This is a genomic window from Ectorhizobium quercum, assembly GCF_026552795.1.
GTDB classification, from domain to species: Bacteria; Pseudomonadota; Alphaproteobacteria; order Rhizobiales; family Rhizobiaceae; genus Ectorhizobium; species Ectorhizobium quercum.
The window spans coordinates 337,187-452,529 of sequence record NZ_JANFPI010000005.1 but is presented as its reverse complement, the minus strand read 5'-3'; the positions used below and the strand labels follow the sequence as shown (position 1 = coordinate 452,529).

The following is a 115,343-nucleotide window of genomic DNA, read 5'->3' as shown; positions in this document are numbered from 1 at the left end:
TCCGGGTCTTCTCCGATGGACGCGATCCGGAAATCAACGGCGACGTTTTCCCGCTGCCGCGCCGCGAGCGCCGCATTCTGGAATATTTGATCGCAAACCGCGGCCGGCGCGTGTCCAAGACGCAGATCTTCAACGCGATCTACGGCATCTTCGACGAGGAAGTCGAGGAGAACGTGGTCGAGAGCCATATTTCCAAGCTGCGCAAGAAACTGCGCAAGAAGCTGGGTTTCGACCCGGTCGATTCCAAGCGCTTCCTCGGCTACTGTATCGACTGGGAATGAGCGACGCGGCGGTCCTCTGGAAGAGGGCTGCGCGACCGAGACCGATATCCGCCACCCGTGGCGGATGTTCCTTGAAGGCCCCGTGAATGGTACGGTTCCGGGGCAGCCGGCAAGGGCCGGCGATGCGTTTCGAAACGGGCCGGACGGTCGGGTCGACCAGCTCCGGGAAGACGAACGCAGAGTCGACAATAATCGAAATAAAAGAATGACTTCATGGTGCGCCGGCAAGCCGTCCGGGTTTGCGCGTCCGCGAGATCGCTTGCCGTGCGGTTCACTCCGATCTTCGGCATCGTCGCCGGAGCGCCATGCCGGAAATCGGGAAATCGGAATGCGGACAAGGGCGGGGCTAAAACGGAAGCACATCCAGCTTCACGCAAGGCCCGCCGCATAGTCTCGAATGCAACGACTGAAACGAGGGTCTCAGATGAGCATCTACGGAACGATGAAGACTGCCGTGTCGGGCATGAATGCCCAGGCGAACCGCCTGAGCACGGTCGGCGACAATATCGCCAACGTGAACACCACTGCCTACAAGAAAGTCTCGACGGCGTTTTCGTCCTTCGTGCTGCCATCCGGCAGCGGCAGCTACAATTCGGGCGGCGTGACGACCACCGTCGTCAACTCGGTTTCCCAGCAGGGTTCGCTGACGTCGACCTCCTCCGATACCGATCTTGCGATCAACGGCGACGGTTTCTTCGTGGTGCAGAACTCGGCGGGCGCCACCTACCTGACCCGCGTCGGCTCCTTTTCGCTCAACGAGGAGGGCTATCTCGTCAACGCGAACGGCTTCTCGGTTCTCGGCACCGAAGTCGGCGGCATCGCCAACACCTTCTCGGATCTCTCGCCGGTCAAGGTGCAGGCTTATCAGTTGACCGCGGTCGCCACGACCAGTGCGACGGGTAACACCAACCTGGACCTGAGCGCCGAAGTCGTGGATGCGGCGGCGGACGACACGGCAGCCGACAATACGGCGGATTCGGTCTATACGCTCAAAAGCTCGCTGACCACGTACAACAACGCCGGTACCGAAATAACCTACGACGTCTATTACACGAAGACGGACGACAACACGTGGGAAGTGGCGGTCTACGACGCGGCGGATGCGGATCCCACGAGTTCCACGGGCTTCCCCTATGCCTCGTCCGCCATCACGACGGCGACGATGAACTTCGATTCGTCGACCTACCTGCTGTCCTCGATTGAAACCAACGGGGTCGTCAGCACGGACCTGACGCTCGACATCGACGGCATTTCGCTGGATCTGTCGAAGACGACGCAATACGACGCAGACAGCTTCTCCAAGCTGGCGAGGGACAACGGCAATGCGCCCAGTTCTCTGGATGCGCTGTCGGTCGATTCGGCCGGCGTCGTCTATGCCGTCTATGAGAACGGAACCCAGCTCCCGATTGCTCAGATTCCGCTCGCAACGGTGATCAGCCCGGACAATCTCTCGATGGGAACCGGCAACGTCTACAGCCTCACCAGCACGTCGGGCGCCGCGGTCCTCGGCTTTGCCGGCGATCCCGGCTTCGGCAACATCGTTTCCAGCTCGCTCGAAACCTCGAACGTCGATCTCGCCAACGAACTGACGGAGATGATCGAGGCCCAGCGCAGCTACACCGCGAACTCGAAGGTGTTCCAGACCGGTGCGGACGTTCTGGACGTTCTGATCAACCTGAAGAGATAATTCCAAGCTTTAAGGATTGACGGATGTCACTCGCATCGACTCTCAATACGACAAAAAGTATTTTCAACAATACTTCTGCCCAAAGCGCTGTCGTTTCCACGAATATCCAGAATGCGAGCAATCCCGACTATAACAAGCGGTCGGCGACGACATCCGTCAACATCTACAGCGGCGCCGTCATTCTCTCCACGGAGAGGGCGCAGAACAGCGCCCTCCTCAAACAGGTCCTGAACTCCACCTCGGTCGATTCCGCCCAGCAGGAACTGGTTTCGACGATGGACCAGATCAGCGCCCTGCTTGGCGGCGACAGCTATTCGCTCTCGCCGTCGACCTATCTGGCCACGTTCCGCGACACGCTGACGACCTATGCCGAGACGCCGAGCGACATCACGCTGGCCCAGTCGGTGGTGGCTGCGGCGCAGGACGTCGCCAACTCGCTCAACAATATGTCCGACGGCGTGCAGTCCCTGCGCGTCGAGGCCGACAACGAGATCGCCACGCAGGTGGCGACGCTCAACAGCCTGCTGGCCGAGTTCAAGGTCGCCAACGACGCCGTCATCAAGGCGACCGCGACCGGCCAGGACCCGAACAGCGCCATCGACAAGCGCGAGGCCCTCGTCAAGCAGATCTCCGGGATCATCGGCGTTTCGACCTACGTGCGCAGCGGCAACGACATGGCGCTCTATACCAGCGCCGGCACCACGCTGTTCGAAACGGTGCCGCGCAATGTGAGTTTCTCCGCCTCGGTGGCTTTCGCCGCCGGCGGCGAGGGCAACGGCATCTATATCGACGGCGTCAAGGTCGATGCCGGCGACGGCGCCAGCACGACGGCCCGCGGCAGCCTCCAGGCGCTGCTGCAATTGCGCGACAATGTTCTGCCGACCATTCAGGACCAGCTGGACGAAACCGCCCGCGGCCTGATCTCCCTCTTTGCCGAAACGGATGCGTCGGGCGACAGGATCGCCGGCCTGTTCACCACGAAAACCGGCGCCGCCGTCGATTTCGATACGGCGGAAATCATCACGGGCCTGGCATCCTCGATCACGGTTTCCAGCACGGCGGCAAGCTCTCCCTTCACGCTGCGCGACGGCAACATCTCCGGCGAAAGTGTCAACGACGACGATGCCAGCGGCTTCTCCGATCTGCTGCGCGATTATCTGAGCGCCTTCGATGCTCCGATCGACTTCGACGGCGCGGCGAAGCTCGGCACGAACGTGACGCTTCTGGACTACGCGACGGATACGGTCGGCTGGATCGAGGAATTCCGTAGCAGCGCCACGACCGCGAGTGAAACGACCGGCGCTATGCTGGTCCGGGCGTCCGAAGCCTATTCGAACAATACGGGCGTCAATCTGGACGAGGAACTCATTCTGCTCCTCGATATCGAACAATCCTACAAGGCTGCTTCCAAGCTTCTGTCGACCATAGACGAGATGCTGAAGGCGCTGATGGCAGCGACGGGTTAAATCATGAAAACTTCCACCATTTCGTCCCTTTCGGTCAGCAATGCCATCCAGCTGGTGGTGTCGCATGCCCAGAAGGAAGCCGTGAAGCTGGAAAACGAGTCCGTGACCGGCACCTACTACGATGTCGGTCTCGAACTGGGTGTGAAGACCTCGCAGAGCCTGAATTTCAATCGCGAAAGCGCCCGCCTTCAGTCGATCGTCGATTCCAATGCGCTGGCCGCACAGCGCATGGAGACGTCGCAGCTGGCGATGGGGCAGATGGCCGCCTCGGCCCAGTCCATCCTCGACACGTTCGTCGGCGTCACCGGCGCCAGCGACGGCACGTCCTCGACCGTCGCCGCCAACACGGCGCTCGCGGAACTGGAGAACTTCGCAGGCGTCGCGCTGACGTCGGTCAACGGTGAGTTCGTCTTCTCCGGCATCAACACGGATGCCCAGACGCTGCCGACGGGTTTCATAGACGATATCAAGCAGGACTTCAGCGACGCGCTCGACACCTATCTGGCGGCGAACGGCCTTGGCAGCGTCAGCGACATGACCGGCGACGACGTGGACGCGTTCATCGCCGATTATACCGCCGCTTTCGACTGGTCGAGCTGGACGAATGCCTCCGATACGGTCATGTCGAGCCGCATCAGCATGACGGAAACGGTCAAGACCTCGGCCAGCCTGAACGGAGACGGGTTCAAGAACCTTGTTCTTTCGGCTATCATAGGCTCGCAGCTCACCCGCGAGAACATGCAGTCGGATGCGCTGGCGCAGGTCAAATACAATGTGGTCGAGATTTCCGGCGCCGCGGTCTCGGGCATCAATGCGGCACAGAGCCAGCTCGGCCTGTCGCAGTCCCGCATCGAGAATGCCAACGAGACCCTGGCAACCCAGAAGACGATCATCGACACGCAATTGTCGAATCTCGTCAGCGTCGACCAGTACGAGGCGAATGTGCGTCTGACGGCCCTGATGACGCAACTGGAGACATCCTACACGATTACCGCGAAAATTCAGCAGCTCAGCCTGGTGAACTTTCTCTGAGACGTGAACTTCTCCCGATGAATGGGAGACTGGCCGTAAACATGAAGGAAACACGATGTTTCAGTTTTCTTACGCCGAAGTCATGGCAGATGATGTTGCCGACGCCAAGGAGCGAGAACGTCAGGTTCTTGACCGGTCGATCGAGCTTCTCGCCGCTGCCCGCGACCGGGGCGGATTTTCGAGGGAATCCATCGAGGCCCTGTTCTATACGCGCCGTGTGTGGCTTCGCTTCATCGAAGACCTGAAGCAGCCGGACAATGCGTTGAGCGTCGAACTGCGCGCCAACCTGATTTCCATCGCAATCTGGATCATGAAGGAATGCGAGCGCATCAGGCGGCGGGAATCGACGAACTACCAGGGAATTATTGACGTAACCACCATCATCAGGGATGGCTTGAAATGAAAAGTACGCTCCGAATCTCGCTGAAGTCCGGCGAAAAGATCTTCATCAACGGCGCGGTTCTGCGCGTCGACCGCAAGGTCGCGCTGGAATTCCTCAACGACGTGACTTTCCTCCTGGAAAATCACTTCCTTCAGCCGGAAGACACGACGACGCCGCTGCGCCAGCTTTATTTCATCGCCCAGATGATGCTCATCAATCCGGAAGGCAAGGAGCAGTCGATGACGCTGTTCCGCAAGTCGATCATGATGCTGCTGTCCTGCTTCCGCAACGAGGAGATTCTCGCCGAGTTGAAGCGGATCGACGCGATGGTTTCCTCCGGGCGCCCCTTCGATGCGCTCAAGGCCATCCGCATGCTCTATCCGGCCGAAGACCTCGTCCTGTCCAACCAGGAAATCACGCCGGCCATCATCGACGACATTCGCAGGGAGATCGCACCGTGGCGGTAGACAGCATCAACAGCGCGACGGCGACGACGACCGCCACCGCAACCAAGGCTTCCTCCTCCGACGCCAAGACGGCTTCGCTGGATTACGATTCCTTCCTCAAGCTGCTGCTGGCGCAGATGAAGAATCAGGACCCCACCGATCCGATGGACGCATCCGAGCAGCTTTCGCAGCTCGCCACGTTCTCGCAGGTCGAGCAGTCCATCAAGACGAACTCGCACCTGGAGAACCTGATCACCATCGGTTCCCTTTCGAACGCGGCGTCCTATATCGGCAAGACGATCACGAGCGTGGACGGGCTGACCTCCGGGGTGATCGCTTCCGTCAGGGTCGCTTCCGACGGTGTTACGGCGACGACCACGGACGGCAAGGAAATTCTCGTTGAGGAAGGCATCAAGATCTCCGAGACTGAGACCTGACCCTTGAATGATTCGGAGGCAGCGGTCGTCTCATGAATGAAGCAGACGCCCTCGATATCGTCCAGGCCGCGGTCTGGACGATTCTCGTTGCATCCGGCCCGGCCGTCATGGCCGCTATGGTCGTGGGGGTCGTGATCGCCTTCCTTCAGGCGCTCACCCAGATCCAGGAAATGACCCTGACCTTCGTCCCGAAGATCATTGCCGTCATGCTGGCGCTCGGCGTGTCGGCGCCGCTGATCGGCGGGCAGATGTCCATTTTCACGAACATGCTCTTTTCCCGGATCCAATCGGGCTTCTGAAGACGTTGCCGGCGTTTGCGCCGGCTTTTCCCGTCTTCCGTCCCGCCGGGCCATCCTCGCGCAAGTTTGAACCTTTAGTCCTGTCGCCGAATGGCGCCACATGCGCCGCTGACGCTCATGAAGAGACGGGGTAACGATGGCGCAGACCGATGCGATCACCATTCCGAAGGCCGTGCCGAACGGCCGTGACATCGGCTTCGCCGCCGGCATAGTTCTCATCCTGTGTATTCTGTTCCTGCCCATTCCGGTCATCATGATCGACATGGGGCTGGCGTTTTCGATCGCCTTCTCCGTCCTGATCCTGATGGTGTCGCTGTGGATACAGAAGCCGCTGGATTTCTCGTCCTTCCCGACGGTTCTCCTGATCGCGACGATGACGCGGCTGGCGCTCAACATCGCCACGACGCGCGTCATCCTCTCGCATGGCCATGAGGGGCACGATGCCGCCGGCGGCGTGATCGCCGGCTTTGCCAGCATCGTCATGTCCGGCGATTTCATGATCGGTCTGATCGTGTTCCTGATCCTGATCACGGTGAACTTCATCGTCATCACCAAGGGCGCGACGCGTATCGCCGAAGTCGGCGCCCGCTTCACCCTCGACGCCATTCCCGGCAAGCAGATGTCGATCGACGCCGACCTTTCCGCCGGTATCATCGACGAGAAGGAAGCGCAGCGCCGCCGCCGCGAGCTTGAAGATGAAAGCTCGTTCTTCGGTTCGATGGACGGCGCCTCCAAATTCGTGCGCGGCGACGCCATCGCCGGCCTGATCATCACCGCCATCAACATCGTCGGCGGCATCCTGATCGGCGTCTTCCGCCACGGCATGCCGGTGAGCGAAGCCGCCGACGTGTTCGTCAAGCTTTCGGTCGGCGACGGCATCGTGTCGCAGGTTCCCGCGCTCATCGTCTCGCTCGCCGCCGGCCTTCTGGTCTCCCGCGGCGGCAATCGCGGCTCCACCGACCAGGCGGTGGTCAGCCAGCTTTCGGGCTATCCGCGCGCCCTTTCCGTCGCCGCGGCGCTGATGTTCATCCTGGCGCTCGTTCCCGGCCTGCCGCTGCTGCCGTTCACCGTCCTCGGCCTGATCATGGCCTTCGGCGCATGGTTCATCCCGCGCCAGATCGAGGCCGACAACCGGCTCCTGCGCGAAACGGAAGAAAAGAAGGTCGTCCAGAACAAGGAAGCCGAGCGCGAAAGCGTCAAGAACGTGCTGCGGTCGACGGAAATCGAGCTGGCGCTCGGCAAGCAGGTTTCCACCCGTCTTCTCGGCGCCCATCAGGAACTCGCCTTCCGCGTCGGCAAGATGCGCAAGAAGTTCGCGGCGCAATACGGCTTCGTCGTTCCCGAAATCAAGGTCACGGACGATATCGCCATCCCGGACAAGTCGTACCAGATCCGCATCCACGGCACGACGGTCGCTTCCAACGTCCTGCGCGTCGGCGAGGTGCTGGTCGTGACCGGCTCGGGCCGCAAGCCGTCCGTTCCGGGCGACGAGATCCGCGAACCCGCCTTCGGCATGCCGGCGGTGTCGGTCATGGAGACCTTCGTGGAGGACCTGAAGCGCGAGGGCTTCCACCCCATCGACAACGTTTCCGTGGTGCTGACCCATGTCAGCGAGGTGATCCGCAACAACCTGCCGCAGCTTCTGTCCTACAAGGACGTCAAGATCCTAATCGAGCGTCTGGACCCGGAATACAAGAAGCTCGCGGATGAGATCTGCACCTCGCACATGTCCTATTCGGGCTTGCAGGCCGTGCTCAAGCTGCTGCTGGCCGAGCGCGTCTCGATCCGCAACCTGCACCTCATTCTCGAAGCGGTGGCGGAACTGGCGCCCCACGTCCGCAAGACCGAGCAGATCGTCGAGCATGTCCGCGTGCGCATGGCCCAGCAGCTTTGCGGCGATCTGGCCGACAACGGCACGCTGCGTGTTCTCCGCCTCGGCTCCAAGTGGGATCTCGTCTTCCACCAGGCGCTGAAGCGCGATGCCAAGGGCGAGGTCGTCGAATTCGATATCGATCCCCGCCAGCTCGAGGAATTTTCCGAGCAGGCGAGCAGGGTAATCCGTGAATTCATGGATCGTGGCCTGCCTTTCGTACTTGTCACGTCGCCCGAAACGCGCTCCTATGTGCGCATGATCATCGAGCGACTGTTTTCCACGCTGCCCGTGTTGTCGCATGTGGAACTGGCGAAGGGGATCGACATCAAGATACTCGGATCGATTTCATGATAACGGACCCGCAGGGATCGGTACTGGCGCTCTTTCTGCTCTTCTGCCGTATCGGTTCCTGCTTCATGGTGCTGCCGGGTTTCGCATCGGCGCGAATTCCGGTGATGATCCGCCTCATGGTGTCGCTGGCGGTCACGATGGCCATCCTCCCGCTGATGTGGGATATGGTCTACCCCCGCATCAATGCCGCCGATCCCGGCGCCTATGTCGTGCTGATCGTCAGCGAAAGCCTCATCGGCGTCATGTTCGGGATGATCGCCCGTCTTTACGTCCTCGGCCTCCAGTTCACCGGCGCGGTGATCGGCTCCTCCATGATGCTCATGTCGCCGGGCGGGACCGATATTCTGGAAGAGACGGCGGAAACCGCCCTGACCAACATGATCACCTTCACCGGCCTGATGGTCCTGTTCCTGCTGGATTTCCACCAGGTGGTGATGAAGGCGCTGATCGATTCCTACGACGTCATGCCGGTCGGCACGCTGGTCAGCGGCCAGAAGATGCTGATCACGCTCACGGATACGCTCAGCCAGGTTTTCATGATCATGCTGCGGCTTGCCAGCCCGTTCCTGATCTTCGGCATCATGTTCAACTTCGCCGTCGGCCTCATCAACAAGCTGTCGCCGCAGATCCCGATCTACTTCATCGCGACGCCGTTTTCACTGATGGCGGGCATTTTCCTTCTCTATCTGGCGATAGCGGCCATGCTGCGTCTCTTCGCCGACGGCTTCGGGCCGGTCTTCATCGGGCAGTAGGGCAGGGGCCGCATGGCGAAGGACAGGAAATCCGACAAGCTGAAACGCCTCGTGGCGGTGCAGCGCCATCTTGAGAAGATCGCCGAGAACGATCTGGCCGACACGACGCGCCAGCGCGCCGACGTCGGCGAATCGATGACGATGGTGATGGATGCGATCACGTCGCTGTCGGAGTTGCATCGTCCTTTCGCCCGCAATTATTCGGAACGGTTCTCGCGGCTGATGTTCCGCGATCAGCAGCTTTCCAACCTCCAGCGCACGCACGAATCGCGAATCCTGAAGGAGCGCACCAAGGGCGACCGGCTCGAGGAGCGGATGGAGGAGGCGCGCGGCCTTGAGGAGCGTGCTGCCGAGGACGAGGCCGTTTACGATCTTCTCGACATGACGCTGGCGAATTCGACGCCAGCCTCCAGCAAGCTTCGTTCGTCATAGTGCCTGCCACACCCTGCATGACAGGGCCTTGCGGCCCGCAGGAAGAGGTACAATCCGATTGAGCGCATGCAGCCGGCGGGCCCGGGCGGTCCGCCGTTGCATGCTCCATGCGAGGAAAGCGATATGGCGATTTCACCTCCGAGCGATCTCGTGCTCGATGTGGTCAAGGCGGCCGAGCCGAGCGAGATTCAGGCCGCGCGCGAGAAGCTGCGCAGCCGCGCGGCAGGGGCCGAGGCGACGCTGCTGGCCGGCACGGGCGCCGGCTTCGCGTCCACGGTCGGCACGGTCGACGGCGCTGCGTCCAAGGCGGGTCTCGGCAATGCGCATCCGGCATCGGCGAGCGCCGTTCCGGAGGTCTACCGTAAGTTCGAGGCGAGTGTTCTGTCGACCTTCATCCAGAACATGCTGCCGTCCGAAAGCGAAGAGGTCTACGGCAAGGGCTCTGCCGGCGAGTTCTGGAAGAGCATGATGGCCGAGCAGATGGCCAATGCCGTTGCGGAGCGTGGCGGCATCGGCATTGCCGAACAGCTTTTCTCCAGGCAGGTCGAGCAGATGCGCGACGGCACGCCGAACGCCACGACGGACGAGAATGACCGCAGGATGGCGCTTGGCAGCGTCATGGATTTCCAGCGCCGCACGCTCGGCGTCGGCGAGGATGAAAAATCCGTTGCGGAGAATACCTGAGAGCGCTGCATGAAGCGTCTCCCGGGCCAGGTCGTATCCGCCGAAAGGCGGGTCGAGGCGGCGTGCTGACGGGGCACTCCGTGAAAAAAGCAAAAAAAGGGCACAACATATGGAAATCGTATCCGGTGATTATCGCATCAAAACGGTCCTCGGTCGTCTTGAGGCGATAATCGACAACGAGAACCAGCGCATCGGCAAGGATCCGGAGTTCGACCTCAAGGTCTCGAATGCGCACAAGAGCCGTTGCCTTTATGAATTGACCATGTTGTTCCGCGATACGGACCCGCAGGAACTGGCGACGACCTATATCGGCCAGATGCACGAACTGAAGGGCAAGCTCGCTCTCAATGCGCGCCGGGTCGAGGCGCATCTGCACGCCGTGCGCGCGGTCGCCGATCTGCTGAAGAATGCCGAGCAGTCGGCCGACGGCGACGGCACCTACTCTCAGGAACAGTTCCGTCATAGCGAGATGTGATGCTGAAGCTCCTTCTGACAGGCATTTGGGTTTGCCTTGTGACGCTCGGGGCCGTCTGGTTCTCGATCGGGCAGGCGACGGCGCCGGTTCAGGGCGACACGGGGCCGAGGATCGACACCGAGCTGCTCCGGGGCGAGACGACCACCATCCCGCTGATTGCGGACGGTTCCGTTCAGGGATATTTCCTGAGCCGCGTTTCCCTCATCGTCGACAAGGCCAAGATCGGTGAAACGAAACTGCCGATGAAGGAACTGGTCACGGACAGCCTGTTCACGCTGCTTGTCGGCAACCCGGTCGTCGACGTGGCGCATGTCGAGCGTTTCGACCTCGCTGCCTTCAAGAGCCGCATCAAGGACGGTCTGAACGACCGTTTCGGTGACGGTATCGTGTCGGACGTGCTGGTCGAGCAGCTCGACTACCTGTCGAAGGACGACATCCGCATCAACACCAATGCGCAGCGGTCCGTCCGCCCGGGCTTGCAGATCACGCCGGGCGAAGCGGTCGCCGACCCGGCCCCCGCCGGCCACTGATATCCCCCTTATCCCGATCCGTCGCAAGACGGCCGCAGACGCGTATCTCCCCGCCCGGAGTGCGCGTCTGCGTCATTTCCACCGGGGGTCAAATCGACCGATAGGTTGCATTTTAGCGTTTGATTTAAGCCGTGTGAGACAGACGCCGCGGTAGACCGCTTCATAGCCTTCGCAAATGCCAGCATTCGACTGGCCGGATAAGGGAGGGGGGCATGAACATCGCGGTCAATTTCGGGATTCTGGCATCGAAAAGGGCGGTTCTCGACGTTCCGGTGTGCGATCTCGACTGGGATAGCGCGCTGGCCTTCACGAACCAGCTTGCCAATGTGCCGACGGGCCAGACGGTCATCGCGTTTCTCAATGCGCATAACGCCAACCTGATGATGAAGTTCGAGGACTATCACGAGCTGTTGCAGAACCAACTCGTTTTCCCGGACGGCTTCGGTCTCGATATCGCCTCCGCCCTGCTGCATGGCGAACCGTTTCCGGCCAATCTCAACGGCACGGATTTCATCCCCGCACTCATGACCTACATGTCGGCCGGAAAGCGGATCGGCCTGGTCGGCGCGACGCCGGAAGTGCTGGAGGACGCGGCCGGCGCATTCCGGCGCCGCTGTCCCTGGCACACGTTCATCCCCGTCAGCGACGGCTATCTCGACCACGAGAAGAGCCTGAAGGTGATCGAGAAGATCGAAACGCTCGGGCTGGACGTGCTGGTCGTCTGCATGGGAACCCCGCGCCAGGAGCGCTGGGTCGCCAGATATATCCGTCCCGAACACGCCAGGCTGGTGATGACAGGCGGCGCGCTGTTCGATTTCGTGTCCGGCAGGGTGCCGCGCGCCTCGCACCTGTTGCGCAGCCTGCGGCTGGAATGGGCCTATCGCTTCTGGAACGAGCCGCGCCGTCTGGCGGGCCGCTATCTCGTGGGCATCCCGATCTTCTTCTTTCATCTCCTGCGCTTCCGCTTCGGCAAGCGGGCGCTGCCGTCCTACATGCGACTTGCCGAGCCTCTGCTGAAGCCGACGGAGAAGAGCAAGCCGGAACGACCCCCGCTCGACATGGCCGTGGGCAAGCAGAGGGGCGCTGCGCGTTAACCAAATATTTGCCATGAAAATTTAAACTGGGTTAACCATGACCGTCGGCACGCCCGACGACCAGACCCAGGCGGCAGATATGTATGACCCCGCGGAACAAGGCAGACGGCGCGATCGCGGCTTTCCCGATCGAGAGATCGCCCGCGACGATGTCCGGACGTTCGAAACGGCCAACGGCAACCGCAAGCCGCGCCGGGAAAGAAGCATGGCTTTCTCCCTGCTCTTCCTGGCATCGGCGGCCCTCGGCGGTGCTTCGCTTCCCTTCACGTTCGGCGAAATGTTTCCCCGTTCCTTCACATCGACCGCAGTGGTCGGCATTGATGCAAGCGAGGCCGTCGATGCGCTGGCGTCCGGCCTGAAGAGCGATGCGAGCCTCGATCGCGTCGCCGTGTCGCTCGATCTGTCGCGCGAACCGCTGCTGGCCGCTGGGGCGCCCGGAATGCTTGCCGTCGCCGCCGATCTTCTGGCTGGAACCGAAAAGACGGTCTCGAACCCGGACGACGCGCTGCAACGGACGCTTGCCGGTTCGCTCTCCGTCATGCCCGATCGTTCGGCGGGCCGGCTGTCGCTGGCCGTGACCACGCCGAGCCCGGTTCTGTCCGAGCGGATCGCCAATGCGTTCGCCGAGGAGAGCCTGTCCCTGGCGGCCGGGCAGGCGGTCGAGAAAACCTATGGATTGACCGCCGCCCGCAAGGCCGCCGAAGACGCGGAGCAGGCGCTGGCCGACCATGTGGCAACCAAAAGCACCGGCGATCTGGATGCCGCCGCCCGCCTTGCCGCCGAGATCGCCGGGCACGATGCCGATATTGCCAGCCGCGAGGCGATGCTCGCGGCCCTGAAGGACGAAAGCACCCGTATCGGCGCGCTGAAGGTTTCGGACGACGCTCCCGCGGCATCCGATCTGGGGATCGACGCACCGGGTTTCGACGACGCCCGCCAGAAATATATCGCGGCCAAGCTCGATTACGAGCGCCTCGCGGTCGACCTCGGGCCACGCCATCCCCGGCTTCTCGCCGCCCGCGGTGCAGCGGACGACGCCCGCAATCGTTTTCGCGATGCGCTGGGCAAGCTGGAGGCGGGCTACAAGGAAAAGGTGCAGGCGGCCAGCCGGGCGCTCGACCAGGCGAAAGCCGAAAGACAGCGGCTGGAAAGCGGCCCGGCGGAAAACGGTCAGGACCTCGAAAAGCTCGAGGCCCTGAAGGGCGAGGCCGACCGCCTGCGTGCCGGCTATCTCGACAAGCTCGACGCCAGCCGCACATCGCCGTCACCGGTGCCGGCCCGCATCCTGGCGCCGGCCCATGCGCAAACCGTGATCGTCAACGGCGTCTCGCCGCTCATGGTTTCCCTTGCCGGCGCGGCAACCGGCCTTCTGATAGCCTTCGGCTGGCTCTGTCTTTCCGCCCGCCGCCGGACGGATGATGCGGACGTTGAGCCTGCGGAGGTTCGGCAGAGCGCGGAACCCCATCCTGCGCCCCGGCACCGCCCGGACGACGAATACGGCTACGACGACGAGGAAGACGGTGGGGATGGCGCGTGGGGACCGCCGCCGGCTCAGAACGACGATATGCCGCTGGCCGAGCGTTTGCGCGCGGTTCTGCGGCGCAGCGCCGAAATGGACCGGCACGAGGCGATGCCGGATCCGCTGACCGGCCGCGAGGCCGAGATCGAGGCGATCCGCCGCCGCATGGAGGCCCTGAAGCACCGCGTGAGAGCCTATCAGGCGGGCAGGTCGTCCTCTCGCTTCTGACGTGCCGAAAAGTCTTGCATTCTCCGCTGTTTGGGACCATAGCCCGGAAGGATTGAAAGGCCCCAGTCAGGAGAAACGCCCATGACCACGGTAATCGACGGCAAGACAATCTCGGCCTCCGTCATCGAGGCAGTAACCGCTTCCGCAACGGCTCTCGAACAGGAGACCGGCATTCGCCCCGGTCTTGCGGTTGTCATCGTGGGCGACGATCCGGCCAGCCATGCCTATGTCGCCTCGAAGGGTCGCATGGCCAAGCAGTGCGGCTTCCACTCCGTCCAGCATACGCTGCCGGTGGAAACGACGCAGGAAGCGCTCCTCAAGCTGGTCGGCGAACTCAATGCCGATCCCGCGATCCACGGCATTCTCGTGCAACTGCCGCTGCCGAAGCATCTCGATTCCGAACCGGTCATCCAGTCCATCCTGCCGGAAAAGGACGTGGACGGCCTCCATGTCGTCAACGCCGGCAAGCTCGCCACCGGCGATCTGGAAACGGGGCTTCTCTCCTGCACGCCCGCCGGGTCGATGCTGCTCGTGCGCACGATCCACGGCGCCGATCTCTCCGGCCTCAATGCAGTCGTCATCGGCCGCTCGAACCTGTTCGGCAAGCCGATGGGGCAATTGCTTCTCAACGCCAATGCCACGGTGACGATGGCCCATTCGCGTACCAGGGATCTGGCTGCGATCTGCCGCACCGCCGACATTCTGGTGGCCGCGGTCGGGCGTCCTCACATGGTGAAGGCGGATTGGGTGAAGCCCGGCGCGACGGTGATCGATGTCGGCATCAACCGGGTTCCGGCGCCCGACAAGGGCGAGGGCAAGACCAGGCTCATCGGCGACGTGGCCTATGCCGAGGTTGCCGAGATCGCCGGTGCGATCACGCCGGTTCCGGGCGGCGTCGGCCCGATGACCATCGCCATGCTCATGGCGAACACCGTCATCGCGGCCCATCTGATCCTCGGGCGCCCGCGGCCCCGCTTCTGACAGGCCGAAGGCTGCGGCGCATGAAGAATGAGCGGCCCCGAAGGGCCGCTCGGACGACTGACAAAGGGCGTATCGCTCTCTTTCGTCGTGGTCGGGCCTGGACCCGACCATCCACCGCGCTACGTGCGGCGTGGACCCTCGGGTCGAGCCCGAGGGTGACGAAGGAGAGGGGTGTCAATACGCTGAGCGGCCCCGAAGGGCCGCTCGTCGCAAGGGGCATGTCTTGGGAGGAAGTCATGCCTTGCGATAGCTGTGTCCGTCGGCGTCGAAGAGATGCAGCTTGCCTGCGTCGGCGGTGAAGGTGAGCGTCTTGCCGCGCACGTCGCGCACGATGCCGGGAAGCTTGACGACGACCGGATCCTCTCCCGACAGTTCCTCCAGATGCAGCAGCGTCACCTCGCCCAGCGCCTCGACGATGCCGATCGTGCCGGAGAACAGCGCGTGCTCGCCCTCGGTTGCGATGCGGAGGTCTTCCGGCCGGACGCCGAAACTGGCTTTCCGGCCCTTGTGGTCCGGCGGGGTGGCAATATCCAGCGATATGTTGCGGTCGCCGCCGAGCGAGACCGTGGTCGTCGGCCCGGCTTCGACAATCGTAGTGGGCACGATGTTCATGGCCGGCGAGCCGATGAACTTCGCCACGAACAGGTTCGCCGGGTGCTCGTAGAGTTCGAGCGGCGCGCCGACCTGCTCGACACGGCCGGCCGAAAGCACCACGATGCGGTCGGCAAGCGTCATGGCCTCGACCTGATCGTGCGTCACGTAGATCATCGTCGTATCGGGCATGGATTCGTTCAGTCTCGCGATCTCGATGCGCGTGGCGACGCGCAGCGCCGCGTCGAGGTTGGAGAGCGGCTCGTCGAACAGGAAGACCTTCGGATTGCGGCAGATGGCTCGGCCGATGGCCACGCGCTGGCGCTGGCCGCCGGAAAGGGCCTTCGGCAGGCGGTCGAGATAGGGTTCGAGCTGAAGCTTCTCGGCGGCGGAGCGGACGCGGCGGTCGATTTCGGCCTTGTCCTCGCCGGCGATCCGCATTCCGAACGCCATGTTGTCGTAGACCGTCATATGCGGGTAGAGCGCATAGGACTGGAACACCATCGCGATGCCGCGCTTGGACGGCGGCACGTCGTTGACGCGTTGGCCCTCGATCTGCATCTCGCCGGCGGTGATGCCTTCCAGCCCGGCGATCATGCGCAGAAGCGTGGACTTGCCGCAGCCGGACGGCCCGACGAAGACGACGAACTCGCCCTTTTCGATCTGAAGGTCTATGCCGTGAAGCACCTTCACGGGTCCGTAGGACTTGCGGATATCCTTGAGCACCAGCCCGGTCATGAGAGCCTCCCTGTCTTTCTTATACATGCCGGGCGAAGAAGCCGCCCCACGCCGGAAGCTCGACCGTGCCGCCTTCGAGGTTGCCCGCCAGACCGTGGTCGTCGAGAACCGTCCAGTCGCCCGGCGGCAGCGGAAGGCGCGCCGTCGTCTCGCCCATGTTGAACAGGCAGAGCAGCTTTTCGCCGTCATGCGTGCGGGTGAAGCCGAGCACGTTGTCCGTTACCGGCAGGAAGCGGATGTCGCCCTTGACAAGGGCGGGGTGCTGCTTGCGGAAGGCGAGGAACGTCCGGTAGTGCTCCAGAACCGATCCTTGCGTGCCCTTCTGGGTGTCGACCGAGCGCGAGAGGTGCTCGACCGGCACCGGGAGCCAGGGTTTGGGAGCCGAGGAGAAGCCGCCGTTCAGGCTGCCCGATTCCCAGACCATCGGCGTGCGGCTTCCGTCGCGTCCCTTGAAGGCCGGCCAGAATTCGATGCCGTAGGGGTCCTGAAGGTCTTCGAAGGCGAGGTCGGCTTCCGGCAGCGCCAGTTCCTCGCCCTCGTAGATGCAGACCGAGCCGCGCAGGCTCATCAGCAGCGAGGCGAAGAGCTTGGCGAAGCCGTCGATATCCTCGACGCCGTCGCCCCAGCGCGAGACATGGCGCATGACGTCGTGGTTGGAGAAGGCCCAGCAGGCCCAGCCTTCCGGCGCGGCGGCGGCGAAGGCGTGCAGCACCTCCGCCACCGAAACCGGTGTCGGGCGCTCGGGGGCGAGGAATTCGAAGGCGTAGCACATGTGCATCTTGTCGCCGCCGGAGGTGTATTCGCCGACGATCTCGAGGCCGCGCTGGCTGTCGCCCACTTCGCCCACGGCGGCGATCGCCGGAAACTCGTCGAGTACGGCGCGGAAGCGTTTCAGGAATTCGAGGTTCTCCGGCCGGTTCTTGTCGTAGAGATGCTCCTGGAAGTTATAGGGGTTCACCGCCGGCGCCGTGTTGGCGTTGCGCCGTTCCGGCTCCAGCGCCGGGTTGTCGCGAAGCTGCTGGTCGTGGAAGTAGAAGTTGATCGTGTCGAGGCGGAAGCCGTCGACGCCGCGCTCCAGCCAGAAGCGGGTCGCGTCGAGAAGCGCGTCCTGAACTTTCGGGTTATGCAGGTTGAGGTCCGGCTGCGACGTCAGGAAGTTGTGCAGGTAATACTGCATGCGATCCGGGTTCCATTGCCATGCCGAGCCGCCGAAGATGGAAAGCCAGTTGGTCGGCGGCGTGCCGTCCGGCTTCGGATCGGCCCAGACATACCAGTCGGCGCGGGCATTGTCGCGGTCCTTGCGGCTTTCCTGAAACCACGGATGGTCGCTGGACGTGTGCGATATGACCAGATCGATCATGACGCGGATGCCGAGCCGGTGGGCTTCGGCGACCAGGTCGTCGAAATCGGCAAGCGTGCCGAAGATCGGATCGACGTCGCAGTAATTGGAGACGTCATAGCCGAAATCGCGCATGGGCGAGGTGAAGAACGGCGAGATCCAGATCGCGTCCGCGCCCAGTTCGGCGACGTGGGGCAGGCGCGAGGTGATGCCCTTGAGATCGCCGATGCCGTCGCTGTTCGAATCCTGGAACGAGCGCGGATAGATCTGGTAGATCACCGCGCCGCGCCACCAGTCCTTGTCCGCAGTCAGAATGGAAGAAGAGGTCATGCGATTTTCCTGTTCCTGATGATGTTCTCAGCCGCCCTTGACCGACCCCGCCAGCAGGCCGCGCACGAGGTAGCGCTGCAAGGCGAAGAAGACGAGGAGCGGGACGATGATGGTGATGAAGGCGGAGGCCGTCAGGATTTCCCAGTTGCCGCCGCGCGAGCCGAGCAGCGCGTTCAGCGCCCCGGTCAGCACGAGCTGGTCCCCGGATGTGCCGAGGAAGACCATCGCCACGAGCAGGTCGTTCCACACCCAGAGGAACTGGAAGATGGAGAAGGACGCGAGCGCCGGGAAGGATAGCGGCAGCACGATCCTGACGAAGATCTCGAAGTCGGACGCGCCGTCGACGCGGGCCGATTCGATGATTTCCTTCGGCAGGCCGGCAATGTAGTTGCGCAGCAGGTAGATGGCGAGCGGCATGCCGAAGGCGGTGTGCGCCAGCCAGATCCCGGCATAGGTTTTCGACGGCACGCCGAACAGCATGCCGATGCCGTTATACATCCGCAACAGCGGTATGAGCGACATTTGCAGCGGCACGACGATGAGGCCGACGACGACGGCGATCAGGATCGCCCGGCCCGGAAACTCCATCCACGCCAGCGCATAGGCGGCGAAGGCCGCGATCAGGATCGGGATGACCGTCGCCGGGATGGTCACGGTCAGCGAGTTGACGAAGGCGTTGCCGATGCCCTCGGCGTTCAGCACCGTGCGGTAATTGTCGAACGTGAAGGCGGGCGGCGTCACCACCGTCAGGTAGACGCGCCTGCCGCGCTCGCCGTCGAAACTCGTCGGCTTGCGGTATTCGTAGGTGCCGTCGGCATGGACGGTCAGCGTTTCGCCGTCGCCCACGTCGACCGTTTCGCCGGCCGGAAAGGCGCCGGGCTCCAGAACCCGCGTGCCGAAGGCGGAAACCGTCTTGTCGCCCTCGACCAGCGTTCCGGAGATCACGTAGCCGGTGCCGTCCTGCCGCTGCGCGGAGGGTTCGGCAAGGCGCACGGCCTCGGTCTGGGTCGCGCCCGCAAAGGCGGTCCACCATCCCGAAACGGTAATCTGGTCCTTGTCGCGCAGGGAGCTGACGAGAATGCCGAGCGTCGGCAGGAGCCAGAGCAGCACGATGACAAGCACGGCGAAATGCACGAACAGGCGGGGAAAGCCGGTGCGGCGCAGGGATTGTGCGATGTCCATGTCAATGGCCTCCGTTCTCGCGGTTCGCCTGGCGGATGTTCCAGATCATGATCGGCGTCACGGCGGCCATGATGATCAGCGCGATCACCGCCGCGCGGCCGGAATCGCCGCCGCCGCGGAACATCCAGTTGAACATCAGGTTGGCGAGAACCATCGTGTCCCACTGGCCGTTGGTCATGGTCAGGACGATATCGAAGACCTTGAGGACGAGAATGGTGATCGTCGTCCAGACGACCGCGATCGTCCCCCATATCTGCGGCACCATGATCTTCCAGAAGATCTGCCAGCCGCTGGCCCCGTCGATGACGGCCGCCTCGACGGTCTCTTCCGGAATGCCGCGCAGCGCCGCCGACAGGATGACCATCGCGAAGCCGGTCTGGATCCAGACGAGAATGGCCATCAGGAAGAAGTTGTTCCAGAAGGGCAGGGCGATCCACACCTGCGGGTCGCCGCCGAACCACGTCACGACGGCGTTGAGAAGGCCGATCTGCGTGCCGGAGCCGCGATATTCGTAGATGAATTTCCAGATCACCGACGCGCCGACGAAGGAGATCGCCATCGGCATGAAGACGATGGACTTGGCGATGTTGCCCCACCAGATGCGGTCGGTCAGGACGGCAATGACGAGGCCGAGGAAGGTGCAGGCGGCGGGCACGACGGCCAGCCACAGCACGTTGTTGAGGATGGAGCGGCGGAACTCGCGGTCGAAGACGGCCCAGCGATAGTTGTCGAGGCCGACGAAACTCGTCCCGGTGCGGTCGTAGAAGGACAGTATGACGGTGGCGATCACCGGATAGACCAGATAGACCGCGAGCAGGACGAGGGCCGGCCCCAGGAACAGCCAGGGCCGGACGACGGCCCGGCGGTTGAGGTTGCGCGATGCCGTCATGATGTCGCGGCCGCGCACCGGCAGCGCCGCGTTCAGCAGCCGGTCGGACAGCCAGTAGTAGGCGGCGCAGGCGAAAACGCCCGCGATCATGATGCCGATGGCCGAAACGATCTGTCCTGCCATGTCCCTCCCTCTCCGTTCGTGAACGGGCGGGCTTGCACCGCCCGCTTGCCCTGAAGCTTAGTTCAGTCCGTCCCAGGCGTTCTGAATTTCCGTTGCGGCCTGCTCCGCCGATTTGCCGCCGACGAAATCGACCATGCCGGTCCAGAAGGCGCCGGCGCCGATCTGGCCGGGCATCAGGTCGGAACCGTCGAAGCGGAAGGTAGTGGCCGTCGTCAGGATCTCGCCCTGCCGGCGCATCTGTTCGTTGGCGTAGGCTTCCGGTTTCGCCGCCTTGTAGGGCGTCAGGAAGCTCGACTGCGCCATCCACACTTCATGGGCGATCGGGGTCTTCAGGAAGTCGATGAAGGCGCGTGCGGGCCGGGTGTCGCGGGTTATGGAAACCAGCGTGCCCGCGCCGAGAACCGGTTTGCCGAGGTCGGCCTTGGACGCATAGGGCGGCAGGTAGAAGAAGTCGACATCCGTTCCCAGCTCGACACCTTCCGGGAAGAAGGAGGGGACGAAGGACGCCTGTCGGTGCAGGTAGCATTTCGGCGGAATGGTGAACAGGCCCTTCGGGCTGTCGCGGAAGTCGGTCGAGGCCACGGCTGCGACGCCGCCGTCCACATATTTGCTGTTCTTGGCGAACTTGCCGAATTCCTCGATGGCGGCGACGATTTCCGGCGCGTTGAACTTGATCTCGTTGGAAACCCACTGGTCGTAGACCTCCGGAGGCTGCTGGCGCAGCAGGATGTCCTCCACCCAGTCGGTCGCCGGCCAGCCCGTCGCGCCGCCGGAGCCGAGGCCGATGCACCAGGGGGTGCCGCCATCGGCGACGATCCGGTCGCTCAGCTTGAACAGGTCTTCCATTGTTTCGGGGATTTCATAGCCGGCTTCCTCGAAATTTTCCGGCACGTACCAGACCATCGACTTGAGGTCGGCCTTGAACGGGAAGGCGAAATAGGCCTCGACGCCGTCCCGGCCCTTGTAGGTGCCGTAGTTCACCCAGCTTTCGCCGGCGCCGTAGTTTTCCTTCACCCAGTCGGCCACGTCCTGTCCGAGCGGCACGAGGAAACCCTTGGCGGCAAGGTCGGCGTAAAGGCCCGGCTGCGGCAGGATGGCGATATCCGGCGGCGAGCCGGCCTGTGTGTCGATGACGATCTGCTGCTCGTAGTTTTCGGAGGAGGAATAGCGCACGTCGATGCCCGTCGCATCGGAAAAATAGGCAAGAACCGTGCGGAACAGCGCCTCGTCGTCGCCGCGCCAGGGGCCGAAGATGGTCAGCGTCTGGCCCTTCAGGTCGGCATGGGCCTGCTTGAACGCCTCGTAGCTTGCCCAGTTCAGCCGCTGGTCCTCGCCCGGCGTGAACTTCAGCTCGGCCGCCGCAGCCGGCATCGCGAGCAGGGCGAGCGCCGCAACTCCCGCCTTCAGGTGAAACTTCATCAGGATGACCTCCCCGTCATTCGTGCTGTACCGAAACCACAGTCGAAATCGTGTACGCCCGGCTCCCTCTCAAAGCGCTTTGACCCGTCAATTCACATTTCCTCTTCATGCGAGTCAAGCCTTTTCAGGTGTTGTACCCGGGCAACCTTTTGCCTTGCGGTCTCTTGATGTTGTTTGTTGAGAAGGTTAGGCGCGATGGTGGACAAGTCCAGTATGTGACAGTGTGCGGGTGGGATTGAGTCGCGCGTATTTCTGTAGCCGCCGGGGGAGGACGGATGAATCTGAAGCAGCTTTCGGAAATGCTGGGCCTGTCGCAGACGACGGTGAGCCGTGCCCTGAACGGTTTTCCGGAGGTCAGCGAGGCGACGCGGCAGCGGGTTCTGGCCGCCGCGGAAAAGACGGGCTACCGTCCCAACAAGGCCGCCCAGAGGCTGGCGACCGGGCGGGCGCGCTCCATCGGTCTCGTCATGCCCACCTCGTCGGAGCATCATTTCGACGTTCACTTCGGCGAATTCCTGAGCGGCATCGGCGAGGTTGCGCTGAAACACGACTTCCATTTCGTCATCATGCCCGCCGACCCCCACGACGAGGAAAAGGCGATCCGCCGCCTGGCCTCGTCCGGCAGCGTGGACGGGCTCTATATCGGCTATCTGCGCGCCGGCGATCCGCGCATCGCGACGACGCGGTCGCTCGGCCTGCCGTTCATCGTGCATGGGCGTTCCGCCGGCCTGCCGGAGGATTATGCGTTTCTCGATATCGACAACGAGGCGGTGTTCCGCGATGCGGCCGACCACATGATCGACCTCGGACATCGCCGCTTCGGCCTGATCAACGCGCCGGAAGAATTCGATTTTGCCTTGCGGCGGCGTCAGGGGGCGGAAAACCGGCTGCGCGAGGCGGGCATCGCGCTCGACCCTTCGGCCTGCCTTGCCGTTCCGATGACGGACGACCAGGGCTATCGCGCCATGAACGCGCTTCTCGACCGGCCCGCCCGGCCCACCGCCGTCCTTTGCTCGTCCACCGCGCAGGCGCTCGGTGCGGTGAGGGCCATCTATGCCCGGGGATTGAAGCTTGGCCGCGACATCTCGCTCACCACGCATGACGACGATCTGCCGCTTCTCAAGCCGGAGAATTTTTCCGTGCCGTTGACGACGACGCGCTCCTCGCTGCGCGCAGCCGGTGTTCGCATCGCCGAACGTCTGATCGGCGTGATCGAAAACGGACGGGAGCCGGACCTTCAGGAAATCTGGCATGCCGCTCTGGTCCGGCGGGCCTCGACCGGCCCCGTGCCGGATTGATACGCGGCGGTTTATCCGGCGCTCGAACCCTCTGTTAAAATTTCGGTGCTAAACATCCGGTAGCATACACGGAGGCCGGGTCGTGAGTAATTCCAAGGCTGCGCTGGGGCAGCCCTATCTGAACAAGGAAGAGTCCTTCATGTACGATCGTGAAGCACGCTTTCCCATGCAGGAAACGCGCAATGCGGCGCGCATCGAATATACCGAAAAGGGCGTCATGCACTTGGCGGCGCGCCGGTGCGATATTTTGCAGATTTCGCAAAGCACGGCGATCCTGGGCCTCATGACCCAGTATCATGTGCCGAACCAGTTCTATCTCGACATTCCCGATGCACGCATCACCAAGATCGGCTGCGTGCTGATGAAGACGCTGGCCAACAACCGCATCGAGGTCCGTTTCCTGCGCCTTCTGACGGACAAGGAAATAAACCGCATTTTCGTCTACAGCACGCATCCGGCCCATAAGGACTACGTGCTCGACGTCCGCGCCTGAAGAGGCGCGGCCCGTCGCCAGGGCAATTGCGTGAAACGCTGAACCGCCCTACGCGAACAGCACGCTCGCACCGTGGTCGGCCGGGCCGGCGTTGCGCCGGAACGAGGCGAAAAGCTCGCGCCCCAGCCCGAATTCTTTCGCCGAAAGGTCCGCTTCGACGTGCGGCCGTGCGGCGAATTCGGCGGCATCCACCAGCACTTCGAGCGTTCCGGCCACGGCGTCGAGACGAATCAGGTCGCCGTCGCGGATCTTCGCGATCGGCCCGCCGTCCACCGCTTCCGGCGTGACGTGGATCGCCGCCGGCACCTTGCCGGAGGCGCCGGACATGCGGCCGTCGGTCACGAGCGCGACCCTGAAGCCGCGGTCCTGCAACACGCCGAGCGGCGGCGTCAGCTTGTGCAGTTCCGGCATGCCGTTCGCCTTCGGCCCCTGGAAGCGCACCACGGCGATGAAGTCCTTTTCCAGCTTGCCGGCCTTGAAGGCGTCCTGGATTTCCTGCTGGTCGTGGAAGACAATGGCCGGCGCCTCGATGACGTGGCGGTCCGGCTTCACGGCGGAGACCTTGATGACGCCATTGCCGAGATTGCCGGTCAGCATCTTCAGCCCGCCATTCGGCTGGAACGGCGCTTCGATGGGAGCCAGAACCCTGGGATCGGCGCTGACGTCGGAGATCGGCTCGCGCCTGACCGTGCCGTTCTCGCCGAGCCTGACGTCGATGGCGTAGGCCTCCATGCCCTGGCCGAAAACGGTGCGCACGTCGTCGTGCAGCAGGCCCTTCTTCAGAAGCTGGGCGATGAGGAAGCCCATGCCGCCGGCCGCGTGGAAGTGGTTCACGTCGGCAAGGCCGTTCGGATAGACGCGGGCCAGCAGCGGCACGATGTCGGACAGGTCGGAAATGTCCTGCCATGTCAGCATGATGCCTGCCGCCCGCGCCATCGCCAGCAGGTGCAGCGTATGGTTGGTCGAGCCGCCGGTCGCGTGCAGGCCGACGACGCCGTTGACGATGGAGCGCTCGTCGATCATCTCGCCGGCGGGCGTATATTCGTTGCCAAGCGCGGTGATGGCCAGCGCGCGCTTCGTTGCTTCCTTCGTCAGCGCGTCGCGCAGCGGCGTGCCGGGATTGATGAAGGAGGCGCCGGGCATGTGGAAGCCCATGATTTCCATCAGCATCTGGTTGGAATTGGCCGTGCCGTAGAAGGTGCAGGTGCCGGGGCCGTGATAGGATTTCGATTCTGCCTCCAGCAGTTCCGCGCGGCCCACCTTGCCCTCGGCGTAAAGCTGGCGGATCTTCGCCTTCTCGTCGTTGGGCAGGCCGGAGGTCATCGGCCCGGCGGGAATGAAGATGGCCGGCAGGTGGCCGAAGGTAAGCGCCGCGATGGTCAGCCCCGGGACGATCTTGTCGCAGACCCCGAGATAGACCGTCGAATCGAACATGTTGTGGGTCAGGCCGATGCCGGCGGCCATCGCGATGAGATCGCGCGAGAAAAGCGAAAGCTCCATGCCGGGCTGGCCCTGGGTGACGCCGTCGCACATGGCCGGAACGCCGCCGGCCACCTGGGCGACGCCGCCGGCCTCGGCCGCGGCCTGCCGGATCAGCGCCGGATAGGTTTCGAACGGCTGGTGCGCCGACAGCATGTCGTTGTAGGAGGTGATGATGCCGAGATTGAGCGCGCTATCGCCGGCCAGCGCCTCTTTCCCGGCGGGGGAACAGACGGCGAAGCCGTGCGCCAGGTTGGCGCAGCCGAGAACGGAGCGCTGCACCTTCTTGTGGGAAGCGGAGCGCAGGCGATCGAGATAGATGTCGCGGGTCGGCCTCGAGCGTTCGACGATGCGCTTCGTGATGGACATGATGCGAGAATCGGCGGGCATGACGGCGTCCTTTCTTCAAAGCGCTTCAAGTGACGGGAAGACCGCTGAAAGCGCTGGAACGTTGGATCGAATGGCGGCGGCGCTCAGGGCGCCCAGAAAATCTCGAGCGGCGTGAGCGAGCGGTTCAGCACGGCGCGGATCGGCATGTCCTCCTCACGGCCTTCCGCCCGGGCGGCCTCGAGCACGCGCTTCTTCTCCTCACCCTCGATGTGGAGAGCGAGAAAACGCGCATCGCGCAGCGCGCTGAAGGTGAAGGTCAGCCGCGGCTCGCCCGCGTCCGGCGCCCGTATGGTCACGACGCCGCGCGTCGCGGCGGCATCGAGTGCTTCGGCGAGATTGTCCCCGCCGGGGAAGAACGAGGCCGTATGGCCGTCGGTTCCCATTCCCAGGATCGCCACGTCGAACGGCTCGTCGATGCCGCAGGTTTCCCGGCTTGCGAGGACGGCTGCTTCCTCCGCCGTCCTGCCGGCGTGGTAAAGCGGCACGAAGCGGGCCTTTGCGGCCGCGTTCGTCAGAAGATGCGCGGCGAGCAGGTTATGGTTGGAACGGTCGCTTTCCGGCGGCACGAAGCGTTCGTCGACGAGCGTCACCGTCACCTTTTCCCACGGCAGTGGCCGCGTGGAAAGCGTGGCGAAGAACAGTTTCGGGGTCGAGCCGCCGGACACGGCAAGGCTCGCCCTGCCGCGTGCCTTGATCGCCGCGGTCAGGGCGCCCGCCACTGCGTCGGCCAGCGCGTCTGCAAGCGCCTGCCTCGTCTCGAATGAATGGAAATGCTCCATGTCGTTTCCTTCCTGCGCGGGCGCTCAGTCCGCCTCGTGCCAGGTGCGGCCGTCGCGTTCGATCAGGGCGATGGAGCCGCTCGGGCCCCAGGTGCCGGCGGTATAGCCCTGAACCGACTGGCCGGTGGCTTCCCAGCCCTTCAGGATCGGGTCGACCCATTGCCAGGCGGCTTCCACTTCGTCGCGGCGCATGAACAGCGTCTGGTTGGCGCGGATCATGTCCATCAGCAGGCGTTCGTAGGCTTCGGGGTTGCGCTCCTTCTCGAAGGCTTCCGCAAAGCTCATGTCGAGCGGCACATGGCGGAAGCGCATGCCGCCCGGTCCCGGTTCCTTGATCATCAGCCACTGTTTCACGCCCTCGTCGGGTTGCAGGCGGATGACCAGCGTGTTCGCCTCGATGCGGCCGATGGAATCGGTGAAGATCGAGTGCGGGATCGGCTTGAACTGAACGACGATTTCGGACATGCGCGTCGCCAGGCGTTTGCCGGTGCGGATGTAGAACGGCACGCCCGCCCAGCGCCAGTTGCCGATCTCGGCCTTGATCGCGACGAAGGTTTCGGTGTTGGACACGCCGCCTTCCAGTTCGTCCAGATAACCCTTCACAGGCCCGCCGGCGGAGGCACCGGCGCGATACTGGCCGCGCACCGTCATTTTCTCGGCATTGGCGGCGGTGATCGGCTTCAGTGCCCGCAGGACCTTCAGCTTCTCGTCGCGCACCGCCTCCGATTCCATCGAGGAGGGCGGCTCCATCGCCACGAGGCAGAGAAGCTGGAGAATGTGGTTCTGCACCATGTCGCGCAGCGCACCGGCCTTGTCGTAATAGCCGGCGCGGCCTTCGAGGCCGACCGATTCGGCCACGGTGATCTGGACATGGTCGATATGAGCCGAATTCCACAGCGGTTCGTAGAGCGCGTTGGCGAAGCGCAGGACCATGAGGTTCTGCACCGTTTCCTTGCCGAGATAGTGGTCGATGCGGTAGATCTGCTCTTCCTTGAACACCTTGCCGATCGTGTCGTTCAGGTCGAGCGCGGAGGCGAGATCGCGGCCGATGGGCTTTTCCACCACGATCCGCGTTTGCTTGGTGATCAGCTTGAAATCGCGGATCTTTTCCGAAATATCCCCGAAAAGTGCCGGCGACACGGCGAGATAGAAGGCGCGGATGCGGTCCTTGCCTTCTTCCAGCAGCGCCTTGAGATCGGCCCAGCCCTCGCTCGATTTCGCATCGACCGGCACGTAGAACAGGCGCGAGCAGAAGGTGGCGATCTCCGCCTCGTCGTATTCTTCCGCCTGCAAATGCGTCTTCAGGGCCTCGCGGGCGAAGGTCCGGTATTCCTCGGAGGTCATCTGCGCGCGGGAGGCGGCGATGATTCGGGTCGGGTTGGTGAACTGCCGGGCGAGCTGGCGATGATAAAGAGCCGGCAGGAGCTTGCGCTCCGCGAGATCGCCGGTGCCGCCGAAAACGACGCAATCGAAGGGATCGACGGGAATGATCTGGATGGTCATGCGTTTTTCTTCTCCGGAAAAGAATATCGACATTGTAATCTAATCGATTTAAATACGCCAGTGTGCAACGCAACAAAATTCGCCGACGCCGTTCGCTCCGGCGTCAGCCGCGGGCGTATCCAACAACCCCGGCACCCGCCGGCAGGTCTCTTGCGGCGGGCCGAACCGTGAAAGCGAAACACGCCGGAACCGCCGGAAAAACACGTGCGGTGGAAGGATCGCGGGCCGGCACGCAACGGGAATCGCCACGCCGCCGAAAGCGACTATCACTCTATGGTGCCAGAATATGGAGGCCGTATGAAGCGGCGTCGCGCGGAGCCTCGGACGCCTTGTTCAGAACCTGTCCCTCAGGGCGTACCAGGAAAGCGCGAGGAAAAGCAGCGGCGCGCGCAGCTTCGGCCCGCCGGGGAAGGGGCCGACCTTCAGGTCCTTCAGCAAGTCCAGATCGGGGCTCTTGCCCAGCACCGCCTCGGCATAGAGCCTGCCGCAATAATTGGACAGCATGACGCCGTGGCCGGAATAGCCGCCGATGGAGACGACATGCGGCATCACCTCGCGCACGAAGGGCCGGCGCGGCATGGTGATGCCGACCGACCCGCCCCAGGCATGGGTGAAGGCGATGTCCTTCAGCGCCGGATAGAGTTCCGTGACCTGCCGGTGGATATGGACGGACATATCGGTCGGATGGTCGGCGGTATAGGCCTCGCGCCCGCCGAACAGCAGGCGGTTGTCGCGGGTCTTGCGGAAATAGCGCACCACGAAGCGTGAATCGGCCACCGCTTCCTTGCCGGGCAGCACGTCGGGGAAGTCGTCGAGCGGAACGGTGGCGCCGATGAAGGAGCGGATCGGCATGACATGCGCCGCGGTGACGGGTTCGAGCCGCTCGATATAGGCGTTGGTGGCGATCAGCGCCTTGCCGGCCGTGATCGTGCCGCTGGCGGTGTCGATCTCGACCCGGCCGGACTGCGAACGGATCGCCGTTGCCCGCGTGTTCTCGAAAATGGCGGCGCCGGCGGCGCTGGCGGCCCTCGCCAGGCCGATCAGCAGCTTCATCGGCTGGATATGGCCGGTGCCCATGTCGCGCACGCCGCAATAATAGCGGTCCGAGCCCAGCCGCTCCGCCGTCTCCTTGCGGTCCATATAGGTGGAATGCGGATAATCGTAGCGTGTCGCGGCGATCTCGGCATTGGCCTGATAATCACGCTCGTGACCCGGCTTGTGGGCGACGTTCATCTGGCCGGGCAGGTAGTCCATGTCGATGCCGTTCTCGGCGGCGAAATCGAGCACGTGCTTCTTGGCACCTTCGGCGAGATCGAACAGTGCCCTGGAGCGCTCGTAGCCGAGTGTCGGTTCCAGTTCCTCCGGCCACCAGCGCTGGCCGGTGCCGAACTGGCCGCCGTTGCGGCCCGAAGCGCCGTCGCCGCAGCGATGCGCCTCGATCAGCATTACGGAAACGCCGGCCTTCGCCAGCGCATAGGCCGCCTGCAAGCCGGTGAAGCCGCCGCCGATGATCGCGACGTCGACCGTCGCCGACCCGTCGAGCGCGGGAAAATCCGGCCGCTCGCCGGCATCGGCCTGATACCAGGAGATTCCCGGCGCGATCGGGCTTTGCCACAGCATCCGTGCGCCTCACACGTTGAGAAGCAGGAATTCCCGCTCCCACGGGCTGATCACCTGCATGAAGGTCTCGAATTCGGCGCGCTTCACGCCCGCATAAAGGCCGATGAATTCCGCGCCGAGCACATCGGCCAGCGCCGTTTCGCCTTCGAGAAGCGCCACGGCTTCCAGAAGGCCGCGGGGCAGCTCGATCAGCCCTTCATTGGCCGTGTCCTCGGTCGGCGGCGTCGGCTCGACCTCGTTGATGATGCCGAGCCAGCCAGCGGCCAGCGAGGCCGCGAGCGCCAGATAGGGATTGGCGTCGGAAGAGGGCAGGCGGTTTTCCACGCGCCGCGCCGCCGCATCCGAGACGGGCACGCGGAAGGCGGTGGTGCGATTGTCGTAGCCCCAGGCGGTGTTGACGGGCGCGGCCATGTCCGGCGTCAGGCGGCGATACGAATTCACGTAGGGCGCCAGCATCACCAGCGCGGCCGGCACGTATTTCTGCATGCCGCCGATGAAGTGGAAGAATTCGGGCGAGGGGCCGCCTTCCGGCAGCGAGAAGATGTTCTTGCCCGTCTTCGCATCCACCACCGACTGGTGGATGTGCATGGCCGAGCCCGGCTGGCCCTGCATCGGCTTGGCCATGAAGGTGGCGTAGATGCCGTGTTTCATGGCCGCCTCGCGGATCGTGCGCTTGAACATGAACACCTGATCGGCCAGCGCGATCGGGTCGCCGTGGCGCAGGTTGATCTCGAGCTGCGCCGGCCCTTCCTCATGGATCAGCGTGTCGATTTCGAGGCCCTGCCCCTCGGAGAAGTGGTAGATGTCGTCGATCAGCTCGTCGAACTCGTTGATGCCGGCGATGGAATAGCCCTGGCCGCCGACGATCGAGCGGCCCGAACGACCTTTCGGCGGATGGAGCTGGTAGTCGGGATCCTCGTTCTTGGCGACGAGATAGAACTCGATCTCCGGCGCGACGATGGCTTTCCAGCCCTTGCTGGCGTACAGGGACAGAACCCGCTTCAGCACGTTGCGCGGCGTATAGGGCACCTCCTGTCCGACGGAATTCACCACGTCGCAGATGACCTGCGCCGTCGGATCGGTTTCCCAGGGGACGGAGGAGAGCGTGGAAAGGTCGGGCACCAGCTTCAGGTCGCCGTCGCGCGGCTCGTAGCGGAAGTTCGCCGTTTCCTCCGGATAGTCGCCGGAGATCGTATGGCGGTAGAGCGCCGAGGGGAGCGCCAGAGAGGTGTTTCCGGTGAATTTGGAACTCGGCATCATCTTGCCGCGCGGCACGCCGGCGAAGTCGGGCGTGATGCACTCGATGTCTTCGATGCCGCGGACGCGCAGCCATTGCGCGGCTTCCTTCCAGTTCGTCACGCCGCGCGGCTGATCGTAGGTCGGCTGGGGGATTGCAGTTTTGGTAGAGGACTTGATGGGAGCGCCGGATTTGCGTTTGGCGGGCATGGATCACCGGTTTGATGTTTCGGTTCGTGCCATGATAGACGCGCCATGACGCATTTGGCGAGAGGAAAACGGCGATTCGGTCGCGGGAAAGGGCTGGCCTTGGTTCACAGACGGGATGCGATCGTCATCGGCGCGGGAGCCGCCGGCATGATGTGCGCGCTGACGGCGGGCCGGCGCGGCCGGCATGTGGCGGTTCTCGATCACGCCGCCGCGCCGGGCGAGAAGATCCGCATTTCCGGCGGCGGGCGCTGCAATTTCACCAATGTTCATGCCGGTCCGAAAAACTATCTTTCCGCCAACCCGCATTTTGCCAAGTCGGCGCTCGCCCGGTTCAGGCCGGCGGATTTCATCGCGATGGTCGAGGCCCACGGCATCGCCTGGCATGAAAAGACCCTCGGCCAGCTTTTCTGCGACGGCAGCGCCCGCGACATCATCGCGATGTTCCTCAAGGAGCTTGCAGCAGTGGGCGCGACGCTTCACCTGAAGCAGTCGGTGGTCTCCGTCGAAAGGACGGACGGGCTTTTCCGCGTGCGGACCGAAACCGATCTGTTCGAGGCGCCCGCGCTGGTGGTTGCAAGCGGCGGCAAGTCGATCCCGAAAATGGGTGCTACCGGCCTTGCCTACCGGATCGCCGGGCAGTTCGGCCTCGCTGTGCTCGAAACCCGGCCCGGCCTCGTGCCGCTGACGCTCGATCCCGCATTTCTGGAAAAGATCGCGCCGCTGGCGGGCGTCTCCGTCGATGCCGAAGTCCGCCACGGCAGGACGGCCTTCCGGGAGGCCCTGCTGTTCACCCATCGCGGCCTGTCCGGGCCCGCCATCCTGCAAATTTCCTCCTACTGGCGGGAAGGCGACGAGATCGCCATCCGCATCGCCCCGGATGTCGATTTCGCGGAGGTCCTGAACGCGGCGCGCCGGGAAAACGGCCGGCAGTCCGTCGCCACGGCGCTGGCCGCCGTCCTGCCGAAACGGCTTGCCCAGTTCTTCGCCGCCGAAACCGGCGCCGAAAGGCCGCTTGCGGAACTGTCCGGCAAGGCGCAGGCCGCGCTCGTCGCCCGCCTCGGCGACTGGCGCATCCGGCCGGCGGGGTCGGAGGGCTATCGCACGGCGGAAGTGACGCTCGGCGGCGTGGATACGGCTGGCCTCGATTCCCGCGACATGCAGGCGAAGGCCGTGCCGGGCCTCTATTTCATCGGCGAATGCGTCGACGTGACGGGATGGCTCGGCGGCTACAATTTCCAGTGGGCCTGGGCCTCGGGTCATGCGGCGGGCGAGGCGGTGTGACGCCTTTCTTCGGAGAAGCGGGATCGTCTCCCCGCCGGGGATTCACACGATCTTAAATTTTGGCGCGGAAGCTCGAAGGTCAGCCCGGCTTCGCGGCCGCTTCATGACGATAGGCTGGCCCGCCCTTTGCGGCATGATCGAGATCACCCGTTTCCGGGAAGGAACGCCCATGACCAGATCGCATCGCCGTGCCCGCGCCATCGCCGTCGCCGAAATCCGCGACCGGAACACGCCGCACCTTTGGCGTCTGACGGGGCTTGCCGCCGCAGCGCTCTGCGCCTGGCACCTTTTCCTGCCGCTTTGAGCTGTCCGGAATTGCGCGGAAACAAATAGCTGGCGCAACGGTTGCGGCTGCCGGAAACGAATGAGACCGCGACGGCAGGGCCGTCGGCGGTCTCGTCGTCCTCCTCAGGAAAGCCGGTCCTTTCGACGCGATTCCGCATCGTTTTCCGGAATGGGGCATCGGCCCGGTTACGGGCCGGGCCGATGGGTTTCAGAAACGGATTCAATGGAAAACGGGAGATTTTCCAGAGGGTTCTGCGCAAATCCGTCCCCGAGGTCTGGCGGCTCATGGCAGGCCGCCAAAGGGTAATTCTTCAGGCCGCCTCGCTGCGGACATTGGCCAGAATGACCGGGATCAGGAGATCGCCCCAGTTGCCGTCGCCCCCGTGGTGCCGGGCCGAACGCACCAGTTCGACGGAAACGCCGGCATCGACGGCCTTCATGATCGACTGGTTCAGGCGATGCAGGTCGTTGGCAACCATGCGGATCGTCGCCTGCTGATCGCTGTTCATCGCGGACGCCTGCTCCTCGGCACGCTCCTTGACTCGGGTCTGCGGGGTCATGGCACTTCTCCTCTTGTATGACCGGGTTCTTGTCGGCCGCGCAACGGGCCTGTCGGAACCCGTTGCGTCGCCGCACTGTCCGTCTCCTCCCGAGCGCTCCGCATGGGAACCGTCTTGCCCGGTGTTGATGTGACTAGTTTTACAAAATCTTCCGCTCCCATTCCAGAAAAATCGAAAAAACAACGACTTGAAAAAGGTCGAGATGTCTTGCCTTTGACAAATAAGAGATGTAAAAATGTAAATGTTGTAAAATATGTTGCATCCCGGTTTCGGGGCGGTCTGTCGAACGGCTGGAAGAATGGCGGAAAAGAAGATCTTTGCCGGTCCGAGGGTCAGGCGTATCCGCGCCGGCCTCGACCTGACCCAGACGGCGATGGCCGAGGCGCTCGGCATCTCGCCCTCCTATCTCAACCTCATCGAGCGCAACCAGCGTCCGCTGACGGTGCAGCTTCTCCTGAAGCTCGCCGCCGTCTACAAGGTCGATCTGGATGAATTGCAGGGCGAGGCGGCGGGCGCCGTGGCGCATCTGCGCGAGATCTTCGCCGATCCGCTTCTGGCCGGCGAGGTGCCCGGCGAGCACGAGTTGATGGAACTGGCGGATGCGGCGCCGAACGCCGCCAATGCCGTGGTCAAGCTTTACCGGGCGTACAGGGAGCAGACGGCGCGCCTTTCCGACCTTGCAGCACTTCTGGCGCAGGAGGGGCACGAGACGTCGCTGTCCGGCGCCCGCCTGCCGATGGACGAGGTGCGCGGCAGGCTGGAGCGCCGCGCCAATTTCTTCCCGCGCATCGAGGATGCGGCGGAGGCCTTCCATGCGCGGCTTGCGCCCGCCGACGATCTGTCCGGCGCGCTGAAGGCCTGGCTGAAGGCGGAGCACGGCATCGCCGTTCGCCTGTTGCCCGTCGAGGCCATGCCCGATCTGCGCCGGCGCTATGATCGCCATTCGATGCGGCTTTTCCTGTCCGGCCGGCTGTCGCCGTTCGACCAGACGCGGGAACTCGCCCAGGAGGCGGCGCTGCTTTTCATGGGAACCGATATTCTTGCGGAACTGGATGGGCTCGGCTTCGAGGGCGACGAGGCGCGGCGCATCGCCCGCTTCGAACTCGCCCGCTATGCCGCGCATGCGCTGATGATGCCCTATGGTGTGTTTCTCGCCGCGGCGGTCCGCACCCGCTACGACATCGACCTGCTGCGCAGCCGCTTCGCCGTGTCGTTCGAGCAGGCGGCCAACCGGCTGACGACGCTTGCCCGGCCGGGCGCCTCGGGCCTTCCCTTCTTCCTGATGGAAATGGACCATGCGGGCCACGTTCTCAGGCTTGCGGGCGCCGAAGGGTTCCCGCGCGTCCGTTTCGGCGGGCTCTGTCCCAAGCTCAACATCCATTCCGCCTTCGCCCAGCCGTCGCAGGTGCTGGTCGATCGCGTCGAGATGCCGGACGGCGGCGGCTTCCTGACCATTTCGCGCACGCTGGAGGGGCCGCAGATGCCGTTCAGCGAACGGGTGCGGCGCTCGGCGGTGCTGGTCGGCTGCGATATCGTCCACAAGGACGATGTGGTCTACGGGCAGGCCGCGGTTGCGGCCGTTCCGGCCGGCACGGCCTGCCGGTTGTGCGAGCGCCGCGGCTGCCTTTCCCGTGCCGAGCCGCCCGTCACGCGCCCGCTCGGCCTCGACGAGATGGTCAGTGGCCTCTCCGCCTTCGATTTCCAGTAACGGTTGCGGATATTTTGTTGCGTTGCAATTCCCCTCTTGTGGCTCGCGCAATTCCTTTCTAGTCTCTTGCCCACAGGGGAACGACGGCACCTTAAACCGTTCAATGATAAGGACAGGAGACATGATGAAGTCCGCCATTTCAGGTCTGATTGCAGCTTTTTCGGCCGCCCTGCTTTCGACATCGGCATTCGCGCAGGAACGTGTCGTCCACGTCTACAACTGGTCCGATTACATCGATGAATCGGTTCTGGAGGAATTCACGAAGGAAACCGGCATCAGGGTCGTCTACGACGTGTTCGACAGCAACGAGCTTTTGGAGACGAAGCTTCTCGCCGGCGGCTCGGGCTATGACGTCGTGGTGCCGACCGGCCCGTTCCTGGCGCGCCAGATTTCCGCCGGCGTGTTCCAGAAGCTCGACAAGTCGAAGCTGCCGAACCTCGAGAACATGTGGCCGGAGGTCTCCGAGCGGCTGGCGAAATACGATCCCGGCAACGAATATGCCGTGAACTACATGTGGGGCACGACCGGCCTCGGCTATAACGTCGCCAAGCTCAAGGCGGCGCTGGGCGACGTGCCGGTGGAGAGCTGGGACATCATCTTCAAGCCGGAAAATGCCGAGAAGCTGAAGGCCTGCGGCATCAACATCCTCGATGCCTCGGACGAAACCTTTGCCATCGCGATGAACTATATCGGCAAGGACCCGGACAGCAAGGACGCTGCCGATCTGGAAGCCGGCGGCGATGTCTACAAGGCCATCCGCCCCTATGTGAAGACGTTCAACTCCTCCGGCTATATCGACGATCTCGCCAATGGCGACATCTGCCTGTCGATCGGCTGGTCGGGCGACGTCCTCCAGGCCAAGTCGCGCGCCGAGGAAGCCGGCAACGGCGTCGAGGTGGAATATGTCATTCCGGAGGAAGGCACCTATATGTGGTTCGACAACCTCGCCATTCCCGCCGATGCGAAGAATGTCGATGAGGCGCATGAATTCATCAACTTCCTGATGAAGCCGGACGTCATCGCCAAGGCGTCGGACTATGTTCAGTACGCCAACGGCAACCTCGCCTCGCAGGCGCTCCTCGACGAGGAGGTCTTCAAGAACCCCTCCGTCTACCCGGATGAGGAGACCATGAAGAAGCTATTCACCATTTCTCCCTACGGGCCGAGGGAGCAGAGGGTGCTGAACAGGGTGTGGACTGCGGTGAAGACCGGCAACTGAAGACAGGAAAAAGCGGCGGCGACGCCGCTTTTTTTCAGGATACCGCAGAGCCGGAGCGCGACATGGCCAAATCCCTCGGACCCGTCAAACGCAAGTTCTCCCCGTGGAACGATCCCAATGAAAAGCCCTTCATTCGCTTCGAGAACATCACCAAGACCTTCGGCGACTACACCGCCATCGACAATCTGACGCTCGATATCTACGAGCGCGAATTCTTCTCGCTGCTCGGCCCGTCCGGCTGTGGCAAGACCACGCTGATGCGCATGCTCGCCGGTTTCGACGAGCCGACCTCCGGGCGTATCCTCTTGCAGGGCAGGGATATTTCCGGCGTGCCGCCCTATCGCCGCCCGACCAACATGATGTTCCAGTCCTATGCGCTCTTTCCCCACATGACGGTGGAGAAGAACATCGCCTTCGGCCTGAAGCAGGACGGCCTGCCGAAGGACGAGGTCGCCGCGCGCGTCGCCGAAATGCTCAAGCTCGTGCAGCTTGCGTCGTTTGCCGGGCGCAAGCCGAGCCAGCTTTCCGGCGGCCAGCGCCAGCGCGTCGCGCTCGCCCGCTCTCTCGCCAAGAAGCCGAAGGTGCTGCTGCTCGATGAGCCGCTCGGCGCGCTGGACAAGAAGTTGCGCGAGGAAACCCAGTTCGAGCTGATGGATATCCAGACCAAGCTCGGCCTCACCTTCCTGATCGTGACGCACGACCAGGAAGAGGCGATGACCGTTTCCGACCGCATCGCGGTGATGGACAAGGGCGTCGTCGTGCAGGTCGCCACGCCGGCGGAGATCTACGAGGCGCCGAACAGCCGCTACGTGGCCGATTTCATCGGTGACATCAATATCCTCGAAGGCAAGGTGGTCTCCGGCGGCGCCGGTGCGACCCGGCTCGATTGCGACGGGCTTTCGGTTGCCGTCGCCGAAGAGGCCCGCGGCGCGGCGGGAGACGGCGTGGCCTTCGCCATCCGCCCGGAGAAGGTGGCGATTTCGCCCGACCCGCCGGCCGACACCTCGGTCAACGCCTTTTACGGCGAGGTGTGGGATATCGGCTATCTCGGCGATTTCTCGGTCTTCATCGTCCGCGACGAAGCCGGCCGCACCATGCGCGCCGCGCAGGCCAACGTCGCCCGTCTGGTCGACCGGCCGATCACCTTCGGCGACATGGTGTGGCTCTCCTGGAAGGCCGAATCCGGCCTCGTCCTGACGCGCTGAGGGGGGAATTGCGATGGCCGCCGTGCAAGCCGAACTGAGCAACAAACCCAATCCGGCCCGCTGGCTGGTCGTGCTGGTGCCCTATGTCTGGCTGCTGCTCTTCTTCCTCGCTCCCTTCCTGATCATCTTGAAGATATCGCTGTCGGACACGGCGATCTCGATGCCGCCCTATACGCCGGTTTTCGAGGGCTTTTCCGCGATCGGCGACTTCATTTCCCAGCTCGATTTCGAGAACTACGTCTTCCTGACCGAAGACCCGCTTTATATGGATTCCTATCTCTCGTCGCTGAGGATCGCGGTCATCTCCACCGTCTTCCTGCTTCTGATCGGCTATCCGATGGCGCTCGGCATGGCGCGCGCGCCGGCGTCGATCCGCCCGATGCTGGTCATGCTGGTCATCCTGCCGTTCTGGACCTCGTTCCTGATCCGCGTCTATGCCTGGATCGGCATCCTGAAGCCGGAAGGGCTGCTGACGCTGGTGCTCCAGACCATCGGCTTCCTCGGCCCGGACGAACAGGTGCAGATTTTCCGCACCGATACGGCGGTCTTCATCGGCATCGTCTATTCCTACCTGCCCTTCATGGTGCTGCCGCTCTATTCGACGCTGGAAAAGCTCGACGGCACGTTGCTCGAGGCGGCGAGCGATCTCGGCTGCCCGCCGTGGAAGGCCTTCTGGCTCATCACCTTCCCGCTCTCCATTCCGGGTGTGATCGCCGGCTCGATGATCTGCTTCATCCCGATCACCGGCGAGTTCGTGATCCCGGACCTGCTCGGCGGCGCGGGAACGCTGATGATCGGCAAGACGCTGTGGACCGAGTTCTTCGGAAACCGGGACTGGCCTCTGGCGTCCGCCGTCGCCGTGCTTCTGCTTCTGGTGCTGGTGGTGCCCATCGCCATCTTCCAGAACCAGCAGCGGAAAGTGTGAGGAGGCAAAGACCGTGAAGTTTACCCGCCTCGACGCAACGGTTCTCACCTTCTGCTTCGCCTTCCTCTACATCCCGATCCTGATCCTGATCGTCTATTCGTTCAACGATTCCCGGCTGGTGACGGTCTGGGGCGGCTTTTCGCTGCGCTGGTATCGCGACATGTGGTCGAACCAGGGATTGATGGATGCGGCGTGGATCACCGCCCGCGTCGGCGTGCTGTCGGCCACGATCGGCACGGTGCTCGGCACGCTCGCGGCGCTGGCGATGACCCGCTTCCAGCGGTTCCGCGGCCGGCTGCTGTTTTCCGGCATGATCTATGCGCCGCTGGTCATGCCGGAGGTCATCACCGGCCTGTCGCTCCTCCTGCTGTTCGTCTCCATCGGCGTCGACCGCGGATTCTGGACCGTGGTGATCGCCCACACCACCTTCACCATGTGCTATGTGGCCATCGTCGTGCAGTCACGCCTCGTCGTCTTCGACCGCAGCCTGGAAGAAGCGGCGCTCGATCTCGGCTGCCCGCCGGTGAAGACCTTCTTCGTCATCACCCTGCCGCTCATCCTGCCGGCGGTGATTTCGGGCTGGATGCTGGCCTTCACCCTGTCGCTCGACGATCTGGTGATCGCCAGCTTCACCACCGGTCCTGGCGCGACGACCCTGCCGATCAAGATCTATTCGCAGGTGCGCCTCGGCGTCACGCCGGAAATCAATGCCATCAGTTCCATTCTGGTCGGCATCGTCACGCTCGGCGTCATCGCGACGTCCCTGATGGCCAAGAGCCGCGAGTTGCAGCGTCAGCGCGACGAGCGCGCCGCCTTCCGCGCGGTGGGATGACGCCGCGGGGCGGTCCGGCAAATCGTGATGTCTCGCGGCGGGAAGGCCGGACGCGCTTAAGGAGCCGCTGGCGCGGCGGCGGTGACGACAGGCTCCGACAGCGTGCCGCCGAGGGAGACCGTCACCTGTGGCGCGCTTTCCGGCGCGGCCGCGGAAAGGCTCGCCGTCAGGTTCACGGCGTCTGCGTCGGAAACCCCGCCGGCAATCCGCAGGCGCTGGTTCTGATGGTCCAGCATCGTCGCGTCGATGTCGACGGCACCCTGTTCGATCCTGAGCGCGGCGTCCAGCCGGTTGTATTCGAAGGCGGCGCCGATCTCGGATAGCGGCAGCGGCATCGTCCGCGCCGCCAGCCCTTGCAGGTCCGTCGGGTGGAAATGGTTGAGGCGGCCCTCATTGGCCGTGAGCGTCGCCCGGCCGGAAAGGTCCGTGCGCCCTGTTTCGGTGAAAGGCCTGTCGCTGGAAAGGCTGATATCGAGCGAGCCCGGTCCCGCCGGCCACAATTGGCTCAGCCCGAGGCGCTGGCCGAGAAGCGCGAGGTCGATGTCGCTCAGCGAAAGTTGCAGCCGCGCGCCGCGCCCCATGCCTTGCGGGCCCGAGCTGAGACGGCCGGTCAGCCTGCCGCCGCCGAAATCGCTGTCGCCGATGTCGAGCTGCGCGTGATCTGCCCGGATGAGCACGCTGGCGCCGACATTTGCCAGCGTGGCCTCGCCGAAGCGCGCCCGGCTGGCCGAAAGCCGCAGGTCGAAAGCGGCAAGCGGCTTAGCGGTTCCGGTTTCGTCGCTGGTGAACCGGTTGGCGAGCGGCAGCAGGTTGCGGATGTCGCCGATGTCGAAATCCTCGAAGGCCAGCGTCCCCGTGAATTTCGGCAGGCTGTCCGGCAGCAGGGCCAGGTCCATGATGCCCGTCGCATTGGTGTCGTTCACCGTGAAGGCGAGCTGGTCGAAGCGCAATATATGGCCGGAGGCTCCCAGCCGGGCCCTGATGCGCGCCGTTTTCATGGCTTCCATGCCTTCCGGCATGCGTCCGTACCATGTCTTGAGCGTTGGCAGGTCGGGCGCATCGAAGCTGACATTGCCATTGAAGAAGCCGGAGGCCATCAGGCTTGCGGTTCCGTCGGCCCGCAGCGAGGCGCCGCCCGGCAGCGCGAGCGCGAGCACCACGGGCGCATCCGCGCCGGCGATCAGCCTGTGGAAGCGCGGCGCCGTAAACTCGGCGCGCAGGCGGTGTCCGGCGATGTCGGCGCTCGCCGAGCCCTTGAACGTTTCGTCCGGGTCCGGCCAGGAAAGCGTCGCGTCGATATCCTGCATGATCGCCAGCTGGCCGGCCCTGTCGTTCATGATCAGCGAGCCGTCGACGATCGTGAGCTCTCCGAAGGCGCGTCGGGTGAGAATGAGCGGATCGAGCGGGATTTCCCGGACGATGCCGGAGAAAAGTTCGAGGATGTCGCCGCCGCTGCTCGGCAGGCGCTCGTTCCATGTTTCCGGCAGGTGAAAGCGGGGCCCGTCCAGCTCCACCTCCGGGAAATGCGGGCTTCCGGCGAGCGTGGCCAGCACCGAGAATTCAGCCGAGATCCGCCGGGCTTCGAAGAGCGTCGTGCCGTCGGCATGCCGGGCGGCGACCTCCGAGAGGATCAGGGACGGCACGGGCCAGAGCGAAAGGCGGGGCGCCGAACCCGATTCCAGTTCCAGCCCGCCGCGCAGGCGCAGCATGGTCCGAAGCTCGGTTTCGAGATGCTCGGCCGAGACGATTCGGGGAAGCGACAGCCAGAGCACGAGCACCGCCAGCACGCAGCCGGCAGCCACGCGAAGCCCGGCGCGCAGGATCGTCCTGCGCCAGACTGTCCGCTTTTCCCGTGCCGGGTTCTGCATGTGGTGTCCATCCTCGCAACCAGCCGCGGCCCGCAGGCTTAGAGCATTTCCGGGAAAAGTCTGTAGCGGTTTTCCGTTCGGAAATGCATAGAAACAAAAGGATGGAGCATTTCCGTGACTCCGTCTGAAACGGAAATGCTCCAGGCTGACAGGCGATACAGGATTTGCCGCCGCGAGGCAAACGGATGGCGGTGCCAGTCCTTCCCGGTTTTCCGGAACTGCGGCGGGGCAGGCGAGGCCGGAAACGTGTTTGCGGGGCAGGGGCGGCTTAACGCTTTTTTAATAGGTATTTGTCAATTCTGAATCCAACTTGGGGTCATCCGATGAAAGGGTGACTTGGGGCTTCCAGGCCCCCGATGAACATGATGTTGACGCCCTGTCCCCTCGTTTTTACAGCATTCCACTTGAAAGGCGGCATCTTGCCGCCCTTTTTTTGACGCTGCGCCTTCCGCCCTGCGAAGGTCAGTTCGCCAGCACCCGTTGCGGCGGGAAGGCGATCTCGACCAGCGTTCCCTCGTTCGGCGCCGACTGGATGACGAAGCTCGCCCGGTTGGCCTCGGTCATGGCCTTGGTCAGCGGCAGGCCCAGTCCCGTTCCTTCGCCCCGCTTCTGCTGGCTGGACGTGATCTGTCGGAAGGGCTTCATAGCCTGTTCGAGTTCCGCCCGCGTCATCCCGATGCCGGTGTCGCGGATGCGCAGCGAGACGCTGCCGTTCGCCTCGTAAGAGGTCGAGACCACGATCTGCCCGCCGGCGGGCGTGAAGCGGATCGAGTTCGCCAATATGTTCAGCACGATCTGCTTGATGGAGCGCATGTCGGCGACGACTGCCGGCACCGCCTGCGAAAGCGCCGTGCGGATGATGACGCGCTGGCCGTTCGCCTGCGGCTGCACCAGCGACACGGCCTCGGCGATGGTCTCGTTCAGGCTGACCGCCGTGAAATCGAGTTCCATCTCGCCGGCCTCGATCTTGGAAATATCGAGCAGGTCGTTGACGATGTCGAGCACATGCCGGCCGGAGCGGCCGATGTCGTTGGCATATTCGACATAGCGCGGATGGCCGATCGGGCCGAAATGCTCGGAGGCGAGCAGGTCGGCAAAGCCGATGATCGCATTCAGCGGCGTGCGGATCTCATGGCTCACCCGCGCCAGAAAATCGGTCTTGTGGGCATTGGCGGTCTCGGCGGCGCGCTTGGCGTTGCGCAGTTCCTCCTCGGAGCGCTTCCACTGGGTTATGTCGCGGATGACCGCGCAATAGCCGTTCGAGGAGGTCAGGCGCCCGATGGTCATGAACAGCGGCAGGAAGCCGCCGGACGCCTCGCGGCCGATCACCTCGCGGCCGTCGTTCAGGACGCTCATGACGCCGTTGCCGGACAGGCCGGAAAGATAATCGGCAACGGCGCGTTGGCTTTCATGCGCAAAGAGCATCACGAAGGGTTTGCCGCGCGTTTCATCGTTGTCGTAGTTGAAGAGGGCGCTGGCCGAGCGGTTCATGGAGCGGATGTCGCCGTCCGCACCGAGAATGACGACCCCGTCGGTCGCCGTCTCGAGGATAGAGCGCAACTCGTCGGTCTCGACACGCAGCCGGGCGATTTCCGAGGCGTCCGTGTCCGGCACGGTGGCCTCGGGCGCGGGCAGGTCCGTGGTTTCGCTCTGGTCGCGCTCGACCGGCATCAGCGCCAGCAGCAGCGCGGAGGTGTTTTCCCAGCGCACGGATTGTAGCCGGGCGGTGACGGGAACCACCTCGTCATCGGCGCAGACGACCATCATCGTGCCGGTCGCAAGCTCCTTGCCGTCGAGGTCGGCCCGTTGCAGCAGGGCGTCGAGCCCGCCCACCTCGCGAACCGCGTCGAGGTTCTCGTAACCCGTCAGCCGCAGGAATTCCGGATTGGCATGGTAAAGGACGTCGCCGGCGAGGACGAGCAGGGCCACCGGCATCTGCGCCAGAATGGCCGGCGTCAGCCCGTCCGCCTGCGGGTCGCGCTGAACCGGAACGAAGGGCTCTTCCGGCGCCTGTTCGGCGAACGCGGCCGGCGCCGGCGTTTCGGCGGTTTCGGTATCCGGTTCGTCGACGGTCTCCGCAGGGCCGGGAACGCCGGCTTCCGCAGCCGGCTGGTCGTCTTCCGTCTCTCCGTCTTCGTGCTGCTGCAAGGATTCGAGCTTGCGGCCGATTTCCTGGAAGGCCGCCTGTTCTCCGGGCGTCAGATTGTCCGTCGCCCGGCTGCGGTGCTGCTCGAGGCTGATGATCTTGTCGGAAAGACGCCGTCCCGCATTCTCGGAGACGCGCAGCGCCGGCGGTTCCGCCGACGGCCATTCGTTTTCGCCCTCGTCGGGAGCGGTCTCCTCGGCAGCATCGTCCGTTTCATCTACGGATGCGGGAGAAATTTCCTCGGCGGCCTCGCCTTCCGCGGCAGCCTCGTCTTCCCGGGCGATGTCCGCGACCTCATCGGAGGGTGCGGCAGCGGCCGGTTCGTCTTCGGGAATGATCTCGGGGTCGGCCATGCTCTCCGCAACGGACGGCGCCTGGTCGAAAGCGGGTTCTTCGGCAATCGGCGCTTCTTCCGCCAAAGTATCGGCAGCCGCTGCGCCGTCACCCGATGCGGTGCCGATCGTCAGGCCGATGCCGTCCGGATCATCCACGGCGTCGCCCGGGCGGACGATGCCGAAGCCGCGGAAGCCGTCGAATTCCCGTGTCCGGCTATAGGCGGGCAGGGCCGCCAGATCGACGGGAACCTTCAGCCGCGTGCCCTGCACCGGCCACAGCACGGTCTTGCCCGACCATGTATCGCGCCGCGCCAGCACTTCGCTGATCTTCCCGTCTCCGTCGAGCCCGTAGCGGGTGGCGAGATCGGCGAAGGACCGGCCGGTGATATCCGCCGCCTGGGGGCCGACCGCATCGGCGAACTCGCCCGACACGTCGCTGAAACGCCCTTCCGCATCGGTCTTCCAGACGAAGCGGAAGGTGCGGCGGGCCGGATCGAAGGTAAATGCCGGTTCGGCACCGGGCGTGTCGTCCGCAATGGGAGCCGATGCCGGGACGGCCGGGTCTTCCGCCGCGACGGGCGTCTGCGTATCGGCGGTGCTTTCCTCGTTTATTCCATCGGAAGACGCGGCTTCCGCGCCGTCTTCGCCGGCGGTGCCGGGCGCGGCGGCGTCGAAGGATTGCGCCACGGCGTCGTCCGGTTCCGCCACGGGAACGGCCGGCGGCGGCTCGGCCTCGGCTTCCGGCTCGACGATGAGGATCAGGTGCAAGCCATCGGCGATCCGCGCCGCGGCGGAGGGCAGGTGGCCGCGCACCGTGGGAACGGGGCGCTTGACGAGGCCCGCCGGGTCTTCCGCCGCCAGCGTCACGAGCGTGCGGGCGGTGTGCGGCGTCACGCCCAGATCGGCAAAGCCGGCCGAAGCGGCGATCAGGCCGCCCTCGGCGTCGAGCACCGCCATATGGGTATCGTCGTCGTCGAGGCCGGCCAGCATCTGCTGCGCCCGGTTTTCGGTGTTCGCCTGCGCCGTGTCGCCCGGAACGGAAAGGAGAAGCGCCCTTTCGCCGTCGTCGAGAGTGATGACCTCGGCGGTGGCGTTCACCGTGGCGCTGCGGAAGCTCGTTGCGATCCGCATCAGGAAGGAGCGGCTCTCGCCCGGTTCCGCCAGGCGGCTTGCCGAGGCCTGAAGCTGGCGGAAGAAAACCGAAAGCCGGTCTGGCCCCTGCTCGATGAAGTCGTAGACGGAGGAAAAGTCGAACAGGGCCGCACCCGCGCCATTGGCCCACAGGGCCTGCTCCATCCCCGTCGAAAACAGCGCAAGCGCGTCGCCGGCGGCATAATGCGCGCGCACCTTTTCATGAACGGCGATGTCTATGAACGGATAGTAAGCGGCGACCATGAGTGACCTGTCGAGGTTCCTGCGAGACTGAAATTAACAGATTGTTAATAGCTTTGCACGCCCCCCGGGTCCATCGGCCCGCCGGTTCATTCGGCCAACAGGGTTAACCGGCGCCGGCGGCTTCCGGTCCGGCGCATTTTTTTGTAGAATGCGCTGCGTCGAGGCTTGCAAAACCGGCAAACACCTCGTATGTGACGGCCCGTAACGCCCCCGTGGCGTTTCGATGTGCGGTTGTAGCTCAGTTGGTTAGAGCGCAGGTTTGTGGCACCTGAGGTCGCTGGTTCAACTCCAGCCAACCGTACCATTTTCTCCGATAATAGCGAGATGATTGGCAGGCTTTTGTCGCAGACGGCCCGGTTTGGGTTGGCGTCTCCGGCATGTCCATGCCGCCGTCCTGACAGGCGCCATAGCCCGGACGATGGCCGTTCCCCCTGGTGCTTCGGCGGCGATGTCGAGGTCGAACGTGCCGCCCGCGATCGCCCCGGCACAGCACGCAGCCGGGCCCGGATTGCCTTTCACATCCGCAGCCGAGGCTAAAAAAGGGGTTTACCTTTGGCTCCGGGACCGGCAAATTCGGGGCATGTATGCATCGCACGGCTTTCTCCGCTCAGACATCGGCGACGTTGACGTGGTTTATCACGAGGGCATTTATCATCTCTTCCATCTCGTGCTGCCGAACCACGACTTCATCGCCCATGCGGTCAGTTCCGACGGATTTTCCTGGCGGCGCGTGAAGAACGCGTTTTTCGTCGGCGATCCGGGCGCATGGGACGACGACATGCTCTGGACCATGCATGTCACTCCCGATCCCGACCGGCCGGGCCAGTGGCGGATGTTCTATACCGGCCTGACCCGTGCGGAATTCGGCCGGGTCCAGCGGGTCGGCATGGCGCGATCCTCGGATCTCTATGCGTGGACACGATGCGATGCGTCCTATCCGCTGGAGATCGGCGGCCCGCATTATGAATCCGGCATCGACGAGGGGCGTAACTGGGTCAGCTTCCGCGATCCGTTCTTCTTTCACGAACCCGAAACGGGCGCGCGCCTGCTGCTGGCCGCGGCGCGGACGAAGAACGGGCCGGTGATCCGCCGCGGCTGCGTGGGACTGGCCCGCGAGGTCGCCCCCGACCGCTTCGAATTCGGCCCGCCGCTGCACCGCCCCGGCCTCTATGACGACATCGAGGTGCCGAACCTCTTCCATTTCCACGACCGCTATTACCTGATGGGGTCGATCCGCGAGGATACCAAGATCCACTATTGGTATTCGGATCGCATCGAGGGCCCTTACGAGAACTTCAGCGACGATGTGCTCCTGCCGCACGGCAATTATGCCGGCCGCATCTGCCGGGCCGGGGATCGGCTGCTGCTGTTCAGCTTCTTCAGCAAGACCGAACTGCTCATCAATGGCCGCGAATTCATCAAGAGGCTGCTGCCGCCGCCCAAGGAGATCGTCGCCCTTCCCGATGGCCGGCTCAGGCTGAAATCCTATCATGGCTTCGACGGCCTGGTTACGAGCAGCCTGACGCTCGGCACCGCGGCGGAGTGCCGGCTGCTCTGCGGCAATTCCACGGCCCGGGCCGAGACCCGCGACGATAGCCTGTTCATCGCCAGCAAGAGCGGTTTCGAGGCCTTCATGCTGCCCGGCCAGTACGACGAATTCCGCCTGCGTGCCGCGATGACGCTCGAGGGGCCGGGCAAGACCGGCCTGGTCTTGCGGGCAAACAACGAGGGCGACGGCTACTACCTGTCGCTCGACTACATGAACGGCATCGTCCAGATGCGCGCCTGGGGTGCCAATCCCACGCCCGAATTCGAGCATGCCTTCCGCTACAATTCGTTGCAGGAGGCGCGCCTGCACAGCTCCGCCGGCACATGGCAGATAGAGGTGGTCGCGCACGGCACCTATCTGGAAGTGTCCGTCGATGGCCATGTGGTCCTGAGCCTGGTCGACGACAGCTTCCTCTCCGGCGCCGTGGGCTTCTATGTCGAGTCCGCGACGCTCGGCCTGAAAGGCGTCACGATCGAGACCCTGAGCCGGCCGATGAGCGAACATGCGCCCGAGATGGTCTATACCGCGACCCAGGCGCCCGAGCTCCTGACCGGCGCAGGTGCGGGCGAATGAGCGGGGAACCCGGCGAGGGCCCCTGGCTGCTGGTCAGCGATGTCGACGATACGCTGACCGGAGACCGGCGCGCGCTGGAGCAATTCTGGGCGGCCGTCAGGCGTCATCCCGACCGGTTGCGGCTGGCGCTGAACTCGTCGCGGCCGGCGGCCAGCGTCGATGCGACCCTGGCCAGCGAATTTCCGGCGGATTTCGCGCCGGATGCGATCATCACCGGCATGGGCACCCAAATCCGCGTGGGCGGCGCCTGGCTTTCGGACTGGACCGCCCGCTTCGACCGCTGGCCGGGCGAGGCCGTCTTCGCCCTTGCCACGGAGATGGGCTTTGTCCCCCACGCCGCCGAGTTCCTGACCGCCGGCAAGCTCAGTTTCGCCGCACCCGACCCCAATGCCCGCGCCCGGCTGCTGGATGCGCTCGCCGCGGCGGGCCTTCCGGTCCGGGCGGTCTTTTCGGGAGAAAGCGACCTCGATCTGCTCGCGCCCGGCGCAGGAAAGGATGTGGCAGCGCAGTTTCTGGCCGAAAGACTCGGTATTCCGGCCGACCGGATGGTGGTTGCGGGTGACTCAGGCAACGATCTCGCTATGTTTGAGTTATCAGCCCGTGCCATTGCCGTCGGCAATGCGCGGCGGGAACTGATCGAGGCCATGCCTCCGGGCAAGACCTATCGAGCGCGGGCGCCTCATGCGGCAGGCGTCCTGGAGGGGCTCGTCGCGCTGGGTATCCTGCCCGGCTGACCGTGCCGCACGACAAGAGGAGAGAAGAACATGACGCAGCCGATCGGTTCGCTATTGATGATTTCGTTGCATGGCTATGTCGCGGGGTCGCCTGAGCTTGGCAAGCCCGATACCGGTGGCCAGGTGGTCTTTGTCCTCGAGCTTGCCAAGCGCTTCGCGCGGCTGGGCTACAAGGTCGATGTGATGACCCGGCGCTTCGAGGACCAGCCGGCCGAGGACGTCATCAACGACAACCTGCGGATCTGGCGTATCCCCTTCGGAGGGCCCGATTTCATCCGCAAGGAGGACATGCACGACTGGTATGGCGACTTCATCACCAACGCCCTTGCCGCCATCCGCCGCCGCGGCCTGCGCTACGATGTGGTCAACAGCCATTATTGGGATGCCGGCGTCTGTGGGCAGAAGATCGCCGAGGAATTGCAGATCCCCCATATCCACACCCCTCATTCGCTCGGCTGGTGGAAAAGGCACGACATGCACGGCGCCACGGCGGAGGAGATGGCGGGCTATCGCTTCGAGGAGCGCATCCAGAAGGAATTCGTCCTTTACCGCAACTGCGACCATGTCATCGCGACCTCGGAGCAGCAGGTGGACCTGATCGTGGCCGAATACGCCCTGCCGCGCGAGCATGTCACGATGATCCCGCCCGGCATCGACGAGAACCGCTTTACGCCCGCGACGCCCGACAAGGTGGCCGCGGCGCGCCAGCGTCTGAACATGGGGCCGAGCGATGTCTATGTCGTCGGCCGGGCGGCGGAGAACAAGGGCTATGACCTGATCATCCAGGCGCTGCCGGCCCTGAGGATCCTCCAGCCGGAGGCGCGGCTGGTTCTGGCGGTCGGCGGCAATTCCGAAGCCGATTTCGAGCTTATCGATACGTGGAAGGCGGTGGCCGCTGAAGCGGGCATTGCCGATTTCATCGACTGGCGCGGCTACGTTCCCGACGAGGAACTGGTCGATTATTATCGCGCGCCCGGGGTCTTTGCGCTGCCCTCGCGTTACGAGCCATTCGGCATGACGGCCGTCGAGGCGATGGCCTGCGGCACGCCCACGGTGACGACGATCCACGGCGGCTTGCGCGAACAGGTCGAATTCGGCCGGCATGCGCTCGTGGCCGATCCGAAGCGGCCGGAGGAGTTCGCCGCGATGATCAACATGCCGATGCAATATCCCTGGCTGCGCGAGGTGCTGACCGTTGAGGGCGCGCGCTTTGCCCGCCGCGTCTTCGGCTGGACAGGCATTGCGCGGCGAACCATCGCCGTCTTCGAGCAGTTCCGCGGTCGCTACGACGCCTATCAGGCCGACGTCGATCCATAATCCGGATTGCATGTCTGCATGAGCGGCCGCAGCCTTTCGCATCGCCGCCGTTCCGGCTTTTTGTCGTCTTCGCGGTTCCCGCGTTGCGCCGGCTACTGGAAGATTTTCCGTTCGGCGCTCACCAGTTCCTGAATGAAGGTGGAGACGGCGCGCACGCGGGCAAGCTCGCGCGCGCTTTCGTGAAACGTGATCCAGTAGGCGCGCCGGATCGCCACGTCGGGCAGAAGCCGTCTCAGGTCGGGTGCATGCCGGGCGATGTAATTGTGCAGGATGCCGATGCCGGCGCCGGAGCGCACCGCCTCGAACTGCCCGGTGGCGGAGGAAATTTCCAGCGCCGCGTTCCAGTTGCGCATGATTTCGCCGGTAAAGTCCAGCGAGGCGGAATAGAGCAGGTCCTCGACATAGCCGACGCGGCGGTGGGCGCGCAGGTCGTCGATCGTGCCCGGCGCCGCCCGCCCGTCGAGATAGCGCCTGGCGGCATAGAGGCCGAGCGAATATTCGGTGAGTTTCGAGGAAACGAGCCGGCCCTGCTCGGGGCGGTCGATGGTGATGGCGATATCCGCCTCGCGCCGCGACAGCGAGAAGGACCGCGGCACCGGCACCAGTTCTAGCTTCAATTCCGGATGCCGTTCCGCAAGCCGCCCGAGGCGCGGCGCAAGAAAGGAGACGCCGAAGCCGTCCGGTGCCCCGATGCGCACCGTGCCGGAAATCGCCGCATCCGTTCGCCCGAGGCTTGCCTGCGCGGCGAGCATTTCCGTTTCCATGCGTTCGGCGGCGGCCAGGAACCGCTCGCCCTGCTCGGTCATTTCGCAGCCCTGCGGGCGGCGCACGAAAAGCTGGGTGCCAAGCGCATTTTCCAGCGCCGAGACGCGTCGCGCCAGCGTGGCGTGGTTGACGCCGAGCCGGCGGGCGGCGGCGAGAAACTGGCCGCTGCGCGCCACGGCGAGGAACAGGCGAACGTCGTCCCAGTTCATGTGAGAGGCTCCAGGTGTCGAAAAATGCACAACGGTTACTTATAACAGGCCATTGATTTGGCGTAAATTGAAGTGCAATCCTTATTCCATCAACAAACGCAATGAACCAGAAGGTGAGGAGCCATGAGGGAAATCGGTCATTTTATCGGCGGCAAGCACGTCGCCGGCACCAGCGGTCGCTTCAGCGACGTCTTTAACCCCGCCACCGGTGAGGTGCAGGCGAAGGTCGCGCTTGCCACCGTCGAGGAAATCCGTGCGGCGGTCGAAAACGCCAAGGCCGCGCAGCCCGCCTGGGCCGCCACCAACCCGCAGCGCCGCGCCCGCGTCTTCTTCCGGTTCGTCACCCTGCTCAACCAGCACATGGACGAGCTTGCCACCCTGCTGTCGCAGGAGCACGGCAAGACCGTCGACGATTCCAAGGGCGACATCATCCGCGGCCTCGAAGTCTGCGAATTCGTCTGCGGCATTCCGCATCTCCAGAAGGGCGAGTTCACCGAAGGCGCGGGCCCGGCCATCGACATGTACTCCATTCGCCAGCCTGTCGGCATCGGTGCGGGCATCACGCCGTTCAACTTCCCGGGCATGATCCCGATGTGGATGTTCGCCCCGGCGATTGCCTGCGGCAACGCCTTCATCCTCAAGCCCTCGGAGCGCGACCCGTCCCTGCCGCTGCGCCTTGCCGAACTGATGATCGAGGCCGGCCTGCCGGCGGGCGTGCTGAACGTCATCAACGGCGACAAGACCGCCGTCGACGCGATCCTCACCGATCCGGATATCGGCGCGGTCTCCTTCGTCGGTTCCACGCCGATTGCCCGCTACGTCTACGGCACGGCGGCGATGAACGGCAAGCGCGCCCAGTGCTTCGGCGGCGCCAAGAACCACATGATCATCCTGCCCGACGCCGACCTCGACCAGGCCGCCAACGCCCTGATGGGTGCGGGCTACGGCTCCGCCGGCGAGCGCTGCATGGCCGTTTCCGTCGCCGTTCCGGTCGGCGAGGAAACCGCCAACCGCCTTCTCGAAAAGCTGGTTCCCAAGGTTGAGGCGTTGCGCATCGGCCCCTACAGCGACGACAAGGCCGACCTCGGCCCGGTCGTGACCAAGGAAGCCAAGGCCCGCATCGAGGGGCTGATCGATTCCGGCGTGGCGCAGGGCGCGAAGCTTGTGGTCGACGGCCGCGGCTTCAAGCTTCAGGGCTATGAAGACGGCTTCTTCGTCGGCGGTACGCTGTTCGACGACGTCACCCCGGACATGGACATCTACAAGACCGAGATCTTCGGGCCGGTCCTGTCGGTCGTCCGCGCCGCGAATTACGAGGAGGCGCTCTCCCTGCCGATGAAGCATGAATACGGCAACGGCGTCGCCATCTTCACCCGCGACGGCGATGCCGCCCGCGATTTCGCGTCCCGCATCAATATCGGCATGATCGGCGTCAACGTTCCGATCCCGGTTCCGCTCGCCTACCATTCCTTCGGCGGCTGGAAGGCGTCGTCCTTCGGCGACCTGAACCAGCACGGCACGGACTCGATCAAGTTCTGGACGCGCACCAAGACGATCACCGCCCGCTGGCCGTCCGGCATCAAGGACGGCGCGGAATTCGTCATGCCGGTCATGAAGTAAAAGGTGGCGGCTTGCCGTTCCGGAAAAGGGGCCTCACGGCCCCTTTTTTACATTTCGTCAACAAACTGGATGAAAATAGTCATGAATTAACCGTCTCCTTTCTTGCATTCGGCGCCGCGGGACAGAATGTTTGGAGACAACGAATCGCAAGGCAGAGGATTTTCATGACGGAGACGACTGGGGCGCCGGTGACGGAAGCCGGATATGAACGTGGCATCTTCAGGGGCAATGCCCGGGAATATTTCGGCATCTGGATCGTCAATGTCCTGCTGACCATCGTGACCGTCGGCATCTATTCGGCCTGGGCCAAGGTGCGCCGCAAACGTTATTTCTACGGAAACACCGAGCTTGCCGGACGGACCTTCGACTATCACGCGCGCGGTCTCCAGATCTTCATCGGACGCCTCATCGCGCTCGCCTTCATCGTCGTGGTCAACATGCTCGGCTATGTCAACCCGATCCTGGCGCTGGCCGGCTCCCTGCTGTTCATCGTCATCCTGCCGTGGCTGGTCATGCGCAGCCTGCGGTTCAACGCCCGCGTCACCAGCTATCGCAATGTCCGCTTCGATTTCGTCGGCGGCGTCGGCGGGGCGTTCGTGGCCATCGTGCTCGGCTCTCTCGTCGCGCTGGTCTCGCTCGGCATTCTGGCGCCCTTCGCCAGCCGCTGGCTGAACCGTTATGTCTTCGACAATCTCCGCTACGGCGACCGCGCCTTCGCCACCGATCCGCGGATCGGCGCGCTCTACCGCGTCTGGATACTGCCCGTGCTTCTGATGGTTCTCGGAGTGGTACTGATCGCTCTGGTCAGCATTCCGGCGTTCCTGCTGGCCTCCGACGACGATGCGGCGATGACCATCTGGATCGGGCTGGTCTATGCCAGCGTCTTCGGCACGCTGATCGTGTTCGCCATCGTCGGCTTGCTTTACCAGATCGGCGTGCGCAACGTCGTCTGGTCGGCCACCGTGCTCGACGGGCGCCACCGGCTGGGAAGCGACATGTCCCGCTTCCGCTATCTCTGGATCATGGTGTCCAATCTCGTCGTCACCGTGCTGACGCTCGGCCTGATGCGTCCGTGGGCGGCGGTGCGCGAGGCGCGTTATATCGTCGAACATTCCGGAATCCGTTTCGATGGCGAGCTGGGTGAGATATTCTCTTCGATCGAAAGGACGGGAGGTGCGGCAAGCGCCGAGTATCTCGACATGGAAGGGTTCGATTTTGGCTTCTGAGGACACCGGCCGGCTCGCCGGCGCGTGGCATCCGCCCCGCTCCAGCCTGTCGGTGGAGGCGCTGCTGGTTTGCGAAGGCCGACGCTTCGTCGTGCGCGATGCAGCCGGCGCGCGTCTGGCGGAAGCCGGGGTTGCCTCGGTGGAGGTCAGCGCCCGCGTCGGATCGGTGCCCCGCCGGTTCACCTTTGCGGACGGCTCCCTGTTCGAGACGGTCGACAACGATACCGCCGATCTCTTCCTGCGCTCGGCCGGGGCAAGGCCCGGCGGTTTCGTCCACTGGCTGGAACAGTTCCGGCCGAGACTGGTGGTCATCGTGCTGGCGGTGATCGTGCTGGCCGCCGGCGTCTACCGGTTCGCCCTGCCGGCGCTGGTGGAGGTCGCCATCGTCGTCACGCCGCCCGTCGTGCCGCAGTTGATGTCGCAGGGCACGATGTCGACGCTGGACCGCGCCATATTCTCCGAAAGCACGCTCGACCCGACCCGCCAGGCGGAGATCCGCGCCGGCTTCGGCGAGATCGCCGCCCGGTCCGAGGCGGGGCCGGAAGCCTTCGCCCTGAATTTCCGTCACGGCGGCATCACCGGGCCGAACGCCTTCGCCCTGCCGGACGGCACCATCGTCATCACCGACGAACTGATCGAACTGGCCGGAGGGGACGACGACATGATCCTCGGCGTTCTGGCGCACGAGATCGGCCACGTCGAACACGAGCACAGCCTGCGCCAGCTTTACCGCGCCGCCGGCCTTGCCGGCCTCGTCATGCTGATCGCCGGCGACATCGGCTCGGCGATGGAAGACATACTGGCACAGGGCGGCGGCCTTCTGGCGCTGTCCTATTCCCGCGACGCCGAACGCGAGGCCGACCGTCATTCCGTCGATCTCATGCTGGCCGCCGGCCGCGACCCGCTGGCGATAGACCGTTTTTTCGCGCGAATCGAACCGATTATCGGTAATGAAAGGACGACGAGCCTGCTTGCGACCCACCCGGCCACCGCCGAACGCCGTCAGGCGATCGCGGATTATGTGGCCGAACGGACCGCCGAAAGGCCCTGAACGGCGCCCGCGACAAGATGATGCGCCCCGGGGCGGCATTTTTTTATATTTTGGAATTGTTCCAAAGAAGGTTAGAGACTATATATTCCGCATTCGAGATGGAAGGAGTGCGAAATGCGCCTCACGAAGCAGACGAATTATGCGGTCCGCATGCTGATGTATTGCGCCGCCAATGACGGACAGCTCAGCCGCATTCCGGAAATCGCCAGGGCCTACGGTGTTTCGGAGCTGTTCCTTTTCAAGATCCTCCAGCCGCTCAACAAGGCCGGTCTGGTGGAAACTGTTCGCGGACGCAACGGTGGTGTGCGGCTCGGTCGTCCGGCCGAGGCGATCACCCTGTTCGACGTGGTGCGGGTGACGGAGGATTCCTTCGCGATGGCCGAATGCTTCGACGACGACGGTGACGTGGACTGTCCACTTGTCGACAGCTGCGGTCTCAACTCCGCGCTTCGCCATGCGCTCGGCGCCTTCTTCGAGGTTCTGTCCGGCTATACGATCCACGATCTGATCAAGACCCGGCCGCAGATCAACATGCTGCTCGGCTTGCCGGAACACGAGGCGCAGCCGGCCGCCTGACCATCGAATACTTGACCGCGGTCAGTCATAGCGGATACATCGTCAGGCCGGTTGCGTAGCGCAGCCGGCCTTTGACATTGGATGGCATTTGTGAGTTCTGCGCAGTTTCGCGCCGTCCTGCTGACGGCCTTCTTCGGCGCGGTCGGTGCGGCCGGCGCATGGTATGTCGGCGCTCCCGCACCTTATCTCATCGGCCCGGCTCTGGTGGTCATGCTGGCGGGGCTCGCGGGGCTGAAGCTGGCCGTGCCGAACCGGCTTCGCGATGCCTGCTTCGTGCTGGTCGGCATTTCCATGGGCGCATCCGTCACGCCGGATATCATCGGCGCGGCGAAGCGGTGGCCCTTCAGCTTCTTCATGGTGCTGGTCATGGTCGTCGTGCTGCTCTACGTGGCCGCCTGGATCCTGCAACATCTGTTCCGCCTCGACCGCAAGACGGCGCTGCTCGCCTCCTCGCCGGGCCATCTGAGTTTCATCATCAGCCTCAGCGCCGACAGCAAGGCCGACGTGCCCGCTATCGCCATCATCCAGAGCGTCCGCGTCATGGCGCTCACCCTTGCCGTGCCGCCAATCCTGTCTGCGCTCGACATGGCGGCGCCGGGCTTCACGGGGCCGCAGCAGATGATGGAACTGCCGGTTCTCGCCGTCGTGCTGCTGGCGTCCGTCGCGCTCGGCCTGCTGTTCACGCGCTGGAATTTCCCGGCGGCACTCCTGCTCGGCGGTCTTGCGGCGTCGGCCCTGCCGCATGTCAGCGGCTTCATCTCCGGCCAGGTGCCCTACTGGATCATGAATCCGGTCTATGTGGTCATCGGTTCGCTGATCGGCACGCGGTTCTCCGGGGTTTCCGTTTCCGCCATGCGCACCGCCTTCATCGCCGGCGCCATCACCACCGTTGTCGTCACCATCATGGCGGCGGCCTGCGCGGCGCTCGTATCCTCCGTCATAGGCGTTCCGTTCAACGCCGCCCTGATCGCCTTCGCGCCGGGCGGTCTTGAAACGATGGCCGCGATGGCGGTCATCATGCATGTCGACACGACCTATGTCGGGTCGCACCACGTTCTGCGGTTGATCTTCCTGTCGTTCCTCATGCCCTGGGCCATGAGCCGCCTGCAAAGAAATGGAGAAAGCAAGTCATGATGCCGAAGGTCGTCGTTGTCATGGGGGTCAGCGGTTGCGGCAAGTCGTCGGTCGCCGCCCTCATCGCCGGGGCACTGGGCTACGCGCTGGTCGAGGGCGACGCGCTGCATCCGCCGGAAAACATCGCCCGCATGAGCGCCGGCCTGCCCTTGCGCGACGAAGACCGCATGCCCTGGCTGGACAGCATCGGGGCGGCGGTCCGCGAGGCCCGCGCCGCCGGCGGCGGCATCGTCGTCACCTGTTCGTCCCTGCGCAGGATCTATCGCGACCGCCTCCGGGCGGGGTTCGGCGAGCGGGCGGCATTCGTCTGGCTCGACGGCAGCCGCGAACTGATCGGCTCCCGCATGACGGCGCGCACCGGCCACTTCATGCCGCCGGCACTGCTCGACAGCCAGTTCGCCACGCTCGAACCGCCACTCGGCGAGCCCGATTGCATCCGGGTCGATATCGACCGCTCCACCGAGGAAGTGGCGGCTTATGCCGTAAACGAACTGTCTGAACTCTAGACACCGAGCCTGTCGCGCAGGCCGTACCACCAGGCGCCGAGCACGGTGAGCGGCACGCGGAAGGTCTTGCCACCGGGGAAGGGCAGGTTGGGCAGGGATGCCCAGACGTCGAACCGCTCCGCCTGGCCGGAGACGGCCTCGCCCAGAATGCGGCCGAGGAGCTGCGTGGTCGTCACGCCGTGGCCGCTGTCGCCATGCGAGAAATACACGCTGGGCGAAAGCCTGCCGATATGCGGAATGCGCGTCAGCGTCAGCGCGAAATTGCCGCTCCATGCGAAGTCGATCTTCACGCCTTCGAGCTGCGGGAACGTCTTCAGCAGGTTGGGACGGATATAGGCGACGATATCCTTCGGGTCGCGGCCGCCATAGCCGATGCCGCCGCCGTAGAGCAGCCGGTTGTCGGCGGTGCGGCGATAGTAGTCGAGCACGTAATTCGCATCCTCGACGCAATAGTCGGCCGGCAGAAGCCCCTCGATCAGGCCGGCGTCGAGCGGTTCCGTCGTCACGATCTGGCTTGAGACCGGCATCATCCGGCCGGAAAGCTCCGGCAATGTCTCGCCCAGATAGGCGTTGCCGCACACCAGCACGTATTTCGCCTTCACCGATCCCTTCGCCGTGGTCACGGACGGGGCCGTGCCGGTGGCGATTTTCAGCGCGCGCGAATTCTCGAAGATCCGGCCGCCCTGGCTTTCGATGGCCGCAGCCTCGCCGAGCACATAGTTCAGCGGGTGGATATGGCCGCCGAGCCGGTCGATCATGCCGCCGGCATAGCGGTCGGACTTCACATATTTGCCGGTCTCGGCCTTCGGCACCATTTCAAGCCCGCTATGCCCGTGCTTTTCCCAGGTGGCCTTGAGGACTTCCATGTCACGGACCTGCTTTTCCGTGAAGGCCGCGAAGAAGCCGCCGTGGCGCAGGTCGCAGGCGATGGAGTACCGGGCGACGCGCTCGCGGATGATTTCGCCGCCCTCCAGCGACATGGCGGCCAGCCTGGCGGCCTTCTCCGGGCCGTAGCGACGGGAAATCGTGTCGATGTCGCGGCTGTAGCCGTTGACGATCTGGCCGCCGTTGCGTCCCGATGCTCCGAAGCCGATGCGCTCGCTTTCCAGCACGACGACGGAATAGCCCTTTTCCACCAGCGTCAGCGCGGCGGAAAGGCCGGTGAAGCCGGCGCCGACGACGCAGATATCGGCTTCGATGTCGCCTTCGAGCGTCGGGCGGATGGTCTTGTCGTTGGCCGACCAGGCGTACCAGGACGCGGTGTGGCCGGGATTGTTCGGGGAGGTGATCTGTGCAGTCATGGTCATACCGTTCGGATATAGGCGTCGTATTCGACATCGGTTACGCGCAGCGAGAACTCGGAAATCTCCTGGTCCTTGCAGGCCGTGTAGAGCGCGCGGTACTGCGGGCCGAGCGCCGCATAGGCGAAGCTGGAGCGGGCGAAACTGTGGATCGCCTGCGCCCAGTTGGTCGGCAGCGGCTCGTGCGTGGCGCCGTGCTCGTCGCCGCTCACCGCGCCGCCCGGCCGGATCCGTTCCTTCATGCCGGCGAGTGCCGCCGAAAGGATCATCGCCAGCACCAGATAGGGATTGGTATCGGCGCCGGCCACGCGATGCTCGATGCGCGTCGCCGGCTTCGAGGCGGTGATGACCCGCACGGCGGCCGAGCGGTTGTCGAACCCCCAGGAGGCATAGGTCGGCGCATGTTCGGACGGCCGCAGGCGGCGGTAGGAATTGGCATGCGGCGCGAAGATCGCCATGCTGGCCGCCATATTGTCGAGCAGGCCGCCGACCGAATGCAGCAGCGCCTCGGACGGCCCGTTTTCTCCGACATAGATGTTGCGTCCCTCGGCGTCGAGCATCGAGAAATGAACGTGCATGCCGCTGCCGGCCTGCATGCCGTAGGGCTTGGCCATGAAGGTCGCGTCGAGGCCGTGGCGGCGGGCGACGCCCTTGACGATGCGTTTCAGCAGCAGCGCGTAGTCGGCGGCCCGCACGGCGTCGGGAACGTGGTTGAGGTTGATCTCGTACTGGCCGGGCCCGTTTTCGCGCAGCGTCGTATCGGCGGCGACGTTCTGCGCCCGGCAGGCGGCGGAGACGTCGTGGAAGACCGCTTCGAAATCCTGAAGCTCGGAAATCGAAAGCACCTGCGTCTGGCCGGTGTGCCAGCGACCCTCGCGGCTGTTCGGCGGGCGAACCGGGTCGAGCGCGGAGCGCACCGGATCGATGAGGTAGAATTCGAGTTCCGTGGCCACCACCGGCGTCAGGCCCGCGGCGCGGTAGCGCTGGAGCACCTGTTGCAGCAGGTGGCGCGGATTGGCGAAGAAGGCGGTGCCGTCCGGGTTGCGCATGTCCAGAAGCACCTGCGCGGTCGGCCGGTTCAGCCAGGTCACGCGGGACAGCGTTTCGATGGCCGGAAAGCAGATGCCGTCGGGATCGCCGGTGCCTTCTGCAAGGCCGGCGGCGTTCACGTCGCGGCCCCATACGTCCAGCGCATAGACGGAGCGGGGAATGGCCATGCCCTTGGTCAGCACGTCGAAGGCGCGCTCGCGGGGAATCCACTTGCCGCGCGGCATGCCGTTCACGTCGATTACGAAGGCTTCGAGGAGTTCGATGTCGGGGTTCTGGTCGAAAAAGTCTTTTGCTTGGCTGGCGATATCCATAGGGCACCGGTTGTTGCTTCCGATCTTCCCGGGACGGAGTCCGGCCGGTTCGCAGGAGAGCGGGCCAGGATGCGAATGCCGCGCAGCCGGTTACGGCTGATCTGTCCTTGGAAATCCGATGTCGTCGGGGACGGGCTTCGGCCGACCGCGCGCCGCGCTGTCGAAGGCCTCATGCTCCCATCGGAAGATGCTGCGGAATGACGTCGATGAAACGCCGTTGCGCTAATCGCCCTTTTCCGCGTGGTAGATCAGAAAACGAGGCATGAAGCCGGTCCCCTCTGCATGAATGTCCGGCGGAAGATCCCGTCGGCCCCGATATCCGCCGTCTTGTGCGGCGCCGTATTTTCGAGCTTGCCCGATCCGTTGCCGGAAAGCAACCATCGGGCGATGGGGTTACGGGTTGAAGCGTTCTGCGCGATAGGGCGTGATGTCGATGACCGGCGTTTCGCCGTACATCGCCTCGGAAAGAACGCGTCCGGTGATCGGGCCGAGCGTCAGTCCGTGATGGGCGTGGCCGAAGGCGAACCACAGGCCCTGATGGCGCGGCGCCTTGCCGATGACCGGTATCATGTCCGGCGTGCAGGGCCGCGCGCCCATCCAAGGCTCGGGGTCGAGCCGCTCGGTCAGCGGCAGGATGGAGCGGGCGATGCGTTCGGCCTTTTCGAGCTGGACCGGCGTTTTCGGCGCGTCGCGCAGGGCGAATTCCGCGCCGGTGGTCAGGCGTATGCCCTGGTTCATCGGCGCGAGGAAATAGCCGCGCTCGGCATCCATCGTGCAGCCGTTCAGCGTCGCGCCGTCTTTGGTGGCGTAGTGCATGTGATAGCCGCGCTTGACGCCGAGCGGGAAAGAATAGCCGAGCCGGCGCGTCAGGTCGTCGGACCAGGGGCCGGTGGCCAGAACGGCCTGTTCCGCCTCGACGATACCGTCCTGCGTCACCACCTGCCAGCCGCGTCCGGTCGGGCCGGTGCCGAGGCTGGCCGCGTCGCCGGTGACGAAGCGGCCGCCGAGGCTCTTGAAGTGTTCGACATAGGCAAGCGTCAGCGCGCGCGGATCGCGCACCGTCGTCGGGTCCGTCCATTTCAGCGCGCCGGTGAAGACCGTGGCCAGATGCGGCTCTTCCCTTGCAAGCTCTTCCGGCGTCAGCGTCTCGTAGTTCAGGCCGAACTCGCCTTTCAGCTTCTCGGCGGCCCGGAAATCGTCGTCGCGGCGCCCGGCGGTGCGGTAGATTTCCTTCCAGCCCTCGCGGCGGATCAGGTGCTCCGCGCCGGTGATCGCAATCAGCCTGTCGTGTTCGCTCACCGAATGTTCGATCAGCGGGGCGTAGGCATAGGCGATCCCCTTGTGGCGCTCGGGCTGGGAGTTCCACCAGTAGCGCGCGAGGAAGGGCGCGACCGCCGGAACTGCCGAAAGGTGATAGCGCGCGTCGATCTGATCGTTGAAGGCATAGCGGAACAGGACGTCGAGGCCCTGCGGGAAGGCATAGGGATAGATGCCTTCGCGCTGGATCAGGCCGGCATTGCCGTAGGAGGTTTCGAGCCCCGGTTCGCGCCGGTCGACGAGAACGACGGACTTGCCGCGCAAGGCAAGCTGAAGGGCGGTCGACACCCCGATGATGCCGGCTCCAAGGACGATTGCATCCGCTGTCATGATTAAGTCTATCCAACTGCTTTTGAGAACTTCGCTGCCGACAGGATGCCTCCCGGATACGGGGCAGGCAAACGAAAAATCCGGCTATCCGGGCAAATCGGATGCTGCGATGCAAAAAAGTGTGGGAAGTCGATATATTGCCGCGAAAACAAGCGTCGCGCCGGGCGGGGACGGAAGGGAACGGCCCGCGCCGCCCTTCCTGGGTGGATTGACAAACCCTCTTTTCGTCACTCTCGGGCCTGACCTGAGGACCGGCCCAAAGAGAATAGCAATGAGCCGTTCGTCGGCAGTCCGAGGGCGGCGCAAGCCGCCCTCTAGATGATCAGTGAAGGGCTGCTGCCGCTTCGGCTTCCCTTTCCCTGCGGTTGTGCCGCACGGAGGCCCAGAAGGAGATGCCGATGAGGGTCGCGCCGCCGAGGCCGGTGATGACTTCCGGGATGTGCGCCAGCGTCTGGACATACATGATCACGGAAAGGATCAGCACGGCATAGAAGGCACCGTGTTCCAGATAGCGGTATTCGGCAAGCGTGCCCTTCTCGACCAGCATGATGGTCATCGAGCGGACATACATGGCGCCGATGCCGAGGCCGATGGCGATGATGAAGAGGTTCTGCGTCAGCGCGAAGGCGCCGATCACGCCGTCAAAGGAGAAGGACGCATCGAGCACTTCGAGATAGAGGAAGGCACCGAGACCGCCCTTGGCCCCCGTTTCGACGATCGACTTCTGCGACAGGTCGAGCAGCCCGCCGACGACCTCGACGGCGAGGTAGGTGATGAGGCCGTAGATCGCCGAGGTCATGAAGGTGACGGTGTCCTGGCCGTCCAGCAGGTTGGAGAACAGCACGATGAGCAACAGCACGATGCCGATCTCGATGCCCTTGATCGAGGCGGCGCGGGCCATGTTCTTCTCCAGCCACTGGATCCAGTGGATGTCCTTCTCATGGTCGAAGAAGTAGGTGAGGCTGACCATCATCAGGAAGGTGCCGCCGAAGGCCGCGATCGGCAGGTGGGCGCCCGTCATGATGCGGGCGTATTCGTCGGGGTTCATCGCGGCGAGCTTCACCGCTTCCCACGGCCCGATCTTCGCGGCGATGACCACGATGGCCAGCGGGAAGATGATGCGCATGCCGAACACGGCGATGATGATGCCCCAGGTCAGGAACCGGTGCTGCCATTTCGGCGTCATGTCCTTGAGCTTGTTGGCGTTGACGATCGCGTTGTCGAAGGACAGCGAGATTTCGAGAACCGCCAGCACGACGCAGATGAAGAAGACGGTGCCCATGCCGCCCAGCGTGCCCGTCATCTCCCAGCCGAGCCACGCGCCGAGCAGCAGGCCGACGGCGGTGAAGATGAACGCCCAGATGAAATAGCTGAATGTGGACTTTTGCGTCTGGGGCTGGCTCATCGTCCCGCCTCCTGGGTCCCGACGTTGCACGGGGCGATGACGAAAAGCGAAGACGGCATGCGGTCGAGAGCACGCACGCGAGGCATGATCTTTGTGTTCATGTCAAAAAGAGATCCGCCGGCTTGATTTGCAGGCGGTACCGACATCACGAGAGCGCCGTAAAACTCTCGCCAGAGGGGCCCGGCACCAGGTTTTCGTTCGCCGCGCCGATGTTCGCTGCGGCGGGAACGTCCATTAATTGTCTCAGGCCGCAGGCTTCGTCAAGAGACCTGTAGGAGGGTGGCAGGCGCCACGGCGCATTCCGGCTCCGCCGCACCGGCGCTTGCGGCTTGTCAAGTCGGTATATCGGTTGCAAGGAAAGGCTTTACATCGGCCGGTCTTCCCGCATTGAATAGGCCGCGCGAACAGGCGGCGCTGCGCCTTGCGTCCGCCCCGATGAGGAATGCGATCATGCCCGAGACTTTGAAACTGAGAGCGCTGGCGCGGGAACTGGCCGAAGGGCGCACCACCGCGCGCAAGCTGGTGCGTGAATGCCTCGACCGCATCGCCGACCCGGAAGGAGAGGGAGAGCGGGCGTTCGTGAAGGTCCACTCCGAGCAGGCGTTGGCGGCGGCCAGTGCCATCGATCTGCTGCGCGAGGCCGGGCTCGCGCCGTCGCCCTTCGCCGGCATTCCGGTTTCAGTCAAGGATCTGGCCGATATCGCCGGCGACGTGACGACCGCCGGTTCCGTGGTGCTTTCCGATGCGCCTCCCGCCGCGCAGGATGCGCCGATGGTCGCACGCCTGCGCGCTGTCGGCTTCATCGTCATCGGCCGCACCAACATGACCGAGTTCGCCTTTTCCGGCATCGGCATCAACCCGCATTACGGCACGCCGGCCTCGCCCTTCGACCGGGCGACGCGGCGCATTCCGGGCGGCTCTTCCTCCGGCGCCGCCGTTTCCGTGGCGGACGGCATGGCCGCCGCCGGCATCGGTTCGGACACCGGCGGCTCATGCCGCATTCCCGCCGCGCTGTGCGGCATCGTCGGGTTCAAGCCGACCGCCTCGGCCGTGCCGCGGGAGGGCGTCGTGCCGCTGTCGACGACGCTCGATTCCATCGGCCCGCTGGCCAATTCCGTCGAGTGCTGCCGTATCGTTCACGCCATCCTGTCCGGCCGGCCGGTCGGCGAGGCGGCGGTCCCGGCGCTGAAGGGCATGCGGATCGCCGTTCCGCAGACGGTGGTTCTGGACGGTCTCGACGCCCATGTCGCCTCGCGCTTCGAGCGGGCGCTGGACACCCTGTCGCGCGCCGGAGCGCTTGTGTCCCATGTGCCGATGAAGGAATTCGCGATGGTCGAGGCGATCAACGCGAAGGGCGGCCTGACCGCGGCGGAGGCCTATGCCTGGCATCGCGGGCAGGGGCTGATCGAAAGCCGTGCGGAGGATTACGATCCGCGCGTGCTGGCGCGTCTCGTACGGGCGAGGGAGCAGACGGGCGCCGATTACGTCGATGCGCTGAAGCTGCGCGCGGCCTTCATCGCCGCCGTCGAGGCGGCGGTCGCTCCCTTCGACGTGCTCGCCATGCCGACCGTTCCCCTGGTGGCGCCGGCGATTACGGCGCTGGAGGCCGATGCCGACCTGTTCACCGCCACCAACCTGGCGATGTTGCGCAATCCGGCCATCGTCAACATGTTCGACGGCTGCTCGATTTCGCTGCCGATGCACCGCCGCGGGGAAGCGCCCGCCGGCCTGATGCTGGCCGCGACGGCGGGCCGTGACGGCGCCCTTTTCGCCCATGCGACGGCGATCGAGGCGGCTCTGGCCCCATAGTGCGATTCAGACGTTGCACTTTTGCGGCTTCGCGGTTATAAGCCGCCGTTCCGAACGGTCCGGCAGGGCATGCCGTGGCCGTTCTCAATGCTTGGCAGAACCGGTTTCGTCGCCGGCTTTGCCCCAGAAAAAACGGAGTAGCAAAATGCCCAAGATGAAGACGAAATCGTCCGCCAAGAAGCGGTTCAAGATCACGGCGTCCGGCAAGGTTCTCGCAGCCGCCGCCGGCAAGCGTCATGGCATGATCAAGCGTACCAACAAGTTCATCCGCGATGCGCGCGGCACGATGGTTCTGGCCGAAGCCGATGGCAAGAAGGTCATCAAGAACTACCTGCCGAACGGTCTCTGAGACCAGTCGCCGAAAAGAACGATAAGGAGATCATGACATGGCTCGCGTAAAACGTGGCGTCACTTCCCGCGCCAAGCACAAGAAGGTTCTGAAGGCCGCTGAAGGCTTCTACGGCCGCCGCAAGAATACGATCCGCGCCGCAAAGGCTGCGGTCGACCGTTCGCGCCAGTACGCGACCCGCGACCGCAAGGTCAAGAAGCGCACCTTCCGCGCGCTCTGGGTCCAGCGCATCAATGCCGCCGTCCGCGAATTCGGCCTGACCTACGGCCGCTTCATCGACGGCCTGAACAAGGCCGGCATCGAAGTCGACCGCAAGGTCCTGTCCGACCTGGCCATCCATCAGCCGGAAGCGTTCAAGGCGCTGGTCGATGCATCCAAGAAGGGCCTCGAATACCTCAAGGAAGCCGGTTCGGCCAACGAGTTTGAAACTGCGGTCAACTAAGCCGCGCTTTCCGACGCATTTTGAAAAGCCCGCGTCCGTGAAAGGCGCGGGCTTTTTCGTTTCCAGAGCAATTCCAGGAAAAGTGCCTGGCGGCTTTCCGTCCGGAATTGCGTGAAAACAACGAGATAGAGCCATTTGACGGGGAGGTCCGAATGGAAATGCAGGGTCTCTCGTCCATTCCGGACGTGAGCGACGCCGACGTCGCGCTGCTGGTCGCCGCCCTTGCCGACACGGGCAGGCGCGTGCAGCGGGTCGAGCTGTCCCGGCGAACGGTGTGGATCAAGCGCTATGGAACCGAGGGCGCGAACCTCTGGCAGAAGCTCTATGCCCCGCTCGCCCGCTTCCTGCCGGTGGCCTTTCGGCTCGCGCCGCGCCGCAGCCCGGCGGACATGATCCGGCAGGAGGAAAGCCGGATCATGTGCTTTGCCGGGAAAGGCTTCCGCGTTCCGCAGGTGCTCTTCCGTTCCGGATCGGCGCTCGTTCTTTCCGACACGAGCCCGTCGGTCGAGAACAGGCTGCGCGCCCTGAAGGACGAGCGGCCGCGGGAACATGAAGACCTGCTGGTGTCCTGCGCCGCCACGCTGGGGCGGCTGCACGGGGCGGGCCTTTGCCACGGGCGGCCGCATCCGCGCGACATGACGATCGTCGACGGGGAAATCGGCTTCATCGATTTCGAGGAGCAGCCCGAGGCCGTCATGCCGCTTGCGGTCGCGCAGGCGCGCGATCTCTGGGTGCTGTTCTTCCAGCTTTCCACGCGGGCCGGGGAGGGCGAACGAACGCTGCGGCGGGCCTATGCCGCCTGGAGCGAGGCGGCACCGGCTGCGGCAGGAAGCGAACTGCGGGCCCTGATCGGCTCCGCCGCACGATTTTTGCCGCTTGCCCGGTTGATTGGGCGCGTGCGTATGGGTAGTGATCTGCGACGTTTCATTGTGGCTACCGGATATCTCGAAAAGGCGGTCGGGCTGAGAAGCGAGCCGGTCGGCAAGGCAGGAAAGAATGACTGAACTCACCAATTTGCAGAATGCGCTTCTGGCGGCGGTCGCGGGCGCTGAGGACGAGGCCGCCATCGAGGCCGTGCGCGTCGCGGCTCTCGGCAAGAAGGGGTCGGTTTCGGAACTCCTGAAGACGCTCGGCTCGATGACGCCGGAGGAGCGCCAGACCCGCGGCGCGGCGATCAATGCGCTGAAGACCGAAATTGCCGATGCCATCGCCGCCCGCAAGAGCGCGCTGAAGGACGCCGCCATCGCCGCCCGGCTGAAGGCCGAGACGCTGGACGTTTCCCTGCCGGTCCGCTCCTCGCCCGCCGAGCGCGGCCGCATCCATCCGATCAGCCAGATCGTCGACGAGATCACCGCGATTTTCGCCGATCTCGGCTTCTCCATCGCCGAAGGCCCGGATATCGAGACCGACTATTATAACTTCACGGCGCTGAACTTCCCGGAAGGCCATCCGGCCCGCGAGATGCACGACACCTTCTTCTTCAACCCGGACGAAAAGGGCGAGCGCAAGGTGCTGCGCACGCATACCTCGCCGGTGCAGGTGCGCACGATGGAAGCGCAGGAGCCGCCGATCCGCATCGTCATTCCGGGCAAGACCTATCGTCAGGACAGTGACGCCACCCATTCGCCGATGTTCCATCAGGTCGAGGGGCTGGTGATCGACCGCAAGGCGCATGTCGGCAACCTGCGCTGGGTGCTGGAGGAGTTCTGCAAGGCCTTCTTCGAGGTGCCCTCCGTCACCATGCGCTTCCGCCCGTCCTTCTTCCCCTTCACGGAACCGTCCTTCGAGGTCGATATCCAGTGCGACCGCTCGGGCGGCCAGGTGAAGTTTGGCGAAGGCAACGACTGGATGGAGATTCTCGGTTGCGGCATGGTCCACCCGAACGTGCTGCGCTCCGGCGGCCTCGACCCGGACGAGTTCCAGGGTTTCGCTTGGGGCATGGGTCTCGACCGCATCGCCATGCTGAAATACGGAATGCCGGACCTGCGCGACTTCTTCAACGCCGACGTGCGCTGGATGAACCACTACGGCTTCCGCCCGCTCGACATGCCGACCCTGTTCGGCGGCCTGAGCGCTTGAAGGAGATATTTCGATGAAATTCACGCTCTCCTGGCTGAAGGAGCATCTGGAAACGGATGCCACGCTTGAACAGATCTGCGAACGGCTGACGGCCATCGGGCTGGAAGTCGAGGATGTCGACGACAAGGCGGCCTACAAGCCTTTCGTCATCGCCAAAGTCCTGACCGCCGAAAAGCACCCGGAGGCCGACCGGCTGAAGGTGCTGACAGTGGATGCCGGCGATGGCAAGCCGGTGCAGATCGTCTGCGGTGCGCCGAATGCGCGGGCCGGCCTCGTCGGCGCTCTGGCGCGTCCGGGCACCTATGTTCCGGGCATCGACGTGACGCTTTCCGTCGGAAAAATCCGCGGCGTCGAAAGCCACGGCATGATGTGCTCGGAAAAGGAACTCGACATTTCCGACGACCATGACGGTATCATCGATCTGCCCGCGGATGCGCCGGTCGGCACGTCCTTTGCGTCTTACGCGGGTCTCGACGATCCGGTCATCGAGATCAACCTGACGCCGAACCGTCCGGATTGCACCAGTGTCTACGGCATTGCCCGCGATCTGGCGGCCTCCGGTCTCGGCAGGCTCAGGACGAGGCCTGCACCCGCCTTCCCGGTGGAAGGCGACCTGCCGACCGCCCTGAAGATCGTGCTGGACGACGAGCGTCTGTGCCCCGGCTTCGCGCTTCGCCTCGTGCGCGGCTTGAAGAACGGCCCGTCGCCCGCCTGGATGCAGCAGCGCCTGCGCTCGATCGGTCTGCGCCCGATTTCGGCGCTGGTGGACATCACCAATTACATGACCTTCGATCAGGGCCGTCCGATGCACGTCTTCGACGCCAGCAAGGTCAAGGGCGATCTTGTGGTGCGTCGGGCGAGGGAGGGCGAGACCATCCTCGCGCTGGACCAGCGTGAATATACGCTCAACCCGGCCAATGTCGTCATCGCCGACGACAACGGCGTCGAATCCATCGGCGGTGTCATGGGCGGCGAGCATTCCGGCTGCGACGAGAACACCACGGATGTGCTGATCGAATCGGCGCTGTGGGACCCGATCAACATCGCCCGCACCGGCCGTTCGCTCGGCATCATCACCGATGCGCGCTACCGCTTCGAACGCGGCGTCGATCCTGAATACATGGTGCCCGGCCTGGAGCGCACCACCGAACTCGTTCTCGAACTGTGCGGCGGCACGGCCTCCGAGGCGAGGGTGTTCGGCTACAAGGGTTACGAGCCGAAACGGATCGATTTCCCGGTTTCCGAGGTCAAACGCCTGACCGGGCTTGAGGTTTCGGGCGAGGAAAGCGCCGAAATCCTCAAAGGTCTCGGCTTCGATGTTGAAGGTTCCGGCGAACGGCTGACGGTTTCGGTTCCTTCCTGGCGTCCGGATGTGGAAGGCAAGGCCGATCTCGTGGAGGAGGTCATGCGCATCCACGGCGTCGACAAGATCGCGCCGGAACCGCTGCCGGCGCTCGGCACGGTGCATCCACGCATCCTGACCACGCTTCAGGTCCGCACCCGCACTGCCAAGCGCGCGCTCGCCGCCCGCGGCATGCTCGAAGCCGTCACCTGGTCCTTCATCCCGGAGGAGCAGGCGAAGCTCTTCGGCGGCGGCACGCCGGAACTGAAGCTCGCGAACCCGATCGCCGCGGACATGTCGGACATGCGCCCCTCGCTGCTGCCCGGCCTGCTGACGGCGGCCAGCCGCAATGCCGACAAGGGTTACGGCGACGTGGCGATCTTCGAGGTCTCCGGCACCTATGAGAACGACCGGCCCGAAGGCCAGCGCCGCGTTGCCGGCGGCGTGCGCCGCGGCACAGCCTCGCTGGCCGGCGCGGGCCGCATGTGGTCGAACGCTTCGAAGGGCGGCGGCAAGCCGGTTGACGTCTATGACGCCAAGGCCGATGCGCTCGCCGTGCTAGAAGCCTGCGGCCTGCCGATGGGCAATGTCCAGATCGAGGCCGGTGCGCCGGAATGGTATCATCCGGGCCGCTCCGGCACGATCAAGATGGGCCCGAAGGTCGTGCTCGGCCATTTCGGCGAATTCCATCCCAAGACGCTGGCCACGCTTGACATTTCCGGCGCCTACTGCGGCTTCGAGGTCTTCGTGGACGCCATGCCGGAGCCGAAGAAGAAGGCGACGCGCACCAGGCCGCCGCTGGAGCTTTCGCCCTTCCAGGCGGTGAAGCGCGACTTCGCCTTCGTGGTGGAAAAGACCGTGGAGGCCGGATCGGTGCTGCGCGCGGCGCAGGGCGCGGATCGCAAGCTGATTACCGGCGTCAACGTCTTCGACGTGTTCGAGGGCGCAAGCCTCGGCGAAGGCCGCAAGTCCATCGCCATCGAAGTGACGATCCAGCCTTCCGACCGCACGCTGACGGACGAGGATTTCGAGGCGCTGACCGGCAAGATCGTCGCCAGCGTCACCAAGGCCACTGGCGGCACGCTGCGCGCCTGAACGGGACGAAAGAGGGGCCGAAAGGCCCCTCACTGCACTGTTGAAAGCCCCCTCTCTTCCGTCATGCTCGGGCTTGACCCGAGCATCCAGCGGCGCCCGCTGCATGGACCCTCGGGTCCAGCCCGAGGGTGACGGAGAAGAGAAGTCGAGGACGTGTCAACGAGCCGGGGCCTTGCCGGCCCTTCTGCTTTCCGGGAAGACGGATTTACCGGTTCGACATCCCCGCCATGCGGGTGTTGAGCCGCCCGCCGGCCACCTTTGCTGGGGCGAGCAGTGCGCCGAGCTTCTCCACTTCCGCCGCGCTGAGCACGATATCGGCGGCGGCGGCGTTTTGTTCCAGATGCGGCACCTTGCTCGCGCCGGGAATGGGCACGATGAAATCGCCCTGCGCCAGCACCCAGGCGAGCGCGAGCTGGGCAGGGGCGACGCCCTTTTCCCGCGCCATCTCTTCCAGCAGCGCGACCAGCGCCAGATTGGCGTCGAAATTCTCCGGCTGGAAGCGTGGCAGCGAGCGGCGGAAATCGTCCGCGGTCAGGGTGTCTGTGCTCTTCAGCGCCCCGGTCAGCGCGCCGCGCCCGAGCGGGCTGTACGGCACGAAGCCGATGCCGAGGTCCCGGCAGGTTTCCAGCACGCCGTTTTCCTCCGGGTCGCGGCTCCACAGTGAATATTCGCTCTGCACGGCGGCGATGGGGTGGATGGCATGCGCGCGGCGGATGGTCTCGGCGCTGGCTTCCGAAAGGCCGAGCGCCTTCACCTTGCCCTCGCGCACCAGTTCGGCCATCGCCCCCACCGTATCCTCGATGGGGACGGCGGGATCGACGCGGTGCTGATAATAGAGGTCGATGACGTCGGTATCGAGCCGTTTCAGCGAGGCATCGGCGACGGCTTTCGCGTTTTCGGGCCGCCCGTCCGTGCCGGTGATCATCTCGGCGGCGGGCTTGTCCGGATCGATGCGGAAGCCGAACTTGGTGGCGATGACGACCTTGTCGCGCACCGGCTTCAGCGCCTTGCCGACGAGGATTTCGTTCCTGTAGGGGCCGTAGACCTCCGCGGTGTCGAACAGCGTGATGCCGAGATCGACGGCACGGTGAAGCGTGGCGATGGCGGTGCTTTCGTCGGAAGAGGGGCCGTAGGCATGGCTCATGCCCATGCAGCCGAGGCCGAGGGCTGAAACGGTGAGATCGGAACCGAGGTGACGGGTGTTCATGGTCATGGGATCGCCTTTCTTGAAGAGGATGGACAGATCATAGATCTCCGCGACTGAAAGAATAATCCGTGCAAATGAGTGATGGCTGTTCTATCTGTTGTAACAATGCATCGGAACCAGCTCTCCCAGCTTGCGGTCTTCGCCATTGTCGCGGAAACGCGCAGTTTCCGGAAGGCGGCGGCCGAACTCGGCATCGCGCCCTCCGCCGTCAGTCATGCCGTCTCGGCGCTGGAGGAGGGGCTCGGCGTGCGGCTGCTGGCCCGCACCACCCGCAGCGTCGCGCCGACGGAGGAGGGCAGGCTGCTGCTCGATACGCTCGGACCCGCGCTCTCCGATATCGGCTCAACGCTGGAAGAACTGGCCGAACGCCGCCAGCGTCCCGCCGGGCGGCTCGCCGTCACCATGCCCCGGCTGGCGGCGGAGGAACTGATCGTGCCGCGGCTCGGCGAATTCCTGCGGCTTTACCCGGATATCGCGCTCGACATCAGCACGGACGACCGTTTCGAGGATATCGTTGCCGAGGGCTACGATGCGGGCCTGCGGCTTGGCGAAAGCCTTGAGCAGGACATGATCGCGGTGCACGTCAGCGGCCCCCGGCGCGGTGCGGTGGTCGGCTCGCCCGGCTATTTCGCGGAGCATCCGCCACCCGAACATCCGCAGGATCTTGCCCGCCACCGCTGCATAAGACGCCGCTTTTCCAGCGGCCGGCTCTATCGCTGGGAACTGGAAAAGGACGGCAAGGTGCTGGTGGCCGATGTGCAGGGACCGCTGATCCTCGCCGACCAGAGCCTGATCCTCGCGGCGGCGCTCGATGGCGCGGGGCTCGCCTTCGTCTTCGAACAGCGCGTCGAGGAGGATATCCGGGCCGGCCGCCTGATCCGCGTGCTGGAGGACTGGTGCCCGCCCTTCGACGGCTTCTACATCTATTATCCGTCGCGGCGCCAGATGCGCCCGGCGCTGCGCGCTTTCGTCGATTTCTTCCGCTGCGCGGAGTGAATCAGAAGCTGATCCGGTAGCGGATGTGGTCGTCCCACGCCACATACTGGTCGTAGAGTTTGCGCGCCGTGGCGTTGTTCTTGTGGGTGTGCCAGTAAAGGCGGCTCCAGCCGTTCCGTTTCGACAGCGCCACCAGATCGTCGAGCAGCGCCCGGCCGATGCCCCTGCCGCGCAGCTTTTCGTCGAGGAACAGGTCTTCCAGATAGCAGAGCGGCTCCTTCACCCATGTGCCCTCATGGGTGTGGCAAAGGGCGAACCCCTCCACCGCGCCGTCCACTTCGGCGACCCTGAGGAAAAGCCGCGATGCCGGGTCGAACACCCGGCTCCAGACCGAATCCGTGACCTCCGCCGGCACGTCGACACCGTAGAACGCGGTATAGGCCGCCCATAGGTCCCGCCAGCGGGCCTCGTCGGCGGGCGTGGCGTCGCGAATGACGACAGCCATCATTCACCCGCCTTGTCGAGAAGCGCGACCACCTCGTCGGGCAGGGTGAGATTTGCCGCCGCGATCAGGCTTTGAAGCTGCGAAAGGCTGGTGGCGCTGGCGATCGGCGCGGTGACGCCCGGCTTGCGCAGCAGCCATGCGATGGCGATGGCGGCATGCGTCGCGCCGGTGATCCGCGCCGCCTCGTCGAGGGCGGCCAGAACCTTCGCGCCCCGCTCGTCGAAATAGGCGGCGACACGGTTTTCGCGCGCTTTTCCGACGGCGTCGTCCTTCGTCCTGTATTTGCCGGTCAGGAAGCCGGCGGCAAGGCTGAAATAGGTGATGACGCCGATCTTTTCCTCGATGCAAAGCGCGGCGAGCGGCCCTTCGAAGGCGTCGCGCTTGACGAGATTGTATTCCGGCTGGATGACGTCGTAGCGCGGCAGGCCGGCGGCCTTCGCCGCATCCAGCGACGCCCGGAGTTGCGCGGCGTCGAGGTTGGAGGTGCCGATGGCGCGGATCTTGCCGGCCGTCTTCAGCCTGTCGAAGGCGGCAAGCGTTTCCTCATAGGGCGTGTTCGGGTCCGGCCAGTGCGAGAGGTAGAGATCGATATAGTCGGTCTGGAGGCGCTTCAGCGAATCCTCGACCGCCTTGACGATCCATTGTGCCGAAAGGTCGACATGGCCCTGCCCCATGTCGGAGCCGACCTTGGTGACGATGATCGCCTTGTCGCGGGAAACGCGGCCCGATTTCAGCCATTTGCCGATGATCGTCTCGCTCTCGCCGCCGGAATGGCCTGCAATCCAGCGGGAATAGACATCCGCCGTGTCGATGGTGTTGAGGCCGGCGTCGAAGAAGGCGTCGAGAAGGGAAAACGAGGTCTTCTCGTCCGCCGTCCAGCCGAAGACGTTGCCGCCGAAAACGACGGGTGCAATCGAAAGGCCTGTACGGCCGAGTGGACGCAGTTCCATGTTTCCTCCGATGTTTTTCTGAAGCGATGCGCGAAATGGTTCGCACCATATTGGAAGAAGAGAAAGCCTTAGGCAATAAGCCGCAGTCGGTTGTTCACCGCCGGGCGAAGACAAGGCGGGAATAGCCGACGAAGCTGAGGCCCATCGCGGCGGCTGAGGCGAAGACCAGCGCGGCCAGCGGCTGCAATCCCGGAAGGCCGATGAGAAGCGCCGCATAGAATCCGTAATTGAACAGCGCCGTCACCGTGCCGACGGTGCCGTAGCGGATGCTCTCGGACAGCATGCGGCGGTTGGAACGCCCGAAGGTGTAGCTGCGGTTCAGGACGAAGGTGAAGCTCATGGCGGCGGCGATTGCCGCGATGCGCGCCAGGAACGGATCGGCCGGCGTGAAATGCAGGAGCGCCGAAAGCACCAGCGCATCGACCAGAAAGCCGCCGCCGCCGACGATTGCGAAGCGCGCGATGCGTTTCATGCCGCATCCTTTCTCCCGCTCGTCCCGGAGCGGTACCGGTCGCGCCGGCGCTCGCGGCTGGCCTCCGACTGGCCGATATAGGCAAGGCGCAGATGCTCGTAGCGGGCGCGCGACAGCGAATCCAGGATCATGCCCGCCGTCAGGGCGAGGAAGGACAGCCCGATCATCGCCACCGACAGGATCCAGCTCGGCATGCGGCTGACCATGCCGGTGCGGAAGAACTCGGCAAGAACGGGAATGGCGAAACCGAGGCCGATGCAGAAGCCGGCCCAGCCGAGCATGGCGAAAAACGCGAAGGGCCGCGTTTCTTTCATCAGCATGATAAACATCTTCAGGATCTTCCAGCCGTCGCGAAAGGTCGAGAGCTTGGATTGCGACCCCTCCGGCCGGCGGCCGTAGTCGAGTTCGATCTCGACCACCGGCAGCTTCAGGCGCGAGGCATGCACGGACATTTCCGTCTCGGTCTCGAAAGCGTCCGACATCGCCGGAAAGCTCTTCACGAAACCGCGGGTAAAGGCGCGGTATCCGGAAAAGATATCGGAGAAATCGTTGCCGAACAGGCGGCGGTAGAGCGAATTGAAGACGCGGTTGCCGAAGGCATGGCCCTGCCGGCCGGCATCGTCCGTGACACCGCGCCGGGTGCCGACCGCCATGTCGGCGCCCTCGGCGATCAGGACGCCGACGAGCCTGCCGGCGTCGGCCGGCGCATAGGTGCCGTCGCCGTCCGCCATGACGTAGATGTCGGCGTCAATGTCGGCGAACATGCGCCGCACGACATTGCCCTTGCCCTGCCGTCGTTCGCTGCGGACGATGGCGCCGGCCATCACGGCGGCCAGCGCCGTGCCGTCGGTGGAATTGTTGTCGTAGACGTAGATACGCGCCTGCGGCAGCGCCGCGCGGAAGCCGCGCACCACCTCCGCGATCGTCGCCGCCTCGTTATGGCACGGCAGCAATACGGCTATGTCCTGATCGCCGTTCATCGGCGAGGTCGGGGCTTCGGTCATGGGTCCACCCGGTATTCGATCATCATGCGACGGATTCATTCCGTTTCTCTGGCCTTTACTATTTCTTGAACAGGTTAAGGCTAGGTTTCGGACCGCCGAACATCGTGAAAGTAAGCCGGAAACATGAGGGTCAGGACCTGTTGAATTGACGCATTCTGTTCGAAGTCATGGGATTGGATGGAAGCAAACACGCGCAAGGCAAGACCACATGGTCTTGTCGAGCATTGTCTGCGATCAGCCGGCCCATGACTTCGAACCCGAAGGGCGTTGCGGATTTCGCGCCCGGACGTCGTCGGGAAGATTTGAAAATGATCGGCATTTCCTGCATCTTTCCTCCTCGCCGAACACGAAATCCGCGACGCAGAATGCGCCAATTCAACATGTCCTGACCCTGAGGAATCTGCGGACATGACGAACGCATTTCACCTGCCTGCCGGAACGCGCCGCGTCGATTCCCTGATAGCCGGCGAGGACCGGCTCTGGTGGAGCCGCCTGTCGCTGATGACGGTGCTTTTCAGCCTGGCCGCGATCTCCACTGTCCTGTTGCTGACCGTGCCCGGCGCCACCGATTATGTCGGCGCCGACAATGACGACGTGATGCGTCTGGTCGTCGTGCGCGATCTTCTCGCCGGTCAGGGCTGGTTCGATGCGATGCAGTATCGCCTCGGGCTGGCGGGTGGAACGCTCATGCACTGGTCGCGCCTGATCGACGCGCCGATTGCCGGCCTGATCCTGTTTTTCGGCCTGTTTCTCGACGGGACGGCCGCCGAGGCGGCGGCACTCGCGGTCTGGCCGCTGGCGCTCGTCCCGCCGCTGATCGGCTGCGTCGGGCTCGGCGCCCGCCGTCTCGGCGGTGCCGGGGCCATGAACGTCGCCATGAGCTTCACGGTCATTCTGGTCGTGACCTCCAACCGCTTCCTGCCCGGCTCCATCGATCACCACAACCTCCAGCTCGTCCTGATCGCCGGATTGGCCGCCGTGCTGTTGGATCGCCGCTACGGCGCCGTCAATTATGCTGTCGGCGGCGTTCTGGCGGCGCTGGCGCTCGCCATCGGCGCGGAAACGACGCCTCTGCTGGCCGTCATCTGCCTTGCGGTCACGGGCCTGTGGCTCGTGCATGGCAAGGCGTTCGAAAGGGCTGCTTCCGCCTTCGGCCTGTCGCTGGCCCTTTCCGTCACCGTCCTGTTTCTGGCGACCGTGCCGCCCTCGCGCTATGCCGTGGTGACGTGCGACAGCCTTTCGCTCGGCTTCTATGGCCTGTCGGCGCTGGGCGGCGCGCTGATGTTCGTCTCCGCCCGCCATGCCAGCGGCTGGAATATCCGCCGGCGCCTTGCCGTCGTCGGCGCCAACGGCGCCATCGTCCTTCTGGCCGCGCTGGCTCTGGCGCCGCAATGTCTCGGCAGCCCGCTGGCCGATCTCGATCCGCTGCTCGTGTCCCTGTGGCTGAACAAGGTGACGGAGGCGCAGTCGTTTCTGGCGACGATCCGCTCGGAACCGGCGACGGCCGGCGGCTTCTATGCGGTCGGCTTCTTCGGCATGGCGGTTGCGCTGTCGCGCGTGCTGCTCGGCGATCGCGTCGAAGGCCATGCCATCCTGTTCGCGCTCATTCTCGCGGCCTGGGCCGTCGCGCTGGTTCAGGTGCGCGGCGCGATCTTTTCCAACCTGCTCGTCATCCTCCCGCTCTCGCTGCTCGTCGCGGAACTCCGCCGGCTTTCGAATGCCGAGCCGGAGAACATGGCCGCCGGGTTCTTCTTCCTGACCGCGACGCTCGCGTCCGTTCCGGCCGTCTGGGTGTTCGGCGGCGCCTTGCCGAGCGAAGGCATCAACGGCATCGTGCAGCGGTTCCGCGCGCCGGTCGTCGCCCCCGCCGTTGCCGGTGCGGAGGCGGGCGCGTGGCGCTGCAACGGCGAGGACGCGCTGTCCGGCCTCGCGGCCCTGCCGCCGGGCGTCGTCGCGGCGCCCTCCAATCTTGGAGCGTCGATCCTGCGTTTTTCCGGTCATCGCGTCCTGACGGCACCCTATCACCGCAATCAGCCCGGCATGCTTACCGAACTGCATATCGGGCTGGCCATACCGCGTGAAGCTGAAGCCTTCCTGCGTGGCGCCGGGGTCACGGTCGTCGCCTTCTGCGCCGACGACCCGCAGACGCGACAGATCGCCGCTCTCAAGCCCGACGGGCTCTATGCCGGTCTCGCGGCGGGCCGGGTTCCGGCCTATCTCGAACCGCTGCCGACGACGGCCGGCGCGGGATTGCAGCTTTTCCGCGTCAGGCCGTAGGCGCAGCGGGTTCGGCTGAAGGTGCATGAAACGACCGAAGCGCTCCGTCATCCCTGAAGGAGCGCTTCGGTCGGTCCGCGCGGTTGCGGGAAATGCGGGTCGGATCAGCGCGCTTCTTCGGCGCTCGGTTCCTCGCCGGCAATGCGGACGCAGATGTTGGCGATCAGGCCGACATTGTAGCCGCCGATGGCGACGAGCAGCGCCATGAGGGAGGCACCGCCGCCCAGTGTGGCGGCCAGCGCGAAGGTCACGAGAATGGCGACGGAGGCGGCCACGACCGAGAGGATGGAACGTGTGAGCCCGGCGGCCAGCCCGATTCCGAACGTTGCGACGAAGATCATTGCGAATATCCCTGTTTTCTTGATTGTCGTCAGAATAGCCGTGAACCGTTAAAAAAACGGGCCCTGACAAGGGTTAACGCTTTGTTTCGGTGTTCGAAATCGGGAAATGGCCTCAGATGAGGGCGACGATTGCCGTGGCGGTCGTGCCGGTGGCGTGAACCCGGCTGACGCGCAGCGGCAGCAGGCTGCCGGCCGGAACGGCGCCGAGGCTCACGCTGTCGCCGGACAGCAGCGTCACGGCGAGGTCGCCCGCACCGCCGACATAAAGGGCGCGGCTCGGCTGCGCCAGTTCGGCGCCGTCCGATGGCGTGACGGCAAAGCCCGCCGTGGCCGGACCGGAAAGCGAGGGGTGGGTGTTGAGGAAAGGATCGCTCATTCTGTGCTCCTGAAGGGTTGCGTCGCAGGGGAAGTATGGCCTTGGCCGCAGGCAGGGCGGACGACGCCGGCATCAACCCATTGAACGGACAGGGGCGGGCGGCGCGATTATGCCCGCCCGGCTTTTCCCGAGGAATTCGCCAGATCGGCTGCGAAAAGACGCTGCAATTTGCATCTGCCATGCGATATTTGCGGCCATGAGCAGCTTTTTCGACGATTCGCCGACCAATCTCGCCGAGTTCTCCGTTTCGGAGCTTTCCGGCTCCATCAAGCGCACCATCGAGACGGCGTTCGACCGCGTCCGCGTGCGCGGCGAGGTGTCCGGCTATCGCGGCCCGCATTCCTCCGGGCATGCCTATTTCTCGCTGAAGGACGACAAGGCCCGCATCGATGCCGTCATCTGGAAGGGCACGTTCAGCCGCCTGAAGGTCCGCCCCGAGGAAGGCATGGAAGTGATCGCGACCGGCAAGATCACCACCTTTCCCGGTTCGTCCAAATATCAGATCGTCATCGAAAGCCTGGAGCCCGCCGGCGTCGGCGCGCTGATGGCGCTGCTGGAGGAGCGCCGCCGCAAGCTGGCTGCGGAGGGGCTGTTCGACGCCGCGTCGAAGAAGCCGCTGCCCTTCATGCCGATGGTCATCGGCGTGGTGACGTCGCCCACCGGCGCGGTCATTCGCGATATCCTGCATCGCATATCCGACCGTTTTCCGGTTCATGTCGTCGTCTGGCCGGTGAAGGTGCAGGGCGAGGGATCGGGCGACGAGGTGGCTCGCGCCATCGAAGGCTTCAACGCCCTGACGCCGGAAGGCGGGATCGCCCGGCCCGACGTGCTGATCGTGGCGCGCGGCGGCGGCAGTCTCGAAGACCTCTGGAGCTTCAACGACGAGGCCGTGGTGCGCGCCGCGGCGGCCAGCCGCATCCCGCTGATTTCCGCCGTGGGGCATGAAACGGACTGGACGCTGATCGACCATGCCGCCGACATTCGCGCGCCGACGCCGACGGGTGCTGCGGAAATGGCGGTGCCGGTGAAGGCCGAACTGGAGGCCCAGATCGCCGGTCTTGCCGCCCGCCTGCAAGGCGCCGTGTCGCGGCAAATGCAGAACCGCCAGCAGGGTGTGCGCAGTCTCGTGCGCGCCCTGCCGTCGCTGGACCAGCTTCTCGCCCTGCCGCGCCGTCGTTTCGACGAGGCCGCCACCGGCCTCGGGCGGGGGCTGGAGCGCACCGCCATCGCCAAGCGCCGGACGCTGGAACAGGCCGCGGCGCGGCTGCGGCCCGACATGCTGGGCGCGCGGATCGTGCAGCAGAGGCAATTCATCGCCGAGCGCCTGAACCGCGCGGAACGCATCGTCGAGCGTCTGGTTCTGGCTGGCCGAAGCCGGGTCGGTGCCGCCGATGCGGTGTTCCGGGCCTTTCCGAACCGCCTGCGAAATCAGACGGGCCGCGAGCGCGAAAAGGTGCTGGCCCTGTTCGCACGGGCCGACACGGCAGTGGCGACGGCGCTCGCCCATCGCAGGCTGGCCGTTGCCGCGCAGGATCGCGTGCTGCAATCGCTTTCCTATCGCAACGTGCTGAAGCGCGGCTATGCCGTGATCCGCGACGGGGACGAGCGTCTGCTGGCGCGGGCATCCCTCGTCGCTCCAGGGCAGGTCCTGTCCATCGAATTCGTCGACGGGCGCATCACGGCGACAGCGGGGGAGGGGGCGGAGCCTCCGGCGCCTGTCGCTCCCCCGTCCTCCCGCAAGCGGCCCGCGAAGGCCGGCAAGGCGCCGCCCGATCAGGGCAGCCTGTTCTAAGCCATGAAAAAGGGCGCCGTCCTGGCGCCCCGGGGGTGTATTGACAATTTTCTCTTCCGTCACCCTCGGGCTCAACCAGAGGGGCCACGCCGCAAGCGGCGCGGTGGATGGTCGGGCAAGCCCGACCATGACGAAAGAAAGCGATGAACCGTTTGTCAGCACTCTGATGACGCCGTCATGGCGTCCTCCATCGTTCTCAGGCCCATTCGCCCTTGCGGAACACCGGCACGCGCGTGCCGTCCGGCTTCACGCCGTCGATATCCACCTTGTCGGAGCCGATCATCCAGTCGATGTGGATGAGGCTCGAATTGCCGCCCTTGGCCGCGATTTCCGCCTGCGACAGCGATGCGCCGTTCAGGAAGCATTTGGAATAGCACTGGCCGAGCGCGATGTGGCAGGAGGCGTTTTCGTCGAACAGCGTGTTGTAGAACAGGATGCCGCTCTGCGAGATCGGCGAGGAATGCGGCACCAGCGCCACTTCGCCCAAACGCCGCGCGCCCTCGTCGGTGTCGAGCACCTTGTTCAGCACTTCCTCGCCCTTCGACGCCTTCGCCTCGACGATGCGGCCGCCCTCGAAGCGCACCTGAATGTCGTCGATCAGCGTCCCTTGATGTGACAGCGGCTTGGTGGACGACACCGTGCCTTCGACGCGCAGCGCATGTGGCGTGGTGAACACTTCCTCGGTCGGAATGTTGGGATTGCAGGTGATGCCGTTCTTGGCCGTGGAGGCGCCGCCATGCCATTCGTGATCGTCGGCCAGGCCGACCGTGAGATCGGTGCCGGGGCCGGTGAAGTGCAGCGCCGCGAAACGCTCGCCGTTCAGCCAGGAGGATTTCTTCCTGAGGTTGGCGTTGTGCTCCTCCCAGGCGGCGACGGGATCGTCGCGGTCGACGCGCGAGGCGGCGAAGATCGCCTCCGCCAGCTTTTCGACGGCCTTGGCTTCCGGCAGGTCCGGGAAAACCTGCTTCGCCCAGGCGGGGTTGGGATAGGAGACGATGTTCCAGTTGATGTCGAAATTGGAGATCTTCTCCAGCGCCGGCTTGTAGGACATGGAATTGGCGCGGTTGGCGCGCGCCACCCTGGCCGGGTCCTGTCCCGCCAGCATCATCGGATTGTCGCCGGAAATGGCAAGCCGCGCCGCATTGCCGGCAAAGGCCTTCGCCATGCCCTCGTAGAGCCAGCCGCTGGCGCGGTCGAAGCTCTCGTCGGGCGCATATCGATAACGCGCGAGAATGGCTTCCTCGTCGGAATAGAACGTGGTGACGAGGCCGGCGCCTGCCTTGTAGGCTTCGCGGGTGATGAGACGCACGAGCGGCAGCGCGCCGATCGGTGCCGTCATGACGAGATCCTGCCCCTTTTCCAGCCGCAGCCCGACCTTGACGGCGGTCGTCGCCAGTCTTTCCAGTTTCACGGGGTCGATGAAGGCGCTTGTATCGGATGTCATGGAAGAACCTGCTGTCGTTGGCTATGGAGAAGGGCGGAGGATAACGCCTGAGGGGACGGTGTCCACCCGCAAAATCAGGAGATCAGCGGTGCCGCCTTCGCCCCGAGCGCGGCAAGCGCCGCCTTCGGGTCGAGGCGGACCTGAAGACCGCGCTGCCCGCCGTTCATGAAGACATAGGGCTCCGAAAGGGCTGCGATCTCGATGGCCGTCGGAACGGTCTTCCTCTGGCCGAAGGGGCTGATACCGCCCACATGATAGCCCGTCAGCCGTTCGGCGTCGGCGGGCTTCATCATCGCCGCCGACTTGCCGCCGAACGCCGCCGCGAGCTTCTTCATGCTGACCTCGCGGTCGGCAGGAATGACGGCGCAGACCGGCTTGCCGTCCACCGTCGCCATCAGCGTCTTGAGCACACGGTGCGGTTCCTCCCCGATCGCTTCCGCCGCCTGAAGGCCGACACGCGGCGCATCCGGATCGTAGTCGTAGGAAACGGTTTCGAAGACGACGCCCGCATTTTCGAGCGTCCGGGTGGCAGGGGTGGTTTTCGACATGGCACATTCCGTCTTTTCGATGGACCCGTCATAAACCCCTTCCTCCATGTTTTGAAGGGGATACGGTTACGGAAAGGGCGGCGGCGAAAGGTCGAGACCCCGTTCTGCGCTTCGGGTCATCGCAGCGACGCGTTCGCGGGTGGCAGAGGCCGCAGCGGCACGCTTGTCCGCATCGTCGATCAGTTCCAGCAGCGCCGCGCGCCAGGCGTCCGGATCGTAGCGAAGCAGTATTTCCCCGTCCGCGCCGGCTTCGCCATAGGCCGGAGAGACCGAAAAGATGCCGGCGGCGCCGGCGCGGGCCACATCGATGCGCTTGGTCGGGGAGCGGCAATCGTTGACGGGCGATGGCGTGAGCGGCACGAGCATGATATCGATCTGCCGCGTCGAGGCTTCCGCGAGATAAGCGGCCCACGAAACCGGCCTGCGCACCGTGACCCGCTCCATGCCCTTCCATCGTCCGGCGGCCTTGCCGCCGGCGAATACTTCGAAGAGCGCGTCCGGCCGCGCGGCAAGCACGTCGCGAATGACGGGTTGCAGGAAGGCATGCTCCTCCACATGGACGGCTGTCGCGTGATAGGCGATCATGACGGTGCCGGTGTCGCGGTTGCCGGCGACGTGGGGAATGTTCCACAGGGCTTCGGGCGGGGCAGGTGGCAGGACCCGAGCGTTCGCCGCGCCGAGGCGTTGCGCGAGGCGGGGCGTCGAGGCCCAGACGATATCGAGATGCCGGTTGAGCCGCCTGAGCGGCAGAAGCGCCCGGAAGACGAGAAACAGCCGATAGCCGATATCCGCGTCGCGCCCGGTGACGACGGCGGGAATATCATCATCGAGAAACAGGCCGACGCCGGCGAGTTGCCGCTCTTCCCGCTCGATCCAGCGCAGGGCGGCGGCGGAGGCATAGCGGCAGAGAATGACGAATGTGCCGTCCGCGTCGATGCCGGCCGGATCGCCGTCGCGGATATCGATGAACCGGTGCTCCGGCATTCCCGGTGCCGCAAGCCGCGCCGCGAAATAGTAATCCGCGGTCGGGTTCGGATGCCGCCCGAAGACGATGATTCGCTTCACGGGCCGTCTGGGGCCGCCTGTGGCTCCCGCGCGCAGCCTGGGCGCGGGCAGCAGCCGGGCAATGAGCGCGCGCACCCTGTCGGTCAACGGAGTGTCCTCATGCCGCCCGTAGTGGGCAGCCGCTCGTCGTCAGTCTTCATGTCCGTCGATCCCGTCGCAATCTGGCCGTTCCCAGCCATAGGTCGCCATCTTCCCCGAGTCAAAGCGGGATCGCGGAAGGGACTGCGGGAACCGTTTGAGAGGAAGCCGCCGGGGTGATATATCCAATGCAAAACTGCGGAAACGGAGAGGAGCGACACGCGTCAAGCTTGACGAAAGAAACCGCGTCTCTTCTTATGCCGCGTCACTGAATGTGTGCTGACAGCGGAGAAGATTGCCAAATGCGTGTACTCGTCACGGGCGGAGCAGGTTTCATAGGATCGGCGCTGGTCCGTTATCTGGTTCTTGAAAAAGGCTACGAGGTTCTGAATGTCGACAAGCTGACATATGCCGGCACCTTGACGTCGCTGAAGAGCGTAGAAGGCAATCCGCTCTATCGTTTCCTGAAGGACGATATTTGTGACGGGCGCGCCATCTCCGAGGCTTTCGCGAGCTTCAGGCCGGATCGCGTAATGCACCTTGCCGCGGAAAGCCATGTGGACCGCTCGATCACCGGTGCGCGAGATTTCGTCGAGACCAACGTGCTGGGCACCTTCACCATGCTCGAAAGCGCGCGCGCCTACTGGCAGTCGCTGCCGTTGGAGGAGAAGGACGGTTTCCGGTTCCTGCACGTATCGACGGACGAGGTTTACGGCTCGCTCGGCGACGAGGGGCTGTTCGAGGAGGTGACGCCCTACGATCCGAGCTCGCCCTATTCCGCTTCCAAGGCCGCTTCGGATCATCTCGCCAAGGCGTGGGAACGCACCTATGGCTTGCCGGTCGTCGTTTCCAACTGCTCCAACAATTACGGTCCCTTCCATTTTCCGGAAAAGCTGATTCCGCTGATGATCATCAGTGCGCTGGAGGGGCGGCCGCTACCCGTCTACGGCAACGGCGCCAATATCCGCGACTGGCTTTTCGTCGAGGACCACGCCCGGGCCCTCGATATCATCGTGGAGCGGGGCCGTATCGGCGAGACCTACAATGTCGGCGGCCGCAACGAGCGCCGCAACATTGACGTCGTCAAGCGCATCTGCGCGCTGATGGATGAGCTTCATCCCGCCGGAAAGCCTCACGAATCCTTCATCTCCTACGTGCAGGACCGCCCGGGACACGACGCCCGCTACGCGATCGACGCCACCAAGCTCGAAACGGAACTGGGCTGGAAGGCACGGGAAAATTTCGACACGGGCATCGAAAAGACGGTCAGGTGGTATCTGGAGAACGAATGGTGGTGGGCGCCGCTGCGCAAGAACTACGACGGAACCCGGCTGGGCCTCGTGAAGACGAAGGGATAACGCGGTACGGTTCAGGCCTTGTCCGGTGACGATGGCCGCTTGCGAAGACCGGGACGCCTTGGGGCAAGGTCGCGCGGCGCCGCGTCGAGGGCACGGTCGCCGGCCGTCAGAGACAGGCAAGGGTGGTAGAAAGGATCCCGCAGGAGCACGTCACCCCACCTTTCGTGCATATAGCGTTCTTCCTCCGAAAATCGGGCAATCTTTTCTCGCGTATCATCCGGCCCGCGGGAAACGGATTCGCGATGAATGAGCCTCGCATGGGGCGTCCATATGATGCCCTTGCCGACCTCGCGCAGCTTCAGACAGTAATCGACATCGTTGAACGAGACGGCGAGGTCTTCCTCATTCATTCCATGAACCTCCTGCCACAGGCTTTTGCGGGTGAGCAGACAGGCGGCCGTCACGGCACTGACTTCCTGCCGCTGGACGAGCAGGCCGAAATCCTCGCCCGCGTCTGGATGGCGGAAATGGAAGCTGTGTCGGGCGACTGAACCGGCTCCGAGCGTAGCGCCGGCATGCTGGACGAAGCCGTCCGGAAAGAGCAGGAGCGCCCCGGCGGCGCCGATCCGCTGATCGTCCAGTTCGGCGACCATCTGGTCCAGCCAGCCGGGTTCGATGGGTTCGATATCGTTATTGAGCAAAAGCAGAAGTTCGTGGCAGGCAGCTTCCGCCCCGAGATTGCAGGCCTGCGAGAAATTGAACGATCCGGGCTGAATGATGCGCCGGATGCGTCCCGCGTCCTCATGCTGCTTGAACAGTGCAAGCGTTTCCGGTTCCCGGCTGCCATTGTCTATCACGATCACGTCGATATCGTCGGCGCGCGTGCGATTGAAAAGACCCTCGAGACAGGCTCCCAGCAGGTCCGCCCTGTCGCGGGTCGGGATGATGACGCTCACGCACGTCCGCGTCGTCGCGACTTTCGGCTTGGACGGCGGAGCCGGTGCGCGCGCCCTGTCACGATGCAAGAGCATGCGGGGAACGTGAACGATATCGCCTCGCGCGGCCGCGGTCTGCACCATCTCCTGCGCATACATTCCGTCCATGTCGACCGTGGCGGGCAGACAGTTCCCGCGCACGAGAACGCCTTCCGGCGGAAGCCAGCCGGTGGCCGCGAGAGGAGGGTTCCACGCGGGCTTGAAGAAGGGAGCATGCCGGTCGCCGCTGGCGTCGATGCAGTCTTCGTCACAATATGCCGCTGAGACGTTGCTATCTGCCAGAAGCGGTTGAACGAGATGCTCGATGGCCGTGTCTTCCAGCGTGAAGCCGGCAGGCAGGCGCATCAGGAAGGATGAAGCGATCCGGTCGGGCACGAGGCTTTGCACGCGTTCGGCGCTTGCCTCTTCGACTGCTGGATAGGTTTGACGGCCGATCGATGCGCGGGTGAGTTCAGCCCGGGCACCGTTGCCTGTGATCGTAATGAGGACGGGAGGGGTATCGTGACCAGCGGGCAAGGGCATGTCTTGCCTGCGGGTTTCAGGCCAGGCGGCCAGCCAGTCGGCGTAGCGCGGTTCGCCCAGTCTTTCGAACAGGCGCACGAAGCGATACTGAAACCCCTTGCTGTTTCCGGCGAGAAGAAGCCTGAGTGTCTGGAGCGCGGCGAAAGACGATGCGCACGCGATGTGACATGCGATTTCCGGATAGGAAGGGCGGCGTATACGGAGTGTCGGCATCCTGCCGTTCGAGGCTGAATCGGGAGAGGGCTCGGCCGATATGGCCGTCAGTCCGGCAGGCGTCCAGCCGAAGAATCGACCCCGGCCCCTGTCGTCGATCAGGACAGGACGCGTGAGAATGGCAGGTGTTCTGCCGGACCTGTGCAGGCAGATCGTGGGAGACCGGCCGAGCAGCCGGTCGGGATCGTTGATCGTCACAATCACTGGCTTGTCCGAATAGCGCAGGGCATCGGGCCCGCTAAGCACTTGAAACGTTTGGTGAGGTGTTCGTGTCATGCCTGCCCGTTCATGCCGATGCCGAAAGCCGCTTCGGACGTATGGCGGCATGTTTGTCATAGTTGATTTGAGGCTGCAATCGATGCTGGACCGGCTTTGTGGCTTCGTGTTAAGAATCCCCCAGTTTAGTTGCGCAGGATGTTCGCATGTCATCGAAAGTTTTGTTGATCAAGCCAAAGCGTTTTGGTGATGATCGCGGGTGGTTTTCCGAAGTATATAACAAGGATAAATTTTCGGATTTCGGTGCTGGTGATGAATTCGTGCAGGATAATCACTCGCTTTCCGTGCCCGTTGCTACGCTGCGGGGGCTGCATTTCCAGACGCCTCCCCATGCGCAGGCCAAGCTTGTCCGGTGTATTCGCGGGCGAATCTTCGATGTCGCCGTGGATGTTCGCCGTGGCTCGCCAACCTACGGGGAGTGGGTTGGCGCGGAACTGTCCGCCGAGAATGGACATCAGCTTTATATACCCGTCGGCTTCGCGCATGGTTTCATCACGCTTGAGCCGTCGTCAGAAGTGACCTACAAGGTTACGGATTTCTATGCTCCGGCCAATGACGGCGGAATCCGCTGGAACGATCCGCAGGTGAATGTCGCCTGGCCCTTATCAGGGGGCGTTCAACCCCTGTTGAGCCCGAAGGATGAGGTGCAGCCGCTTCTGGCCGATTTCGACAGTCCGTTCGAATACGATGGAACGCCGCTGACGCTGGTGGAAATCTGACTGGAAAGAAACTCATGCGCATTCTGATTACCGGCATCACCGGACAGGTTGGATACGAGCTTTGCCGGTACGAATGGCCTGAAGATGTCGAAATCGTCGCCGCTTCCCGGCAGGAACTGGATTTGACGGACGCCGGGTCGATTGAGACGTATATCGCCGAAGGGCGCTTCGATGCCGTCATCAATCCGGCAGCCTATACCGCAGTCGACAGGGCAGAGACCGATCCGGTTACGGCCTGGAAGGTCAATGCGCTGGCGCCGGCCGTCATGGCCGAGGCAACCCGCAAGGTCGGAATTCCGCTGCTCTGCGTTTCGACGGACTACGTGTTCGATGGCACGAAGGCGGAAGCCTATGACGAAGGCGATCCGATCGGTCCCGTCGGGGTCTATGGCGCATCGAAGGCGGCCGGGGAGCTTGCTGTCCGTACCGGCAATCCGCGTCATGCGATTTTGCGCACGTCCTGGGTATTTTCCGCGCATGGTGCCAATTTCGTCAAGACGATGCTGCGTCTGGCGGCGGATCGGCCTCTTCTGCGCGTCGTGGACGATCAGAACGGCTGCCCGACGGCTGCGAGCGATATCGCCGCGACACTGGCGAGGATGGCTCTGCGGCTCGTCGCGGACCCGAAGGCTCCGACAGGAACCTATCATTTTTCCAATGCCGGTCCCGTAACCTGGTGCGGTTTCGCCCGCGAGATCTTCCGTCAGCAAGCGGCGCTCGGCTACGCGGTGCCGAAGGTGGAGGCCATTACGACTGCCGACTATCCGACGCCGGCGAAGCGGCCGGCCAATTCCGTTCTGGGGGTGGAAAAGATCGGACGTGATTACGCGATCCGGCCTCGGCCCTGGCAAGAGGCCCTTTCGGAGGTACTGTCCGAACTCCGGCTTGAACAAAGAAAATCACCAGAGGAACCTCGATGAAGGGTATCATTCTCGCCGGCGGCTCCGGCACACGCTTGCATCCGGCGACGCTGGCGGTGAACAAGCAGCTTATCCCGATCTATGACAAGCCGATGATTTATTATCCCTTGTCCGTTCTGATGATGTCGCAAATCCGGGACGTTCTGATCATTTCTTCCCCCGAATATATCGACAGCTACAAGCGGTTGTTCCGCGATGGTTCCGATTGGGGGTTGAACATCTCCTATGCTGTCCAGCCGAGCCCGGATGGTCTGGCGCAAGCCTTTACGATCGGCTCCGAATTCATCGGTGGCGATAATGTTGCGCTTGTCCTAGGGGACAATATCTTCTTCGGCGCCGGCATGAGGAAGCTGCTCGCAAATGCCCGGGATCGCAAGGAAGGGGCGACGGTGTTCGCCTACGAGGTGGACGATCCGGAGCGCTACGGCGTCGTCGAGCTCAATGCCGAGGGGCGGGCTTTTTCGCTGGAGGAAAAACCGAGGCATCCGAAGTCCCGCATGGCAGTGACGGGGCTTTATTTCTACGACAACAAGGTTGTGGAGTATGCGCGCGATCTGAAGCCATCCGTCCGCGGCGAATACGAGATCACCGATCTGAACCGGATCTACATGGAGGTGGGTTCGCTCTACGTCGAGCGCATGTCGCGCGGTTACGCCTGGCTCGACACGGGCACGCACGACAGCCTTCTGGAAGCGTCCGAATTCGTACGCACCATCCAGCACCGCCAGGGCATGAGCGTCGCTTGCATCGAGGAGATCGCCTATCTGAATGGCTGGATATCCCGCGATCGGCTGGTTGAATACGGCAAGCTGTTTTCGAAGACGGCTTACGGGCGGACCCTGCTGAAGATCGCTGAAGAGTAACTGGATTTTGGTCGCTTCGAGTTGTATTATTGAATGCAATTCAATGGGGATTGTGGCGCGGGACAGTTGTGAAAACTTCAGCTAAGAATGTGCATAAAAGCATAGGGATGGAGAGTGCTTGGAAATGAATCAAAGATCGATAACAGAAGCATTTCAGCTTGTTTGTACGCCTTCAACTTTCATGATTCCCCAATATCAGAATATATCTGCTTGGCACGAGCATGTTCCATTTGCATTTTGGTTAATGGAGAGTATGAGGCCCACCTCATTTGTTGAACTAGGTACGCATTATGGGGTTTCATACTTTTCATTTTGTCAGGCAGTTAAAGCGCTTGATTTGGGAACGAGATGCTACGCAGTAGACAGTTGGCGTGGCGATCCACATGCTGGCTTTTATGGAGAAGAGGTGTATAAGGAGGTTTCTTCTTATAATAATGATAATTATTCAAGTTTTTCTTGTTTGATTAGAAGCTCTTTCGATGATGCGTTAGAGTCTTTTCAAGGCGGTGAGATAGATATTCTTCATATTGACGGGAATCATACTTACGAATCCGTAAGAAATGATTTTGAAAAATGGTTCCCAAAATTATCTTCTCAGTCACTTGTTTTGTTTCATGATACAAACGTTCGTGAAAGGGATTTTGGTGTATTCCGGTTGTTTAATGAGCTAAAGGCTCGCTATCCCTATTTCGAATTTTTGCATGGCTATGGTTTGGGTATAATAGGTACGGGATCAGTAATACAGGAAGCGGCGCGAAATTTGTTTGAGTGTCAATCAAATCTGGAAACATATGTCACGGTTGCAAATGTGTTTTCACGATTGGGTCGAGCCTGCTCCGAGGCGGCCGCAAACAAACGAAATGTTGCAGAAATAGGGGCATTGAAAGAGAGGCGGGATCAATTAATAGAAGAAAGTGCCACTAATAAGCAACAATTTCATGCGGTGCAATTGGTGGCATCCGATGCGCAACAGGAAGTGGCGGACCTTCGGGCGCAAAACGAAGCAATGAAGTCCGAGGTTGCCGTTTTGCGGGCGCAAGGCGGAGCCGCGCAACAGGAAGTGGCGGACCTTCGGGCGCAAAACGAAGCAATGAAGTCCGAGGTTGCCGTTTTGCGGGCGCAAGGCGGAGCCGCGCAACAGGAGGTGGTGGACCTTCGGGCGCAAAACGAAGCAATGAAGTCCGAGGTTGCCGTTTTGCGGGCGCAAGGCGGAGCCGCGCAACAGGAGGTGGCGGACCTTCGGGCGCAAAACGAAGCAATGAAGTCCGAGGTTGCCGTTTTGCGGGCGCAAAGCGGAGCCGCGCAACAGGAAGTGGCGGACCTTCGGACGCAAAACGAGGCCAGCGCATGCGCGAAAAGTGCACTATTGCAACAGCTAGAGGATGCGAATGCAGGGGCTGCGGAAAAAATTAAAGAGAAAGAATTTATTTTGATGGAAAAAATTAATGAAATTGCCGCTTTGACAAATATTATTGGAGATTGTCAGCGAGAGAACATGCTTGATAGGCGTAATACAAAAAGTGATATATATAATGTAATTAATGTCTTAATGAGCGGACCGATTTCAAAATTAAGAATTCGCAAAAATGCCCGACTTTTGCAAGAGGTGGGTTTCGTTGATCGGGAATGGTACTTAAAGAGCTATCCTGATGTAGATGCGGTAGGGATGGATCCGGGAGTCCATTTTCTCCTATACGGATATAAAGAAGGGCGTAGTCCAAATGGAAGATGACTCATTAGATCTCTATTCATATGGACGAAACTTTAAGGTTGGCGTGACGATGTTTGTATTTCAATGCGTTTGGGGGTGGGAGTGCGGTTTATGAAAAGCGAAGATATTGAATTAATTAAAGATTCTGGCTTGTTTGACGAAAATTGGTATAAGGAACAATATTCTGATGTCCAAATAACGGGAATGGATCCTATCGAGCACTACCTTTGGATTGGTGCTAGAATTGGGAGAGATCCTAGCCCGTTGTTTTCGTCTCAAGATTATACTTCTGTTTATGCTGATGTCGCTGCTGCTGGTATGAATCCGTTAATTCATTATATCAGGTTTGGAAAAGCAGAAGGTCGAAAGTTCCTTCCATCGTGGCTGACGCGGCGAATCTATAGGAAATCAAGGTATTCAGACGGCAGAAAGCGTGTTGCTATATTTGCAGTATATAGTGATTCCGGATTCATAACTGATAATATTCTTATTTATCTTTCAAGGTTGACTGAGATTGCTGATCACATAATATTTGTTGCCGACAATAATTTTTCGGATGCAGTCCTTACAAGGGTGCGGCACTTCACTCGACATTTAATCGTTGGTCGACATGGTGAGTATGACTTTGGTTCCTACAAGCGTGGCATTAACTACGCAAAAGAGCAGGGTTTATTTTACGATGCAGATGAACTGATCCTTTGTAATGACAGTTGCTATGGTCCGATAGGGGGATTTAGACGAATTTTCAATTCCATGAACACTCGAAAATGTGAATTTTGGGGTGTCACAGCGAATATTCAGTTTCAACCACACATTCAAAGTTATTTCGTTGTCTTTAAACGGCCTGTGTTTCTGGACCCAGAGTTTCAGCTGTTTTTTAACGGCGTTGAGACCAAGAAAAATGTTTCAGAAGTCGTGATGTCATATGAAGTTCCGATGACTCGGCATTTCGAGAGCCTCGGATTCGAGTGGGACACGTTCATAAACAATGACACTCCAGAGTATTCCAGCTTACAGAAAATAAATCCAAACTTCACTGTTCGCCCTCTCTATCTTCTCGAGCATGGATGTCCTATTGTAAAAGTGAAGGCATTCAAGAAGACTAACTGCAATCATGATGGAATTATTCCTTCTTTAAATCGAGTACGCGCTCAAGATGAAGGAGTTTACGCAGCGATAATGGAACACGCTGGTCCAGAAGCATTTTTTGCTATCCCCAAAGTGGAATTTTCGATTATCGTCCCATTTTATAATAGAGCGCCCAAATTACAGTCCGCCGTTCAGTCAGTTCTACAGCAGGATCACCGCAATTTCGAACTGATACTGATAGATGACGGATCTACGGACGGTGCATCGGATATGATCCGATCACGGTTTTTTAGTGAAATCCAGAGTGGGAAAATTGTACTAATTCGACAGCCGCAACGAAGCGGTGTGTCTGCTGCTCGGAATGTTGGTTTGAAGGTGGCCAAAAAACCGTGGATAGCGTATCTGGATTCCGATAATCAGTTGAAAACGAATTTTCTTTCGACTTTCGCTAGTAGTATTGTGGAGAATCCTAGCCATAAAACATTTTATTCGTATTTTAAGCGCCAGCCGAGCGGAAAAATTCACGGCCAGCATTACAATCGCGCGAACTTACTTGCGGCGAATTATATCGATCTCGGGGCTTTCGTGCATGCGAAGGAAGTTTATCAAAAAAATCTTGGCTTCGATGAAAACCTACGGCGTTTAGTCGATTGGGATTTGATTATAAGATATACAGAAAAAAATCCACCAGTTTGTATCACTATTCCTCTTATAGAATACTGGGATAATGATAAAGACACGTCGCGTATCAGCGTTAGTGAATCTCTTGATGACGCAAGGATCGCTATCCGCCTTAAGTACCGTATGCCGTTTCGCGTTACAACAATCATCCCGACATACAATCATCGCGACTTTATCGAGCATGCGGTTTTGAGTGCTATTGAACAAAAAGGTCATTTTAAGCATGAAATTCTTCTGTGTGATGATTTTTCAACAGACGGAACACGCGAAATCGTATCGGGGTTGGCGCTTAAATATCGCGGATTGGTGCGGAATGTACGAAATTCGGAGAATCTAGGAATATCGAAGACCTTTAAGCGTTGTATTGATCTGGCTAGCGGAGACTTCATAGCTATACTTGAAGGTGATGATGTATGGACAGATAAACAGAAGCTTGAAAGGCAAATTAATTTTCTTGCCGAAAATAATGATTGCTCAATGGTTTTCTCAAAGATACGAGTCAGGTCTTTGCCAAGCGGGAAAGAACGGTTCCTCCAAAGGCAGGATGTAATTAAAAAACAAAAGGTCGATGGGGATGATTTTTTAGCTCATCCATCAATGAATTTGATAGCTAATTTCTCGAGTTGTTTGTTTAAGGCGGGTCTTCTGAAAAGCTCACCGGAGCGCTTATTCCAAGGTCGTTTCAACGAGATTGCAGTTGCTTTCTACATGGAACGTCATGGAAAAATTGGTTTCATCAACGAGCCTATGAGTATTTACCACCAACATGTCAAAGGTGTGTGGTCTGGAAGCAATCAAGAGCAACAGCTACGTAGTGGTATTGAGACCCGTGAGATGGTACTAGACATAGCTCATCCGAAATACAGGGAGCGTATTCTTGAGATCATTGAAAAACGTTATCGGGAGCCGCTGTCAGAATTTTTAGGGCATATATAAACGCTATCGCTATGCTATCTTTCACGCTATGAACCAGCTGCGTGCCTTATGCATATACGGCAGCGGCAGCAGCCTCGGATCCGAATGGCTCCGGCTATAACCCGGATGACACGCCGGGTCGAAAAAGCCCTGGGTTTCGTGCAATCTGCGCAGGTTGGCTTTCTCCTTTTCGAAACGTGCGCGGCGTTCGCCCGAGATGTCGGAACCGCGTGAAACGGATTCGTGATGCACCAGGCATGCGAATGGAGTCCAGACAATCCGGTAGCCTGCCTTGTAGGCCCTCAGGCAATAATCGACGTCGTTGTAGGCTATGGAGAAGTTCTCTTCGTCCCATAGACCTATCTCTCGTGCGCATTCACCTGTGATCAACATTGCGGCGCCGGTAACGCAGGTCAGGGAATTGCGCAGGTGGAGGCGGTTCATCGGTCCGCCGAATCTTTCCGGCTTGTTCAGATACCAATGGCCGGCCAATCCTCCGAATCCGACGATCACTCCCGCATGCTGAAGCTTCCGGTTCGGGTAGAGAAGCTTTGCGCCGACGATCCCGACCCTGTCGTAACTCAGGCATTGTACCATTTCGTCGAGCCAGTCGCGGCTGGTGATTTCAATGTCATTGTTCAGAAGCAGGAAATGGTCTCCGCTTGCATGTGCCATACCCTCGTTGATCGCCCGGGAGAAATTGAAGGGGCGGGCCTTCACATGGAACTGGAAGGATGGATGGCGGCGCGCATAGTCTTCGTAGAGCGCTATCGTCGCACTTTCGGTCGTGCCGTTGTCGACGATGATGACCTCATAGTTGGGATAGTCTGTTCCTTCGTAGATACCCTTCAGAACTGTTGAAATCAGATCGAATGAATCCCTGTTGGGGATGATGATCGAGATTTTTGGCCGGCCGACCGCCGGTTCGTTCCCGAAGTTGACGCGATGCAATGTTTCGGTAAGGGCGGGCAGAACCGTATTGGGTTTGTGGTTGCGCTCGAAATGTTCGTGCAGCGCGCGCCGTGCACTGTCCGTCGCCCTGTACAGGAATTTGTGTGAATAGCTCTTGCCGTTGCGCCGCCACCAGTAGGCCGGATACGGCACATGCAGAACCTCGGAATCGTTCACGCCCTCCAGATAGCGCAACAGCAGGTCATAATCCTGGGAACCCTCGAAAGTGGTGCGCAGAAGCCCTATCTCTTTCAGTCGTTCACGCCGATAGATCGAGAAGTGATTGATGTAGTTGACGCCGGATAGCAGAACGGGGTCGTAGGCGGGCTTCAGCAGGAGGCCGACCGGCTTGAGTGCTTCATCGACAATCAGTTCGTCGGTGTAGAGAAAACAGGCGCCGGGGGAAGCCTCGACCGCTTTGCGGATGACCTTGAGCCCGTGCGGGGCAATCATGTCGTCGTGGTCCAGCAGGGTAATCCAATCGCCTTTGGCGACATCAAGGCCGGCATTGGTCGTGGAGGCAATCCCGCGATTGACCCCGTTGAGCAGACAGTTGATGCGGGGATCGGGCTTGCGAGAAGCGAACCAGTCAAGCGTTTCCGCCGATGTGGAGCCGTCGTCGGACAGGATCAGTTCGGTTCCCGGAATGTCTTGCTTCAGAAAGGACGAGAGAAGGTCGTCCAGATACTGTGCCGGAGCATTGTAGACCGGGACAACGATGCTGAGCCAGGGGCGGTCGGCTGACCGGGGCGCGGCAAGCGACATTTCACCGGCAAGTTCGGCAGCACGCGTCACATAGGCCTGCAAAGAACTGCTCTTGCGTCGAAACGGCAGGGCCGGAAGTGTCTTCCAGAACCGCGGCAGTTTCCAAAAGCGCACGTCTTTCAGGGCCGGAGACTGCCGCCTTTGATCCAGGATATGGGCCTCGACCGCGGCTGTGGTGTCGAATTCCTCGACGGTCATGACGAAACGGCAGGGTTCGTTGGTTGGGTCTACACGCAATGCGCGTATCGTGCCGAAGGCGCCGACATCCGCGACGATCAGGAAGTCCTTGCCGCGACCGACGTCCCGGCTGTCCTCCTCGCGAAAGCCGTGTCCGGTATTGATATAGAGTTTCGGGTCGATCTCGCCATCGGACGCCGTCAGGCGGATGGCGAAGTAACGCTTTCGAAAAAACGGGAACCGAATGAGAAAAAAGGGATCGTCGCCCTCCGCCAGCCAGACTGAGCGTTCGCCCGGGTCGGCGGTCAGTTCGTTCTGGGCAATAATGTCAGGCATGCAAGTCTACTTTCCTTCCAGAGCGATACGGCGAACGATTCTTTCGAGCACGAGACCGCTGCAAAGTGCCCCCAGTCCGAATGACAGGAGATAATACTTGTCCAGCACCGGACTGCTGTAGGACGGATAGAATGCCGAGCGCATCCATTCGACGGAATGCATGACCGGATTCCAGGACAGAGCATAGGCCACCTGAGCGGGGAGGGCGGCGACCACAAAGAGTGTTCCGGACATGATGTAGACGAGAATGAGAGACAGCGCATAGACGGTGGCGAAGAAAGCAAACAGAGAGGTGATGACGCCTGCCAGAACGCCCATGCCGATTGCCAGCAGAATGGTTGATAGAAATGCCAGTGCGGCCTGCTCCCAATCGTGGGGGAACGGATTGTCGCCGAGGGCAAGAAGAATCAGGAATGTCAGCAGGACAGTCATGAAAGCCCCGATGATCTCCAGAAAGGCCCGGGCGAACAGGATGTCGAGCACCTTTACCGCCGGTATGGCCAGCATGGGGCGGTTCATCACGATGGACAGCGCCATGAAGCGGGATACGTACATGAAGGTGAGGCAAGGTAGAAGGCCGGTTGCAAAAAACAGGCGCAGGCTGTCGCCGAAGGGCGCCTTTCTGCCCATGAACGTGTAGATGAGCAGCAATATGAACATGTGCGCCAGCGGCCATAGCGGCACGAGCAGGAAACCCAGGCCGTGATTGAAGAAGCGTGTGCGAACGTCGCGCAGGATCACGGCCTGCATGACATGGCCCTTCTGCGTCAGTGCGTAACGAATCGAGCGCGGATTCTTGCTGGCATCATATTGCGTGATCGTCCGCGTCATCAGACGTCGACCTTGCTTTTGACCAGCTTCATGATGCCGGTCATGGCCAGCCAGAGGAAGAAAGAGCCGAGCACGGTCATCCCCATCCAGAGCCCGCGACGAGGAAAGAGCGCGTCGTCGGGCAGGCTGGGCGGGAGAAAGCTGTCGAGGTACATCAACTGCTGCTTGCTCATGAACTGGACCTGCTCGAAGGTTCGCACGCTTGCCGCGAACTGTTCCTCGGCGAGGCGCGTCTCGAACTGGAGGTTCGAAAGCTGGGCGGAAACGCTTGCCAGATTTTTTCCTTCACCGGCATCGGGGCTGGCGATCTGGCGCTGCAGATCCTCGATCTGGGCTTGCTTGCTTTCAATCTCGCGGGCGAGAACCTTCATCTGCGGAGCAGTCCTGGCGATGCTTTCGAGCCTCACCGCATAGGATTGTTCAAGTGCGATCTTTTCCTGTTGAAGCTTGGTCAGCAGGGACGAGAGCATGAGGGAGGAACTTTCGACAGTCAGGACGCCGCTTTCGTTTTGCTGCGAGGCGACGCGCGCGCGCACCTCCTGAAGCTTTTCGGTCGCCCGGTCCAGATTGACCTTTGCCGTCCCGGTCACATCCTGCCAGATGCGGTCGCTGAGCTGATTGATCATCCTTTCCGAAGACCGGGTGATCTCCGTCGCGATGTCGCGCGCATCCTCGGCGGAAAAGGCGTTGACCGTCACGGTGATGATGCCGCTCGACGGGCTGATCGAGGTCTTGACCATGCCGTCCCAATAATCCAGCAACTCCTCATAGGTGGCATCCGGTTTCAGCCGGGCCGGTCGGTCTATGTCCGGACGCATGAAGCGGCTGCGCAGATCCATCGCCTCCTCAAGCTCTTCGAGCATGGAGCGGCTATGGATGAAGTTCGTAACGATCTGCGTATCCTGTACGATCTTCGCGGAGGGCAATCCGGTTACTTTGCCGAGCTGATCCGTGCCGATCGCGGGGGTCGAGGTGCGTACGACAAAACGGGTTTCCGACCGGTACTGATCGGAGGCGATCACGCCGAAATAGAGAAACGAGGCGATGACGGGCAATATCAGCACGACGAGCGTGTTGATCATGAAAGCCCAGCGAAAAACGCGATCGATGAGACGCGGGCGAAGGCCGACAGCCTTGTAGAGATCGCTGCGATTGGATGTTGAAAAGCGGAGCTTGCGCGCGGTTGCCGACAGGGCTTTCGCCGCCTGCCGGCTCTTTTCGAGAGCCGAGGGTTTCCGTATGTCCTGATCGAGATTCGTCATGGTTTCGATTTTCGGCTTCCGTCCGCGGGAAAATTGATCAGCGATTCAGGCGATAGTAAGTTTCGATGGCGTCGACGACTTTGTCAAACAACAGCATCTGGCCGTCCACGAGCACGATTCCCTTGTCGCAATAGGTGCTGATCGTCGACATACTGTGTGAAATCATGATGATGTCCGAGTTTTTCCGGCGGCCTTCGAAGGCCTCCCTGCACCGTCTCTGAAAGCGGGCGTCACCGACGGCCGTGATCTCGTCGACGAGGTAGCAATCGAATTCGACCGCCATCGACAGACCGAAAGCGAGGCGGGCCATCATGCCGGACGAGTAGGTGCGTACGGGAGCGTTGATGTAGTCGCCGAGTTCCGCGAAATCCTCCACGAAGCTCGAAACGCGGCGAACGTCCTCGCCATAGGCGCGGGCGACGAAGGCGAGATTGTCCCGGCCCGTCATTTGCGGGTGGAATCCGCCGGCAAAGCCAAGGGGCCAGGACACGCGCAGGTCCTTGATGATCCGGCCCGAGTTCGGCAGCGCGGAGCCGGCGATCATCTTCATGGTGGTGGATTTCCCAGCACCGTTCACGCCCAGAAGCGCATAGGAGTAGCCCGACATGAACTCGATGTTGCAACAGTCGAGGATGATCTTCTTGTGCCCTTCCGTCTTGAAGTGCTTGGAGACGTTCTTGAAACGGATCATCCGGCCTCCTCAAAGCTTGTGGTCTTCGATCGAGGCCCACATGAGGGCTCCGGTCAGCCAGGCGACAGCCAGTGCCAGCAGCAGCAGCAGGGGCGTCGATACCCGGTGGGGGTAAAGCGATTCCTCCGGCACGGTCGGCGGCACGAACACCACGAGGTACAGGCCTTTGCGCAAGGCCTCAGCCTGCGCCATTTCGAGGTTCTTTCGGGCGGCTTCGTAGAGACTTTCGGCCACCCGGCGGTCGGTCTCGATCCGCGAGAAATCCCGGATGACGCTGGCGACATTGGCGGCGGAATCGGAGTCGCCGGCCAGATCCTGCTTCAATTTGTCGATCTGGATCTCCAGGTTCTGGCTGGCCAGCACGAGTTGCTGGTGGGCAGGGGAGGATTCCGCATTCGATTCTTTCAGGACGAAGAGGCGCGTCTCAAGCTCGAGCTTTTGTGCGAGAAGCCCCGTCAGCAGCGTGCCGGTTTCCGTCGCGCGGGCTTCGGGGGTCAGCAGGCCGGATGCGTTCTGGAATGACCTCATGGCTTCAAGCGCCGCGCGATAATGCCCGGTTGTCCTGTCCAGTTCGGCTCTGAAGCGGGCGATCATGTCCCGTTGGGCGCGCTCTGAAAGCTCGTTGATCAGCGCCTCGCTTTCCACGAGGATGGCGGAAGCCAGAGCCTTGGAATCGTCCGGCGAGAATGTGCGGGTCTTGAGCGTGATGATGCCCGAGGGACCGTCGATATAGGTCATCACCTGATTGGCCCAGTATTTCAGGAAGCGCTCTTTCGATTCGTCCTTGTCGAAACGCGAAAGGTAGTCGATGCCGTCCTGCGTGAACATGCGGCGGTAGTTGATCTTGTTTTCCAGCCTGTCGAGAATTTCGGATGAGTGTATGAAGTTGGTGACGATGAAGCCGTCCTGGGGCATCGTGCTCATCGACAGGATGCTGCTGTCGACGGAATCGCTGTTTTGCCCTTCCGCAAGAGAGCGTACGGCGAAGCGGGTTTCGGCAATATACTGGTCCGATGCGATGAAGGCGAAATAGAGTATGCTGGCGACAAATGGCAGAATGACGGTGACGACGAAGCTTATGAGCATGAAGGGCATGCGCGAACTGGTTTTTGGTCCGGTTTGTTCTTTCGGCGTCGGCCGCAGCGGTTCTATGTCGAGTGCAACCTCGTCGCGGCTGCTCCGCTGAAGAGGGGAGGCCTGACGCAGCAATCTGTTGATCAATCCATTGCGCGGACGAACCGGCAATTCGGCTTTAGCCTCCCTGGTGTCGGTTTCGGTCATGGTTCGGCGTTCCGTCTGTCAGCTCTTTTTTGCAGCGGCGTCGTCAATCGCCTTGCGCACGTAGTAGTCGAGAATGAGATCATCCTCCAGATAGGATTCCGCCACCGCAAGCGTCTGGAGTTCGACAGCGATCCGGTTGATCGCCCCGTTACGTTGCAAAATCGGTATCCTGTCCATGTCGATGTTCAGCAGTTCTCCCAAGGACGAAGCGAATGAAAGTGTGTCATTAATATGCCCGATAACCTCGAAGCGGGAAATGATGTCCATTGCCGCGGCGATGTCCCGTCGCGTCGCAGGTTGCTCGGCATCGGCACAGGCGAATTGCCGGGTGGTCGGCGACATCAGGACGGTTCGCACGCGCGCCGGAGCCTTCTTGAGGGCCTTCTCGATCGTGTCTGTGTTCTGAAGGTCGATCGTGCTGAAATAGGCGATGGCCGGCGAAAGCGACATTAAATCGCGCTCTCCGAGGAAGGTGGGCTTCGTTGTTGAACAGAGTTTCAGCGTGGCGAGGCGGATTGCCATCTCGTAATAGGGATCGGTGAGAAGCGCGACGCCGACAAAACCCTTGTCGAAAAAGTCCTGATGATTGCGTACCTGCAAGCGGCCGCTCAGGTAGATCGATTGGAGTTTGTCGAGGAGGAAGACCTGCAAGGTCGTTTCATGGCCGTAGCGCTCGATGGAAGGGAGCACGTATTGGAAATGATGCTTCATTTCGCGGTCGAGCGCGACATGCGGCACGAGCTGCGTTTCAATCCGCACGACCTTCCTGTTGATTTGCCCGGACGGCAGCGGTCGGCGATAAATGAGGAGCCCCGATTTGGCGTCCTGAAGAAAGAGTTTCGAGCGGCTCTTCAGTCCCGGAACATTCCCGTCCGTGAGTTTGAAGCCGACGAGCCCTGTCTTGTGGCGTCCGGACGCCACAACCGCGCTGTGCAATTGATCGCATTCGACTTCGGCAATGCGTCCTTCATCGTCCGACACCAGAACAACGGGCACATCGGAAAATCCATCCGGGATAAGGTATCCCTCAACAAGATCGCCGCTGTCACGTTGGATGTTGAAGAGCAAATCAGGCCTGTTTCGCTAGGGCATCACGCTTCGCAAAAAGACAGAAGCATGGGCCACCCGAATGGTTGGGATCTTCCTGAGTGATGCTGATGTCGCCGAAGCCCAGAGATTGGATCAATTTCAGGATGTCGTCCCTATGCATCCAGTAGTGGCGGTCTTTCATGCCGCCGCAGAATTCCTTCGTGGCATTGGCGTTGAAATAGTGGCGCTCATAATAACGAACTGGAACACCGGCGAAAGTGCGCGTCTCGACATTGCCGTTGAACGCTTTGCGGCGCGGATCGTCGGCCTGCATCACCGTTTCATCGAAATAATGTGTCCAGATGAAAAGCTGGTCGCAGCGGCGTGTCAGCTGGGAGAGGAAATAACCTGGATCGGCCATGTGATAAAGAACGCCGGAAGCCACGGCCAGATCGTAGTGCCGTTCTTCCGATTCGAGCCATTTCAGAGCATCGCCCAGATAGAAATGAGCCCGTTCCATACCCAGGATTTCCTTGGTCACGAGACACCGCAGAAAACATTGCTTGTTGGCTTCGACGGCGTCGATGGAAGCGGGCCGGTGTTTGTTGAGCATGTAGGTGTGCATGCCCTCAAGCGGGCCGATTTCCAGCACCTTGCGATTTTCAATGGGGCCGGCCTGCTTGATCGCCCAGACTATGCGCGGATCTGCAAAAAGCGCATGGTTGCCGGCCTGCAATGGAAGGGGACCCGGAAAGGCGGAATTCCATCCGGGCAGAATATCGACCGCGTTTTGGTGGCTGGGGAGATCGTGACAGTACTGATCGAAAAAGCCATCGCTTTCCGGCTGCTCCGTACTCGGACTACGCCCGAAGAATTTCTGGAAGAGCCGCATGATATTTCCCATCATTCATGTCATGTATCGCCTGATGGGCCGTTATAATGGCCGCCCATTCCGAATGCAACCTTGCCATAGATTGCCTGCCGGCAACATATTGAAATAAAAGCGTATTATCAGCGTATGGCTGTTCTCAGTCTGTTACGTCCAGGTAGAGGCCCGTCGTGGAGGCGGCGATGCCGATCGGGCGTGCGACGATGTTCATGAACTTGACGAAATCGACGCTCGGGTGGCGCGACGCGTATATGATATCGCGATTCTTGACGGGAAAGGTTTGCCCTGTGAGCAGGCTGCCGGCCTTGGTCATGTCGAAGCGGTAGACGATCGGATATCGTCCTTGCTTGTCGGACGTCATGCCCTTGCTCAGCAGTTCGTTGAAGCGTTGCCGGCCGAGAAGGTCCATCACGATATCGGGTTCTTCATAGCGGAAGACGAAATAACCGCGCATGTCGCTGACTTCAGCGGCTCCGCCTCCGGCCATTGCGACGCCTTCAAGCAGGTTCAGGTCGTTTGCGCCGAACTCGATCCTGTTATTGGTCTTCACTGCGCCCAGGACCGTAAAGGTGCGCGGCTCCCGCGTTACGAAAATCTGGTCGCCCGGCTGGACGTAGATATTTTCCTGGGGATTATCGATCAGGGTCTTCAGGAGGACCGTTCCGGTCCTCCTGTTGCGCGTCAGGGTGATGTAGCTCTCATACGGCTGGGCCGCGGGGCCGCCGGCTTTCGCCAGGGTTTCCATGATCGTTTCGGAGACGAGACTCAGCGGAACGACGGCCGGCGAGTTCACGGCACCGGAAATTGTCACATTTCGAGACGCAGTTCCGACCGAGTTGATGATGACGTCCGGCTCCACGGCCTTGTTGGCCAGGGCCTCCAGAATGCTCTGGCGCGCCTGTTCGAGGGTCTTGCCCGCGAATGTGACGAGACCGGCATAGGGTATGGCCGCCTTGCCGTCCGGCTGGACGATTATGTCGAGAGTGGCCTGTTTGGTGTCGCCGGTGGAGAAGAGACCGTCCGAGCCCGCTTCGAAAATCGTGATCTTGAGTTGGTCGCCGACGCCGATGACGGGTCGTTTCACGCCGCCGCCAAGGCCGAATCGGCGCTGGAGCAGCTTGCCGTCGTAGTTCGAGATCAGATTTGCGGACCGCGTATCGATATCGACGATGTCGAAAACGACATTGGATCGCGCGGCAGACTGGCTGACCACGGACTGCCGGGACTGTTCTGCGATATCGGAAGCAAGCGGACCGTCGCCCGGCAGGTTTTTGCATGAAGTCAGGGCGAGCCCGACAATCAGAACGCCAGTCTTTTTCACGGCCACTCCATATACTCTACGCCAAGGCAGCACCCACCCCCTAGCAAGAAACGGTTAACAATCAGCTGCACCGCGACTGCTGGGTTACAAAATTTTGGATCGCATGTCACCTCTGCATTTGACGGGGGAACCTTTATCCAAGGGGCTACCCAAACGCTTGCGATAAGTCTAAATTTCCGTATTGGTGCATAATCATAACACACGTGCTACGGCCTTTTTCTTGCCATGTGTTTCGTCTGAATGGCAGGTTTTAAGGGGTGTCGGCCTTGATCGGTCCTGGCCTCGGGCGTTGAAAGTGGGTCTGAATGACGATTGAAATACTGGGTCGCGCCTGTTGTGTCCCGTCCGCAGGTAGCCCTGAGCAATTGTTTGAACTGTTGCGGAACGAGGTCTGCGCAGTCACCACGATTCCGGATGAGCGATGGGATAAAGCCCGCTTCTGGCACCCCGTACGTGGAACGCCGGGCAAGGCATACACGTTCGCCGCCGGCGTGTTGGACAATGTCTACGACTTCGATCCCGCCGTTTTCGGTCTATCGGTGCGCGAGGCCTCCTATATGGACCCGCAGCAGCGCATCCTGTTGCAGCTCGTCTGGCGCGCTCTGGAGGATGCTGGCATCGCGCAGGGCGATCTTCAGGGCGAGCGGGTCGGGGTCTATGTCGGCTCGTCGGGCCTCGATAACGGCAATCTCTATATAGAGGATCCGGCCTCCGGCGGTCCCTATTTCATGACCGGCAACACGCTGTCGATCATCGCCAACCGTATCTCGCACATTTTCGGCCTGAGCGGCCCGAGCATGACGATCGACACGGCCTGCTCGTCCTCGCTCGTCGCTCTGGCGCAGGCAGAGCGTGCGCTTCGTGACGGCGACATTGACACGGCCATTGTCGGGGGCGTCAATCTCCTGCTGCACCCGTTCTCGTTCATCGGCTTCTCGCAGGCGCGCATGCTGTCGCCCGAAGGCCTGTGCCGGGCCTATGGCCAGAACGGAGAGGGCTATGTGAGGGCGGAAGGCGGCGGCGTCGTCATCCTGCGCCGTTCGGATCGTGTCGCTGCCGAAGGCGGGCGCAGCCGTGCCACCCTTGTGGCTGCGGGCATGAACTCCGCCGGCCGCACCAATGGCATCTCCCTGCCGTCGCGCGAAGCACAGGCGGAACTCCTGCGTTCGATCTACGAGGGCCGGGGAATCGATCCGGCGCAGCTTGCCTTCATCGAGGGGCACGGAACGGGCACCCGGGTCGGGGATCCGGCGGAAGTTTGGGCCATCGGCGAGGTTCTCGGCAAGAGGCGACGCGACGTCCTGCCGATCGGCTCGATCAAGACCAACATCGGTCACGCCGAGCCGGCCTCCGGCATCCTCAGTCTCATCAAGGTGATTCTGGCGCTGGAGAACGATTATCTGCCGGCATCCCTGCATGCCGAGGTCCTCAACGAGGACATCGATTTCGAGGGCATGAACGTCGAGGTTGCGATATCGGGCCGTCCGCTTGCGCGCGGTGCCGAACCGCGTCTGGCCGGCATCAACTCCTTCGGTTTCGGCGGCACTAATGTTCATGTGGTCGTTTCCGATCCGCCGGCCCGCGAAAAGCCTGTCGTGGCCGACGACGGCGGCCTCTTCATGGTCAGTGCTCATACGCAGACGGCGCTCGGGCAATTGTTGCAGGGGTATGCGGCGCATCTGTCCTCCTCGTCGCAGGCCGAAGGCGCCCGGATCGTCTCCGCCACGCGCAACCGTGCGGCCCTGAGGCACCGCTTCGCCGTTTCCGGCCGCAACGCTGCGGATATCGCCGAGGCGATCGAAACCCATCTCTCCGGTGCCGCGGCGGGCAGGGGCGAGACCGGCGAGGCGCCGGCGAAATCCGTGAAGACGGCCTTCGTCTATGCCGGAAACGGTTCGCAATGGGCCGGCATGGGGCTCGACGCCTATCGTGAGAATGAAGAGTTCCGCACCCGCTTCGACGCGCTTTCCGCGCTGTTTTCCGAACGGACGGGAGGAAATATGGTGGAGCTTCTCCACTCGGCGGATCTTGCGGCATCGCTGCGGGATGCGCGCGTCGCACAGCCGCTACTTTTTGCGATCCAGGCCGCTCTCACCGATTGCCTCGCCTCGCGCGGCGTCAGGCCGGACGTGGTCTTCGGCCATTCAGTCGGCGAAGTGGCGGCCGCCTATGCCGCCGGCATTCTTTCGGCGGCCGATGCCGCGACGGTGGTGGCGGTGCGCTCGTGTCATCAGCATGCGCTGGCCGGTGCTGGCACGATGGCGGCCGTGGTCATGCCGGAGAAGGCGGCTGTGGCCTTCGCGGCGTCGCACGGCCTTGCCGGCATTCATGTCGCGGCGGTCAATGCCCATAATTCCGTGACGATTTCCGGCCCCGTCGAAGAGATTAGGGCGTTTAAGAAACATGCCCAGGCGTCGCGAATCGTCGTCCATGTTCTCGATATCGACTATCCGTTCCATCATCCGGTGATCGATCGGGAGAGGGAAGCCTTCCTTTCCGAGATTCCGGCGATCTCGCCGATGAGCAGCCACACGGCCTATGTCTCCACCGTCACGGGCACGGTTCTGGACGGCGCTGGACTCGACGCCGGATACTGGTGGCGCAACGTTCGCGAACCGGTCGCCTTCGAGGCCGGCATTTCGGCGGCGCTGAACCTCGGCTGCAACCTCTTTATGGAGATCGCGCCGCGCCCGATCCTGTCCGGCTATATGTCGGAAACGGCGAAGCAGGCATCCGCCGCCGTTGCCGTGATCCCGACGCTGCTGCGTCCGGGGTCGGGCGAGGGCGACGACCCGGTCGAGCGCTCGGTGGTACGTGCGGTGGCTCATGGCGCCGATCCCTGTAGCCGCGGCCGTGCCCGCATTTACGGCGTGGATCTGCCGCCTCTGCCGTTCGAGAACCGGGAATGCCGCACGCAGAAGACCTCGGACGGCATCAATGTCTATGGCCGCGATCTGGTCGAGGCGCCCTACACGCTCCTCGGCTGGCGCGCCGACCCGCGGGCATCGGTCTGGAAAAACCATATTGACGCGCTGCTTCTGCCGGATCTGGCCGGCCACGTCGTCGACGGCAAGCCGATCATGCCCGGCAGCGCCTATATCGAGATCGCTGTCCAGGCCGCCCGCCGCTATTATGGTGCCGCAGAAGTGGAAATCACCAACCTGGAGATTTTCCGCCCGTTGGACCTGCGCGACACACGCATTGCCGAAGTGTCGACGCGGATATCGCCGGAAACCGGCCTGATCGAGATCGCGTCGCGCGAATATATGAGCGAGGACGGCTGGACCGTGCATGCGACGGCCCGCAGCCGCGTTTCCGCCGGCCTGTCGCGCAAGCACGAACTGAACGTGGTGCCGTTCGGCAAGGCACATGAAATCCGTGCGGAGGAGGCCTATGAAACGGCCCGCCGTTTCGGCCTCGACTATGCGGAGAGTTTCCAACTCCTGTCGCGCGCCGAACTGTTCGGCGAGCGCCACCTTGTCGTGGATCTGAAGAGCCCGCCCGCGCCGGCGCATCCGTATCTCTCCTACGATCTCAATCCGATTTCCATCGACGCCGCCTTCCACGGCCTGGTTGCCCTGTTCGGCCGCCTGACGGGCGATGCCGATGGAGCGCCCTATATTCCCGTGCGTTTCGGCGCGATCCGCACGGCGGCCGCCGGCAAGGAAATCGTCCGCGCGGTCATTGAAATCCAGCGCTTCAGCCCGAACAGCCTCAAGGCGCGCTTCGAACTCCTGGCCGAGGACGGCACGCTGGTCGTGGCGCTCGACGATTGCCGTTTCCGCCGCACCTGGTTGCGCCAGCATAACACGCTGGAAACGGTCTCCTTTCACTACGAGACCGTGGCGAACGGCTATGTGGCCGGCCCTCCCGCACGCGCCGTCCTGCCGACCGGCCTCGTTCCGGCATGCGACGCCGAAGAGCCGGGCGAGGCGACGCTTCTGATCGACGCCGCCGTGCATCGGGCCTGCCACGATATCGCGATGGCGCTTTCCGGCAGCGCGGGCCGCATCGATCTGGCGCGGCTTCCGGACGACCGCGCCTTCGCCTGCTTCCTTGCAAGCTGCTTCTACACACTGGAGGATGGCGGCCTTGCAGCCTTCGACGGTGAGGGCTGGTCCGTGCCAGCCGAAAGCGGCCTGCCGGAGCTTGCCGTTCTGCTGCGCGAAGTCTATCGCCGCTTCCCCGGCCGGGTCGCCGAGGCGGTTCTGGTCAACGACGTCTATCTCGAAACACTGGCGCGCCTTGCGCGGGCCGGTGGTGAACGCGAAGAGGGGACACGGTTCCTCAGCGAAGCGACGCTGGACCACGCGCGTCACCATATGCCGCTTGGCCGCCTGCGAAACGACCTTGTCTTGCAGGCCGCCGCCCGCGTTCTCGAGACCGTTACGCCCAGCTCGGCTTTCACCATTCTGGAGGCGGGGGCCGTTTCGGTGGCCTTCAGCGCGCGGCTTGCGGATATGGCGGCGCGCAAGGGAGCGCGGCTTATCATTCTGGAGCCGTCCGATCATCTGCGCCGCACCCTCGAGTTGGCTTTTGAGCGCAATCCTATGGTGTCCGTGCCGGCATTCGATGCCGCGACGGTGGCCGAAGGTGCCGATTTCGCCGTCAGCGCCAGCGGTTCGCTCCATGCCGGCCTGCGCGGCGGCGGCATTCTGCACGAGGCCCTGCGGGCGGTCGCCGCATCCGGCGGTTCCCTTGTCGCGGCCGAACAGCCGTCTTCCGGCCTTGCCGATTTCGTCTTCGGGCTCACCGAAGACTGGTTCGCCGAAAGCGCGTCGCCGGAATTCCCGCTGGGCCGTTTCGCATCGCCCTCCCAGTGGGAGGACATGCTCAAGGAACTTGGCTTTTCCGAGACCCATGTGGCGCTCAACGATTCGGCGGAAGGCAGCCTTCTTTCGATCGAGGCCGCCGCGCCGGCGCCTGCGGTGGAGGCGCCTGTCGAACCTGCGCCTTTCGGCACGGTGTTGCAGATCCTCCCCGAAGGGGTCGCGCCGCTTGCCTTGGCCGGTGCCGAATTCCTCGGCGTGCCCTATGCACCCGACACCGGCGCTGCGGTTTTCGCGAAAGCCTTCGAAAGCTGGAGCGAGGAGCCGGTTCAGGCGGTCTTCACCCTGCCACACCCCCGTGCGGGCGAAGGTGCGGAGGAATTGCAGAACCATATTCTGGTTCTGAGCGCTTTCGCGGAGGCGACCCGCGCCCGGTCCCAGGCCGGCAGCGGCATCAAGCCGGCGCGGCTGGTGATCGTTGCCGCCGGCGGCTCGCCCGCCGGCACGCATCCGGTCGCAAGTGGTGTCTGGACCTTCGTGCGCACCTTGCAGAACGAATATGAGGAGATCGACGCCTTCCTGATCGACGCCGATCCGGCATCCGGCCACACCGAAAAGGCGGTCGCGCGCCTGCTCGCCTATAAGGGCGCGGAGCGCGAATGGCTGCTTGATCGCGAAACGGGGCTGCTTTCGGTCATCCGCGCCGTTCCGGGGCCGGCGCCGGTCTCGCTGCGCACGACGTCGGATTTCGAGGCGGCGACCATCCGCCAGCAGGTGAACGGCCGCGTCGACAGCATCGTCTGGGAAGCCTGCGATCCGCCCGCACCGAAGGCCGGCGAGGTCGTGGTGAAGGTGGCCGCCACGGGGCTCAATTTCCGCGATGTCATGTGGTCGATGGGCCTGCTGCCGGAAGAGGCGCTGGAAGACGGTTTTGCCGGCGCCACCATCGGCATGGAAATGGCCGGCACGGTCGTCGCGGTCGGCGAGGGCGTGAGCGACGTCGTGCCCGGCGAAAGCGTCATGGGGATCGGCCCGCAGGCCTTTTCCACCCATATGAGGGTCGCTCGCGAAGGCCTGATGCGCCTGCCGGACGGCATGGACCTGACCGCCGCCGCCACGGTGCCGGTCGCCTTCCTGACGGCCTGGTACGCGATGGTCGAGCTTGGCCGCATCCGGCCCGGCGAAACGATCCTGATCCACGGCGCGGCGGGCGGTGTCGGGCTGGCGGCGCTCCAGATCGCCAAGCTGAAGGGCGCGACGGTCATCGCCACGGCGGGAACGGTGGAGAAGCGCCGTTTCCTCGCCATGCTCGGTGCCGATCATGTCTTCGATTCCCGATCGCTGGATTTCGTTGGCGACGTGTTGCGCGTCACCGGCGGCGAGGGTGTCGATCTCGTGCTCAACTCGCTCTTCGCCGAGGCGATGGAGCGCAGTTTCGAACTGGTCAAGCCGTTCGGCCGCTTCCTCGAACTCGGCAAGCGCGACTATTATTCCGACCGCAAGCTGGCGCTCAGGCCGTTCCGCCGCAACGTTTCCTATTTCGGCATCGATGCCGACCAGTTGCTGGTCAAGGCTCCTGCGCTGACGCACCGGATCTTCGATGAAATCGGTGCGCTCTTTGCCGAGGGCAAGCTGACGCCGCTTCCGTTCCGGGCTTTCGGCCATGACGAGACGTCAGGCGCGTTCCGGCTGATGCAGAATGCCGGCCATATCGGCAAGATCGTCGTCCGGCCGCCGGTGCCGGGCAGGGATCCGGTGCGCATCGCCACCGGCGGCAGGCTGGCATTGCCGGCGGGCGTCTATCTGGTGGCCGGCGGCATCGGGGGCTTCGGCCTGGCCGCCGCCGGCTGGTTGGCCCGGCGCGGCGCGACCCATGTGGCGCTCGCCACCCGGCGCGGCATCGCCGACGAGGAAACGGCCGCTGCCATTGCTGCCTGGAAGGCGGCCGGCGTCGAGGCGAGCGTTCATGCCTGCGATGTGACCAGCGAGGCTTCGGTGGCCGCATTGCTCGCCCGGCTCAGGGCCATCGGCCCGTTGAAGGGCGTGTTGCATGCGGCAATGGTGCTCGACGACGCGCTGATCGCCAATCTCGACCGCGACCGCAATCGCCCGGTCATCGCGGTCAAGGCGGACGGCGCGTCGATTCTCGACCGTCTGACGCGCGAGGACGATCTGGAACTGTTCCTGCTGTTTTCCTCGGCGACCACGATGATCGGCAATCCCGGCCAGGGCAACTATGTCGCCGCCAACGGCTATCTCGAAGGTCTGGCGCGGGCGCGCCGGGCGGCGGGCCTGCCGGCGCTGGCGGTCGGCTTCGGCGCCATTGCCGATACCGGCTTCCTTGCCCGCAACACCGGCGTCAACGACATCCTGTCGAAGCGTCTCGGCCGGTCGGCGCTCAGGGCGCGCGACGCGCTGGCCTTCGTCGAGCACTGTATGATCGGCGACACCGGCAGGCTCGACGCGGCCATCGTGATGGTTGCGGAACTTGACTGGAGCGCCGCCTCGGCATTGAGGATCACCGATCAGCCGCTGTTCTCGTCGATTCCGCGCAATGCCGGTGCGGGCCAGCAGGGCGGTGACGGCGAGCAGATCGATCTTGCCGCGCTGGTTGCCGGCAAGTCCGTGGAGGAGGCACAGGCCATCCTGCATCGCTTCCTCGCCGGCGAGATCGCCGGGATCCTGAAGGTCGCCGAGGACAGCGTGACGGCGGACAAGGTGCTGAAGGATATCGGCCTCGACAGTCTGATGGCGATGGAGCTCGGCGTCGGATTCCAGCAAAAAACCGGTGTGGACATCCCTCTTTCGGGCATGGGAGACGGCGCGACGGTAGCGGATATCGTTCGCAAGCTGTATGAGAAGGTGACTGCGCGCGGTGGTGGCGACGATGCCGCCGCTTTCGAGGGGAGCATTGTCGAGGGGCTGGCAAGCAAGCACATGAACGCGGAAGCGGAACAGGGGGCCGGCCATAATGGCTGATGACAGGGACGATGAAGTCGGGTCGGCGGAGCTGCTCGGCGCATGGCGCAGCCGCCACGAATCGGCTGGGCAGAACCGCATGGCGCGCATGCGCCGCCGGGCTCCCGAAGTGGTTAAGGCGCCGAAGCGCTTCGAGGACCTGCCCGAATACAAGAAGCTGATGGCCCATAAGGCGATCAGCGTGATGGCCAGCGTCGAGAATCCGTTCTACCGCTCCCACGAGCGTGCGGCGGGCGCGACGACCGTCATCGGCGGCAAGGAGCTCGTCAATTTCGCATCCTACGATTATGTTAGCGCCAACACCCATCCGAAAGTGACGGCGGCGGCGAAGGCCGCCATCGATCGCTTCGGCATCTCCGCCTCGGCCAGCCGTCTGGTGGCCGGCGAGCGCCCGCTGCACACCGAGCTCGAGACGCGTCTGGCCGAGGTCTATGGAACCGAAGCGGCGGTCTGTTTCGTGTCGGGCTATCTCACCAACGCCGCCACCGTTTCGACCCTCGTCGGCCCGAAGGATCTCGTCGTTCACGACGAACTGATCCACAACAGCGTTCTGGCGGGCGTGAAGCTCTCCGGCGCGACGCGCCGTTTCTTCCGCCACAACGACACGGCCGATCTGGAAAAGGTGCTGACCGGCGTCGCCGGCAATTTCGACCGCGTTCTCGTCATCGTCGAAGGCGTCTATTCGATGGATGGCGACATCGCCAACCTGCCGGAACTGGTGCGGCTGCGCTCGCGCTACGGTTTCTGGCTGATGGTGGACGAGGCCCATGCGCTGGGTGTGCTGGGCAAGACGGGGCGCGGCACCTTCGAGCATTTCGGCATCGATCCGGCGTCGGTCGACCTGTGGATGGGAACGCTTTCCAAGACGGCGTCGAGCTGCGGTGGCTATATCGCCGGCAGCCGGGCGCTGATCGAGATTCTCAAGGCCGAAGCCGGCGGCTTCGTCTATTCGGTGGGGCTCGCTCCCGTTCTGGCCGCTGCCGCGCTTGCCAGCCTCAATGTGCTGAAGGAGGAGCGGGAACGGGTGGAAGCCCTGCGCCGCAACGGCCACCTGTTCCTGGATCTCGCCCGGCAGGCGGGGTTGAATGTCGGAACCAGCGCCGGCTATTCGGTCGTGCCGGTCATCGTCGGCGACTCGCTGCGCGCCGTCCAGCTTTCGAACGAACTGCTGGAGGCGGGCGTGAACGCCCTGCCGATCATTCATCCCGCCGTGCAGGAGGGGCTGGCGCGCCTGCGCTTCTTCCTGACGGCGGATCATACGCCCGAGCAGATAACCCGGGCGGTCACGCTCACCACGGAAATTCTGAAGGATCTGGAACGCCGCAAGGTCGGCCTCGGATCCCTCGACATCCACCAGGCGGCGAAGTTCATTTCCTGACGGAGGAACGGACCGGCAGGACGCGGCCATGACCCATGCGATCATCACCGGCGGCTCCAGCGGGATCGGGCTGGAAATTGCCCGTCTTTATCTCGCCCGCGGTTATGCGGTGACGCTTCTGGCCCGCAGGACCGGCTTGCTGGAGGCTGCGCGCCGCGATCTGGCGGCCGCAAGCCCGGAGAATGCGGCCCGCATCCATGTCGTTTCCGCCGATGTCGCGGACGAGGCGTCGGTCGCCGCCGCGCTCGCCGGGGCGGAAGCCGCGCTCGGGCCGTGCGACATTCTCGTGACCGCGGCCGGCCGGGTCGACCCCGGCTTTTTCGACGAGCAGCCACCGGGCCTTTTCGAGGAGCAGGTCAGGGTGAATTTCCTCGGCACCGTCCATGCCGCGCGTGCGGTCCTTGCCGGAATGAAGGCAAGGGGCCGGGGACGGATCATGCTGGTCTCGTCGGCGGCCGCCCATATCGGCATTCCGGCCTATGCCGCCTATTGCGCCTCGAAATCGGCGCTCAAGGGTTTTGCCGAGGCGTTGCGGGCCGAGGCCCGGCCTTTCGGCGTGAGCGTCTGCATCTGTTATCCGCCGGATACGCGGACGCCGCAATACGAGCAGGAGATCCGCCTCAGGCCGGCTGCCGCGCAGGCCGTCATGGGCGGGCTCCGGCCGTGGAAAGCCGGCATTGTCGCCCGGCGCATCGTCACGGGGCTTGATCGCGGGCGCGCGGAGGTGCATTTCGGGTTTGCACTGACGATGCTGGCGCTGTTCGGCGCTTTCATCAAGCCGGTGATCTACCGGCGGACGGCGCATGGCAGGCGCCCGTAACGGAGTGGCATGGTAATGCTTGAAGGGTTGCACGGACATCCTGTGGCGCTGACCGCGGCATGTTTTGCGGTTTCCGCATTGGCCGTCTATCTGACCGACCCCTTCGCCATGCCGCGAAGCGTGCGGCGGGAATCGCGCATCGAGCGGACGCCGTCGCGCGTGGCCCTGGAACTGGCGGCACGGCTGCCGATCATCCTGTTCGTCTTCTCGATCTTCTTCGCCATTTCCTGGCGGCCGCTCTATTGCGCGGCGGGCACGATCAGCTTTTTCGTGATCTTCACCGGCATTTCGCGGGCCAAGTTCATCTTCATCCGCGAGCCGCTGGTGTTTTCCGATATCGCGCTGGTCATGGACGTCTTCAAGTACAAGACGATCTTCTACGCCACGCGGCTGAATATCCTGTTCTGGATCGCGGCGCTTTCCTATGTGTTCGGCGTCTCCGCCCTGTTCATGATCTTCGAGCCGCATCTCCTGCCGGCGCGTTTCGGTTTCTTCTGGATTGTCGTCGGCATTTCCGCGCCCCTGCTGCCTGTCATCCTGCTCTTCGTGCGCCCCGTGGGGCAGGCAGCGGCCTGGATCGCGGAACATCTGCTGCGGACCCTGAACGTGCGCGTCAACACCGTGCGCTTCGGCACCTTCGCCACGGTCGCGTATCATTTCATGATCTGGCTCGGCATGCGGCGGGAGGCGATCGTCGCCGAACTCGCCCACGGCATCCAGAACGTGTTGCAGGAACTGAGGGGGCATGAGGAGGAAGACGCGCCGCTGATCGTGATCTGGCAGTCGGAATCTTTTCTCGACCTGCGCAATGTCGGCGACAGAGACCTCGAACTGCCGACCATCGACGTGCTGAAGAAGCGTGCCGCCCAGTGGGGCCGCATGTCGAGCGTGTTCGAGGGCGGCTATACCCTGCGCACGGAATTTTCCGTCCTGAGCGGCCTCCAGCCGGAGGACGTCCATGCGGATGCGAGCTACCCTTACCTGCGCGCGGCGCATTATTCGGATGTCGTCTGGCCTTCCAAGCTGCGCAAGGCGGGATGGCTGACCCATTTCATCCATCCCTACGACAGCGCCTTCTTCCACCGCAACAAGGCCATGCCGCTGCTCGGCTTCAGCGAGATGACCATGCTCGACGCCTTCGATCACGTGCCGGAGCGCGACGGCCCCTACGTGTCGGACATGCGGCTGACGGAAAAGGTGCTGGAAATCACCGCGGCGCTCGATCATGACAGGCCGGCGCTGCTGTTCGTGGCCTCGATGGCCAATCACGGCCCCTGGGGCCCCGGCCGCTGCGAGGGCATGACCGATTCCGTCGAGATCTACCGCGAACTGCTGAGGCGGGCGGATGCCGCGCTCGGCCGTCTGGTCGAGGAGCTGGACAAGCTCGACCGGCCGGTCTGGCTGACCTTCTACGGAGACCACGCACCGCTTCTGAAGCGTTTCGCCGATCCGTTTCCCGATCCGCGCACCGACTATTTCATCGTGCCGCTGGGCGGGGCGAGCGAGGACGGCCACAAGCCTACCCGCGCCCGCGTCGAGGCGCCGTGGAACCTGTTCGAGACCCTGCTCTGGCATTCGCATCTCTACAAGGAACAGTTCCGATGAGCGGCAAGGCCGCTTTCCTGTTCCTGCAAGGGCCGGCCTCGCCGCTTTTCGGCAAGATCGCCGACCGGCTGGAGGCGGCCGGCCATGCCTGCTGGCGGATCAATCTTCATGCCGGCGACAGCCTGTTCTGGCGGCGCAGGGGCGCCATCGCCTATCGCGGGCGGGCGCAGGCGTGGGGGGCCTTCATTCGCCGCGTGATCGAGGAGCGGGCCATCGGCTCCCTCGTTCTTCTCGGCGAGGAGCGGCCCTACCATGCCGAGGCGGTGCGGGTGGCCCGCGCGGCGGGCGTCGGGGTGTTCGTCGTCGAGATGGGATATCTGAGGCCGGACTGGGTGACGGTCGAACGGGACGGCATGTCCTCGAACTCGCACTTTCCGAACGAGCCCGAAGCCATTCTGGCCGCCGCCGGGAACCTGCCGGAGCCGGACCGAACACGCCTCTATGGCCATAGCTTTCTGGCCGAGGCGCTCTATGACCTCGCCTACAACCTGCCATCCGTCTTTCTCGCCTTCCTTTATCCGCATTACCGCCGGCATGGGCTGTTCCATCCCCTGGCGGAATATGCGGGCTGGATCGTGCAACTCGCCACGCGGGGGCGGCGTGATGCCCGGGCGCTGGCGACGGTTGCCGGGCTGAAAGCCGGCGGCGCGCCGTGGTTCGTCTATCCGCTGCAATTGCAGACGGATTTCCAGCTTCGCGCCCATTCGCCCTATAACAGCCAGCAGCAGGCCATCGCCGCGGTGCTGACGTCCTTCGCCGCCCATGCTCCGGCCTGCGCGCAGCTCGCGATCAAGGTCCATCCGCTGGATAACGGGCTGATTTCATGGAAACGCGTCATCGCGCAGAAGGCGCAGCGGCTCGGCATCGCCGGGCGGGTGCATTATGTCGGCGGCGGCGACCTGGGCTCCCTGCTCGAGGGCTGTTCAGGCATCGTCACCGTCAACTCGACGGCCGCGCTGCACGGTCTGCGCGACGGCATTCCGGCCAAGGTTCTCGGAACCGCGATCTACGACATTCCCGGCATGACGGAACAGCGCCCCCTTGACGCGTTCTGGACGGCGCCGCACAGGCCCGATCCGGTGCTGACATCGGCCTTCTACCGGCTGCTGGCCGCCTCCATTCAGGTGCGCGGCGATTTTTATTCGGATGCGGGCACGACGGCGGCGGCCGAGGCGATCGCCGGGCGGCTTCTGTCCGGCACGGTCAACCAGCCCGGTGGCGACAGCGGTTGCGTTCCGCGCCGCAAGCCGGCCAAATATCCGCCGGCGCTGTTTATCGATTGAAGGCGCCGGGCCGTGCCGGCTTCTGAAGCTGGCGCACGTCCGGATTGGTGCTGGCCGGGCGGATGATCAGGTTATAGGCGTCGGTGTTGGTATATTCCTGCCTGAAGGTCACGGACAGGCTGGAATCGGTCATGTCGATATTGTCCTCCAGCCGGGCGATCCGCTCGCGCAGCGGGGTGAGGTCGCTCCAGCCGGTCGCCTCGATGAGATCGGCGAGAATCTCGTCCATCTCCTTGCGCGCGGCATTTCCCTCCGCCGTCTGCGGTGCGATCATCTTGACGCGCAGCGACTTGATGTCGTCGTGCTGCGTGCCGCGCACCACGGCGAAGAGCGAGGCCGGCGCGCCGGCCTCCGTCTCCGTGCCGATCATCTTTTCCGCCGTGCATTCGGCCTGCGCCTCGCCGGCCATCGGCGACGTGTGCCATCCTTCTCCGACAAAGCCCCGGTCGTTGAAGAGCCGGCACATCTCCGGCGCCGGGAAATGGATCATGCGGGCGAAAGGCGTGGTTCCCGAACCGGAAAAGAGGGCCACCGCATTGGGGGGAGGGACCGCTTGCGGCGTGGCGCGCGCGTGTTTCTGGCTTGCCGCCTCGGGCGGCTGCGGCGGTTCCATCATGCCGTAGTGGATGAGCAGCGCGTTCAGGTGGCGGCGGTCGTTGGCGAAAAGAACGGTCGCCGCGATCGCAAGCACGATCGCCATCGTCATGCCGAGGAAGAAACCCCTGTTCTTTCTGACCGGCATGTCGGTCACGCTTTCGCTCCTGCAAAGGCTGCCCCGACGAATCGGAAAGGCGAGATCATGTTCCACGTGGATATATGGCAGCTTTTATCGGAAATTTTATGGCCTGCCTATCGGTCGCGGAACGCTGCCGCGCGGGCAGCGATGGCCGCAACGGGCGGAAGGCGGGGAAAGCGCCGCCGGATAAAGCGTACGGCATATATCGGCCACTCAGCGGCCGGCATGGAGAGAAGGTGCTCTCACCCGCATCGGGCACGAGTGCCGCAGATGCGGGTGAGGGGGCAGGGACAGGGACAGGGGTCAGTTGGTCGTCTTGCCGTCGGTCGCGATGGCTTCCTGGTGATACCAGCAGGTATCGACGACGGCGTAATGCACCGGCTGCGGAAAGTCGATGACAGACGACTGCATGTTTTCCGCTTTTTGCCCGAAGGTCCGGCGCCGCGTTGCGACGGGGAACTGGTATATGTTAGCGGAATCGTGGTGAAAACCTGCGGTCATTGTCTTTCCTTTCCGAGCTACTCTTTATGCAAAACATCCATCCGGTTAGTTTTTGCGCATTTTTTAGGCGTTAAGCCTATTTTATTATCATGATCTGATCGAGTTGTAACTAATTATTTTTGCAA

At 63.1% G+C, this 115,343-nt stretch carries 94 protein-coding genes and 1 tRNA gene (1 of these 95 cut by a window edge); 56 read left to right on the top strand and 39 right to left on the bottom strand.

Translation table 11 applies throughout. The features are described from left to right. From rem to folD, 17 genes are all read left to right on the top strand, one after another. On the top strand, window positions 1-281 hold the final stretch of the coding sequence (rem, locus tag NOF55_RS17140; protein WP_306409875.1) for a transcriptional activator Rem. The gene continues 391 nt to the left of window position 1, outside the view; only the last 281 of its 672 coding nucleotides appear in the window; its start codon lies off the left edge, out of view; the stop codon is at window positions 279-281. 424 nt (window positions 282-705) lie between these two features. Continuing rightward, window positions 706-1,968, top strand: a complete 1,263-nt coding sequence (locus NOF55_RS17135; RefSeq protein WP_306409876.1) for a flagellar hook protein FlgE — start codon at window positions 706-708, stop codon at window positions 1,966-1,968. 23 nt (window positions 1,969-1,991) lie between these two features. Beyond that, window positions 1,992-3,434, top strand: a complete 1,443-nt coding sequence (gene flgK / locus NOF55_RS17130) for a flagellar hook-associated protein FlgK (RefSeq protein ID WP_306409877.1) — start codon at window positions 1,992-1,994, stop codon at window positions 3,432-3,434. Between the two features lie 3 nt (window positions 3,435-3,437). Further along, on the top strand, window positions 3,438-4,466 hold the full coding sequence (locus tag NOF55_RS17125) for a flagellar hook-associated family protein (RefSeq protein WP_306409879.1): 1,029 nt from the start codon (window positions 3,438-3,440) through the stop codon (window positions 4,464-4,466). 55 nt (window positions 4,467-4,521) lie between these two features. Continuing rightward, on the top strand, window positions 4,522-4,869 hold the full coding sequence (flaF, locus tag NOF55_RS17120) for a flagellar biosynthesis regulator FlaF (RefSeq protein WP_306409880.1): 348 nt from the start codon (window positions 4,522-4,524) through the stop codon (window positions 4,867-4,869). Beyond that, complete coding sequence (flbT, locus tag NOF55_RS17115) at window positions 4,866-5,315, top strand: flagellar biosynthesis repressor FlbT (protein ID WP_306409881.1); 450 nt, start codon at window positions 4,866-4,868, stop codon at window positions 5,313-5,315. Before flaF ends, flbT begins: the two co-directional genes overlap by 4 nt. After that, entirely contained in the window at window positions 5,306-5,731 is a 426-nt protein-coding gene (gene flgD, locus NOF55_RS17110; RefSeq protein WP_306409882.1) for a flagellar hook assembly protein FlgD, read from the top strand. The genes flbT and flgD overlap by 10 nt, the downstream gene beginning before the upstream one ends. A 32-nt stretch (window positions 5,732-5,763) precedes the next feature. Beyond that, window positions 5,764-6,030, top strand: a complete 267-nt coding sequence (gene fliQ, locus NOF55_RS17105; RefSeq protein ID WP_306409883.1) for a flagellar biosynthesis protein FliQ — start codon at window positions 5,764-5,766, stop codon at window positions 6,028-6,030. A 136-nt stretch (window positions 6,031-6,166) separates the two neighbouring features. Beyond that, a complete protein-coding gene (flhA, locus tag NOF55_RS17100) occupies window positions 6,167-8,254 on the top strand; it encodes a flagellar biosynthesis protein FlhA (protein WP_306409884.1) in 2,088 nt (695 codons plus the stop codon). Next, the gene (fliR, locus tag NOF55_RS17095) at window positions 8,251-9,006 is read left to right on the top strand and encodes a flagellar biosynthetic protein FliR (RefSeq protein ID WP_306409885.1); all 756 of its coding nucleotides are present in this window, start codon (window positions 8,251-8,253) and stop codon (window positions 9,004-9,006) included. Before flhA ends, fliR begins: the two co-directional genes overlap by 4 nt. A 12-nt stretch (window positions 9,007-9,018) precedes the next feature. After that, a complete protein-coding gene (locus NOF55_RS17090; protein ID WP_306409886.1) occupies window positions 9,019-9,438 on the top strand; it encodes a hypothetical protein in 420 nt (139 codons plus the stop codon). A 123-nt stretch (window positions 9,439-9,561) separates the two neighbouring features. Next, window positions 9,562-10,122 (top strand): rod-binding protein, encoded by a 561-nt coding sequence (locus NOF55_RS17085; protein WP_306409887.1) that lies wholly within the window; start codon window positions 9,562-9,564, stop codon window positions 10,120-10,122. A gap of 109 nt (window positions 10,123-10,231) precedes the next feature. Then, the gene (locus NOF55_RS17080) at window positions 10,232-10,597 is read left to right on the top strand and encodes a hypothetical protein (protein ID WP_306409888.1); all 366 of its coding nucleotides are present in this window, start codon (window positions 10,232-10,234) and stop codon (window positions 10,595-10,597) included. Then, window positions 10,597-11,127, top strand: a complete 531-nt coding sequence (locus NOF55_RS17075) for a hypothetical protein (RefSeq protein WP_306409889.1) — start codon at window positions 10,597-10,599, stop codon at window positions 11,125-11,127. Before NOF55_RS17080 ends, NOF55_RS17075 begins: the two co-directional genes overlap by 1 nt. A gap of 212 nt (window positions 11,128-11,339) precedes the next feature. Beyond that, window positions 11,340-12,221 (top strand): WecB/TagA/CpsF family glycosyltransferase, encoded by an 882-nt coding sequence (locus NOF55_RS17070; RefSeq protein ID WP_306409890.1) that lies wholly within the window; start codon window positions 11,340-11,342, stop codon window positions 12,219-12,221. Between the two features lie 205 nt (window positions 12,222-12,426). After that, on the top strand, window positions 12,427-13,968 hold the full coding sequence (locus NOF55_RS17065) for a GumC domain-containing protein (RefSeq protein WP_306409891.1): 1,542 nt from the start codon (window positions 12,427-12,429) through the stop codon (window positions 13,966-13,968). An 81-nt stretch (window positions 13,969-14,049) separates the two neighbouring features. Then, entirely contained in the window at window positions 14,050-14,949 is a 900-nt protein-coding gene (folD, locus tag NOF55_RS17060; RefSeq protein WP_306409892.1) for a bifunctional methylenetetrahydrofolate dehydrogenase/methenyltetrahydrofolate cyclohydrolase FolD, read from the top strand. Window positions 14,950-15,183: 234 nt separating this feature from the next. On the opposite strand, the gene NOF55_RS17055 is transcribed toward folD, so the two are convergent. The 5 genes from NOF55_RS17055 to NOF55_RS17035 are packed head-to-tail and all read right to left on the bottom strand — an operon-like array spanning window position 15,184 to window position 21,560. Continuing rightward, complete coding sequence (locus NOF55_RS17055) at window positions 15,184-16,278, bottom strand: ABC transporter ATP-binding protein (RefSeq protein WP_306409893.1); 1,095 nt, start codon at window positions 16,276-16,278, stop codon at window positions 15,184-15,186. A gap of 19 nt (window positions 16,279-16,297) precedes the next feature. Continuing rightward, window positions 16,298-17,947: a beta-galactosidase BglA gene (bglA, locus tag NOF55_RS17050; protein WP_306409894.1), complete on the bottom strand. Its 1,650-nt coding sequence runs from the start codon at window positions 17,945-17,947 to the stop codon at window positions 16,298-16,300. Between the two features lie 27 nt (window positions 17,948-17,974). Beyond that, window positions 17,975-19,129 (bottom strand): carbohydrate ABC transporter permease, encoded by a 1,155-nt coding sequence (locus NOF55_RS17045; protein WP_306409895.1) that lies wholly within the window; start codon window positions 19,127-19,129, stop codon window positions 17,975-17,977. 1 nt (window position 19,130) lies between these two features. Next, entirely contained in the window at window positions 19,131-20,141 is a 1,011-nt protein-coding gene (locus NOF55_RS17040; protein ID WP_306409896.1) for a carbohydrate ABC transporter permease, read from the bottom strand. Window positions 20,142-20,198: 57 nt separating this feature from the next. Next, window positions 20,199-21,560, bottom strand: coding sequence for an ABC transporter substrate-binding protein (locus NOF55_RS17035; RefSeq protein ID WP_306409897.1), 1,362 nt, complete (start codon window positions 21,558-21,560; stop codon window positions 20,199-20,201). A gap of 275 nt (window positions 21,561-21,835) precedes the next feature. Between NOF55_RS17035 and NOF55_RS17030 the strand changes: the two genes are divergently transcribed. Both NOF55_RS17030 and NOF55_RS17025 read left to right on the top strand, forming a co-directional pair. Next, a complete protein-coding gene (locus NOF55_RS17030) occupies window positions 21,836-22,858 on the top strand; it encodes a LacI family DNA-binding transcriptional regulator (protein WP_306409898.1) in 1,023 nt (340 codons plus the stop codon). A gap of 139 nt (window positions 22,859-22,997) precedes the next feature. Beyond that, window positions 22,998-23,351, top strand: a complete 354-nt coding sequence (locus NOF55_RS17025) for a hypothetical protein (protein WP_306410189.1) — start codon at window positions 22,998-23,000, stop codon at window positions 23,349-23,351. Window positions 23,352-23,399: 48 nt separating this feature from the next. On the opposite strand, the gene edd is transcribed toward NOF55_RS17025, so the two are convergent. The 5 genes from edd to NOF55_RS17000 form a co-directional block, all read right to left on the bottom strand. Beyond that, on the bottom strand, window positions 23,400-25,220 hold the full coding sequence (gene edd, locus NOF55_RS17020) for a phosphogluconate dehydratase (RefSeq protein ID WP_306409899.1): 1,821 nt from the start codon (window positions 25,218-25,220) through the stop codon (window positions 23,400-23,402). 83 nt (window positions 25,221-25,303) lie between these two features. Further along, a complete protein-coding gene (gene pgl / locus NOF55_RS17015) occupies window positions 25,304-25,999 on the bottom strand; it encodes a 6-phosphogluconolactonase (RefSeq protein ID WP_306409900.1) in 696 nt (231 codons plus the stop codon). 24 nt (window positions 26,000-26,023) lie between these two features. Further along, window positions 26,024-27,502, bottom strand: a complete 1,479-nt coding sequence (gene zwf / locus NOF55_RS17010) for a glucose-6-phosphate dehydrogenase (protein WP_306409901.1) — start codon at window positions 27,500-27,502, stop codon at window positions 26,024-26,026. 333 nt (window positions 27,503-27,835) lie between these two features. Next, a complete protein-coding gene (locus tag NOF55_RS17005; RefSeq protein WP_306409902.1) occupies window positions 27,836-29,122 on the bottom strand; it encodes an NAD(P)/FAD-dependent oxidoreductase in 1,287 nt (428 codons plus the stop codon). A gap of 9 nt (window positions 29,123-29,131) precedes the next feature. Next, on the bottom strand, window positions 29,132-30,568 hold the full coding sequence (locus tag NOF55_RS17000; RefSeq protein ID WP_306409903.1) for a glutamine synthetase family protein: 1,437 nt from the start codon (window positions 30,566-30,568) through the stop codon (window positions 29,132-29,134). 45 nt (window positions 30,569-30,613) lie between these two features. Between NOF55_RS17000 and NOF55_RS16995 the strand changes: the two genes are divergently transcribed. After that, entirely contained in the window at window positions 30,614-31,849 is a 1,236-nt protein-coding gene (locus tag NOF55_RS16995; RefSeq protein WP_370868892.1) for a BaiN/RdsA family NAD(P)/FAD-dependent oxidoreductase, read from the top strand. A 169-nt stretch (window positions 31,850-32,018) separates the two neighbouring features. Continuing rightward, window positions 32,019-32,153: a hypothetical protein gene (locus NOF55_RS16990; protein ID WP_306409905.1), complete on the top strand. Its 135-nt coding sequence runs from the start codon at window positions 32,019-32,021 to the stop codon at window positions 32,151-32,153. 292 nt (window positions 32,154-32,445) lie between these two features. Here NOF55_RS16990 and NOF55_RS16985 read toward each other — a convergent pair whose 3' ends face one another. Beyond that, window positions 32,446-32,694, bottom strand: coding sequence for an SMc00767 family acetate metabolism repressor (locus NOF55_RS16985; RefSeq protein ID WP_306409906.1), 249 nt, complete (start codon window positions 32,692-32,694; stop codon window positions 32,446-32,448). A 298-nt stretch (window positions 32,695-32,992) separates the two neighbouring features. On the opposite strand from NOF55_RS16985, the gene NOF55_RS16980 reads away from it, so the two are divergent. From NOF55_RS16980 to NOF55_RS16960, 5 genes are all read left to right on the top strand, one after another. Further along, window positions 32,993-34,402: a helix-turn-helix domain-containing protein gene (locus NOF55_RS16980; protein ID WP_306409907.1), complete on the top strand. Its 1,410-nt coding sequence runs from the start codon at window positions 32,993-32,995 to the stop codon at window positions 34,400-34,402. A 124-nt stretch (window positions 34,403-34,526) separates the two neighbouring features. Beyond that, a complete protein-coding gene (locus tag NOF55_RS16975; protein ID WP_306410190.1) occupies window positions 34,527-35,621 on the top strand; it encodes a polyamine ABC transporter substrate-binding protein in 1,095 nt (364 codons plus the stop codon). Window positions 35,622-35,683: 62 nt separating this feature from the next. Continuing rightward, window positions 35,684-36,826: an ABC transporter ATP-binding protein gene (locus tag NOF55_RS16970; protein ID WP_306409908.1), complete on the top strand. Its 1,143-nt coding sequence runs from the start codon at window positions 35,684-35,686 to the stop codon at window positions 36,824-36,826. A gap of 13 nt (window positions 36,827-36,839) precedes the next feature. After that, window positions 36,840-37,751: an ABC transporter permease subunit gene (locus NOF55_RS16965; RefSeq protein ID WP_306409909.1), complete on the top strand. Its 912-nt coding sequence runs from the start codon at window positions 36,840-36,842 to the stop codon at window positions 37,749-37,751. 13 nt (window positions 37,752-37,764) lie between these two features. Next, entirely contained in the window at window positions 37,765-38,583 is an 819-nt protein-coding gene (locus NOF55_RS16960; RefSeq protein ID WP_306409910.1) for an ABC transporter permease, read from the top strand. Between the two features lie 56 nt (window positions 38,584-38,639). Here NOF55_RS16960 and NOF55_RS16955 read toward each other — a convergent pair whose 3' ends face one another. After that, window positions 38,640-40,451, bottom strand: a complete 1,812-nt coding sequence (locus NOF55_RS16955; RefSeq protein ID WP_306409911.1) for an AsmA family protein — start codon at window positions 40,449-40,451, stop codon at window positions 38,640-38,642. A 462-nt stretch (window positions 40,452-40,913) separates the two neighbouring features. Further along, window positions 40,914-44,327 carry an ATP-binding protein gene (locus tag NOF55_RS16950; protein ID WP_306409912.1) on the bottom strand — a complete coding sequence of 1,138 codons (3,414 nt, stop codon included), beginning with the start codon at window positions 44,325-44,327 and terminating at the stop codon, window positions 40,914-40,916. Between the two features lie 227 nt (window positions 44,328-44,554). Between NOF55_RS16950 and NOF55_RS16945 the strand changes: the two genes are divergently transcribed. The 4 genes from NOF55_RS16945 to NOF55_RS16930 all read left to right on the top strand — a co-directional run bounded on the left by NOF55_RS16945 (window position 44,555) and on the right by NOF55_RS16930 (window position 48,500). Further along, window positions 44,555-44,631, top strand: a tRNA-His gene (locus NOF55_RS16945). Between the two features lie 324 nt (window positions 44,632-44,955). Further along, window positions 44,956-46,449 (top strand): glycoside hydrolase family protein, encoded by a 1,494-nt coding sequence (locus NOF55_RS16940; protein ID WP_306409913.1) that lies wholly within the window; start codon window positions 44,956-44,958, stop codon window positions 46,447-46,449. Continuing rightward, window positions 46,446-47,183 carry an HAD-IIB family hydrolase gene (locus NOF55_RS16935; RefSeq protein WP_306409914.1) on the top strand — a complete coding sequence of 246 codons (738 nt, stop codon included), beginning with the start codon at window positions 46,446-46,448 and terminating at the stop codon, window positions 47,181-47,183. The genes NOF55_RS16940 and NOF55_RS16935 overlap by 4 nt, the downstream gene beginning before the upstream one ends. Before the next feature lie 30 nt (window positions 47,184-47,213). After that, complete coding sequence (locus NOF55_RS16930) at window positions 47,214-48,500, top strand: glycosyltransferase (protein WP_306409915.1); 1,287 nt, start codon at window positions 47,214-47,216, stop codon at window positions 48,498-48,500. 92 nt (window positions 48,501-48,592) lie between these two features. On the opposite strand, the gene NOF55_RS16925 is transcribed toward NOF55_RS16930, so the two are convergent. Next, entirely contained in the window at window positions 48,593-49,474 is an 882-nt protein-coding gene (locus tag NOF55_RS16925; protein ID WP_306409916.1) for a LysR family transcriptional regulator, read from the bottom strand. Between the two features lie 123 nt (window positions 49,475-49,597). Here NOF55_RS16925 and NOF55_RS16920 point away from each other — a divergent pair, with 123 nt between their 5' ends. From NOF55_RS16920 to NOF55_RS16895, 6 genes are all read left to right on the top strand, one after another. Next, window positions 49,598-51,094 (top strand): CoA-acylating methylmalonate-semialdehyde dehydrogenase, encoded by a 1,497-nt coding sequence (locus NOF55_RS16920; RefSeq protein ID WP_306409917.1) that lies wholly within the window; start codon window positions 49,598-49,600, stop codon window positions 51,092-51,094. Window positions 51,095-51,258: 164 nt separating this feature from the next. Next, window positions 51,259-52,320 (top strand): YjgN family protein, encoded by a 1,062-nt coding sequence (locus NOF55_RS16915; RefSeq protein ID WP_306409918.1) that lies wholly within the window; start codon window positions 51,259-51,261, stop codon window positions 52,318-52,320. Further along, window positions 52,310-53,371, top strand: coding sequence for a M48 family metallopeptidase (locus NOF55_RS16910; protein WP_306409919.1), 1,062 nt, complete (start codon window positions 52,310-52,312; stop codon window positions 53,369-53,371). The genes NOF55_RS16915 and NOF55_RS16910 overlap by 11 nt, the downstream gene beginning before the upstream one ends. 114 nt (window positions 53,372-53,485) lie before the next feature. Further along, complete coding sequence (gene rirA / locus NOF55_RS16905) at window positions 53,486-53,947, top strand: iron-responsive transcriptional regulator RirA (RefSeq protein ID WP_306409920.1); 462 nt, start codon at window positions 53,486-53,488, stop codon at window positions 53,945-53,947. Window positions 53,948-54,028: 81 nt separating this feature from the next. Further along, complete coding sequence (locus NOF55_RS16900; RefSeq protein ID WP_370868894.1) at window positions 54,029-55,081, top strand: AbrB family transcriptional regulator; 1,053 nt, start codon at window positions 54,029-54,031, stop codon at window positions 55,079-55,081. Further along, on the top strand, window positions 55,078-55,587 hold the full coding sequence (locus tag NOF55_RS16895; RefSeq protein ID WP_306409922.1) for a gluconokinase: 510 nt from the start codon (window positions 55,078-55,080) through the stop codon (window positions 55,585-55,587). The genes NOF55_RS16900 and NOF55_RS16895 overlap by 4 nt, the downstream gene beginning before the upstream one ends. On the opposite strand, the gene NOF55_RS16890 is transcribed toward NOF55_RS16895, so the two are convergent. From NOF55_RS16890 to NOF55_RS16875, 4 genes are all read right to left on the bottom strand, one after another. Then, window positions 55,584-56,888 carry an NAD(P)/FAD-dependent oxidoreductase gene (locus tag NOF55_RS16890; RefSeq protein ID WP_306409923.1) on the bottom strand — a complete coding sequence of 435 codons (1,305 nt, stop codon included), beginning with the start codon at window positions 56,886-56,888 and terminating at the stop codon, window positions 55,584-55,586. The genes NOF55_RS16895 and NOF55_RS16890 overlap by 4 nt on opposite strands. Before the next feature lie 2 nt (window positions 56,889-56,890). Continuing rightward, window positions 56,891-58,249: a glutamine synthetase family protein gene (locus tag NOF55_RS16885; protein WP_306409924.1), complete on the bottom strand. Its 1,359-nt coding sequence runs from the start codon at window positions 58,247-58,249 to the stop codon at window positions 56,891-56,893. Window positions 58,250-58,642: 393 nt separating this feature from the next. Further along, window positions 58,643-59,896: an NAD(P)/FAD-dependent oxidoreductase gene (locus NOF55_RS16880; protein WP_306409925.1), complete on the bottom strand. Its 1,254-nt coding sequence runs from the start codon at window positions 59,894-59,896 to the stop codon at window positions 58,643-58,645. A gap of 322 nt (window positions 59,897-60,218) precedes the next feature. Then, window positions 60,219-61,301 (bottom strand): DUF475 domain-containing protein, encoded by a 1,083-nt coding sequence (locus NOF55_RS16875; RefSeq protein ID WP_306409926.1) that lies wholly within the window; start codon window positions 61,299-61,301, stop codon window positions 60,219-60,221. A gap of 450 nt (window positions 61,302-61,751) precedes the next feature. Here NOF55_RS16875 and NOF55_RS16870 point away from each other — a divergent pair, with 450 nt between their 5' ends. The 6 genes from NOF55_RS16870 to pheT all read left to right on the top strand — a co-directional run bounded on the left by NOF55_RS16870 (window position 61,752) and on the right by pheT (window position 68,417). After that, complete coding sequence (locus tag NOF55_RS16870; protein WP_306409927.1) at window positions 61,752-63,110, top strand: amidase; 1,359 nt, start codon at window positions 61,752-61,754, stop codon at window positions 63,108-63,110. A 145-nt stretch (window positions 63,111-63,255) separates the two neighbouring features. Further along, entirely contained in the window at window positions 63,256-63,459 is a 204-nt protein-coding gene (gene rpmI / locus NOF55_RS16865) for a 50S ribosomal protein L35 (protein ID WP_134647921.1), read from the top strand. 37 nt (window positions 63,460-63,496) lie between these two features. Beyond that, a complete protein-coding gene (rplT, locus tag NOF55_RS16860) occupies window positions 63,497-63,901 on the top strand; it encodes a 50S ribosomal protein L20 (protein ID WP_306409928.1) in 405 nt (134 codons plus the stop codon). Between the two features lie 152 nt (window positions 63,902-64,053). Beyond that, window positions 64,054-64,905, top strand: coding sequence for a BUD32 family EKC/KEOPS complex subunit (locus tag NOF55_RS16855; RefSeq protein ID WP_306409929.1), 852 nt, complete (start codon window positions 64,054-64,056; stop codon window positions 64,903-64,905). Beyond that, window positions 64,898-65,980, top strand: a complete 1,083-nt coding sequence (pheS, locus tag NOF55_RS16850; RefSeq protein WP_306409930.1) for a phenylalanine--tRNA ligase subunit alpha — start codon at window positions 64,898-64,900, stop codon at window positions 65,978-65,980. Before NOF55_RS16855 ends, pheS begins: the two co-directional genes overlap by 8 nt. Before the next feature lie 13 nt (window positions 65,981-65,993). Beyond that, window positions 65,994-68,417 carry a phenylalanine--tRNA ligase subunit beta gene (gene pheT, locus NOF55_RS16845; protein ID WP_306409931.1) on the top strand — a complete coding sequence of 808 codons (2,424 nt, stop codon included), beginning with the start codon at window positions 65,994-65,996 and terminating at the stop codon, window positions 68,415-68,417. 205 nt (window positions 68,418-68,622) lie between these two features. On the opposite strand, the gene NOF55_RS16840 is transcribed toward pheT, so the two are convergent. After that, complete coding sequence (locus NOF55_RS16840; RefSeq protein WP_306410191.1) at window positions 68,623-69,624, bottom strand: aldo/keto reductase; 1,002 nt, start codon at window positions 69,622-69,624, stop codon at window positions 68,623-68,625. A 105-nt stretch (window positions 69,625-69,729) separates the two neighbouring features. Here NOF55_RS16840 and NOF55_RS16835 point away from each other — a divergent pair, with 105 nt between their 5' ends. Further along, window positions 69,730-70,620, top strand: a complete 891-nt coding sequence (locus NOF55_RS16835; protein ID WP_306409932.1) for a LysR family transcriptional regulator — start codon at window positions 69,730-69,732, stop codon at window positions 70,618-70,620. A 1-nt stretch (window position 70,621) separates the two neighbouring features. On the opposite strand, the gene NOF55_RS16830 is transcribed toward NOF55_RS16835, so the two are convergent. The 4 genes from NOF55_RS16830 to NOF55_RS16815 form a co-directional block, all read right to left on the bottom strand. Then, window positions 70,622-71,065, bottom strand: a complete 444-nt coding sequence (locus NOF55_RS16830) for a GNAT family N-acetyltransferase (protein ID WP_306410192.1) — start codon at window positions 71,063-71,065, stop codon at window positions 70,622-70,624. After that, window positions 71,065-72,015 (bottom strand): aldo/keto reductase, encoded by a 951-nt coding sequence (locus tag NOF55_RS16825; protein ID WP_306409933.1) that lies wholly within the window; start codon window positions 72,013-72,015, stop codon window positions 71,065-71,067. Before NOF55_RS16825 ends, NOF55_RS16830 begins: the two co-directional genes overlap by 1 nt. Before the next feature lie 94 nt (window positions 72,016-72,109). Continuing rightward, window positions 72,110-72,487 (bottom strand): GtrA family protein, encoded by a 378-nt coding sequence (locus tag NOF55_RS16820; RefSeq protein ID WP_306409934.1) that lies wholly within the window; start codon window positions 72,485-72,487, stop codon window positions 72,110-72,112. Further along, window positions 72,484-73,491: a glycosyltransferase gene (locus tag NOF55_RS16815; protein WP_306409935.1), complete on the bottom strand. Its 1,008-nt coding sequence runs from the start codon at window positions 73,489-73,491 to the stop codon at window positions 72,484-72,486. The genes NOF55_RS16820 and NOF55_RS16815 overlap by 4 nt, the downstream gene beginning before the upstream one ends. A 408-nt stretch (window positions 73,492-73,899) precedes the next feature. Here NOF55_RS16815 and NOF55_RS16810 point away from each other — a divergent pair, with 408 nt between their 5' ends. Beyond that, window positions 73,900-75,768: a hypothetical protein gene (locus NOF55_RS16810; protein ID WP_306409936.1), complete on the top strand. Its 1,869-nt coding sequence runs from the start codon at window positions 73,900-73,902 to the stop codon at window positions 75,766-75,768. A 104-nt stretch (window positions 75,769-75,872) separates the two neighbouring features. Here NOF55_RS16810 and NOF55_RS16805 read toward each other — a convergent pair whose 3' ends face one another. Then, window positions 75,873-76,109 carry a hypothetical protein gene (locus tag NOF55_RS16805; protein WP_306409937.1) on the bottom strand — a complete coding sequence of 79 codons (237 nt, stop codon included), beginning with the start codon at window positions 76,107-76,109 and terminating at the stop codon, window positions 75,873-75,875. Window positions 76,110-76,221: 112 nt separating this feature from the next. Further along, window positions 76,222-76,485, bottom strand: a complete 264-nt coding sequence (locus NOF55_RS16800) for a spike base protein, RCAP_Rcc01079 family (RefSeq protein ID WP_306409938.1) — start codon at window positions 76,483-76,485, stop codon at window positions 76,222-76,224. A gap of 196 nt (window positions 76,486-76,681) precedes the next feature. On the opposite strand from NOF55_RS16800, the gene xseA reads away from it, so the two are divergent. Beyond that, complete coding sequence (xseA, locus tag NOF55_RS16795; RefSeq protein ID WP_306409939.1) at window positions 76,682-78,277, top strand: exodeoxyribonuclease VII large subunit; 1,596 nt, start codon at window positions 76,682-76,684, stop codon at window positions 78,275-78,277. Window positions 78,278-78,473: 196 nt separating this feature from the next. On the opposite strand, the gene NOF55_RS16790 is transcribed toward xseA, so the two are convergent. The 3 genes from NOF55_RS16790 to NOF55_RS16780 all read right to left on the bottom strand — a co-directional run bounded on the left by NOF55_RS16790 (window position 78,474) and on the right by NOF55_RS16780 (window position 81,421). Continuing rightward, window positions 78,474-79,721, bottom strand: coding sequence for an aminopeptidase (locus NOF55_RS16790; RefSeq protein ID WP_306409940.1), 1,248 nt, complete (start codon window positions 79,719-79,721; stop codon window positions 78,474-78,476). Between the two features lie 74 nt (window positions 79,722-79,795). Then, window positions 79,796-80,269 carry a Cys-tRNA(Pro) deacylase gene (gene ybaK, locus NOF55_RS16785; protein WP_306409941.1) on the bottom strand — a complete coding sequence of 158 codons (474 nt, stop codon included), beginning with the start codon at window positions 80,267-80,269 and terminating at the stop codon, window positions 79,796-79,798. Window positions 80,270-80,335: 66 nt separating this feature from the next. Then, window positions 80,336-81,421 carry a glycosyltransferase family protein gene (locus tag NOF55_RS16780; RefSeq protein ID WP_306409942.1) on the bottom strand — a complete coding sequence of 362 codons (1,086 nt, stop codon included), beginning with the start codon at window positions 81,419-81,421 and terminating at the stop codon, window positions 80,336-80,338. A gap of 293 nt (window positions 81,422-81,714) precedes the next feature. On the opposite strand from NOF55_RS16780, the gene rfbB reads away from it, so the two are divergent. Next, on the top strand, window positions 81,715-82,770 hold the full coding sequence (rfbB, locus tag NOF55_RS16775; RefSeq protein WP_306409943.1) for a dTDP-glucose 4,6-dehydratase: 1,056 nt from the start codon (window positions 81,715-81,717) through the stop codon (window positions 82,768-82,770). 11 nt (window positions 82,771-82,781) lie between these two features. Here the strand turns inward: rfbB and NOF55_RS16770 are convergent, their stop codons facing one another. After that, entirely contained in the window at window positions 82,782-84,644 is a 1,863-nt protein-coding gene (locus NOF55_RS16770; protein WP_306409944.1) for a glycosyltransferase family 2 protein, read from the bottom strand. A gap of 218 nt (window positions 84,645-84,862) precedes the next feature. Between NOF55_RS16770 and rfbC the strand changes: the two genes are divergently transcribed. The 5 genes from rfbC to NOF55_RS16745 all read left to right on the top strand — a co-directional run bounded on the left by rfbC (window position 84,863) and on the right by NOF55_RS16745 (window position 91,635). Continuing rightward, window positions 84,863-85,435: a dTDP-4-dehydrorhamnose 3,5-epimerase gene (gene rfbC / locus NOF55_RS16765; protein WP_306409945.1), complete on the top strand. Its 573-nt coding sequence runs from the start codon at window positions 84,863-84,865 to the stop codon at window positions 85,433-85,435. Between the two features lie 14 nt (window positions 85,436-85,449). Beyond that, window positions 85,450-86,355, top strand: a complete 906-nt coding sequence (gene rfbD / locus NOF55_RS16760) for a dTDP-4-dehydrorhamnose reductase (RefSeq protein WP_306409946.1) — start codon at window positions 85,450-85,452, stop codon at window positions 86,353-86,355. Then, window positions 86,352-87,218 (top strand): glucose-1-phosphate thymidylyltransferase RfbA, encoded by an 867-nt coding sequence (rfbA, locus tag NOF55_RS16755; protein WP_306409947.1) that lies wholly within the window; start codon window positions 86,352-86,354, stop codon window positions 87,216-87,218. The genes rfbD and rfbA overlap by 4 nt, the downstream gene beginning before the upstream one ends. 124 nt (window positions 87,219-87,342) lie before the next feature. Then, window positions 87,343-88,950 carry a class I SAM-dependent methyltransferase gene (locus NOF55_RS16750; protein WP_306412351.1) on the top strand — a complete coding sequence of 536 codons (1,608 nt, stop codon included), beginning with the start codon at window positions 87,343-87,345 and terminating at the stop codon, window positions 88,948-88,950. Between the two features lie 90 nt (window positions 88,951-89,040). Continuing rightward, on the top strand, window positions 89,041-91,635 hold the full coding sequence (locus NOF55_RS16745; protein ID WP_306409948.1) for a glycosyltransferase: 2,595 nt from the start codon (window positions 89,041-89,043) through the stop codon (window positions 91,633-91,635). Window positions 91,636-91,656: 21 nt separating this feature from the next. On the opposite strand, the gene NOF55_RS16740 is transcribed toward NOF55_RS16745, so the two are convergent. The 8 genes from NOF55_RS16740 to NOF55_RS16705 form a co-directional block, all read right to left on the bottom strand. After that, entirely contained in the window at window positions 91,657-93,843 is a 2,187-nt protein-coding gene (locus NOF55_RS16740; RefSeq protein WP_306409949.1) for a glycosyltransferase family 2 protein, read from the bottom strand. A gap of 6 nt (window positions 93,844-93,849) precedes the next feature. Next, the gene (locus tag NOF55_RS16735) at window positions 93,850-94,674 is read right to left on the bottom strand and encodes an ABC transporter permease (protein ID WP_306409950.1); all 825 of its coding nucleotides are present in this window, start codon (window positions 94,672-94,674) and stop codon (window positions 93,850-93,852) included. Beyond that, window positions 94,674-95,936 (bottom strand): KpsE/RkpR family capsule polysaccharide export protein, encoded by a 1,263-nt coding sequence (locus tag NOF55_RS16730; protein WP_306409951.1) that lies wholly within the window; start codon window positions 95,934-95,936, stop codon window positions 94,674-94,676. The genes NOF55_RS16735 and NOF55_RS16730 overlap by 1 nt, the downstream gene beginning before the upstream one ends. A 37-nt stretch (window positions 95,937-95,973) precedes the next feature. Then, window positions 95,974-96,627 carry an ABC transporter ATP-binding protein gene (locus NOF55_RS16725; protein ID WP_306409952.1) on the bottom strand — a complete coding sequence of 218 codons (654 nt, stop codon included), beginning with the start codon at window positions 96,625-96,627 and terminating at the stop codon, window positions 95,974-95,976. Between the two features lie 9 nt (window positions 96,628-96,636). After that, on the bottom strand, window positions 96,637-97,713 hold the full coding sequence (locus NOF55_RS16720; protein WP_306409953.1) for a KpsE/RkpR family capsule polysaccharide export protein: 1,077 nt from the start codon (window positions 97,711-97,713) through the stop codon (window positions 96,637-96,639). A 213-nt stretch (window positions 97,714-97,926) separates the two neighbouring features. Continuing rightward, the gene (locus NOF55_RS16715) at window positions 97,927-98,976 is read right to left on the bottom strand and encodes a hypothetical protein (RefSeq protein ID WP_306409954.1); all 1,050 of its coding nucleotides are present in this window, start codon (window positions 98,974-98,976) and stop codon (window positions 97,927-97,929) included. Window position 98,977: 1 nt separating this feature from the next. Then, window positions 98,978-99,829 (bottom strand): class I SAM-dependent methyltransferase, encoded by an 852-nt coding sequence (locus NOF55_RS16710; RefSeq protein ID WP_306409955.1) that lies wholly within the window; start codon window positions 99,827-99,829, stop codon window positions 98,978-98,980. Window positions 99,830-99,965: 136 nt separating this feature from the next. Then, complete coding sequence (locus NOF55_RS16705) at window positions 99,966-101,147, bottom strand: polysaccharide biosynthesis/export family protein (RefSeq protein WP_306409956.1); 1,182 nt, start codon at window positions 101,145-101,147, stop codon at window positions 99,966-99,968. Window positions 101,148-101,452: 305 nt separating this feature from the next. Between NOF55_RS16705 and NOF55_RS16700 the strand changes: the two genes are divergently transcribed. Genes NOF55_RS16700 through NOF55_RS16680 form a run of 5 tightly spaced genes read left to right on the top strand, consistent with a single transcriptional unit; the run spans window position 101,453 to window position 113,981 of the window. Further along, complete coding sequence (locus NOF55_RS16700) at window positions 101,453-108,895, top strand: type I polyketide synthase (protein WP_306409957.1); 7,443 nt, start codon at window positions 101,453-101,455, stop codon at window positions 108,893-108,895. Continuing rightward, the gene (locus tag NOF55_RS16695) at window positions 108,888-110,273 is read left to right on the top strand and encodes an aminotransferase class I/II-fold pyridoxal phosphate-dependent enzyme (protein ID WP_306409958.1); all 1,386 of its coding nucleotides are present in this window, start codon (window positions 108,888-108,890) and stop codon (window positions 110,271-110,273) included. Before NOF55_RS16700 ends, NOF55_RS16695 begins: the two co-directional genes overlap by 8 nt. A gap of 28 nt (window positions 110,274-110,301) precedes the next feature. After that, the gene (locus NOF55_RS16690) at window positions 110,302-111,093 is read left to right on the top strand and encodes an SDR family oxidoreductase (RefSeq protein WP_306409959.1); all 792 of its coding nucleotides are present in this window, start codon (window positions 110,302-110,304) and stop codon (window positions 111,091-111,093) included. A gap of 15 nt (window positions 111,094-111,108) precedes the next feature. After that, window positions 111,109-112,698, top strand: a complete 1,590-nt coding sequence (locus NOF55_RS16685) for an LTA synthase family protein (RefSeq protein WP_370868899.1) — start codon at window positions 111,109-111,111, stop codon at window positions 112,696-112,698. Further along, complete coding sequence (locus NOF55_RS16680) at window positions 112,695-113,981, top strand: capsule polysaccharide biogenesis protein (RefSeq protein ID WP_306409961.1); 1,287 nt, start codon at window positions 112,695-112,697, stop codon at window positions 113,979-113,981. The genes NOF55_RS16685 and NOF55_RS16680 overlap by 4 nt, the downstream gene beginning before the upstream one ends. Here NOF55_RS16680 and NOF55_RS16675 read toward each other — a convergent pair. Both NOF55_RS16675 and NOF55_RS16670 read right to left on the bottom strand, forming a co-directional pair. Beyond that, window positions 113,971-114,723, bottom strand: a complete 753-nt coding sequence (locus NOF55_RS16675) for a DUF6030 family protein (RefSeq protein WP_306410194.1) — start codon at window positions 114,721-114,723, stop codon at window positions 113,971-113,973. The two genes, NOF55_RS16680 and NOF55_RS16675, sit on opposite strands and share 11 nt — an antisense overlap. Before the next feature lie 297 nt (window positions 114,724-115,020). Further along, on the bottom strand, window positions 115,021-115,218 hold the full coding sequence (locus NOF55_RS16670; RefSeq protein WP_306409962.1) for a DUF2735 domain-containing protein: 198 nt from the start codon (window positions 115,216-115,218) through the stop codon (window positions 115,021-115,023). Window positions 115,219-115,343: the final 125 nt, after the last annotated feature.

What these genes read in the sequence shown, in the direction of transcription:
- ybaK (WP_306409941.1), bottom strand. Translation starts at nt 80,269, where the DNA reads ATGTCGAAAACCACCCCTGCCACCCGGACGCTCGAAAATGCGGGCGTC.
- NOF55_RS16895 (WP_306409922.1), top strand. Translation starts at nt 55,078, where the DNA reads ATGATGCCGAAGGTCGTCGTTGTCATGGGGGTCAGCGGTTGCGGCAAG.
- NOF55_RS16980 (WP_306409907.1), top strand. Translation starts at nt 32,993, where the DNA reads ATGGCGGAAAAGAAGATCTTTGCCGGTCCGAGGGTCAGGCGTATCCGC.
- NOF55_RS16745 (WP_306409948.1), top strand. Translation starts at nt 89,041, where the DNA reads ATGAAAAGCGAAGATATTGAATTAATTAAAGATTCTGGCTTGTTTGAC.
- NOF55_RS16870 (WP_306409927.1), top strand. Translation starts at nt 61,752, where the DNA reads ATGCCCGAGACTTTGAAACTGAGAGCGCTGGCGCGGGAACTGGCCGAA.
- NOF55_RS17045 (WP_306409895.1), bottom strand. Translation starts at nt 19,129, where the DNA reads ATGGACATCGCACAATCCCTGCGCCGCACCGGCTTTCCCCGCCTGTTC.
- NOF55_RS16875 (WP_306409926.1), bottom strand. Translation starts at nt 61,301, where the DNA reads ATGAGCCAGCCCCAGACGCAAAAGTCCACATTCAGCTATTTCATCTGG.
- NOF55_RS16835 (WP_306409932.1), top strand. Translation starts at nt 69,730, where the DNA reads ATGCATCGGAACCAGCTCTCCCAGCTTGCGGTCTTCGCCATTGTCGCG.
- rpmI (WP_134647921.1), top strand. Translation starts at nt 63,256, where the DNA reads ATGCCCAAGATGAAGACGAAATCGTCCGCCAAGAAGCGGTTCAAGATC.
- NOF55_RS16690 (WP_306409959.1), top strand. Translation starts at nt 110,302, where the DNA reads ATGACCCATGCGATCATCACCGGCGGCTCCAGCGGGATCGGGCTGGAA.
- rirA (WP_306409920.1), top strand. Translation starts at nt 53,486, where the DNA reads ATGCGCCTCACGAAGCAGACGAATTATGCGGTCCGCATGCTGATGTAT.
- NOF55_RS16720 (WP_306409953.1), bottom strand. Translation starts at nt 97,713, where the DNA reads ATGCTCATAAGCTTCGTCGTCACCGTCATTCTGCCATTTGTCGCCAGC.
- flgK (WP_306409877.1), top strand. Translation starts at nt 1,992, where the DNA reads ATGTCACTCGCATCGACTCTCAATACGACAAAAAGTATTTTCAACAAT.
- NOF55_RS16995 (WP_370868892.1), top strand. Translation starts at nt 30,614, where the DNA reads ATGACGCATTTGGCGAGAGGAAAACGGCGATTCGGTCGCGGGAAAGGG.
- NOF55_RS16855 (WP_306409929.1), top strand. Translation starts at nt 64,054, where the DNA reads ATGGAAATGCAGGGTCTCTCGTCCATTCCGGACGTGAGCGACGCCGAC.
- NOF55_RS16740 (WP_306409949.1), bottom strand. Translation starts at nt 93,843, where the DNA reads ATGCCTGACATTATTGCCCAGAACGAACTGACCGCCGACCCGGGCGAA.
- fliQ (WP_306409883.1), top strand. Translation starts at nt 5,764, where the DNA reads ATGAATGAAGCAGACGCCCTCGATATCGTCCAGGCCGCGGTCTGGACG.
- xseA (WP_306409939.1), top strand. Translation starts at nt 76,682, where the DNA reads ATGAGCAGCTTTTTCGACGATTCGCCGACCAATCTCGCCGAGTTCTCC.
- NOF55_RS16975 (WP_306410190.1), top strand. Translation starts at nt 34,527, where the DNA reads ATGAAGTCCGCCATTTCAGGTCTGATTGCAGCTTTTTCGGCCGCCCTG.
- zwf (WP_306409901.1), bottom strand. Translation starts at nt 27,502, where the DNA reads ATGACCATCCAGATCATTCCCGTCGATCCCTTCGATTGCGTCGTTTTC.
- NOF55_RS16880 (WP_306409925.1), bottom strand. Translation starts at nt 59,896, where the DNA reads ATGACAGCGGATGCAATCGTCCTTGGAGCCGGCATCATCGGGGTGTCG.
- pheS (WP_306409930.1), top strand. Translation starts at nt 64,898, where the DNA reads ATGACTGAACTCACCAATTTGCAGAATGCGCTTCTGGCGGCGGTCGCG.
- NOF55_RS16955 (WP_306409911.1), bottom strand. Translation starts at nt 40,451, where the DNA reads ATGCAGAACCCGGCACGGGAAAAGCGGACAGTCTGGCGCAGGACGATC.
- rfbB (WP_306409943.1), top strand. Translation starts at nt 81,715, where the DNA reads ATGCGTGTACTCGTCACGGGCGGAGCAGGTTTCATAGGATCGGCGCTG.
- NOF55_RS16695 (WP_306409958.1), top strand. Translation starts at nt 108,888, where the DNA reads ATGGCTGATGACAGGGACGATGAAGTCGGGTCGGCGGAGCTGCTCGGC.
- NOF55_RS16985 (WP_306409906.1), bottom strand. Translation starts at nt 32,694, where the DNA reads ATGACCCCGCAGACCCGAGTCAAGGAGCGTGCCGAGGAGCAGGCGTCC.
- NOF55_RS17030 (WP_306409898.1), top strand. Translation starts at nt 21,836, where the DNA reads ATGAATCTGAAGCAGCTTTCGGAAATGCTGGGCCTGTCGCAGACGACG.
- NOF55_RS16730 (WP_306409951.1), bottom strand. Translation starts at nt 95,936, where the DNA reads ATGACGAATCTCGATCAGGACATACGGAAACCCTCGGCTCTCGAAAAG.
- NOF55_RS16990 (WP_306409905.1), top strand. Translation starts at nt 32,019, where the DNA reads ATGACCAGATCGCATCGCCGTGCCCGCGCCATCGCCGTCGCCGAAATC.
- fliR (WP_306409885.1), top strand. Translation starts at nt 8,251, where the DNA reads ATGATAACGGACCCGCAGGGATCGGTACTGGCGCTCTTTCTGCTCTTC.
- flhA (WP_306409884.1), top strand. Translation starts at nt 6,167, where the DNA reads ATGGCGCAGACCGATGCGATCACCATTCCGAAGGCCGTGCCGAACGGC.
- bglA (WP_306409894.1), bottom strand. Translation starts at nt 17,947, where the DNA reads ATGACCTCTTCTTCCATTCTGACTGCGGACAAGGACTGGTGGCGCGGC.
- NOF55_RS16890 (WP_306409923.1), bottom strand. Translation starts at nt 56,888, where the DNA reads ATGACTGCACAGATCACCTCCCCGAACAATCCCGGCCACACCGCGTCC.
- rfbD (WP_306409946.1), top strand. Translation starts at nt 85,450, where the DNA reads ATGCGCATTCTGATTACCGGCATCACCGGACAGGTTGGATACGAGCTT.
- NOF55_RS16820 (WP_306409934.1), bottom strand. Translation starts at nt 72,487, where the DNA reads ATGAAACGCATCGCGCGCTTCGCAATCGTCGGCGGCGGCGGCTTTCTG.
- NOF55_RS16800 (WP_306409938.1), bottom strand. Translation starts at nt 76,485, where the DNA reads ATGAGCGATCCTTTCCTCAACACCCACCCCTCGCTTTCCGGTCCGGCC.
- NOF55_RS17025 (WP_306410189.1), top strand. Translation starts at nt 22,998, where the DNA reads ATGTACGATCGTGAAGCACGCTTTCCCATGCAGGAAACGCGCAATGCG.
- NOF55_RS16685 (WP_370868899.1), top strand. Translation starts at nt 111,109, where the DNA reads ATGCTTGAAGGGTTGCACGGACATCCTGTGGCGCTGACCGCGGCATGT.
- NOF55_RS16725 (WP_306409952.1), bottom strand. Translation starts at nt 96,627, where the DNA reads ATGATCCGTTTCAAGAACGTCTCCAAGCACTTCAAGACGGAAGGGCAC.
- rfbA (WP_306409947.1), top strand. Translation starts at nt 86,352, where the DNA reads ATGAAGGGTATCATTCTCGCCGGCGGCTCCGGCACACGCTTGCATCCG.
- NOF55_RS17035 (WP_306409897.1), bottom strand. Translation starts at nt 21,560, where the DNA reads ATGAAGTTTCACCTGAAGGCGGGAGTTGCGGCGCTCGCCCTGCTCGCG.
- NOF55_RS16950 (WP_306409912.1), bottom strand. Translation starts at nt 44,327, where the DNA reads ATGGTCGCCGCTTACTATCCGTTCATAGACATCGCCGTTCATGAAAAG.
- NOF55_RS17135 (WP_306409876.1), top strand. Translation starts at nt 706, where the DNA reads ATGAGCATCTACGGAACGATGAAGACTGCCGTGTCGGGCATGAATGCC.
- NOF55_RS16830 (WP_306410192.1), bottom strand. Translation starts at nt 71,065, where the DNA reads ATGGCTGTCGTCATTCGCGACGCCACGCCCGCCGACGAGGCCCGCTGG.
- edd (WP_306409899.1), bottom strand. Translation starts at nt 25,220, where the DNA reads ATGCCCGCCGATTCTCGCATCATGTCCATCACGAAGCGCATCGTCGAA.
- NOF55_RS16710 (WP_306409955.1), bottom strand. Translation starts at nt 99,829, where the DNA reads ATGCGGCTCTTCCAGAAATTCTTCGGGCGTAGTCCGAGTACGGAGCAG.
- NOF55_RS16810 (WP_306409936.1), top strand. Translation starts at nt 73,900, where the DNA reads ATGACGAACGCATTTCACCTGCCTGCCGGAACGCGCCGCGTCGATTCC.
- flaF (WP_306409880.1), top strand. Translation starts at nt 4,522, where the DNA reads ATGTTTCAGTTTTCTTACGCCGAAGTCATGGCAGATGATGTTGCCGAC.
- folD (WP_306409892.1), top strand. Translation starts at nt 14,050, where the DNA reads ATGACCACGGTAATCGACGGCAAGACAATCTCGGCCTCCGTCATCGAG.
- NOF55_RS16900 (WP_370868894.1), top strand. Translation starts at nt 54,029, where the DNA reads ATGGCATTTGTGAGTTCTGCGCAGTTTCGCGCCGTCCTGCTGACGGCC.
- NOF55_RS17085 (WP_306409887.1), top strand. Translation starts at nt 9,562, where the DNA reads ATGGCGATTTCACCTCCGAGCGATCTCGTGCTCGATGTGGTCAAGGCG.
- NOF55_RS17090 (WP_306409886.1), top strand. Translation starts at nt 9,019, where the DNA reads ATGGCGAAGGACAGGAAATCCGACAAGCTGAAACGCCTCGTGGCGGTG.
- NOF55_RS16680 (WP_306409961.1), top strand. Translation starts at nt 112,695, where the DNA reads ATGAGCGGCAAGGCCGCTTTCCTGTTCCTGCAAGGGCCGGCCTCGCCG.
- NOF55_RS16670 (WP_306409962.1), bottom strand. Translation starts at nt 115,218, where the DNA reads ATGACCGCAGGTTTTCACCACGATTCCGCTAACATATACCAGTTCCCC.
- NOF55_RS17080 (WP_306409888.1), top strand. Translation starts at nt 10,232, where the DNA reads ATGGAAATCGTATCCGGTGATTATCGCATCAAAACGGTCCTCGGTCGT.
- NOF55_RS16930 (WP_306409915.1), top strand. Translation starts at nt 47,214, where the DNA reads ATGACGCAGCCGATCGGTTCGCTATTGATGATTTCGTTGCATGGCTAT.
- NOF55_RS16915 (WP_306409918.1), top strand. Translation starts at nt 51,259, where the DNA reads ATGACGGAGACGACTGGGGCGCCGGTGACGGAAGCCGGATATGAACGT.
- NOF55_RS16815 (WP_306409935.1), bottom strand. Translation starts at nt 73,491, where the DNA reads ATGACCGAAGCCCCGACCTCGCCGATGAACGGCGATCAGGACATAGCC.
- NOF55_RS17070 (WP_306409890.1), top strand. Translation starts at nt 11,340, where the DNA reads ATGAACATCGCGGTCAATTTCGGGATTCTGGCATCGAAAAGGGCGGTT.
- NOF55_RS16825 (WP_306409933.1), bottom strand. Translation starts at nt 72,015, where the DNA reads ATGGAACTGCGTCCACTCGGCCGTACAGGCCTTTCGATTGCACCCGTC.
- NOF55_RS16735 (WP_306409950.1), bottom strand. Translation starts at nt 94,674, where the DNA reads ATGACGCGGACGATCACGCAATATGATGCCAGCAAGAATCCGCGCTCG.
- NOF55_RS16885 (WP_306409924.1), bottom strand. Translation starts at nt 58,249, where the DNA reads ATGGATATCGCCAGCCAAGCAAAAGACTTTTTCGACCAGAACCCCGAC.
- NOF55_RS16965 (WP_306409909.1), top strand. Translation starts at nt 36,840, where the DNA reads ATGGCCGCCGTGCAAGCCGAACTGAGCAACAAACCCAATCCGGCCCGC.
- flbT (WP_306409881.1), top strand. Translation starts at nt 4,866, where the DNA reads ATGAAAAGTACGCTCCGAATCTCGCTGAAGTCCGGCGAAAAGATCTTC.
- pgl (WP_306409900.1), bottom strand. Translation starts at nt 25,999, where the DNA reads ATGGAGCATTTCCATTCATTCGAGACGAGGCAGGCGCTTGCAGACGCG.
- NOF55_RS16700 (WP_306409957.1), top strand. Translation starts at nt 101,453, where the DNA reads ATGACGATTGAAATACTGGGTCGCGCCTGTTGTGTCCCGTCCGCAGGT.
- NOF55_RS16935 (WP_306409914.1), top strand. Translation starts at nt 46,446, where the DNA reads ATGAGCGGGGAACCCGGCGAGGGCCCCTGGCTGCTGGTCAGCGATGTC.
- rfbC (WP_306409945.1), top strand. Translation starts at nt 84,863, where the DNA reads ATGTCATCGAAAGTTTTGTTGATCAAGCCAAAGCGTTTTGGTGATGAT.
- NOF55_RS16840 (WP_306410191.1), bottom strand. Translation starts at nt 69,624, where the DNA reads ATGAACACCCGTCACCTCGGTTCCGATCTCACCGTTTCAGCCCTCGGC.
- NOF55_RS17065 (WP_306409891.1), top strand. Translation starts at nt 12,427, where the DNA reads ATGGCTTTCTCCCTGCTCTTCCTGGCATCGGCGGCCCTCGGCGGTGCT.
- NOF55_RS16805 (WP_306409937.1), bottom strand. Translation starts at nt 76,109, where the DNA reads ATGATCTTCGTCGCAACGTTCGGAATCGGGCTGGCCGCCGGGCTCACA.
- NOF55_RS17125 (WP_306409879.1), top strand. Translation starts at nt 3,438, where the DNA reads ATGAAAACTTCCACCATTTCGTCCCTTTCGGTCAGCAATGCCATCCAG.
- NOF55_RS16925 (WP_306409916.1), bottom strand. Translation starts at nt 49,474, where the DNA reads ATGAACTGGGACGACGTTCGCCTGTTCCTCGCCGTGGCGCGCAGCGGC.
- NOF55_RS16790 (WP_306409940.1), bottom strand. Translation starts at nt 79,721, where the DNA reads ATGACATCCGATACAAGCGCCTTCATCGACCCCGTGAAACTGGAAAGA.
- NOF55_RS17005 (WP_306409902.1), bottom strand. Translation starts at nt 29,122, where the DNA reads ATGCTGTGGCAAAGCCCGATCGCGCCGGGAATCTCCTGGTATCAGGCC.
- NOF55_RS16750 (WP_306412351.1), top strand. Translation starts at nt 87,343, where the DNA reads ATGAATCAAAGATCGATAACAGAAGCATTTCAGCTTGTTTGTACGCCT.
- rplT (WP_306409928.1), top strand. Translation starts at nt 63,497, where the DNA reads ATGGCTCGCGTAAAACGTGGCGTCACTTCCCGCGCCAAGCACAAGAAG.
- NOF55_RS17040 (WP_306409896.1), bottom strand. Translation starts at nt 20,141, where the DNA reads ATGGCAGGACAGATCGTTTCGGCCATCGGCATCATGATCGCGGGCGTT.
- NOF55_RS17055 (WP_306409893.1), bottom strand. Translation starts at nt 16,278, where the DNA reads ATGACCGGGCTGGTGCTCAAGGATATCCGCAAGTCCTACGGACCCGTG.
- NOF55_RS17075 (WP_306409889.1), top strand. Translation starts at nt 10,597, where the DNA reads ATGCTGAAGCTCCTTCTGACAGGCATTTGGGTTTGCCTTGTGACGCTC.
- NOF55_RS16970 (WP_306409908.1), top strand. Translation starts at nt 35,684, where the DNA reads ATGGCCAAATCCCTCGGACCCGTCAAACGCAAGTTCTCCCCGTGGAAC.
- NOF55_RS16920 (WP_306409917.1), top strand. Translation starts at nt 49,598, where the DNA reads ATGAGGGAAATCGGTCATTTTATCGGCGGCAAGCACGTCGCCGGCACC.
- NOF55_RS17000 (WP_306409903.1), bottom strand. Translation starts at nt 30,568, where the DNA reads ATGCCCGCCAAACGCAAATCCGGCGCTCCCATCAAGTCCTCTACCAAA.
- pheT (WP_306409931.1), top strand. Translation starts at nt 65,994, where the DNA reads ATGAAATTCACGCTCTCCTGGCTGAAGGAGCATCTGGAAACGGATGCC.
- NOF55_RS16675 (WP_306410194.1), bottom strand. Translation starts at nt 114,723, where the DNA reads ATGCCGGTCAGAAAGAACAGGGGTTTCTTCCTCGGCATGACGATGGCG.